The following is a 113,308-nucleotide window of genomic DNA, read 5'->3' on the forward strand; positions in this document are numbered from 1 at the left end:
CCCGTTGCGCTGAGAGGCGCACGGCGGGTTCGGAGAGCGGTCCGGGGAAACGGACCGGGAGCAATCCCGGCACCGCGCCCCGGGCCGACTCACCAAGCGGATCGCCCGCAGGCGGGAGCGGCGAAGGAGCGCGTTGAATTGGCGTGTGAGGGTGGCGGGTTCGATGGGGTGGCCGTCCGGGCGGGTGAAGACGAGGCCGGTGTCCACCCACTCTGCGCCGGCTTGCTGCTTCTCGCGGGCCTGCCGGCCACGGTGCGCGCGGAGCGAGGCGACGCACGCGGCAGGGAGGGCGATGCGGCGTTCCGAGCTGATGGTCTTGGTCGGAAGGATGGTGAGGCCACCGGTGCGGGTGCGCTGGAGGGTGCGGCGGATGCTTGCGGTGCCGTTGTCGAGGTCGAGGTCTTCCCAGCGCAGGCCGAGGAGTTCGCCCTTGCGGAGCCCGGTGCGAAGGGCGAGTTCGAACAGAGTCTGGAAGCGGTGGCCGTGGGCGGCTGTGAGGAAGTGCCGGGCTTCGTCGGCGGTGAGGGGTTCGAAGCGGCGGGGGCGGGGTGTGCCGGTGCGGACGTTGCGGGCGACGTTGCGCGGGATCTCATCCTCACGGACAGCGTGCTCCAGCGCGGACTTGAGGACGGAGTGGATGTAGGCGAGCGTCAGCGGGGAGAGGTACTTGCGGCAGCACCTCCCGATGGCGCAGCAGCGCGGCCGGCGGTCGGCCTGGGCATCGGGCCTGCGCCGGGCGTCGATGCCGCGTGCGCAGCACTGGCAGACGGTCCGCAGCCCGTTCAGCCAGGCTCGCACGTCCTTTGCGGCGAGCTTGGCGAGCTTCTTTTTGCCCAAGCCCGGGATGAGGTACTGGGCGACGCAGGCGGTGTAGCGGGTGTGGGTGGTCTCCCGGAGCTGGTGGACGGCGACGGTCTCCAGCCAGTACGTCAGGTAGGGGAGAAGCTCCCCTCCACGCGTACGCTCCAGGAGCGGTACGGCATCGCCAGCTCCACCGTCCAGAACGCCCTGCGCGTACTCAAGGACGAAGGGCTCGTCTACTCAGTCCAGGGGCGCGGCAGCTATGTCCGGAGCCACGAGAAGGAGTACCGGGAGAAGGCCACCCTGGAGGAGATCCAGCAGATCGCCGACCAGGCCAAAGCGGAACGGGCGAAGGCCAAGGACAGCACGCAAGGAGCCCCCGTCGGCCCCGGGAACGCCGAGCCCCCCGTGCTCCGGGCGATCTGGGCCATCCGCGAGGCGATCCTCGAAGGGCGCCTGAAGTTCGAGGATCGGCTTCCGGAGCCCATCAAGCTCCAGCTGATGTTCGCCACTGACAGCGAAACGGTCGAGCAGGCCCTGCACCACCTGGAACACGAGCGCCTCGTCCATCGCACTCCGCGCGGCTCCCTGACTGTCGCCCTTGCTGGAGGTGGGGGCAACAGCCTGCGGCGCTCAATGCTCGCGCGAGCCCGCATCGAGTCCCTCCAGCGGGCCGCTGAACGCGAGGGAGAAACCCTTGCCGATGACTTCGCGCCCGATGAGCCCCTGGAGGAGGACTCCCGGCCGCCCTACATCCAGGTGGCCGACATCCTCCGCAGGGAGATCCTTGACGGCGAGTTGAAGCCGGGAAGTCAACTGCCGGCCGCGCGAGCGCTCCAGGAGCGTTTCGGAGTCGCCAGTTCAACCGTTCAGAACGCCCTTCGTCTTCTCAAGGGTGAGGGCCTGATCTACTCCGTCCTCGGCCGCGGCAGCTACGTCCGCAAGACACCAGCCGTCAAGGCGTCGGAGCAGGCCGCTGACGTACCGCTCGAACGTGTCAAAGAACCCCGGACAGCCGACCACGACGCTGCGGAGCTTGTCCGCCTGCGGAAGCAGGTGGCGCAGCTCCAGAAGACGCGCAAACAACTCGAAGCCGAAGTCAGCCGCCTGACCAAGGAACTTGAGAGACGCGGGTAGGGCAGAGCGAGGCCGACGGGCCGAGCTGTTCAGAGTTTCTTTACTGGATCAAGGCGGCCCGCTGTCGCGGGCCGCGCGCGCTCCGGCCCGGCGGGGCCGCCTCCCGCTCCTGTCTCCGCCCCGCTCAGCGGCACCCCCGCCCGTCCGGGCGCGCAACACCAGCGAGAGCAGCGCAGCCCGCAAGGCTCTACCTCACCCCGGGCCCTCCCTCCGAGGGACCTGGGGGCCGAGCATCGGTGCGGCACCGTCGTGGTGAATGGTCGCGGGTCGCGGGACATGCCCCTCGCCGGCCGGACCCCGTAGGCGTACCAGGAACCCCCGGGGGCCGCCAAGGCCGAGCGCAAGCGTCACGGTGTGAGCCGTGGCGGCCCCCGGAGAACCCTGGTCCGGCGAAGCTGCCCGACCGACGAGGGACCCGTCCCGCTCAGGCCCGCAGCCTGCCGGAGGCTCCGGCCCGGCCGATGGGCGATCGTGGGCGTCAGGAGGCCAGCAGTTCAGCGACCTCGGGTACGCCCCGGAAGGCCCGCAGCCGGTCCAGGACGATCCGCGTGCGCTCCGCCGTGCGCTCACTGCCGCTCTGCCCGAGCGCGAGCATGCGGCCTGCCGTCCCGGCTGCGGCCTCGGGTTCGTTCGCGTCGGAGTAGGCCACGGCCAGCCACGACAGGTACAACGCCAACTCACGTGCGTGACTGGCGTCGTAGCGACCGAGCACGTCCGTCAGCAGAGGAACGGCACGCAGAGGACGCCGGAGCTCGGTGTAGACGCGGGCCTCCATGACTTGAAGTTCCCCGGCATCCATCCAGTACAGGTACGACGGCGACTCGGTGCCGGCCGAGTCCTCGGCCAGGGCTTCGCCCGCCTCCCCGAGAGCGATCATCGCCAGGCGGTCCTGGCCGGCCCGGGTGTGTGCCCAGGCCACACGGTCCAAGTAGAGCGCGCGAGCCTTGGGCGGGGCGTCCGCACCGGCCTCCTCCACAGCGGCGTTGGCCAGATGCACCGCGTCCGCCGCACGCCCGGTGTTGCTCCACTGGTATGCCAGTGAGCCCGCCACATTTCCGGACAGCACCCCGTCTCCCGCCTCACGGGCCGCACTCATGCCGATCCGGTAGATCCGCTCAGCCTCGGCGTGCTCGCCCGCGTCGGAGGCCACCCACCCGGCGATCTGAGACAACTCGCCGATGGTCCGCAGCAGTTCGCGTCCCACCTCCTCGGTGTGGCTGCCTTCCCGGTAGAGCTTTACCGCCGCCCTCAACTCCCGCAGAGCGGGCCCGATCAGGTCCTTGCCGTACACCACATCGTCGGCCAGCCGCAGGCCGTGGACCCGGTGGACCAGGTCGGCAACCTGTCCGGCCCCGATCCGGCGACCAGTTCGCGCCGTCAGCGCGGACAGCGGGTCGGTCTCGGGCAGGAAGTCGGCCACGGTCAGCACGCGCGGCGCGGGCCCAGAGGACTGAACTGCCTTGGCCGCTTCCAGCATCTCGCGGGGAACCTCCAACACCCGTGCGAGGAAGGGCAGCCACTCGCGGGGGGATCGAGTGCCGATCTCCCAGCGGGACACGTCGTTTCGCGTCGGCGGGACGCGCCCGGGAGCAGCATCGGCCAGCGCCTCGGCGAGCCGCCGCTGACTCCAACCGCGCGCCAGGCGCAGTCGCCTGACCAGTTCCCCGACCGTCTCCCGCACCAGGCCAGCTTGGCAGACACAGAGGCAGACACGCTGGCTCCTCCGCAAGGTTCACGCCAACGGGATCCTGATCAAGAGATCCGGCCCGACGAAGGGGAGCAGCATGGCCCACGAGGCGACACAGCGGCGGGAGCGCCCCGGCCCTGCATGCACGGAGTGTGTCAGGCTCCGCAAGCGTGCGCGAGCAGCCGTGCGCAGCCGTGACCGGTCCCGGTTGACCGATGTGCGGGCGATACAGGACAGCCACCGCAAGGCCGACCACGAGCAGACGCCGACGGACCGGAACGACAGTCACGCGGAGCGCATGATCGACGGATTGCGGCTGCTTCCGTGGACCGCCATGGACGGTCGCCTCTGCTACCTGAGCACCAACGGTCAGGGCTACGTCTCGACGCTCGCCGACCGCATCGAGGAGATGCAGCTCACCATGGGCGAGGACCTGTTGGAGTACGCCCGGAGCATCCTGGCCCCGGGCGAGCGGCTGCCGTCGAGCGTCGAGTACCGGTGGCTGGTCTGCCGGCTGACCGAGGCCCTGTCGGACGCGCTCAGGGTCGCGGACTCACGCGGGCAGCGCATCCCGGTGCCGCAGGAAGAGGACGGGGAAAGCTGATGGGCAAGACCACCCGCTACCGCTTCCGCGAGTACCAGGTGACCACCGTGACCGACCCCATGGCGCTGCCGACCTTCGAAGCCGTGTGCGTCACCGGAGAAGAACAGAACTGTGCCGCCGCGTCCGGCGAACTGCACACCCCCGAGGAGCTGACGCGCTGGATCGCCAGCCACTGTGCGCAGACCGGTCACCAGTCGTACGAGCAGACCACGCGCACCGTCGTCCGCGCCGAGCCCGGAGCGTGGCAGTAGGATCACGCGCGCAGCCGACGACAGCACGACTGGTCTACACCTCTGACGGCAGTAGCGACGGCAACAACCACGGACTTCAGCGCACATCCACGAACACCGACGGACCGTCAAGCCACCGCTGACCTGCGAAAAAGCAGGTAGAGAGGGGTCGCGTAGCACACGTACTATGTGCTCGCGGGGGCCACTCCGGTCCTGGTGCACAACTGCTCCACTGCGGATGAACGGGCGCATGCCAGAGCATCGGAGAATGCTGCATATTCCAGCAGGCCGGACGTTGCTACCGGCGGGTACCTCTGGGTTCAGGGGCACGGAGAGTTTGACCTGGCTTCCGATCGGCTCCATCCGTTGATCAGAGCCAACATGGGCGAGATTCCTGCTGCGGCGAGCCCTGGCGGCGGTAAGTTCTTTGGATCGCATGTCGAGGTTCAGGCGGCCACTATCATGAGGATTCTGGCCAAACAGTCGGGATCCGGGGGTTTGACTGGCCGACTGATGGTTTCAAAGCCTGGCGGGCCATGCGGTTTCTGCGCGCCAAACGTGGCAGGAATGTTGCCGGGGAGCTCATCGCTAGCGGTCCGATCTCAGCGCGGGCAAGTTTTCGGTGAGGTACCCTTCTGATGCATTCGCCAAGGCGCGGCCCAGTTGCCGCGCCTTGGCTGCTTTCCTACAGGCCACTATGCTGGCCTTATGGACATGAACGGCGATAAGTTGAATCCATGCGCGATCATCGATCTCACCGACTGGGCTGAGCTGGAGAATGCCGACGGGTCGGCCTTCCCGGTTACTCCGACTAAGCTGCACGACTTGACGTCGGGTGACTTTTCCAAAGTAACGAGTTCACTCAACCACCTGTATGACGCTCTCCTTAACGACGGAGTCGTCTACTCTGCGACCGCGCCGGCTTTCAGGTATGTCGCCGCACTTTTGGGCGACCGCGAAAGTCAAGCCGCACTCACTCCTTCATGGGATGGGGAAAAATTCCCACTCCGAGGCAAGCTCCTTTCATGGCTGGCCGATGTGGCCTTCGATGTCAGCATTGAGCAGGAGCAGCGCATTCGAGAGTGGGGGGAATATTCGCCGACCGAGCCATTTCCCGATTTCTTGAACATCAGGAGTATCTACCCGGAAGCTTTTCCGGGCGTCGCCTCATACTTTGATGACTCTGATCCGAGAGTGGTTGAGGCGGCTCTTGTCGCGGCCGTTCGATTTCTGGAGTCCCCGGCATTGGCGATGCACCGCAGGAGGTTGACTTCTTTGCTGGAGAACGTTCTAGCGCAAAGCTCCAGCGAACGGCATAGAAGTTTGGCCTCCGAGGCGTTGGCGTCTTGGGAGCAAGGGCGCATGTTGATGGAACCCCTTACCGATCCACTCCCCTCCGACGGGCGCGGGAAGGATCATCACAATTCGCACGGCAAACGGGGATCAGTTGACGAGCCGCCGTTTTAGTGGGCGTGCCCGGACTCGGCCGGCTCAGCCCACGAAGTCCCGTACCCCTTGGGACACCGCGTCGTCGCCGAGGAAGTCCTTGTGTTCCAGACACCCTGCCAGGACGTTCGTCGCGCCCGCGAGCGGGACGCTGTCGTCCGGGTTGGTGATCTCTTCGCAGTTGGACCAGAACGTCGCGTAGGAGGCCGCGCCCGGGGTCTCGTCGCCCTCGGCCAGGCCGTCCTGGACGTAGAAACCGGGGGTCATGTCGCGGCAGCCATGGTCCCACAGTGCGCAGGCCCAGGCCGTCGGCAAGGTCGTCGCGACCGACGAGCAGACGGGCGAGACCCAGGTCGGGACGGTCATGGCCGAGATCAAGGGCGAGGGCCTTAAGCACCTGGTCAAGCTCACGGCCGACACGGACGGACCTGCGGGCTCGGCCAAATCCGAGATCACGGCCACGGAAGGCCACCCCTTCTGGGTTCCGTTCATTCGCAAGTGGGGTTGGAAGACGGCTATGCGAAGATTCCGATCTTCATCATCAAGAACACGCAGATCGAATAGATGATTTGAGCATCTGGGCTGTCGAAGTTACTCGACCGGCCTGCAGGCGCTTCAGTTCGGCCGGCCGGGGTTAACTCCGGCCGGCTGCTGGATTATTTTGATGAATATTTTGGCGAGGTGCGGCTCTCTGGGGTGCACACCTTCTTATGCAATGGGGAGTCGGGATGTCTGGTTGGCGACAGGTTGGGATCTCCCTTTGGGAGATAGCGGTGGGTAGTAGGGCGGCGGTTGCCATGTTTGCGAAGACTGTGGATCAGGAGCCGTTTAGTGATCTCTCCTTTGAATATCCCGAAGATGAGGATGGGCTTGGGTTTGCGATAGTGGAGCTCTCCTCGGGAGCGCTTGTCGCCGTGATTGATGATCCGGGAAATCTGATTAAGGGTGCGGTTTTGTATCGCGTTGGGGATGTTGATGATCAAATTGTTCTCCAAGATTTCATGAATGATTTCGAGATTAGTATTTCGGATGTCAAATGGGTGTCGGGCGGTCGATGATGTGAGGCGGATGGGTGAATATGCGGTCGAGGTGCAATTCAAGTCGGTCGATGATGAGCTGGGCCCGCGTAGCTATGAAAGCAAGGGCTGCGTCACCTTCTGCGTTGTCGTTTGTGGGTAGGCGGGAAGTCCTGCTTGCTGGTATGGGATCAAGCTGCAAAATTTGGCCGGGTGTTTTTGGGTAGGGCGAGAATTCATGCTGGGTGGGGAAGGGTGCTGTAACGTCGTGCTGGCTGGAATTATGGTGAGCCGAAGGATCGCTGCGGTTGCCGATTGGTGATCTCATTTCCGTCGCCGCCTAGCTGGACATGGCCGCCACCCAAGGCCGTTGGTCCGGTTGCGAGCTGGACGACCTCATCAGGTGCGATGAGAGGCCGATCGGTTGGAAGAGGTCGTTGGGTTGCCTGGCAGGTGCTGGAGGCCGTACCTGGCAAGGGGGGTGGAATTCTGGGCTCCAGAAGCTCAGGGCCGTGCTGGATGTCGAGGTGGAGGGCGTCGCGGACTTCGCTCGTCGGCGGGGTGTCGCGGTGGAGCTCCACCGGGTCGGCGATCCTCAGACGCCGGTCTACGGCGGTTCGCTTTGAGCTGTGCGGGTTCCGTCCGGCACCGTCGTGTCGCGCTGGGTGATCGTGGTGTCACGCGGGTAGGACTGTGGCTGTCCTGACCGGGCGTTGCCGAGACATCGCAGGAGCCGCGAGTGGCCGCTTACCACGACAGTGACGGAGCCGAGCAGGTGCCGGCGCAGGACGCTCCGCCGCCGCCCGCCGAACTGGTGGCGCTGGCGCAGGCGTACGGGGTGGACACCCGGTATCCGGGGGCCGGCGGGCAGACGGTGGGGGCGCGGACGCTGGTCGCGGTGCTGGGGGCGATGGGGGTGGTGGCCGCGACGCCGCAGGAGGCGCGGGAGGCGCTGGAGCGTCACTGGGCGGAGCAGCGCGCCCGGTTGCTGCCGCCGTGCGTGGTGGTGCGGCAGGGGAGGCGGGCGGCGCTGGACGTGCCGGCGGACGCCCTGCTGCGGGTGGAGCTGGAGGACGGGGGCAGCTGGGAGCTGCCGCGGGGGCACTCGCACTGGGTGCCGGGGGACCTGCCGCCGGGGCGTCATGTGCTCACGGCGCGGAGCGGCGAACGGACGGCGCGGGCCGCGCTGATCGTCGTCCCCGAGCGGCTGCCGCAGCTGCCCGGCCGCAGCTGGGGGTTCCTCGCCCAGCTGTACTCGGTGCTGTCCGAGCGCTCCTGGGGCATGGGCGACCTCGGCGACCTGGTCGAGCTGGCCCGGTGGGCGGGGGCCGGGCTGGGCGCGGGCTTCGTGCAGATCAATCCGCTGCACCAGGCGCTGCCCGGCGCCCCCTCCGACCCGTCCCCGTACCGCCCGTCCTCGCGCCGCTTCGCGGACCCGGTGCACCTGCGGGTCGAGGAGGTCCCCGAGTACGCGTACCTGGGCGGCGGGCAGCGTGACCAGGCCGAGGAGCTGGCCCGGCGCGCCGCCCGGCTGCGCGAGGAGGTCCTCGGCCACGACGCGCTGATCGACCGGGACGCCGTCTGGCAGCTCAAGCGCGAGGCCCTGGAGCTGCTGCACGAGGTGCCGCGCGGCCCCGGCCGCCAGGCCGAGTACGAGGCGTACCTGCGCCGTGAGGGCGAGTGGCTGCGCCGGCACGCCCTGTGGAACGCCCTCGCCGAGGAGCACGGCCCGGACCGGCAGCACTGGCCGAAGGGCCTGCGTCACCCGGACGGCGCACAGGTCGAGCAGGCGGAGAAGGAGCTCACGGAGCGGGTCGAGTTCCACCGCTGGCTCGCCTGGCAGGTCGACCAGCAGCTCGCCCACGCCCAGCGGGCGGCCCGTGAGGCCGGCATGCCGGTCGGTCTGATCCACGACCTGGCCGTGGGCGTCCATCCGGACGGCGCGGACGCCTGGGCGCTGCAGGACGTGCTGGCCGACGGCATCTCGGTCGGTGCCCCGCCGGACGCCTTCAACGCCCACGGCCAGGACTGGGGCCTGCCGCCCTGGCGCCCGGACGCGCTCGCCGAGGCCGGCTACGCCCCGTTCGCGGAGCTGCTGCGGGCCACCGCCCGGCACGCCGGCGCGCTGCGGATCGACCATGTCATGGGCCTGTTCCGGCTCTGGTGGGTGCCGAAGGGCCATCCGCCGACCGAGGGCGCGTACGTGCGCTACGACGCGGAGGCGATGCTCGGGGTGCTGGCGCTGGAGGCGCACCGGGCCGGTACGGCGGTGATCGGCGAGGACCTCGGCACGGTGGAGCCGGGCGTGCGGGAGGAGCTGGCGGAGCGCGGGGTGCTGGGCACGTCCGTCCTCTGGTTCGAGCGGGACTGGCAGGCCGGCGGGGCGATCCTCGGCCCGGACCGCTGGCGGCCGGGCTGCCTGGCCACCCTCACCACCCACGACCTGCCCAGCACCGCGGCCCGGCTCTCCGGCGAGCACGTCGAGCTGCGGCGCCGGCTGGGCCTGCTGGCCCGGCCGCTGGGGGAGGAGCAGGAGCAGGCGGCGGCGGAGCTGGCGGACTGGCGGGCCGAGCTGGCCGGGCTGGGGCTGCTCGGCCCGGACGAGCCGCTGACGATGCCCGTGCTGTACCGCTTCCTGCGGGCCACCCCGGCGGAGCTGGTCGGGGTCTGGCTGCCGGACCTGGTCGGCGACCCGCGCCCGCAGAACCTGCCCGGCACCTGGGACCAGTATCCGAACTGGCGCCTGCCGGTCGCCGACGGCTCCGGCGGGCCGGTCACCCTGGAACGCCTCGCCACCGCCCCCGCCGCCGGGCTGCTGGCCCAGCTCCTCGCCCTGCCCGACTTCCCGCCCGACTCCGTCAGGCGGACCCCGGCGCGCGCCGTCCCGTAAGCGGCGGGTAAGTTGGAAACGTGGACAAGAGGAACGCTTTGCGAGCCGGCGCGGTCTGCGCAACGGTCACGCTGATGATGCTGCTGTCGTCGCCCGCCATGGCCTTCACCAGGGACGACGGTGACGACCCGGGTTCCGGCCTGAGTGTCGGTGAGACCATCGGCCTGTACGTGGTGGTCCCGCTCGTCTCCTTCGTGATCATCGCCGCTCTGGCCGCTCTGCCGTACGGCAGCAAGGCCAAGAAGAACTAACTCCTCGTAGAGGCGACCGCCGCGTCCTCCAGGACGGGCACGACGTCCACCAGGACCCGCACGACCCCGAAGGGGCGCCGGACGATCCCGTCCGGCGCCCCTTCGGGCTTATCCGCGCACCGTCAGCGGGCCCCCGCCGCACGGTCGGCGTCCTGGGCCTTGAGGGCGCGCTCGACGCCCGCCCGCGCCTCGACGACCTGGCGCCGCAGCGCCGGCGCCGGCTCGGCCGAGGCCAGCCACGCGTCCGTGGCCTCCAGGGTCGCGGCCGTCACCTGCAGGGCCGGGTACAGCCCGACGATGATCTGCTGCGAGATCTCGTGGCTGCGGCTCTCCCAGACGCCCTTGACCGCCGCGAAGTACTTCGCCGCGTACGGTGCGAGCAGCTCGCGCTGGTCGGACTGCTGGAAGCCGGCGATGACGGCCTCCTGCACATAGTTCGTCAGCTTGTCGGACTCCACCACCGACGCCCAGGCCTGCGCCTTGGCCTCGGCGGTCGGCCGGGCGGCGCGGCAGGTGGCCGCGTGCTCCTGGCCGGCCGCGGTGTTGTCCCGCTCCAGCTCGGCGGCGATGGCGGCCTCGTCGGCCCGCCCGGTGGCGGCGAGGCGCACCAGCAGGGTCCAGCGCAGCTCGGTGTCGACCGCGAGGCCCTTGATCTCGACCGAGCCGTCCAGCAGCCCGGCGAGCAGGCCCAGCTGACCGTCCGTACGGGCGACCGAGGCGAGGGCGCGGGCCCAGGCCAGCTGGTGGTCGCTGCCGGGCTCGGCGGCGCGCAGGTGCTCCTCCGCGGCGGCGGCCCAGCGGTCGAGGCCCTGCTCGCGCCACCGCGGGTCGGTGTAGGCGTCGAGGGCGAGCTTGACCTGGCGGTGCACGGACTGCACCACACCGATGTCGCTCTCGCGCCCGATGCCGGACAGCGCCAGCGCCAGGTAGTCGCGGGCGGCCAGCTCGCCGTCGCGGGTCATGTCCCAGGCGGAGGCCCAGCACAGCGCGCGCGGCAGCGAGTCGGCGAAGCCGCCGAGGTGCTCGGTGACGACGGCCAGCGAGTCCTCGTCGAGCCGGATCTTGGCGTACGAGAGGTCGTCGTCGTTCAGCAGCACGACGGCCGGGCGGTGGCGGCCGACCAGCTCCGGCACCTCGGTGCGCGGGCCGTCGACGTCCAGCTCGATCCGGTCGGTGCGCACCAGCGCGTCGCCGTTCAGCTCGTACAGGCCGATCGCGATGCGGTGCGGCCGCAGCACGGCCTCGCCCTTGGCGCCGGCGGGCAGCGCGGGGGCCTCCTGGAGCACCGCGAAGGACTCGATGTCGCCGTCGGTGTTCACCGTGATCGAGGGCCGCAGCACGTTGATGCCGGCGGTCTCCAGCCAGGCCTTGGACCAGGCCTTGAGGTCGCGGCCGCTGGCCTCCTCCAGGGCGCCGAGCAGGTCGCTGAGCCGGGTGTTGCCCCAGGCGTGGCGCTTGAAGTACGCCCGCACGCCCTGGAAGAAGGCGTCCTGGCCGACGTACGCCACCAGCTGCTTGAGCACCGAGGCGCCCTTGGCGTAGGTGATGCCGTCGAAGTTGACCTGGACGTCCTCCAGGTCGTTGATCTCCGCCATGATCGGGTGGGTGGACGGCAGCTGGTCCTGCCGGTACGCCCAGGTCTTCATCTGGTTGGCGAAGGTGGTCCAGGAGTGCGGCCACTTGGAGCCGGGGGCCTCGGCCTGGCAGACCGCCTCGGCGTAGGTCGCGAAGGACTCGTTCAGCCAGAGGTCGTTCCACCACTCCATGGTGACGAGGTCGCCGAACCACATGTGGGCGAGCTCGTGCAGGATCGTCGCGGCGCGGGCCTCGTAGGCGGCGTCGGTGACCTTGGAGCGGAACACGTACTGGTCGCGCAGGGTGACGGCACCCGCGTTCTCCATCGCGCCGGCGTTGAACTCCGGGACGAAGAGCTGGTCGTACTTGGCGAACGGGTACGGGAAGTCGAACTTCTCCTGGAAGAAGTCGAAGCCCTGCTTGGTGACCTCGAAGACGGCCTCCGGGTCCAGGAACTCGCGCAGCGAGGGCCGGCAGTAGACGCCCAGCGGCACCTTCTGCTCGCCGTTCTCGTAGGTGTCGAAGACCCCGACGTACGGGCCGGCGACGAGCGCGGTGATGTAGCTGGAGATCCGGCCGGTGGGCTCGAAGGTCCAGACCCGGGTGTCGCCCTCGCCGACCGGCTCCGGGGTCGGCGAGTTGGAGACCACGACCCAGCCGTTCGGCGCGGTCACGGTGAACGCGAACGCGGCCTTCAGGTCGGGCTGCTCGAAGTTGGCGAAGACCCGGCGGGCGTCCGGTACCTCGAACTGGGTGTACAGGTAGGTCTCGCCGTCGACCGGGTCGACGAACCGGTGCAGGCCCTCACCGGTGTTGGTGTACTCGCAGGTCGCGACGACCCGCAGCTCGTTCTCGGCCGCCAGGCCCGGCAGCGGGATGCGGCTGTCGGCGAAGCTCGCCGGGTCGAGCCGCACGCCGTTGAGGACGACCTCCTCGACGCTCGGGGCGACGAGGTCGATGAAGGTCTCCGCGCCGGGGGTGGTGGCGGTGAACCGGACCACGGTGGTGGACCGGAAGGTACCGCCTTCACGGGCCGAACCGAGGTCGAGCTCGATGTCGTACGCGTCCACGTGGAGGAGGTCGGCCCGGGTGCGGGCCTCCTCACGGGTCAGGTTTGTGCCGGGCACTCGCTGCACTCCTTTGTCAGACTGATGCTCCGAATCCTCGCACGTCCAACGGACGGGGCGGCCGAAAAATCGCGGGCGGGGCGGGCCCGGGCGATCAGCCCGTTCCCGCCCCGCCCGCGTGGCCCGCGACGAGGGGTCATGCCCCGGTCGTCACCCGGTCGTCACCCCGGTCCACCCGGTCCACCCGGTCCACCCGGGTCGTCGGCCGGTCGCCGGTCGGTCGTCGGCCCGGCGTCACTTCTTCCACTTGGTCAGCGGACCGTCGCTGGCGCTGAAGCGGCGGAACGCGTAGACCGCGGCGCCGTCGTCCGAGATCAGGTACTCGGAGCTGCTGCTGCCGATGCCCATGCTGCTCGGCATGGTCATGGTGCCGAGGTCGGACAGCGAGCCGTCGGTCGGCGAGAGCGTCACCAGCCGGGCCGGCTTGTTGTAGCCCTGGTCGACGACCGCGCGGACCTTGCCGTCCTTGTCGGTCCCGGCCACCAGGCGCATGTCGTTGCTCGTCGAGCCGGAGGTGGCCGCCCACAGCCGCTTGCCGGTGGTCAGGTCGTAGGCGTTGATGCCCGGCTTGCCGCCGCTGACCTGGACGTACAGCGTGGTGCCGCTGACCACGTTGCGGGTGAGGGCCTCGTCCTGGCCGGAGAGGCGCAGGCTGTCCGAACCGGGCTCCTTGACGGACATCTGGTTGCCCGGCTTGTTGTCCTTGTCGAACGGCAGGATGTAGTCGCCCTGCGGGCCGCTGGACATCAGCAGCACCAGCGGCTTGTCCTGGACGACCGAGTCGACCTGCTCGATGCTGCCGGTGAGGGTGATCGGGGCGCTGGTCGGCTTGCCCGTCTCGGCGTTGACGACGACCAGCTGCGACTTCGGGCCGGTGGTGCCGTAGCAGCGGTCGCTGACCGCGATCTGGACGCCGGCCGCCTTGCCGCGCACCGAGCAGTCCTTGTCGCGCGGCTGGAACTGCCAGGCCGGCTGGCCGTTGGCGATGTTCAGGGCGCCGACCATGTTGCCGCCGACGGCGACCACGTTCTCGGTGACGCTGAGGGTCGGCGAGGACATCCGGTCGGCCGAGACCTTGACGCTCCAGAGCAGCTTGCCCTGGGTCAGGTCGACGGCGCCGACGGTGGAGCAGTCGCTGTCACCGGTGTTGAAGGAGACGGCGGCGACGCCCTTGGAGTTGGCGCCGTAGGAGGCGGTGCACATCTCCTTGCTGCCGGCCGGGACGGGGATGGTCCAGGCCTCCTTGCCGTCGGTCAGGTTGTAGGCCTTGATGCCGGAACCGTCGACGCGCACGGCGAGCTTGTCGGTGCCCCAGACACCGAGCAGCTGGCTCGAGGTGTCCGCGCCGGCCGGCTTGGGGACGCTCCAGGCGACGTTGAAGCTGCCGCCCTTGGGCCCGGGGCCGGGGGTCGGGCCGTTGCTGGTCCCGCCGTTGTCGGTGGTGCCGCCGTTGTCGGCGGCGACCGGGCCCGGGGCCGGATCGGGCTCGGGCTTGGGGTCCTTGAGCAGGACGACCAGGGCGACCACGATCGAGATCGCCAGCACACCGCCGATGATCCCGCCCCACAGCATCACGGGGTTGCGCTGCTTGGGAGGGACGGGCGCGACGGGGTAGCTGTACCCGGGCTGCTGCTGCGGGTAGTTGTAGCCGCCGGTGTTGTAGGCCTGCCCGGCGTCCGGGGCGCCGTACGGGGAACCGGGGACCGGGTCGTACGGGCCGAGCGGGGCGGCGCCGGGCGGCGGCGGGGCCTGGCTGGGGAACCCGGTCGCGGTCGGCGCGTACGCCGCGTACTCCGGGTTGCCGGCGGGCGGCTGCGCGGGCGGTGCCGGCGGTTGGGCGGGCGGCGGGCCCGCGGGCGCGACCGGGCCCGGGACGGCCGCGCCGTCGAGCTGCGTCATCTGGTCCGCGACGGCGGCCGGATCCACACCGCCGCCCGGCGGGCGCCCGAACGAGACGCCCCGGTTGTCCTGCGGACCGTTGCCGGGCGTTTCGCCTGCCCCCGGCGTAGGGTGATCCCCTGCCATCTGATTCCCCGTCATGTCTGGAAGCGTCCCCTTGCCGGTGCCGTCCACGGCTCCGGTGGGACGGGTGAGAATTGGGCACCATGCTAGTGGTGTGTCGTTTTCGGCCGCCGCCAGGACGGCCGATCCCCGTCTCCGCAGGTCCAGGCCTCGCAACACCTTCACCCCCCGATCACCGCGCCCCCACGCCCGCGCCCCGGCGCTCCGGTCCGCGCCGGTCGGCCGCCGTCCGCGCCCGGGGCCCCGTCCGCCCCGGCCGGGACCACCGGCCGGGACCCCTGCCCGGGCCCCGGGCCGTACCCTTCAGGAGTTGAAGGGGACGCCCGGCGGAGGGGTCCCCGCCCTGGGAGGGTGGATCATGTCGACGGACACACCGGGCTCGCAGTCGTCGCTGCACCGGGCGAACCTGGAACGGGTGCTCCGCGCGGTGCGGATGGCCGGCTCGCTGACCCAGGCCGAGATCGCCCGCGGCACCGGACTGTCCGCGGCCACCGTGTCCAACATCGTGCGGGAGTTGAAGGAGAGCGGCACCGTCGTGGTCGCCGACACCTCCTCCGGCGGCCGCCGCGCGCGCAGCGTCTCGCTCAGCGGGGACGCCGGCATCGTGGTCGGCATCGACTTCGGCCACACCCACCTGCGCGTCGCGGTCGGCAACCTGGCCCACCGGGTGCTGGCCGAGGAGAGCGCCCCGATCGACGTCGACGTCTCCGCCCAGCAGGGCTTCGACCGCGCCGAGGCGATGGTCGAGCGACTGCTGGCGCAGGCCGGGTTCCGCCCCGACAAGGTGATCGGCGTCGGCCTCGGCGTGCCCGGCCCCATCGACGTGGAGACCGGCGCGCTCGGCTCCACCGCGATCCTGCCCGGCTGGACGGGCATCGCCCCGGGCCGGGAGCTGACCGAGCGGCTCGGCATGCCGGTGCACGTGGACAACGACGCCAACCTGGGCGCGCTCGGCGAGCTGGTCTGGGGCGCCGGCCGCGGGCTGAGCGACCTCGCCTACATCAAGGTCGCCAGCGGCGTCGGCGCCGGGCTGGTGGTGAACGGGCAGATCTACCGCGGGCCGGGCGGCACCGCGGGTGAGATCGGGCACATCACCCTGGACGAGGCCGGGCCGGTCTGCCGCTGCGGCAACCGCGGCTGCCTGGAGACCTTCGTCGGTTCCCGCTACCTGCTCTCGCTGCTCGTCCCCACCCTCGGCCCGGACCTCAGCCTGCCCCGGGTGGTCGAGCTGGCCCAGCAGGGCGACCTCGGCTGCCGCCGGGTGATCGCCGACGCGGGCCGGCAGATCGGCACCGGCGTCGCCACCCTGTGCAACCTGCTCAACCCGCGCCGGGTGATCCTCGGCGGGGACCTCGCCGAGGCCGGCGAGCTGGTGCTCGCCCCGATCCGCGACTCGGTGGCCCGCTACGCGATCCCGAGCGCCGCCCGGCAGCTCTCGGTCGTCCCCGGCACGCTCGGCGGCCGGGCCGAGGTGCTCGGGGCGCTGGCCCTGGTGATGAGCGAGATGGGGGAGTCCGGCGCGCTCGGCCGCGCCTGACGCCGCCGGTCGGCGCACCGCGGCCGGCGCACCGCGGCCGGCGCACCGCAGACGGGGGCGTCCTGAACGTCCCGTCCCGAACGTCCCGTCCCGGACGGTCGACTCCGCCCGGATAAGCATGGTCGAACGCCAGTGCGTCAATCCGGCATGACCCGCCTCCCCCGCCCGACCTCCCGGAATGGCGGTAACGAGCGGTGGCACCGGGCGCGCCGCTCGGCGTCCGGGAGGCGGACATTAGACTCGACCGGTCGGCCCCGGCCGGGACCGCCGGCGTGGCACCGGACCGGGCAGCGACGCCCGTCGGACTTTCCGTGGTCCGCGAACACTGAACGAGGAGGAACGGGTGGCCCTGCTGACCCGCATTCGGGGACCGCGCGATCTCGACCGGCTCACGCCCGGACAGCTGGCCGCACTGGCCCAGGAGATCCGGACCTTCCTGGTGACCGAGGTCTCCAAGACGGGTGGCCACCTCGGGCCCAACCTCGGCGTGGTGGAGCTGACCATCGCGCTGCACCGGGTCTTCGACTCGCCGCGCGACCGCATCCTCTTCGACACCGGCCACCAGAGCTACGTCCACAAGCTGCTCACCGGCCGCCAGGACTTCTCCCGGCTGCGGATGAAGGGCGGCCTGTCCGGCTACCCGTCCCGCACCGAGTCCGAGCACGACGTGATCGAGAACTCGCACGCCTCCACCGTCCTCTCCTACGCCGACGGCCTGGCCAAGGCCAACCAGATCCTGGGCAAGAACGACCCGGTCGTCGCCGTCATCGGTGACGGCGCGCTCACCGGCGGCATGGCCTGGGAGGCGCTGAACAACATCGCCGACGCCGAGGACCGCCCGCTCGTCATCGTCGTCAACGACAACGAGCGCTCGTACTCGCCGACCATCGGCGGCCTGGCCAACCACCTCGCCACCCTGCGCACCACCCAGGGCTACGAGCGGTTCCTGTCCTGGGGCAAGGACGCGCTCCAGCGCACCCCGGTGGTCGGCCAGCAGCTGTTCGAGACGCTGCACGGCGCCAAGAAGGGCCTCAAGGACTTCATCGCCCCGCAGGGCATGTTCGAGGACCTCGGCCTCAAGTACATCGGCCCGATCGACGGCCACGACATGACCGCCCTGGAGTCCGCGCTGACCAAGGCGCGCGGCTTCGGCGGCCCGGTGATCGTGCACTGCCTCACCGAGAAGGGCCGCGGCTACCACGCCGCCGAGAACAACGACGAGGACCGCTTCCACGCGGTCGGCAAGATCCACCCGGAGACCGGCCTGCCGATCCAGAGCGGCGGCGGGCGGAGCTGGACCTCGGTCTTCGCCGAGGAGATGGTCGCGCTCGGCCACGAGCGCGAGGACATCGTCGGCATCACCGCCGCCATGCTCCACCCGGTGGGCCTGGCCCTGTTCGCCGAGGCCTTCCCGGACCGCATCTTCGACGTCGGCATCGCCGAGCAGCACGCCGTCACCAGCGCGGCCGGCCTGGCCACCAACGGCCTGCACCCGGTGTTCGCGGTCTACGCGACCTTCCTCAACCGGGCCTTCGACCAGGTGCTGATGGACGTCGCCCTGCACAGGCTGGGCGTCACCTTCGTCCTGGACCGGGCCGGCGTCACCGGTGACGACGGGGCCTCGCACAACGGCATGTGGGACATGTCGATGCTGCAGCTCATCCCGTCCCTGCGGCTGGCCGCCCCGCGCGACGCCGAGCAGGTCCGCGCCCAGCTGCGCGAGGCCGTCGAGGTCAAGGACGCCCCGACCGTGGTCCGCTACTCCAAGGGCACGGTCGGCCCGGCCGTCCCCGCGGTCGGCCGGATCGGCGGCATGGACGTGCTGCGCGCCGCCGAGGAGCCCTCCGGCGCCCACCGCGCCGACGTGCTGATCGTCTCGGTCGGTGCGATGGCCCCCACCAGCCTGGAGGTCGCCGACCTGCTGGCCGCCCGGGGCATCACCGCCACCGTGGTGGACCCGCGCTGGGTCAAGCCGGTGGACCGGGCCCTGCCGGGCCTGGCGGCCGAGCACCGGGTGGTCGTCACCATCGAGGACAACGGCCGGGTGGGCGGCGTCGGCGCGGCCGTGGCGCAGGCGCTGCGGGACGCGGACGTGGACCTGCCGGTGCGCGACTTCGGCATCCCGCAGGAGTTCCTGGACCACGCCAGCCGGGCCGAGATCCTGGCCGAGATCGGCCTGAACGCCCCGGACATCGCCCGAAAGGTGACGGCGCTGGTCGCCAAGCTGGACGCGGCGCCGGTCGAGGCCTGACCGGAGGCCGTCCGGGCGGAGCGGCCCCCGTTCCGTTGACGACCATTTGTCGTAACTCCGTAACAGTTCGTCACGGAACAAGCTGACAATCGCACTGAAAGGCGGGACCGGCGCCATCGGCGCCGATCCCGCCCGGTAGGTTGTCATCCGTGCCGACCCCCACCCGCCTCCGCCTCACCGGACTGGCCGAGCGCCTGCCCGAGCGCGTCCGTACCCGTCTGCTGACCGGGTACTGGACCAGGCTGGTGCCGGTGCTCGCGCTGGTCGCGCTGCTCACCCACATCCCCTCCTTCGCCCGGCCCGTCTGGAGCCCGGACGAGGGCTTCCTGGCGACCCAGGCCCGGATGCTGGCGGACGGCGGCGTGCTGTACGACACCGTGGTGGACCGCAAGCCCCCGCTGCTGCCCTGGCTCTACCAGGCCTGCTTCGCGGTCTTCGGCTCCGCCTCGCTCTGGCCGCTGCGCACCCTGGCGGTGGTGGCCCACCTGGTCACGGCGATCCTGCTGGCCTCGATCGCCCGCGGCCGCTGGGGCAACCGGGCCGGGGCCGGGGCCGGACTGCTCTACCTGCTGGTCTCCATCGGGCTCTCCCCGGAGGACACCCAGGCGGCGACCTTCGAGGTCTTCATGCTGCCCGCCATGGTGGCCGCCTTCCGGTACGCCGAACGGCGCCGCTGGCTGGCCGCGGGCATCGCGGTCGCCCTGTGCTCACTGACCAAGCAGACCGGCGGCGCGGTGCTGCTGCCGGTGCTCTGGATGCTCTTCCAGGACACCCGCCGGCGCGGGGTGCGCTGGCCGCCCGCGCTGTTCAAGATCGGGTTCGGCTTCACCCTGCCGATAGCGCTGGTCGCGGTGATCCTCACCAAGCCCAAGGGCTTCCTCTTCTGGGTGGTCACCGGCAGCGGCGACTACGCCTCCTTCGGCGGCGCCTGGCTCCAGATGCTCGGCCGGGCCCTCGGCAACTCGGCCATCCTGGTCGGGGCCGGCCTGGGCTTCCTGCTCCCGGTCGGGCGCAGGCTCTGGCTCAAGTACCGCCACCGCCCGCTGCCGGTGGCCGGCGAGGAGCACGGCTCGACCACCGACCTGTGGGTCTGGCTGCTCTCCTCGGTGGTCGCGGTCAGCGTGGGCTTCCACTTCTTCGGCCACTACTACCTCCAGCTGATGCCGCCGCTGGTGCTGCTGGGCACCGGGGCGATCGCCACCTCCGCGATCCGCTGGAAGCCCGTCCTGGCGTACACCACAGTCGCCGCCACGGTGTTCTGGAGCCTGGCGCTGGCCTGGCCGGGGGAGGGCCTCAACCGCACCACCGAGGTCGCCACCGCCGTCGCCGCCCAGACCACCCCGAAGGACACCGTGCTGGTCTGGGGCATGCACCCCGAGCTGTACTGGCTGGCCGACCGCAAGCCCGCCACCCGCTACCTGACCGCGGGCTTCCTCACCAACTACAGCGGCGGCAAGGACGGCAACCAGAACGTCGGCGAGCAGTTCAGCGTCGCCAACGCCTGGCAGACCTTCGACAAGGACCTCGCCAACGGCCTGCCCGAGGTCGTGGTCGACGACTCCGGCATCGCCCCGTACCAGCCGGTCATGATCCCCCGGATGGAGAACCTGCTGGACACCCACTACGAGATGGTCGGCGTCTTCGCCGACACCGTGGTCTACCGCCTCAAGCACTGAGACGCCCGCGTCCGGGCCGGCGGGCGGCAGCGCCGTCCACACCCGTTCCGCGCGGCAACGCCGTAAACACACTTCCGCGCGGCAACGCCGTACACACCCCTTCCGACGGCGGCGCCGTGCACAGCCCACGTTCCGGCGGCGACCCCGTACACAGCCCGTGCTCGGGCGGCAACCCCGTACACACCGAGGAGCCCCGGTGACCACTGGTCACCGGGGCTCCTCCGTGTTCCGGGTACGGGCCGTGCCTAGGCGGGCACCGAGGCCACGCCGGGGGCGAGGAAGGTCTTGCCGTTCACCCGCTCCGAGACGCCCTCACGGTCCAGGTACGGGGTGATCCCGCCCAGGTGGAAGGGCCAGCCGGCACCGGTGATCATGCAGAGGTCGATGTCCTGCGCCTCGGCGACGACACCCTCCTCCAGCATCAGACCGATCTCCTGCGCCACGGCCTCCAGGGCGCGGGCGCGGACCTGCTCCTCGGTGAGCACCGAGTCGCCGAAGGACAGCAGCTCCAGCACCTCGGGGTCGAGGACCTGCTGCCCGTCCGTCCAGGTGTAGAAGCCGCGCTTGCCGGCCTTGACCACCTTGGCGAGGTTCTCGGAGACGGTGAACCGCTCCGGGAAGGCGCCGTGCAGGGTCTCCGAGACGTGCAGGGCGATGGCCGGGCCGACCAGCTCCAGCAGCACGATCGGGGACATCGGCAGGCCGAGCGGCTCGACGGCCTTCTCGACGTCGGCGATCGGGGTGCCCTCGTCGATGATGCCCTGGATCTCGCCCATGAAGCGGGTCAGGATCCGGTTCACCACGAACGCCGGGGCGTCCTTGCAGAGCACCGAGGTCTTCTTCAGCTTCTTCGACACGGCGAAGGCGGTGGCCAGCGCGGCGTCGTCGGTCCTGTCGCCGCGGACGATCTCCAGCAGCGGCAGGATCGCGACCGGGTTGAAGAAGTGGAAGCCAACGACCCGCTCGGGGTGCTTCAGCTTCGAGGCCATCTCGGTGACCGACAGCGAGGAGGTGTTGGTCGCCAGCACGCAGGTCGGCGAGACCACGTTCTCCAGGTCCGCGAAGACGGCCTGCTTGACGCCCATCTCCTCGAACACGGCCTCGATGACGAAGTCCGCGTCGCCGAAGGCGGCGGCCTTGTCCAGCGAGCCGGAGACCAGGCCCTTGAGGCGGTTGGCCTTGTCCTGGCTGATCCGGCCCTTGCCGAGCAGCTTGTCGATCTCGGCGTGGACGTAGCCGACGCCCTTGTCGACGCGCGCCTGGTCGATGTCGGTGAGGACCACCGGCACCTCCAGACGGCGGGCGAACAGCAGCGCCAGCTGCGAGGCCATCAGACCGGCGCCGACGACGCCGACCTTGGTGACCGGGCGGGCCAGCGACCTGTCCGGCGCGCCGACCGGGCGCTTGGCCCGGCGCTGCACCAGGTTGAAGGCGTAGATGCCGCTGCGCAGCTCGCCGCTCATGATGAGGTCGGCCAGGGCCGTGTCCTCGGCGTCGAAGCCGGCCTGCAGGCTCGCCTTGTCGGCGAGGTCGAAGTCCTTGGCGGCGGCGATGATGTCCAGCGCCCGGTACGCGGCCGGAGCGGCGCCGTGCACCTTGCCGTCGGCGACCATGCGGCCCCAGAGGACGGCGTCGTCCCAGGCCTTGCCGCGGTCGATCGCCTCGCGCTCGACGACGACGTCGCCCTTGAGGACCTTGGCGGCCCAGAGCAGCGACTGCTCCAGGAAGTCGGCCGGCTCGAAGATCGCGTCGGCGATCCCCAGCTCGAACACGTCCTTGCCCTTGAGCTGCTTGTTCTGGTTCATCGAGTTCTCGATGACGACCTTGACGGCCTTACCGGCACCCACCAGGTTCGGCAGGATGGTGCAGCCGCCCCAGCCGGGGACGAGGCCGAGGAAGACCTCGGGCAGCGAGAAGGCCGGGACGCCCGCCGACACCGTGCGGTAGTCGCAGTGCAGGCCGACCTCGACGCCGCCGCCCATCGCCGCGCCGTTGTAGAAGGCGAAGGTGGGGACGGGCAGCGAGGCGATCCGCTTGAAGACGTCGTGGCCGCCCTTGCCGATGGCCAGCGCGTCCGCGTGCTCCGTGAGCAGCTCGACGCCCTTGAGGTCGGCGCCGACCGCGAAGATGAACGGCTTGCCGGTGATCGCGGCACCGACGATCGTGCCCTCGGCGGCCTCGGCCTCGACCTGGTCCAGCGCCTCGTTCAGCTTGAGCAGCGAGCCCGGGCCGAAGGTGGTCGGCTTGGTGTGGTCGAAGCCGTTGTCCAGGGTGATCAGGGCCAGCCGGCCGGCCTGCAGCGGCAGGTCGAGGTGGCGGACGTGCGCGGTCGTGACGACCTCGCCCGGGAAGAGCTCGGCGCCGCGGGTCAGCAGCTCAGTGGTGTTGGCCATGGTCACTTACCACCCTCGACCTGAGACGACGTTTCCGCTCCGCTCCAATGCGGGTTCTCCCAGATGATCGTGCCGCCCATGCCGAAGCCGATGCACATCGTGGTGAGGCCGTAGCGGACCTCCGGGCGCTGCTCGAAGCGGCGGGCCAGCTGGTTCATCAGGCGCACGCCGGAGGAGGCCAGCGGGTGGCCGAAGGCGATCGCGCCGCCGTACGGGTTGACCCGCTCGTCGTCGTCCGCGATGCCGAAGTGGTCCAGGAAGGCCAGGACCTGGACGGCGAAGGCCTCGTTGACCTCGAAGGCCTGGATGTCGTCGATGGTCAGACCGGCCTTGGCCAGCGCCTTCTCGGTGGCCGGCACCGGGCCGACACCCATGACCTCGGGCTCGACGCCCGCGAAGGCGAACGAGACCAGGCGCATCTTCACCGGGAGGCCGAGCTCCTCGGCGACGTCCTCGGCGGCCAGCAGCGAGGCGGTGGCGCCGTCGTTCAGACCGGCCGAGTTGCCCGCGGTGATGTTGCCGTGCGGGCGGAACGGGGTCTTGAGGCCCGCCAGGTTCTCCATCGTGGTGCCCGGGCGCATCGGCTCGTCCACGGTGGCCAGGCCCCAGCCGGTCTCGCCGACCTCGGGCTTGGTGTTGCGGATCGTGATCGGCACCAGGTCGGGCTGGATGTCGCCGTTGGCGTACGCCTTGGCGGCCTTCTCCTGCGAGCGCACGGCGTAGGCGTCGCAGCGCTCCTTGGTCAGGTGCGGGAACCGGTCGTGCAGGTTCTCCGCGGTCATGCCCATGAACAGGGCGGACTCGTCGACCAGCTTCTCGGAGACGAAGCGCGGGTTCGGGTCGACGCCCTCGCCCATGGGGTGGCGGCCCATGTGCTCGACGCCGCCGGCCACGACCACGTCGTACGCGCCGAAGGCGATGCCGCCCGCGGTGGCGGTCACGGCGGTCAGCGCGCCGGCGCACATGCGGTCGATCGAGTAGCCGGGCACGGACTTCGGCAGGCCGGACAGCAGGGCGGCGGTGCGCCCGATGGTCAGACCCTGGTCGCCGATCTGCGTGGTGGCCGCGACGGCGACCTCGTCGATGCGCTCGACGGGCAGGTTCGGGTTACGGCGCACGAGCTCCCGGATGCACTTGACGACCAGGTCGTCGGCGCGCGTCTCGTGGTAGATGCCCTTCGGGCCGGCCTTGCCGAACGGGGTGCGGACGCCATCGACGAAGACGACGTCCCTCGCGGTACGAGGCACGGGGGCTCTCCTCCCAGGGACCAACATTTAGGTGGGCGGGCTGCCGCCGTCGAAGACCCGAGCGGCGCCGCATCACGGCCATGCTACCCGCCGGTAACCAACCTGCCCAGGCCCCTCGGAGGGATCTGACCATGTGTCTCCCGACACGTTCCCCGGCCGTCCGACCAGGAGCGCCGGTTCCCGGGGACGACGAAGGGGATGTCGCCCGTACGGACGACATCCCCTTCCCGTGTTGCCGGATCGGCCCGGACCGCGACCGGCCCCGCGCGGCCGTCGGCCGTCGGCCCCGGGCCCCGACCGGCTCCGCGCCGTGATCAGTCCTGGGCGACGACCGCCGCGGCGAAGGCGGCGGCCACCGCCGGCGCCACCAGGTCCACCTGCCACTGCCGGGCGCCGAGCCCGCGCAGTGCGGCGGCCACGCCCTCCGGGCCCGGGTCGGCCGGCGGCTGCCAGGAGACCCGCCGGACCAGGTCCGGGGTGATCAGGTTCTCGGCCGGCAGGTGGTGGCGCTCGGCCAGCTCGCTGATCGCGCTGCGCGCGCCGGAGAGCCGGGCGGCGGCCACCGGGTCCTTCTCGGCCCAGGCCCGCGGCGGCGGCGGTCCCTCGTGCGGCGCGGTGGCCGGCGGCAGCAGGTTCTCCGGGATCTCCCGGCCGCGCTGCACGGCCGCCAGCCACTGCTCCAGCTGGCGCCGGTGCACCCGGGGGCCGAAGCCCTGGACGGCCTGCAGGGAGGCGATGTTCAGCGGCATGGCCAGTGCGGCGTTGACGATCGCCGCGTCCGCGAGCACCCGGCCGGGGGAGACGTCGCGGTCCTGCGCCATCCGGTCGCGGGCGAGCCACATCTCGCGCACCACGGCCAGCTGACGGCGGCGGCGGACCTTGTGCAGCTGGGAGGTGCGGCGCCACGGGTCGGTGCGCGGGGCCGGGCGGGGCGCGGCGGCGATCGAGGCGAACTCCTCCATCGCCCAGCCGAGCTTGCCCTGGGCGTCCAGCTCCCGTTCGAGTGCGTCGCGCAGCTCGACCAGCACCTCGACGTCCAGAGCGGCGTAGCGCAGCCACGGCTCGGGCAGCGGGCGGGTGGACCAGTCGACCGCGGAGTGCTCCTTGGCGAGGCTCAGCCCGAGCACGTTCTCGGTCATCGGCCCGAGGCCGACCCGGGCGAAGCCGGCGATCCGCCCGGCCAGCTCGGTGTCGAAGAGGCGCCGGGGTCTCATGCCGACCTCGGCGAGGCAGGGCAGGTCCTGGCTGGCCGCGTGGACCACCCATTCGGCGTCCTCGACGGCCCGGCCGAGCGCACTGAGGTCCGGGCAGGCGATCGGGTCGATCAGGGCGGAGCCGGAACCCTCGCGGCGCAGCTGGATGAGGTAGGCGCGCTGCCCGTAGCGGTAGCCGGAGGCCCGTTCGGCATCGACGGCCACCGGTCCGGTGCCCCCGGCGAAGGCGGCGACGACGGCGGCCAGCGCCCGGTCGTCCGCCACCACGGGTGGGATCCCGTCCTTCGGTTCGAGGAGCGGGACCGGGGCTGCTTCTTCTGGGATGGCTGCTACGGCGTCGGTCACCCCCCAAGGGTACGACGGTCCTCACGGCCGGGAGTGTTGTCGGACTGGTCAGACTGTTGATCGCCGAGGGATCGCGGGGCGGGCGGCACAGGACCGCGCGGGGGCCGTACGGGGCTTCGCGGGGGCGCCGTGGGGGTGACACGGGGGGACGGTGCGAAGGCCCGGCCGCCCGCCCGTCCCCGGGCGGGCGGCGCGCGCCGGGAGGCCGGGGGCCGCACGGCGGCGGCCGAGGAGGAACGTTCCTCCTCGGCCGCCGCAGCGGTCCGGAGCGCCCGGCTCAGTGGATGATGCCGGTGCGCAGCGCGACCGCGACCATTCCGGCGCGGTCGCCGGTGCCCAGCTTGCGGGCGATCCGGGCGAGGTGGCTCTTGACGGTGAGCGCCGACAGGCCCATCGCCACGCCGATCGCCTTGTTGGACTGTCCCTCGGCGACCAGTCGCAGCACCTCGACCTCGCGGCCGGAGAGCTCGCGGTAGGCGGCCTGCTGCGCGCCCGGCGCGCCCGGCGCACCGGGCGCTCCGGGGGCGCCCGGAGCACCGGCCGCGCCCGGCATGCCAGGCATCCCGGGGCGGCGCATCCGGCCGGCCAGCCCGGCGGCGCCAAGCGGCATCCCGGGGCGGCCCGGCATCGCGACGTTCGTCCGGGTACCGGTCACCACGTATCCCTTGACACCGCCGGCCAGCGCGCTGCGGACCGCGCCGATGTCGTCGGCGGCGGACAGTGCCAGGCCGTTGGGCCAGCCCGCGGCGCGGGTCTCGGCGAGGATGGTCAGCCCGGAGCCGTCCGGGAGGTGCACGTCGGCGACGCAGATGTCGCGGGGTGTGGAGACCCGGGGGCGGGCCTCGGCGATGGAGGACACCTCGATCACGTCGCGGACGCCGAGTGCCCACAGATGGCGGGTGACGGTGTTTCGGACACGGGGATCGGCGATGACCACCATGGCGGTGGGCTTGGTCGGCCGGTAGGCGACCACGTTTGCGGGGTGCTCAAGAAGGACCGACACCAGGCCTCCTGCGGGGAGTGGCGGACGGAACCCCGATGGGGGCGGTCGGAGTGTTCCGCGTTCGGAAAGGGTCACAGTCTGCTTCGGCAGCAACCGTGCCCGGCTTTAGCGAAAGATCACGATCTAGTGAGTAACAATACGGACAAATCGCGCAAATGATTGATGCGACATGCCCGGTATTCGCACAAAATCGATCAGATTCGGTGTCGATCGGTCGGTGTCGACCGGTGAATTGACGAAGAGCGGGTCCGAAGTCACACTCCGTCAGCCCTGGGGGTGGCGTCCGGCCCCCGGGCGCCGTCGGGCCCGCACACCACCCGTCAGTGCGACCGGGGGCGTCGCCGGGCCGGCATCGGGACCACTCCACCGAGTGAAGGAACCTCGGCGGGCCCCTGCGGGGCCGGGGCGGTCGGCGGCAGGCCGGCGCTGACGCACAGCAGGTCCGCCCAGGCCGCCAGGTGCCGCTCGAAGCGGCCGTCGGCAGGGGTCCAGGAGGCCCGGATCTCGATCTCGGTCGAGGACGGGCGGTCCGCCAGGCCGCCGAAGTACTGGGAGGAGGCCAGGCTCACCGTGCCGGACGGCTCCGCGTACCCGGCGCCGTTCGCCTGCAGGGTGTCCAGCAGCCAGGACCAGCCGACCTCGGAGACCATCGGGTCGCCCGCCATCTCCGGCTCCAGCTCGGCCCGGGTCATCGTGACCACCCGGAACTCGCCGTTCCAGGCCTCCTGCCCGGCCGGGTCGTACAGCAGCACCAGCCGGCCGTCCGCCAGCTCCTCGCCGTCGATCTCGACCGAGGCGGTCACCGCGAACGAGTACGGGGCGAGCCGGCGCGGCGCCGGCGCGGGGGAGAGCTGCACCTCGGGCCGCAGCCGGGCCCCGTCCAGGGCCGCCACGGCCGCCCGGAACTCGCTCGGCACCCCCTCGTGCCCCGCTCCGCCACCTGCTCCGCCACCCTGTGCGGGGTGCCCTCCGACCGCTGCCATGCCCCGAAGACTAGGTCGAAGAACGGGGTTATCGCCGCAACTTCTCTCCCAGCGGCGTGCCGGAACGGCAAACCCGGACAGATCTTGGAGGAACCGACGAGACCGGCCGGGAAACCGGGCCCGGCACGCGTGCGAAGATTTGACGCGTGAGCGAGACAACGGCAGACACCACGGCGCCCACCCACGGCGGCCAGACCACCCCCCGGCGTCGCGGCGCCGCGCACGACTCCGCGTTCCTGCGCGCCTGCCGGCACGAGCCCGTGCCGCACACGCCGGTGTGGTTCATGCGCCAGGCCGGCCGCTCGCTGCCCGAGTACCTGAAGGTCCGCGAGGGCATCCCCATGCTGGAGTCCTGCATGCGGCCCGAGCTGGTCAAGGAGATCACCCTCCAGCCGGTGCGCCGGCACAAGGTGGACGCGGCGATCTTCTTCAGCGACATCGTGGTGCCGCTCAAGGCCGTCGGCATCGACGTCGACATCAAGCCCGGCATCGGCCCCGTCATCGCCGACCCGATCCGCACCGTCGAGGACCTGAAGCGGCTGCGCCCGCTGGAGCCGGACGACGTCCCCTACATCACCGAGGCCGTCGGCCTGCTGGTGGACGAGCTCGGCGAGACCCCGCTGATCGGCTTCGCCGGGGCGCCGTACACGCTGGCCAGCTACCTGATCGAGGGCGGGCCGTCCAAGAACCACGAGAACACCAAGGCCATGATGTACGGGCAGCCCGAGCTGTGGGCCGCCCTGGTGGACCGGCTCGCGGACATCACCTCGGCCTTCCTCAAGGTCCAGATCGAGGCCGGCGCCTCGGCCGTCCAGCTGTTCGACTCCTGGGTCGGCGCGCTCGCGCCGGACGACTACCGCCGCTCGGTGATGCCGTCCAGCACCAAGGTCTTCGACGCCGTCGCCGAGTACGGCGTGCCGCGGATCCACTTCGGTGTCGGCACCGGCGAACTGCTCGGCCTGATGGGCCAGGCCGGCGCGGACATCGTCGGCGTCGACTGGCGGGTGCCGCTGAACGTCGCCGCCGAGCGGGTCGGCCCGGGCAAGGGCCTGCAGGGCAACCTCGACCCGGCGGTGCTGTACGCGCCCACCGCGGTGGTGGAGACCAAGGCCGCCGAGGTGCTGCGGGCCGCCGAGGCGCTCGGCACCAGCGGCCACATCTTCAACCTCGGCCACGGCGTGCTGCCGTCCATGGACCCGGACGCGCTCAGCCGCCTCGTCGCCTTCGTCCACGAGGCCAGCGCGCGCTGACCTCCCGGTGGCGGGCCCCTGCCGCTCCGGGGCCCGCTACCCGGCCGTGACCTCGATCCCGGCCCGGCGCAGCAGCGCCGCCGTCACCCCGTCGCCGGGGCGCAGCTCCCCGGTGAACGACCCGTCGTACACCTGCCCGCAGCCGCAGGACGGGCTGCGCGCCATCAGCACCGCCCGCCGGGCCCCCGCCTCCTCGGCGGCGGCGAGCGCCGCCCGGGCGCCGGCCAGGAACTCCGCGGTGCAGTCCGCCCCGGTCGCGTCCACCACCCGGGCCCGCCCGTCCAGCACGTCCGCGCCGTCCCCGCCCACGATCTCCGCCGGCGGCCGCGGCGTCGGCAACCCGCCCGCCCCCTCCGGGCACACCACCACGGCCCGCCCCCGCTCGACCAGCCGCACGGCGTCGTCGGAGGTCTTCGCCCGCCCGTCGTACCGACAGGGGATCCCGGCCAGACACGCACTCACCATGATCGGTTCCATGCGAAGCAGCCTACGGGACATGGCATTTCCGATGATGTGACACCCATGGACGAGCTGCCGGAATGGATGAGTCCGCCGCGGGCCGAGGGCTGGTACGCCGAGGACCTCGACCACCTGCCCGACGCGCCCAAGCACATCGAGCTGATCGACGGCGCACTGGTCTTCCGGGGCCGGAGCACCGCGATCGCGGCGTCAAGTTCCGCAAGTACGCCGAGGCCGGAATCCCGCACTACTGGATCGTCGAGGAGGAGGACGACGGCCTGCCGGTCGTGCACGTCTACGAGCTGGACCAGGTGACCGCTTCGTACGCACCCGCCGGAATCCTCCGCGGCAGACTGGAACGCCCGGTGCCGTTCCCGATCGCGATCGACCTCCGGCGTGCAGGGGATTGAGGGTCCGGCGTAAAGACCTGCGAGACTGCGGGGCATGTCGGATGCACAGGTCGTCGTCGTCGGTGGTGGGATCGCGGGGCTGGCCGCGGCCGCTTTCCTGAGCGGTGCCGCCGGGGGGGCCGCGCGGGCGCGGGTCACGCTGCTGGAGGCGTCCGGGCGGATCGGCGGGAAGCTGTGGGGCGGAGAGGTCGGTGGGGTCCGGGTGGACCTCGGGGCCGAGTCGGTGCTGGCCCGGCGGCCGGAGGCGGTGGACCTGGCACGGGCGGTCGGGCTCGGCGAGGAGCTGGAGCCGCCGACCACCGCGAAGGCCGCGATCTGGACCCGCGGCGCGCTGCGGCCGCTGCCCGGCGGGCAGGTGATGGGCGTCCCCGGTGACCTGGAGGCGCTGGCCGCCTCCGGCGTGCTGACCGACGAGGGGCTGGAGCGGGCCCGGAACGAGCGGCCCGGCGAGATCGGCGAGGACGTCGCGATCGGCCGCTACGTCGCCGACCGGCTGGGCCAGGAGGTCGTGGACCGGCTGGTCGAGCCGCTGCTCGGCGGCGTCTACGCCGGCCGCGCCGAGGAGATCTCGCTGCGCGCCGCCGTCCCGCAGCTGCTGTCGATCGCGCGCGGCGGCGGCTCGCTGGTCGAGGGGGTGCACGAGCTGGCCTCCCGGCCGAAGGTGGCCGGCACCCCGGTGTTCCAGGGCCTGCGCGGCGGCCTCGGCACCCTGCCCGGCGCGGTCGCCGCGGCCTGCGTCAAGGCGGGGGTGGACCTGCGCACCGACGCCCCGGTGGACGAGCTGCGCCGCACCCCCGACGGCTGGCGGGTGGTGGCCGGCGGCGAGGTGCTGCACGCGGACGCCGTGGTGCTGGCCGTCCCGGCCCCCGTCGCGGCCCGACTGCTGCGCGAGGACGTCCCGGCGGCCGCCACCGACCTGGACGCCGTCGAGTACGCGGGCATGGCCCTGGTGACCCTGGCCTTCCGCCGCGCCGACCTGGCCGAGCCGCCCGGCGGCAGCGGCTTCCTGGTGCCGCCGGTGGACGGGCGGCGGATCAAGGCCTCGACCTTCTCCTCCAACAAGTGGGGCTGGCTGGAGCGTTCCGCGCCGGACGCGTTCCTGCTGCGCACCTCGCTGGGCCGGTACCGCGAGGAGGAGGCGCTGGGGCTGCCGGACGAGGAGCTGGTGGCGCGCTCGCTGGCGGACCTGGAGGAGGCGATCGGGCTGACCGCCCGGCCGTACGACACCTTCGTCTCCCGCTTCACGGCCGGTCTGCCGCAGTACCCGGTGGGGCACCTGGACCGGGTGGCCCGGGTGCGGGCCCAGGTGGCGCGGGTGGGCGCGCTGGCGCTGTGCGGCGCCGCGTACGACGGGGTGGGCATTCCGGCGTGCATCGGTTCGGCGGCCGCCGCGGCGGCCGCCGTCGACAGACTGTTGACCCCGGCGACCGGGGAAGGCTCCACGGAGAGGACAATGGGCGCATGACTGAGAGCGTTGAGCGGGAGCAGCAGCCCGAGAAGAAGAAGGCGCGCGACCTGAACCAGGTCATCCGCTACACGATGTGGTCGGTGTTCAAGCTCAAGGGCGCCCTGCCCGAGGACCGCACCGCGCTGGCCGCCGAGGTGGACGAGCTGTTCGCCCAGCTGGCCGCCAAGGACGTGACCGTGCGCGGCACGTACGACGTCTCCGGTCTGCGCGCGGACGCCGACATCCTGGTCTGGTGGCACGCCGCCGACTCGGACGACCTCCAGGAGGCGTACAACCGCTTCCGCCGCACCGGCCTCGGCCGGCTGCTGGAGCCGGTCTGGTCGAACATGGCGCTGCACCGCCCGGCCGAGTTCAACAAGTCGCACATCCCGGCCTTCCTGGCCGACGAGCGCCCGCGCGACTACGTCTGCGTGTACCCGTTCGTCCGCTCCTACGAGTGGTACCTGCTGCCGGACGCCGAGCGGCGCGCGATGCTCGCCGAGCACGGCCAGATGGCGCGCGGCTACCCGGACGTGCGGGCCAACACGGTGGCCTCGTTCGCGCTCGGCGACTACGAGTGGCTGCTCGCCTTCGAAGCGGACGAGCTGCACCGGATCGTCGACCTGATGCGCGATCTGCGCCCCTCCCGGGCCCGGCTGCACGTCCGCGAGGAGGTGCCGTTCTTCACCGGTCGGCGCAAGCCGGTCAGCGAGCTGCTGAACGGCCTGGTCTGACGGTTCCCGCGGTTCCTCCCGGAGGCCGGTTCCCCGACGGGGAGCCGGCCTCCGGCGTCGCTACGGGCGCGGCCCGGCGAACTCGCGCAGCACGGAGGTGTAGTGGTCGCCGAGGTCGACCCGGGTGACGTCCTCGAAACGGAACTTCGTCGGCTCCGGGTACCAGCGCGCCTCGGGGTCGACCTCGTGCAGCCGCAGCGAGGCGGGCCGCAGCGCGGTGACCGTACCGACCCAGCAGGCGCCGGGGTCGCGGCGCTCGGTGTGCAGGGCGATCAGACCGTACTCGGCGCAGGCGGCGGTGAGCAGGCCGGGCAGGTCGTCCAGCGGCAGGTCGGTGCCGGGCGGGCGGACCGGCCACAGACCGCGGCGGCGCAGCACCCGTACGGTCAGGCTCTCGGGGCCGCCCCGGTCGCGGACCTTGTGCAGGTCGGCGGTGCGGACGGCGCTCCAGCCGTCGAGGCGGTGGTCGGTGCAGGTGGCGAGCAGGGTCCAGACCGGGCCGGTGCCGAGGACGAAGCCCTCCAGCCGGTCCGCGCCCGGGATGGAGCGGCGCAGCCGGACCGGGCGGCCCTCGAAGCGGGCGCGCTCCAGCGTCGCGAGGCCCTTCCGGCCGAGGGCCGGCGAGTCCGGGGCGCGGTCGGCGGGGCCCCGCTCGGCGGGGTCGGGTGTGTCCATGGGTGGGAGTCTGCCCTGGTCGCAGCGGTCGGTGCAGCCGGTTTTCAGGTCCGGTGCGGGCGCAGGGCGGCGCGGAGCCGGGCGTCGGGCAGGACGGCCGGGCCGTTCATGGCGACGGCGGTGAGCAGTTCGCGCTCCTCGTCGTCGGCCAGGCCGCGCTGGCGGGTCGGACGGACCTCGCGCAGGACCTCCTGGCCGATCGGGGAGGCCCAGCGGGTGTACGGGTAGACGTCCACCCGGGCCATCAGCAGGGTGCCCGAGGTGAGCGCCACCGGCAGGGAGAACCAGGCGAGCGGGGCGAGGGTGTCACCCCCGGTGAAGCCGCCGAGGGCCAGCGAGGCGGCCAGCAGGACCAGCGTCAGCAGCAGCGCGTGCCGGACCTGCCGGACCACCACCACGGTGTTGCGCTGCACCAGGGCCGGGGTGGCCAGGCCCGCCAGGGTGAGCCGGGCGCCGATCTCCAGCACGGTGGGGTGCTCGGCCATCGCCCGGCGCAGCTCGTCGGTCCGGCACTGGACCTCGGGGCCGACGGTGGCGATGACCGCCCGCTCCAGGCGGCTGCGGCCCCTGGGGTCGACCACGGTGGTCCAGCCGGTGTGCGCCAGGTGCAGCCGCCCGCGGCCGGTCATCAGGACGAGGGCGAGTTCGACCACCCGGTCCGGGCCGCCGGCCAGGTAGGCGGTCTCGTACAGGCCGATGCCGACGGCTTCGGGGGGCCGCAGGCCGGCCTGGTCGGCCAGGGCGTCGGCGGTGGCGGTCATCCGGACCAGTCGGAGGCAGGACAGGACCGCCGCGACACAGGCCGGTATGAGGAACAGCAACCACATGGGCTTGTTGTATGCCTGCGTCGACGGCGGGCGGAACGTCTTCCCGGTCCGCGATACCGAACTGTGACGTCCGGCGGCGCGCCCGGAGGGTCTCAGGAGCCGCAGCCGCCGCCACAGCTCGACCCGCAGCTGGAGGAGGACGAGGATCCGCAGCTGGAGGAGGACCCGCAGCTCGACGAGGAGGAGCCGCAGCTCGACGAGGAGGAGCCGCAGCTGGACGAGCCGCAGCCGGAGCCGGAGGAACCGGAGTCGGAGGACCCGCACCAGGCCGCGGAGCCGCCGTCGGTGCCGGAGGAACCGGAGGAGCACGAGGAGGCCGACGACGAGGACGAGGACGACGAGGACGACGAGGAGGCGTTCGCGGCGACCGCCTGCCGTACGGCCTCCTCCTCGGCCGACGCGGTCAGCATCGCGGCCTCCAGCTCCGGGTTGTCCAGCCCGGCGGCGGCCAGGCCGCCGAGCGCGAGCGCGCCCAGCAGCGCGCCGCCGGCCAGCCGGGGCGGCATCCCGGCGTTGGGCTTCCACGGGGTGCCCTGCATCAGGGAGAGCTGGCGCTGCCCGGCCGGGGTGATCCGGCCCTTGACCGGCGCGGTGGCGAGCAGCGCGGTGAGGCCCCCGAACAGCAGGAGGCCCGGGACCCAGAGGTTCGGGCGGTCGTGGCCGGCGGCGCCGTCGTCGAGCAGCAGGGAGGCCACCGCGGAGGCCACCACGAGCAGCAGCGCGAGCCAGAGCAGCCGACGGGCGGTGCGGGCCCGCCGCAGCCGCTCGGGGCGGCGCAGCAGGCCGCGGTCGGCGAGCCGGTCACCGATCTCCTGGACGGCGGCGGAGCGCATCACGGTGTGGCGCAGCGAGCCGAGTTGACGGCTGCCGGTCGGACCGACCGCGTCCTGGACCGCCTGGTCGACGGCGTCGTACGGCTTGGAGCCGGTGAGCGTGACCAGACCGGAGCGGCTGATCACGACCTGCTCGCTCATGTGCATCCGGACCACGGCGGTGTCGAACACCCGCCCCGGCCCGCCGGACAGGAACGCGGTGTCGAGCAGCGGCAGACCGCGGCCGGGCAGGCCCTTGGCGTAGCGGACCCGGCCGATGTGCTGCCGGGTCCGGGCGGCGTACAGGGCGGCGGCCGCCAGCAGGACGGCCGGGACGATGAAGTAGCTGTTGTGCCACATGGGCTGTTCCCCCGAGGTGGTGACAGTGCGTCAGGATCAGGTGTCGCCGGGTTCGCCGGCGGCCCGGCCGCCGGCTAGCGGCGCGGGGCCGGGCGCAGGGCCCGGCGCAGGCGCGCGAGCGGGCCCGGTGGCCGTACGGGTGCCGGGTGGAGCCACTGCTCCAGGGCCCGGCGGTGGTCGTCGGCGAGCGGGCCGCCGTCGGTGAGCACCCACTGCGCGAAGGCCCGGGCGTCGGCCCGGTAGCCGCCGGTCTGCGGGTGGGAGCGGGCGTAGCCGAGGAAGAGCGGCCCGTACTGCGCCCCGAGCGCCCGGGGCAGGTCCGGGGCGACCTTGGCGGTGGTGTCCCGCCGCTTGGCGGCCAGGCCGGTGGACTGGGCGCGGACCTGCCGCTCGTCGAAGCCGGGCGGGACGGGCCCGCCGGCCACCAGGGCGGCCAGCAGCTCCTCCTGGCGCCGGGCCAGGCGCCGCCGGGCGGCGGCGAGGTCCTGCTCGGCGGGGCCCTGCTCGGCGAGGTCCTGCTCGGCGGGGCCCGGGCCGGCGGGGTCGTGGTCGGTGGTGAGACGCGGGTCGGTGTTCTCCCGCGCCGTTCTGGTCAGGTCGCTCATCGCCGGGTGCTCCCCTCCAGCACCCGGCGGATGGCGTCCAGTTCACCGGCCAGTTCGCTGGGCGGCGGGAAGTTGGCGTCCCGCTCCAGCAGCACCCCGGGCGGGGCGACCCGCGCGCAGAGTTCGGCCAGCACCTCCAGCACCGGTTCGGTGACGGGGTGGGCGTGGGTGTCGTGCCAGACGCCGTCGACCAGGGTGCCGCCCGCGACGTGGACGTAGGCGAGCGCCTCCAGCGGCAGGCGGTCGAGCTCGGCGGCCGGGTCGATGCCGAGGTTGACCCGGTTGGTGTGCAGGTTGGCGACGTCGATCAGGAGCCGGACGCCGGTGCGCTCGACGAGCTCGGCGAGGAACTGGCCCTCGGTGAACTCGTCGTCCGGCCAGGCGAGCTGGGCGGCGATGTTCTCCAGGGCGAGCGGCACCGGCAGGTGGTCCTGGGCGATCCGGACGTTCTCGGCGATCACCCGCAGCGAGTCCCGGGTCCGGGGGACGGGCAGCAGGTGTCCGGCCTCCAGACCACCGGCCCGGACGAACGCCAGGTGCTCGCTGACCAGCGGGGAGTCGAGTGCCAGCGCGGCCTCGGCGAGCCGGTCGAGGCGGCCGGGGTCGGGCAGGTCGGCGCCGCCGAGGCCGAGGCCGACGCCGTGCGGGACGACGGTGACGCCGCGTCCGCGCAGCACGGTCAGGGACTCGGGCAGGTGGTCGGCGCAGATGTTCTCGGCGACCACCTCGACCCAGTCCAGGCCGGTCCGGCTCTCGACCACGGTGTCGATCTCGCTGCGCCAGCCGAGGCCGACGCCCAGACGGGGCGCGGCCTCCCGGCGCGCGGTTCCCAGGGGTGCGGCTCCTCGGCTCGCGGTGGCGGAGGCAGGCAGTTCCAGGGCAGGGGAAATCATCGGTTCGCCCCCTTCGGAGGGCCGGGTGGGAGGGCCGTCGAGCGGTGCGGGCGTCGTCGCCGGAACCGCGCGGCCGTGCTGCTGAGAATGTCCCCGGGCGGGGTGGCTGCCAAGCCTCGCCCGGTCTTCTCAGAGCATTATTTGAGCATGTCGTGCCGGCCGTGAGGGACTTTGGTCCCGAGCCCGGGCCGTCCGCGCAGGTGGGGCGCCCTTCCGGCGGGAAAACCGGAGGCGCCGGACGGGCCTGCGGGCTAGCGTGGGAATCCATGACTTCCTCGAATTCCTCCTCCGTGACGATCCGTGACTTCCACCCCGAGGACGCCGTGGCCGTGGCCGCGGCCCACCGGGCCGGGCGCGAACACCTGGTGCTCTCCGCCGAGACGCTGGTCTGGTTGAACGCCCAGCCCAGCCCCGAGGAGCACTTCCGCACCTTCGTCGCCGAACTGGACGGCCGGGTGGTCGGCGCGGTGCGCTGCGGGGTGGTGCTCGGGACGACGACCACGGGTGTCGGCTACGCCAACGGCAGCGTGCTGCCGGAGTACCGGCGGCGCGGCGCGGCCACCGCCCTGCTGGCCGCGGCCGAGCGGCACCTGACCGGGCACGGCGTGACGGAGCTGCACACCTGGCTGGACGACGAGCCCGCCTCGCAGGTCTTCGCCACCGCCCGGGGCTACCGGATCGGGCGCACCATGCAGTTCGCCGGACGGGACCTCGCGCTGCCGCTGCCGCCCGCTCCCGTACGGCCGGCCGGTGTCGAGGTGCGCCCGGCCGCCGACTGGGCGGACGACCCGTACCCGGTGTTCCTGGTCGAGGCGGACGCGATCCCGGACGAGCCCGGCAGCGAGGTGCCGATGGACGCCCTCACGTACGAGGACTGGCTGCGCAACGACTGGGCCAGGCCGGACCGGGACGCGGCGCTGAGCGTCGTCGCCGTGGTGGACGGCCGGCCGGCCGCCTTCAGCATGGCGCAGACCGACGGCGTGGACCGCTACTGGTCCGCGTTCACCGCCTGCCGCCGGGAGTTCCGCGGCCGGGGGCTGAGCAAGCTGGCCAAGCTGGAGTCGCTGCGGCTCGCCGCGGCGGCCGGCTACCGGCACGCGTACACCAGCAACGACACGACCAACGGGCCGATGCTGGCGATCAACGCCTGGCTCGGCTACGAACGCTGTGCGGGGGAGCGCAAGGGGATCAAGCAGCTGGAGCGGTCGGCGGAGCAGGAGATCTGACGCTCCCCCGGACCGATCCCCGGCCCGGCCCGGACCGATCCCCGGCCCGGCCCGGACCGATCCCCGGCCCGGCCCGGACCGATCCCCGGCCCGGTACGGACCCAACCGGGGCCCGGTACGGGCCACTTCGGCCAGATGTGGTCCAGACCACGTGGGACGAATCGGGACAGCTCGGGTTTCTTCGGGCGCGAAGTGGCTTGAACTGTAATGGTTTTGCTCCACTCCTGTCACGACATGGGCATAATCGCGCACATGACGATCAGCCGTGCGAACGTGAGCGCGATTGCCGAGGACCTGTACGTGTGGCTCCCGCCGAAGCGGGGCTGGGGCCTGGCCAACTGCGGGCTGCTGGCCTCGGAGGCCACCGCGCTCTGGATCGACACGCCGTACGACCCCTCGATGGCCGGGGAGTTCCTCGCCGCGAGCCGGCGGCTGCTGCCGGACGGGGTCGGGATCGACCGAGTGGTCGTCACCCACGCCAACGGGGACCACCTGTGGGGCGCCGGGGTGCTGCCGGACGCCGAGGTGATCGCCACCCGCGAGGCGCTGGAACACATCCACTGGGAGCCCACCCCGCAGCAGCAGCACGCGCTGGTCGTCAACAGCGACCCGCAGTCGCCGCTCGGCGGCTACCTGAGGGAGCACTTCGGGCAGTTCGACTGGTCCGGCACCGCGCCGGTGCGCCCCGACACCGTCTTCACCGGCGAGCTGGAGCTGACCGTCGGCCGCTACCCGGTGCGGATCACCAGCCTGCCCGCCGCCCACACGGGTGGGGACCTCATGGTCCACCTCCCGCACCAGCGCGCGGTCTTCACCGGCGACGTGATCTTCTCCTCGACGCCCGAGCAGCCCGGCGACCACCCCTCGCACTGGGCCGGACCGCTGGAGAACGTCATCGGCGCCTGCGAGCAGGCACTCGCCACCGGCGCGGAGATCTTCGTGCCCGGCCACGGCCCGGTGCTCGACCGCGACGGCGTCCGGGAGCACATCGGCTACCTCTCCTACGTCCGCGAGCGCGCCCACGCCCTGCACGCCGCCGGCATACCCGCGCTGGACGCCGCCCGGCGGGTGATCGCCGAACAGCGCCACCCCGAACTCGGCCTGCCCGAGCGCCTGGTGCTCACCCTCGCGGCCGAGTACCGGCACCTGGACGGCTCCGCGGCCCCCGGCGCCCTGGAGGCCATGGGCCAGGTCGCCCTGGTGGCCCGGGAACTGGCCGAGGACGCCGCCCGCTCCCCGCGCCCGCACGCCGTCGGGAACTGACCCCACCCGCGCTCCCAGAACGCGCCCCTCCCGGCAGGCCCGGCCGCATCACCCGGTCCCACCCGCAAGCACCCCCCGAGGACTTCGATGACGCAGATCGCGCTGATCGTCCTGGCGCTGGTCGCCGCCGTGGCCGCGGCCGTGCTCGCCCGCGGCCGGGCCGGGGCCGTCGCCCGGGCGACGGCCGCCGAGACCGCGCTCGGCCGGAGCGAGGAGCGCACCCGGGCCGCCGAGGGCAGGCTCGCCCGCGCCGAGCAGCAGCAGCGCGAGGCGCAGGAGGCCGCCCGATGCTCCGCCGAGGAGGCCCAGCGGGCGCAGGAGCGCACCCGCGCCGCCGAGGACAGCGTCCGCGAGGCGCAGGAAGCGGCCCGGCACGCGCAGGACACCGTCCGGGACGCCCTGCAGCAGGGCGCCGCCGCGACCGACCGGGCCGAGCGGGCCGAGAGCGCGCTCGCCGCCGCCGAGGCGCGGGCGACCGCGCTGCTCGCCGAGATCGGCCACCTCGCCCAGGAGCGGATCGCCGCCACCGCCGTACGGCTCACCCACGGCAACGCCCCACTGGTCGGCCCACTGGACCCGCAGGCCGTCGGCCCCGAGGCGGTCCGGGCGCTGCAGGCCGTCCTGGACGCCGCGCACGCCGCCCTCGCCGACGAGCGCGAGCGGGTGGACGCCGCCGCCCGCGCCGCCATGCGCGGCGCCACCTCCCGGATCCAGACCCTGCTGTACCAGATCCAGAGCCTGGTCCAGCAGCTCCAGCACGAGCACGACGACCCCCGGCTGCTGGAGGTCGACTTCCGCAACGAGGTCGCGCTGCGCCGGATCCAGACCATCGCGGTGCTCTGCGAGGCCTGGCCGGGCCTGGCCCGCACCGACTCGCCGCTCGCCGAGGTGGTCGTCGGCGCGCTCTCCCGGGTGCCCGGCTACGCCCGGATCAAGGTCGCCAACCACCTGCGCGAGCAGCGCCTCGCCGTGGTCGCCCGGGCCGCCGAGCCGATCGCCGTCACCATCGCCGAGCTGCTCGCCAACGCCACCGCCTACTCCCACCCGGAGACCGACGTCCCGGTCACCGTCCAGCAGGGCGGCCGCGGCGCGCTGGTGATCATCGACGACAGCGGCATCGGCATGGACGAGGACCAGCTGCGCCGCGCCCGCCGGCTGCTGGCCGGCCCGCCCGACATGCTGCTCACCGAGCTCGGCAACCCGCCCAAGACCGGCTTCGCGGTGATCGGGAAGCTGGCCCGCCAGTACGGCTTCTCCTGTCACGTCGAGCCCTCGCCGTACGGCGGCATGCGGACCATCCTGCGCATCCCGGCCGCGCTGGTGACCGTCGTGGACGACGAGCAGCCGCTGTCGGTGCTCACCCCGCTGCCGCTGCGGGCCGGCGCCGGGCCGGCCCCGGCGCCCACCGTCGCGGCCGTCCCGCCGATGCGCGACGCGGACGAGCAGGACGGCCCGCAGCTCGCCGACCGCCACAACCAGCCGGGCCCGCACCCGGCCCCGACCATCCGGGTGGTGCCCGATCCGGTGGCGTCCGATCCGGTCGCGGACGGCCGGGCGGCCGTCCGGACGGACGGCGCGACGGCAGGGGGTGACGAGCCGGCCGGCGATATGCCGGTCGGCGTCACCCCGAAGGACGGCGCGACGGCCGGTGCGCCCGCGGCGGACGCACCCGTGGCCGACGACGGCACCGGCCTGCCCACCCGGCGGCGCCGCCGTCCGCTGGCCGCCGAGCAGCCGCCCGGCGCGAGGCCCGTCCCCGTTCGCGCCGCGGCGTCCGACCGCGCCCCGGTATCCGACCGCGCCCCGGCGTCCGACCGCACCCCCGAGCAGGCCGCCGCCCACTGGCAGGCGCTGCAGCAGGGCACCGACTCCGGCCGGGCCGCCGTGGCCCGGGCCGCCCGCGAGGAGACCGGCACCCCCGCCGCCCCCGGCGGCACCACCGTCGGCCACGACCCCGGCGACACCACCGTCGGCCACGATCCCGGTGACCAGAGCACCGGTCAGACCTTAGAAGGAGCCGAGCAGTGAGCAGCACGCCCAGCCCGACCACCACCGACGAGATCTCGTGGGTGCTGACCCCGTTGCTGGAGCTGCCGGGGGTGCTGCACGCGGTCATCGCCACCGGGGACGGCCTGGTCGAGGGCGCCTCGGGCGGCCTGGAGCGCGCCTCGGCCGAGCGGGTCGCCGCGATGACCGCCACCGTGCACGCCGCCGCCCGGGCCTTCACCGCCGCGTTCACCGACGCCGAGCGCCCCAGGCTGGCCCAGACCGTGGTGGAGTCCGACCTCGGCTACGCCATCGTGGTGCCCGCCGGGGAGAACACCTCGCTCGCCGTGTTCACCTCGCCGGACGCCCAACTCGGCAACGTGGCCTACCAGATGCAGCTGCAGGTCGCCGCCCTCGGTCGCGCGCTCGCGAGCCCGACCCGGCGGCAGGACGACGACGGCCGGTCATGACCGCCGCCCCCCGCAGGCGGATGGTGCCCGCCTACCTGGCCACCGGCGGCCGCAGCCGCCCCGGCACCAAGGGCTTCGAGCGGCTGACCGTGCTGTTCGCCGACCGCGCCGACCCGCCGGCCGCGCTCGAACCCGAACACCGCCGGCTCTGGGAACTGCTGCGCCCCGGCGCGCTGACCGTGGTGGAGGCCGCCGCGCACCTGCGCCTGCCGGTCAGTGCCACCGTCTTCCTCGCGGCCGATCTGGTCGAGTCGGGCTGCCTGCGCGCCCGCGCACCGATCCCGCGCGCCCAGCAGACCGACCGCTCCATCGTCGAGAGGCTCCTCGTTGGACTCCGTGCGCTCCGGTGACCCGGCCGCCCGGCCGGACCCGGAAGACCAGAGCCGGGTGGGCTACCTGCCCGACCGGGACCAGACGCTGATGAAGCTGGTGGTGGCCGGCCCGTTCGGGGTCGGCAAGACCACCCTCATCCGCACTCTCTCGGAGATCGCCACCCTGCACACCGAGGAGGCGATGACCGAGACCGGCCGCCCGGTGGACGACCTGGCCGGCCTGCCCGAGAAGGCCACCACCACCGTCGCCGTCGACTTCGGCCGGCTCACCCTGCCCGGCAACGTCGTGCTCTACCTGTTCGGCACCCCCGGCCAGCGCCGCTTCTTCCCGCTCTGGCAGGACATCGCCCGCGGCGCCGTGGGCGCCCTGGTGCTCGCCGACACCCGCCGGCTGGCCGACTCCTTCGAGATCATGGACATGGTCGAGGAACAGGGCCTGCCGTACGCCGTCGCCGTCAACCGCTTCCCGGACGCACCGGAGCACGCGGTCGAGGTGCTGCGCACCCACCTGGACCTGCACGCCGCGACCCCGTTGCTGCTCTGCGACGCCCGCGAGCGCGACAGCAGCCTGGACGCGCTGATCGCGCTGGCCGAGCACGTCCTGGACGCCCTGCCCGCCGCCCCCGCCACCTCGGACTCCGCCACCGCGGACCCCGCCACCCCGGAGCAGCCGTGACCGTCGAGTCCCGCCCGACCCCGATCCACGGCCCGGTCTTCGCCGCCGACCCCCAGCTGGTCTACGAGCGGCTGCGGCGGCACGGCGCGGTCGCCCCGGTCGAGGTCGCGCCCGGCGTCGAGGCCCTGCTGGTCACCGACTACCAGGCCGCACTGGACCTGCTGCGCGACACCGACACCTTCTCCAAGGACTCCCGGGCCTGGCAGCGCACCGTCCCGCCGGACTCCCCGCTGCTGCCCGTCCTCGGCTACCGCCCGACCGCGCTGTTCAGCGACGGCGAGACCCACGCGCGCTATCGGGCGGTGATCACCGACGCCCTCGCACTGTTCGAACCGCACCGGCTCCAGCGCCAGGTCGCCGAGACCGCGCACCGGCTGATCGACCGCTTCGCCGCCGTCGGGCACGCCGACCTGATCGCCGAGTACGCCCGCCGGCTGCCCGCCTTCGCGCTCACCACCTGGTTCGGCGTGCCGCCGGAGCAGCGCGAGGAGGTGGTGGACGCGATCACCGGGCTGATCGAGTCCACCGCGCGGGCGGGCGCCTCGTACGGGAAGCTCCTGGCGGTGGTCACCGCGATGGTCGCCGAGCGCCGCGCGCGGCCCCGGCACGACCTCACCTCGATGTACGTCACCCACCCGGTCGGGCTGGACGACGACGAGGTGATCCGGCAGATCACCCTGACCCTGATCGCCGGGCACGAGCCGACCACCAACCTGATCGGCAACGCCCTGCTGCGCCTGCTCACCGACGCCCGCTACGCCGGCTCGCTGTTCGGCGGGGCGATGACCGCCCACCAGGCGATCGACGAGGTGCTCTGGCACGAGCCGCCGATGGCCAACCTCTCGGCCCACTACCCGCGGTACGACATCACCTTCCACGGCCGCGAGATCAAGGCGGGCACGCTGGTCCTGGTCTCGTACGCGGCCGCCAACTCCCAGGCCGCGCCGCCCACCGACGACGGCGGGCTGCGCAGCGGCGAGAGCGCCCACCTGGCCTGGGCGGCCGGCCCGCACGCCTGCCCGGCCCGGGACCCGGCCCTGCTGATCGCGATCACCGCCATCGAGCAGCTGGGCAGCCGCCTCAGCGACCTCGAGCTCTCCACCCCCGCCGAGGACCTGCTCTGGCGCCCGGGTCCGTTCCACCGGGCGCTGATGCACCTCCCGGTCCGCTTCGCACCGGTCGAGGGGTAGGCCCGGACACGCACGCTCGGACAGCACGCGGGCCCGGGACAGCACGCACGCCCGGGCACGCAGGCCCGCACGGCAGGAGGCCCGGACACGTACGGTGTCCGGGCCTCCTGCCGTTCGTCGCTCAGCCCTGCTCGGCCGGCTTCAGCGTCAGCGAGACGCTGTTGATGCAGTACCGCTGGTCCGTCGGCGTGCCGTAGCCCTCGCCCTCGAAGACGTGCCCGAGGTGCCCGCCGCAGCGGGCGCAGCGCACCTCGACCCGGCGCATGCCGAGCGAGGTGTCCTCGATGTACTGGACCCGGTCCCCGGCCAGCGGCGCGTAGTAGGACGGCCAGCCGCAGTGGCTGTCGAACTTGGTCTCGGAGCTGAACAGTTCGGCCCCGCAGGCCCGGCAGCCGTAGACGCCGACCGTCTTGGTGTCGGTGTACTCACCGGTGAACGGGCGCTCGGTGCCCGCCTCGCGGAGCACGTGGTACTCCTCGGGGCTGAGCTCGGCGCGCCACTCGGCCTCGGTCTTCTCGATCTCGTAGCTCATCACGGCTCCCGGTCGCGGCGTACGTGCGTGCGTGTGTCAGACGTTGGAAGCAACGTTCGCGAGGTGCTGAAGGATTTCCGGGCCCAGGTTGGTGACGTCCCCGGCGCCCATGGTGAGCAGCAGGTCGCCCGGGCGGGCGAGGCCGGCCAGCACGGCGGGAGCGGCGGCGAAGGAGTGCTCGGCGGCGACCTCGGCGCCGGCCCGGCGGGCGGCGTCGACGATCAGCTCGCTGGTCACGCCGGGGATCGGGTCCTCGCGGGCCGGGTAGATGTCCAGCACCACGGAGGCGTCGGCCAGCGCCAGGGCCCGGCCCATCTCCTCGGAGAGCTGCTGGGTGCGGCTGAACAGGTGCGGCTGGAAGACCACCAGCACCCGGCCACCGCCGGTCAGGCCCTCGCGGATCGCCTCCAGGTCGGCGGCCATCTCGGTGGGGTGGTGGGCGTAGGAGTCGATCACCTGGACGCCGGCGGCCTCGCCCTTGAGCTGGAGGCGGCGGCGCACGCCGGTGTAGGCGCCGAGCGCCTTGGCCAGGTCGGCGGCCGGGACGCCCAGCGCGACGCCGGCGGCCAGCGCGGCCACCGCGTTGTGGGCGTAGTGCCGGCCGGGCACCGAGACGGTGAAGGCCAGCTCGACGCCGTCCAGCAGCACGGTCACCTCGCTGGTCATGCCGCGGGCGACCACCGACAGCACCCGCAGGTCGGCGTCCTCGGCGGAGCCGACCGTCACCACGTTCAGGCCCTCGCGTCCGGCCACCCGGGAGGTGAGCTCGCGGGCGCCGTCGTGGTCGGCCGAGACCACCAGGGTGCCGCCGGGGACGATCCGGCCGACGAAGGTCTCGAAGGACTCGTAGATCTCCTCGATCGACGCGTAGTTGGCGTGGTGGTCCAGCTCCACGTTGAGCACGATCGCCACCTCCGGCGCGTACTTGTGGAAGCTGCGGTCGCTCTCGTCCGCCTCGGCGACGAAGATCTCGCCGGTGCCGTGGTGGGCGTTGGAGCCGGGCGCGTCGAGGTCGCCGCCGATCGCGTAGGACGGGTCCAGGCCCAGCTCGCCGAGGGCGACGGCGAGCATGCTGGTGGTGGTGGTCTTGCCGTGGGTGCCGGCCACCGCCAGTGCCCGCCGGCCGCCCATCAGCGCGGCCAGCGCGTCGGAGCGGTGCACCACCGGGATGCCGCGCTCGTGGGCGACGGCCAGCTCCGGGTTGTCGGCGCGGATCGCGCTGGAGACGACCACGCTGCTGGTGCCGTCCGGCACGTGCTCGGGGGCGTGGCCGACGTGCACGGTGGCACCGAGGGCACGCAGCGCGAGGACGGTCTCGGACTCCTTGGAGTCGCTGCCGGAGACGCTGGCCCCGCGCACGGCGAGGATCTTCGCCAGGCCGGACATCCCGGCGCCGCCGATGCCGATGAAGTGCGGGGCGTGCAGGTCGTGCGCGGCGTCGTTCAAGGCGTGGCTCCGTAGGGGCGGGGGCAGACAGGGCGGGCGGACGGGACGGGAGGACGGAATCGTCCTCGCGGGCGGACCGCAAGGACGATTCTGCACCACCGCCGCGCCGGGCCAGGAGTCGCTCAGGAGTCGCTGGCGAACAGCCTGAGCACCGGGACCCCCACCTTGTGCCGGGCCTGGGAGGCCCAGTCGCGGTGGAAGAACTCCTCCACGAAGTGCGGGGAGGTGAGCACCACCACCTCGTCCGCCCGCTGCTCCTCGACGACCGCGCGCAGCCGCTCCAGGGGCCTCTCCTCGACCAGCTCGCCCACCGCCCCGGCCCCGGCCGTGCGCAGGTGGCGCAGGCTGTGCTCCAGCGACTCGGTGGCCACCGTCGGCGCGTTCCCGGACTCGTCGTGCTCGTGGACCACCTTGTCGAGGTGGCCGAGGGCGACGTCGTCGAGCGCCCGCAGCAGTTCGTCCTGCCTGCCGCGCGGCTGCATCAGGACGACGAAGGACACCTCCTCCTCGCCGTGGAGCGTGGTGACGAGTTCCACGTCCGCGTCGGAGAGAGCCTTTTCGATCATCAGTACCGTCTTGAACACGTGAGTCCCTTCCAGTGGCCGGCCCCCGGGCCCCGGCATCGCATAACGGGATCACGATCGGGGGGTCACGGGGTCATCCGAACCCAGGTGACGCAGGTAGCGAGTGAAGAGGAATCCTTTCTGCTCGATCAATGAGACCAGCTCCATCCGCTGCACGTCCGGCATTCCGGCATCGTGGAGGATGCGCGGCGCGTCGCCGCCGGTGAGCAGCGGGGCCAGCGACAGGCACAGCTCGTCCAGCAGACCGGCCGCCGCGAACTGCCCCAGCAGACGCGGGCCGCCCTCGGTCAGCAGCCGGGTCCAGCCCCGCTCGGCCAGGGCCGCCACGCCCGCCCGCAGGTCCACCGAACCCGTGCCCGCGAGCACCAGGTCGGCCACCTCGGCCACCGCCCGACGACGCTCCGCATCGGCGTCCCCGGTGGTGATCACCACCGTCCTGACCAGCGGTTCGGTGAACAGGGGCGCGGTCAGGTCCAGCCGCAGCGAGCGGCTCACCACGGCGATCACCGGGGCGGGCGCCTGGCCCGCCGCCGCCCGGGCCGCCGCGAACTCCCGGCGCGCCCGGGCCGGCCGGTAGCCCTCGGCGCGGACCGTCTCCGCGCCCACCACTACCACGTCCGACAGGGCCCGCAGCACCCCGAAGATCCGCTTGTCCGCGTCGCCGGAGAGGCCCTCCGAGAGCCCGTCCAGCCTGGCCCCGCCGTCCAGGCCGGACACCATGTTGGCGCGCAGCCAGGGGCGCCCCTGATTCACCTGTTCGGGGTACGCGTAGACGGCGGCGAGCGATTCCAGTGCGGCCGGATCCGCGGGCCGGCCGCCCAGCGGGCTGATCAACTGTTGCATGATCCCAGTCTTCCACCGCGGGCCGTGCTCCGTCCGGGGCCGCGGGTCGTTCGGACGGCGTACGGGGCAGGCGTACCCTCTACTGATGTGCCCGCAGCCTCCCACTCCGCAACCGCGAACGAGCCGATAGCCGCCGCACCCGTGTCCGGCTCCCCGATCGCGCTCACCTCCCGCCGTCCCGTCGTGCCCGCCGAGCGGCTGGTCGCCGAGATGGTCCCGCCGCCCCGGTTCGCCGACGTGAGCTTCGGGACGTACATCCCGGACCCGACCCAGCCGAGCCAGTACGAGGCCGTCCAGGTCCTGGAGCAGTTCGCGGCCACCCTCGGCGGAGGAAACGGTTCGCCGCCCAAGCGCAGCTGGTTCCGCCGCTCCGCCCCCGCGCCCACCGGCCCCGCCGGGGTCTACCTCGACGGCGGCTACGGCGTCGGCAAGACCCATCTGCTCGCCTCGCTCTGGCACGCCGCCCCCGGCCCCAAGGCCTTCGGCACCTTCGTCGAGCTGACCAACCTGGTCGGCGCGCTCGGCTTCCAGCAGGCCGTGCGGACCCTCTCCGGGCACACGCTGCTCTGCATCGACGAGTTCGAGCTGGACGACCCGGGCGACACCGTGCTGGTCTCCACCCTGCTCGGCCGGTTGGTCGAGAACGGCGTGAAGCTGTGCGCCACCTCGAACACCCTGCCGGAGAAGCTCGGCGAGGGCCGCTTCGCCGCCGCCGACTTCCTGCGCGAGATCCAGGGCCTGTCCGCGCACTTCCGCCCGATGCGGATCGACGGCCAGGACTACCGCCACCGCGGCCTGCCGGACGCCCCGCCGCCGTACTCCGACGAGGCCGTCGGAGACGTCGCGGACCGCACCCCCGGCGCCTCGCTGGACGACTTCGACGCCCTGCTCGCCCACCTCTCCGCCGTCCACCCCAGCCGCTACGGCGCGCTGCTGGACGACGTCACCGCGGTCTGCCTGCGCGGCGTCAAGCAGGTCGACGACCAGTCCACCGCGCTGCGCCTGGTCGTCCTCGCCGACCGCATGTACGACCGCGAGCTGCCGATCACCGCCTCCGGCCTGCCCTTCGACCAGGTCTTCCCGGAGGAGATGCTGCGCGGCGGCTACCGCAAGAAGTACCTGCGCGCCATCTCCCGCCTGGTCGCCCTCGCCCGGGACAGCGCCAAGGCCTGACCCGTGACTCTCCCCCTCGCCCGGCAGTTGTTCCCACTGCCGGGCGAGGGGGAGAGGCACGACCGGTGACGAGTCCCGGGCGGGCTACGGGATCGAGATCGAGCCCGAGGCGCGGGTATGGCTCCAGAACTGCCCGACCGCCGAGTACCGGGCTGCCGAACGCGCCGCCGACCGCCTCGCCGAGGACGGTGAGGCGCTGTCGTTGCCGTTGGCGAGCCACCTGGGCGGCCCGCTGCGGGAGCTGCGGATCGGGTCCATGCGCATCACACACTGGCTCGCGCCGGCGGAGCACCGGGAGAGCGAGGAGTGCCGCGCGGCCGGGCGGCGGATGGTGCTGGCCGAGGAGACCGTCGGGGGCATCGAGGAGAGCGGGGTCGATCCGGCCCTTCCGCTGACCGAGCGACTCGCCGCCGCCTTCGACTCCGTCGTGCGGATCGACCCCGCCCGGGAGCCGGCCATGAGCTTCGAGGCCCACGCGGCCTGATCGAACCGGCCTCGCTTGTCAGTGGTGGGTCGTACCGTTGAGTGGTGCGTCCCATCACGAGTATTGAGCGGTCCGTGGCGCCCTTCGAGGTCGTCAGTCCCTTCCAGCCGAACGGCGACCAGCCGGCGGCGATCGCCGAGCTGGAACGGCGGATCAGGGGAGGGGAGAAGGACGTCGTACTGCTCGGTGCCACCGGCACCGGCAAGTCGGCCACCACGGCCTGGATGATCGAGAAGCTGCAGCGGCCCACCCTGGTGATGGCGCCGAACAAGACGCTGGCCGCGCAGCTGGCCAACGAGTTCCGCGAGCTGCTGCCGAACAACGCCGTCGAGTACTTCGTCTCGTACTACGACTACTACCAGCCCGAGGCGTACGTCCCGCAGACGGACACCTACATCGAGAAGGACTCCTCGATCAACGAGGAGGTCGAGCGGCTGCGCCACTCGGCGACCAACTCGCTGCTCACCCGCCGGGACGTCATCGTGGTCGCCTCGGTCTCCTGCATCTACGGCCTCGGCACCCCGCAGGAGTACGTCGACCGGATGGTGCGGCTCAAGATCGGCCAGGAGATCGACCGGGACGACCTGCTGCGCCGCTTCGTCGACATCCAGTACGCCCGCAACGACGTGGCCTTCACCCGCGGCACCTTCCGGGTCCGCGGCGACACCATCGAGATCTTCCCGGTCTACGAGGAGCTCGCCGTCCGGATCGAGATGTTCGGCGACGAGATCGAGGCGCTGTACACCCTGCACCCGCTCACCGGCGAGATCATCAGCCAGGACGAATCCGTCCACGTCTTCCCCGCCTCGCACTACGTGGCCGGCCCCGAGCGCATGGAGCGCGCGATCACCGGCATCGAGAAGGAGCTGGAGGGGACGCTCGCCCGGCTGGAGAAGCAGGGCAAGCTGCTGGAGGCCCAGCGGCTGCGGATGCGCACCACCTACGACATCGAGATGCTGCGCCAGATCGGCACCTGCTCGGGCGTCGAGAACTACTCGATGCACTTCGACGGCCGTGAGCCCGGCTCCCCGCCGAACACCCTGCTCGACTACTTCCCGGAGGACTTCCTCCTGGTCATCGACGAGTCGCACGTCACGGTCCCGCAGATCGGCGCGATGTACGAGGGCGACGCCTCGCGCAAGCGCACCCTGGTCGAGCACGGCTTCCGGCTGCCCTCCGCGATGGACAACCGCCCGCTGAAGTGGGAGGAGTTCCTGGAGCGGATCGGCCAGACCGTCTACCTGTCGGCGACGCCCGGCCCGTACGAGCTGTCGCGCGGGGACGGCCAGGTCGAGCAGATCATCCGCCCGACCGGCCTGATCGACCCCGAGGTGATCGTCAAGCCGACCGAGGGCCAGATCGACGACCTGGTGCACGAGGTCCGTCAGCGGGTGGAGCGGGACGAGCGCGTCCTGGTCACCACGCTGACCAAGAAGATGGCCGAGGACCTCACCGACTACATGCTCGGCCTGGACATCCGGGTCCGGTACCTGCACAGCGACGTGGACACGCTGCGCCGGGTGGAGCTGCTGCGGGAGCTGCGGGCGGGCCGGTACGACGTGCTGGTCGGCATCAACCTGCTGCGCGAGGGCCTGGACCTGCCCGAGGTGTCGCTGGTGGCGATCCTGGACGCGGACAAGGAGGGCTTCCTGCGCTCCGGCACCTCGCTGATCCAGACGATCGGCCGGGCCGCCCGCAACGTCTCCGGCCAGGTCCACATGTACGCGGACAGGATCACTCCCTCGATGGAGAAGGCCATCGACGAGACCAACCGCCGCCGGGCCGTGCAGCAGGCCTACAACAAGGAGCACGGGATCGACCCGCAGCCGCTGCGCAAGAAGATCGGCGACATCCTGGACACCCTCGCCCGCGAGGACGTGGACACCGACGAGCTGCTCTCCACGGGCTACCGCAACCAGGGCAAGGGCAAGGCCCCGGTGCCGTCGCTGGGCGCGGAGCGCAAGCCGGCCAAGTCCCTGCCCGCCGCCGAACTGGCGGACCTCATCCAGGAGATGACCGATCGGATGCACACGGCCGCCGCCGACCTCCAGTTCGAGGTCGCGGCCCGGCTGCGCGACGAGGTCAAGGAGCTGAAGAAGGAACTGCGGCAGATGCGCGAGGCGGGTGTGGCGTAGGCGGCCCGCGCGAGCGCGCCCGCGTGGTGACCGGGCTTGGCCGGAATGACACCGGTCAAGCCCGCGGGTGTCTCAGGCTTGCCACAAACAGGGAAACCCGGGGGAGGGCGGGGTGCCGCAGGGCCTAGGCTGGCCTGCGGCATCGTGCCCTCGGGACGGGGTTGCGGGCCGTACGCAGAGGGGGCCTCAGCCGGGGGACGGCGACGGGGTGTTCCATCGTGGAGCCGCGCGGGTGTGACCGCGCGGCCGGCAGAGAGGACAACGTCGTGTCGGTGAACCTGGCCAAGGGGCAGCGGGTCAGCCTCCAGAAGGGGCAGGGCGCCGCCCTGACCGTGGTCCGGATGGGCCTCGGCTGGCGGGCCGCCCCCAAGCGCGGGCTGTTCGGCAGCCGCACCCGGAAGATCGATCTGGACGCCTCGGCGCTGCTGTACGCCGAGCGGACCCCGTCCGACGTGGTGTTCTTCTCGCACCTGGAGAGCAACGACGGCTCCGTGCGGCACACCGGGGACAACCTGGAGGGCGGCTCCGGGGCCGAGGACGACGAGGCGATCCTGGTCGACCTGGCGCACGTGCCCGTGAACATCACCCAGGTGGTGTTCACGGTCAGCTCGTACACCGGGCAGACCTTCGCCGAGGTGCAGCGGGCGCACTGCCGGCTGGTGGACGAGACCACCGGGCTGGAGCTGGCCCGCTACGAGCTGGCGGGCGGCGGGCCGCACACCGGGCAGATCATGGCCAAGGTGGTCCGGGACGGCGACGGCGGCTGGGAGATGCAGGCGATCGGCGCGCCGGCCAAGGGGCGCACCTTCCAGGACCTGCTGCCGGCGATCGAGCCGTACCTGTAGCCCGGGCGGCTCCCGCCACTTCCCGCAGGACCCGCCACTCCCCGCAGGACCCGCCACTCCCCGCTCCCGCGGCACCCGCGGCACCGGCTCCCAGGGCTCCCCGGGTCCGGTGGCCCGCCTGACGGTCTTTACCTTCTTTACCTTTCCTTGGAGCAGCTGTTACTCTCGTTGGTAGCGGAGGGGAGTATTCCTCGACAGCCGACCCCGTCATCACGGATGCCCGTCGCGGCACCCCGGGGCGCTGGCCCGATGGGCGGAAGAGACCTCCGGCAGTGACGATGACTGTCTCGCCTACCTGCCGGAGGAGCAGTAGTGGACGTTTCCATAACCATGTGGGTCTCCACGATCCTGGTGCTGATCGCACTGATCGTGGCGGACTTCTTCATCGGAGGGCGCAAGCCGCACGAGGTCTCGATCAAGGAGGCCGGGATCTGGACGGCCGTCTGGGTCGTTCTGGCGGTCCTCTTCGGTGGCTTCCTCTGGTGGCACTCCGGTGCGCAGCCGGCGGGTGAGTTCTTCGCCGGCTACATCACCGAGAAGTCGCTGAGTGTCGACAATCTCTTCGTGTTCATCCTGATCATGGGCAAGTTCGCGGTGCCCAGGATCTACCAGCAGCGCGTGCTGATGTTCGGTGTGATCATCGCGCTGGTGCTCCGGGCGGTGTTCATCGCCGGCGGCGCCGCCCTGGTCTCCGAGTTCTCCTGGGTGTTCTTCATCTTCGGCGGCTTCCTGATCTGGACGGCCTGGAAGCTGATCAAGGAGGCCCGCGCCGAGGAGGAGGGCGAGGAGGAGTTCGAGGAGAACCGCGTCCTCAAGTCGATCACCCGCCGCTTCCCGGCCACCGAGGACTACCGCGGCACCAAGCTGTTCGTCCGGGAGAACGGCCGCCGGCTGATCACCCCGATGCTGATCGTCATGCTGGCGATCGGCACCACCGACGTGCTGTTCGCACTGGACTCGATCCCGGCCATCTTCGGCCTGACCCAGGACCCGTACGTGGTCTTCACCGCCAACGCCTTCGCCCTGATGGGTCTGCGCCAGCTGTACTTCCTGATCGGCGGCCTGCTGAAGAAGCTGGTCCACCTGTCGTACGGCCTGTCGGTGATCCTCGGCTTCATCGGTGTGAAGCTGGTGCTGCACGCCGCCCACGAGGCGGGCGCGGACTGGGCCCCGGAGATCGGCATCCCGTTCTCGCTGGGCTTCATCGTGGTGGTCCTGGCGATCACCACCTTCACCAGCCTGCGGGCCTCGAAGAAGGCCGAGCAGGCCGAGCGCGAGAAGCTCGATGCCTGACGCCTGACGGCTGACGCCAGACGCCCGAGGCCCGACGCGCCTGATGCCCGAGGCACCGGGCCGGTGCACCGCCGAGGCCCCCGCGACCGCTTCCGGTCGCGGGGGCCTCGGCCGTTCGGCGGGGGCGGGGCGGGGCGGGGCTACCAGCCGCGCTCGCGCCACTCGTCGAGGTGCGGGCGCTCGGCCCCCAGGGTGGTGTCGTCGCCGTGGCCGGGGTAGACCCAGGACTCGTCGGGGAGGACGTCGAAGATCTTCTCGGTGACGTCGCGGTAGAGCGTCCGGAAGGCCTCCGGGTCGCCCCAGGTGTTGCCCACACCGCCGGGGAAGAGGCAGTCGCCGGTGAAGACGTGCGGGTGGCCCTGGGGGTCGTCGTAGACCAGCACGATCGCGCCGGGGGTGTGGCCGACCAGGTGGCGGACGGTGAGCTCGACCTCGCCGACCCGCAGCCCGGCACCGTCCGCGAGCAGCAGCTCGGTGGGGACGTCGATGCCCTCGGCGTCGTGCTCGCCGGCGGCCGTCCGGGCGCCGGTGGTGGCGACCACCTCGGCCAGCGCGCCCCAGTGGTCGTGGTGCCGGTGGGTGGTGACCACCGTTTCGAGGTCGTCCCCGACGGTCTCCAGCAGCACCGGCGCGTCGGCGGCCGCGTCGATCAGGAGCTGTTCGTCGGTGGCCCGGCAGCGCAGCAGGTAGGCGTTGTTGTCGTACGGGCCGACGGCGACCTTGGTGATGATCAGGTGGGCCAGTTCCCGCACGTCCGGCGCTCCGCCGACCTTGACCGCTCCGTGGTACGTCATCCGTTCGCTCCCTCTCCAGTGGCTCCTGGGATCATCCTCGCGCCGTCAGCCCATCGGGGGAAGCCGGGGGAGGGCGGTGCCGGGGGCGTGGCGCAGACCGTCGCCGGTGGAGCGGCCGGAGAGCCACGCGGTCAGCGCGCGGACCGGGCCCTCGACGGTCAGGGCCGGGGTGCCGGTGCCGATCACGGCGCGGTCCTCGGTGTCGTCGGCGACCAGCTCCACGGGGGGCAGGCCGGCCTCCCCGGCCAGCCCCTCGGCGAGCCCGCGGAACCGGGTGACCGCGAACTCCTGCGGCCAGTGCGCCGGGGTGTAGCCGCCGTCCAGGTCGACGTGGTGGAACTCCAGCTCGACCACGCGCTTGCCCGGGATGTCGAAGGCCGGGAAGACGTAGCCGGAGCGGTGCCTGACCCCGACGGCCCAGGCCTCGGGGTCCATCAGCGCGGCGGCGGCGAGGAAGCGCTCGTGGGACTCCCGAAGGTCGGCGAGCTGGACCTCCAGCGGGCGCGGCGCGTCGCGCTCGATGTCCTGGTCACGGGCCTCGTTGCCGGCGTACTGGGGGATGTCGGTGCCGGTGCGGGCGCCGGTCAGCAGGTTGACCAGGGAGTCGGCGTTGCGGGCGAGGTGGGCCAGCACGTGGCCGCGGGTCCAGCCGGGCAGCGCGGAGGGCTCGGCGAGGGCCTCGGGCTTCAGCTCGGCCGCGGTGTGCAGCAGGTGCCGGGTGCTCTCCTCGACCCGGGCCAGGTGCCGGGCGGCGGACGCGGCGGCGGACTGCGGGTCGGTCGGCTGCGGGTCGGTCATCGAATCTGCCTTCTGTGACGAGAGGGTGCGTTGCCCGCGGGGGCTTCGCTCGTTGACCAGGTGACGCTACCGCCGGATCCGCGCCCTGAGCAGGGGGTTTTCGGCTATGCGCGCCGTGCGGGTACGGACGGTCCCGGGGTGGCCCTCACTCGTTCGGGTGGTCTCCGCTGGACAGAGTCGATATTCGAACGTCTGAGCTATAGGCTGGCTGCCGCATCCTGGAAGAAGTACCGATACTCACCGCAAGCCCTCTCGCCCCGGAGAAAGGCGCCAGAAGCAGTGGCCGACCGCCTCATCGTCCGCGGTGCTCGCGAGCACAACCTCAAGAACGTCTCGCTCGACCTGCCCCGCGACTCCCTCATCGTCTTCACGGGCCTCTCCGGCTCCGGCAAGTCCTCGCTCGCCTTCGACACGATCTTCGCCGAGGGCCAGCGCCGCTACGTGGAGTCGCTGTCCTCCTACGCCCGCCAGTTCCTCGGGCAGATGGACAAGCCCGACGTGGACTTCATCGAGGGCCTCTCCCCGGCCGTCTCGATCGACCAGAAGTCCACCAACCGCAACCCCCGTTCGACCGTCGGCACCATCACCGAGGTCTACGACTACCTGCGCCTGCTGTTCGCCCGGATCGGCAAGCCGCACTGTCCGCACTGCGGCCGGCCGATCGCCAAGCAGTCGCCGCAGGCGATCGTGGACAAGGTGCTGGAGCTCGCCGAGGGCACCCGCTTCCAGGTGCTGAGCCCGGTGGTGCGCGAGCGCAAGGGCGAGTTCGTCGACCTCTTCGCCGACCTCCAGTCCAAGGGCTACTCCCGCGCCCGCGTCGACGGCGGGACGATCCAGCTCGCCGAGCCGCCGAAGCTCAAGAAGCAGGAGAAGCACACCATCGAGGTGGTGATCGACCGCCTGACCGTCAAGGACAGCGCCAAGCGGCGGCTCACCGACTCGGTGGAGACGGCCCTGCGCCTGTCCGGCGGCATGGTCGTGCTCGACTTCGTCGACCTCCCCGAGGACGACCCGGAGCGCGAGCGGATGTACTCCGAGCACCTCTACTGCCCGTACGACGACGTGTCGTTCGAGGAGCTGGAGCCGCGCTCGTTCTCCTTCAACTCGCCGTTCGGCGCCTGCCCGGACTGCTCGGGCCTGGGCAACCGGATGGAGGTCGACCCGGAGCTGGTCGTGCCCGACGTCGAGCGCTCGCTGGACGAGGGCGCGATCCACCCGTGGTCGGCCGGGCACGCCAAGGAGTACTTCCAGCGCCTGATCGACGCGCTCGCCGGGGAGCTCGGCTTCCGCACCGACATCCCCTGGGCCGGGCTGCCCGCCCGGGCCAGGAAGGCGCTGCTGTACGGGCACAAGCACCAGGTCGAGGTCCGCTACCGCAACCGCTTCGGCCGGGAGCGCTCGTACAGCACCGGCTTCGAGGGCGCGATCCCGTTCATCCAGCGCCGGCACACCGAGGCGGAGAGCGACAGCAGCCGCGAGCGCTTCGAGGGCTACATGCGCGAGGTGCCCTGCCCGACCTGCCGGGGAACCCGGCTCAAGCCGGTGGTGCTCGCGGTCACCGTCGAGGGCAGGTCGATCGCCGACGTCTCCTCGATGTCGATCAGCGACTGCTCCGAGTTCCTGGGCGCGATGAAGCTGAACGCCCGGGACAAGCAGATCGCCGAGCGGGTCCTCAAGGAGGTCAACGAGCGGCTGCGCTTCCTGGTCGACGTCGGCCTGGACTACCTCTCGCTCGACCGCGCGGCCGGCACCCTGTCCGGCGGCGAGGCCCAGCGCATCCGGCTGGCCACCCAGATCGGCTCCGGCCTGGTCGGCGTGCTGTACGTGCTGGACGAGCCGTCCATCGGCCTGCACCAGCGGGACAACCACCGGCTGATCGAGACGCTGGTGCGGCTGCGCGACATCGGCAACACCCTGATCGTCGTCGAGCACGACGAGGACACCATCAAGACCGCGGACTGGGTGGTCGACATCGGCCCGGGCGCCGGCGAGCACGGCGGCAAGGTGGTGCACTCCGGCTCGCTGAAGCAGCTGCTCACCAACAAGGAGTCGCTGACCGGCCAGTACCTCTCCGGCAAGCGGTCCATCCCGATCCCGGCCTCCCGCCGCGAGCGGGACAAGAAGCGCCAGCTGACCGTCCACGGCGCCCGCGAGCACAACCTCAAGGACGTCACGGTCGGCTTCCCGCTGGGCACCTTCACCGCGATCACCGGCGTCTCCGGCTCCGGCAAGTCGACGCTGGTCAACGACATCCTGTACACCCACCTCGCGCGGGAGCTGAACGGCGCCCGCAGCGTGCCCGGCCGGCACACCCGGATCACCGGCACCGACCAGGTGGACAAGGTGGTGCACGTCGACCAGTCGCCGATCGGCCGCACCCCGCGCTCCAACCCGGCCACCTACACCGGCGTGTTCGACCACGTCCGCCGGCTCTTCGCGGAGACGCAGGAGGCGAAGGTCCGCGGCTACCTGCCCGGCCGGTTCTCCTTCAACGTCAAGGGCGGCCGCTGCGAGAACTGCTCGGGCGACGGCACCATCAAGATCGAGATGAACTTCCTGCCGGACGTCTACGTGCCGTGCGAGGTCTGCCACGGCGCCCGGTACAACCGGGAGACGCTGGAGGTCCACTACAAGGGCAGGTCCATCGCCGAGGTGCTGGACATGCCGATCGAGGAGGCCCTGGACTTCTTCGAGGCCGTCCCGGCGATCGCCCGGCACTTGCGCACGCTCAACGACGTCGGCCTCGGCTACGTCCGGCTCGGCCAGTCCGCGCCCACCCTCTCCGGCGGTGAGGCGCAGCGCGTCAAGCTCGCCTCGGAGCTCCAGAAGCGCTCCACCGGGCGGACGGTCTACGTGCTGGACGAGCCCACCACCGGCCTGCACTTCGAGGACATCAGCAAGCTGATCAAGGTGCTCAGCGGGCTGGTGGACAAGGGCAACACGGTGATCGTCATCGAGCACAACCTCGACGTGATCAAGACCGCCGACTGGGTCGTCGACATGGGCCCCGAGGGCGGCTCCGGCGGCGGCACGGTGGTCGCCGAGGGCACCCCGGAGCAGATCGCCGCCGTCCCGGAGAGCCACACCGGCAAGTTCCTGCGGGACATCCTGCCGGCCGACTTCACGGACGCCCCGGTCGCCGCCCCGGCGAAGAGGGCGCCGCGCAAGCGCGCGGCCGCCGCGAAGAAGTAGCCCCGTCCGTCCACCCCGCCGCTCCCCGCCGCCCGCACCGTCCGGGTGGCCCGGGAGCGGCGGGGTGGCGCGGCATAGAATTCCGTGGTCCCTCGCCGCAGCAGCAACCGTAGGAGCACACCGATGTCCGAGGCCCCCGAGACCAGCCCCACCGCCTCCCGCCGCACCCTGCTCTGCGGGGCCGCGGCCGTCCTGGCGGCCGGCGGCACCGTGGCGGTCACCGGGTGCAGCTCCTCCGCCTCCTCCGGCAACAGCGCCCCCAAGGGCCCGGTCGACCTCGGCCCGGCCTCGGCCGTGCCGGAGGGCGGCGGCAAGGTCTACCGCGAGCAGAAGATCGTGGTGACCCAGCCCACCGCGGGCCAGTACAAGGCGTTCAACGCCCGGTGCACCCACGCCGGCTGCCTCGTGGACCAGGTGAAGAACAACCAGATCCAGTGCCCCTGCCACGGCAGCCGCTTCGCCATCGCCGACGGCGCCGTGCAGGACGGACCGGCCCCCTCCCCGCTGCCCGCCTACACCGTCACGGTCGAGGGCGGCAACCTCAAGGTGACCCCGAGCTGACCCAGTTGACCGCCTTCCGACCGCCACGGTCCTCCCCGACGATCTCCGCCCCGCGGCCCCGGCCCCACTCGGTACGGTGGACCCATGGCTGACCCGAGCACCTACCGCCCCGCGCCCGGTGCGATCCCGACCTCCCCCGGCGTCTACCGGTTCCGCGACGCCCACGGCCGGGTCATCTACGTCGGGAAGGCCAAGAGCCTGCGGCCGCGCCTGTCGTCCTACTTCCAGGACCTGGCCGGTCTGCACCCGCGCACCGCGACGATGGTCACCACCGCCGCCTCGGTGGAGTGGACCGTGGTCGGCACCGAGGTCGAGGCGCTCCAGCTGGAGTACTCCTGGATCAAGGAGTTCGACCCGCGGTTCAACGTCAAGTACCGCGACGACAAGAGCTATCCGGAACTCGCCGTCACCCTCGACGAGGAGTACCCGCGGGTCCAGGTGATGCGCGGGGCGCACAAGAAGGGCGTGCGCTACTTCGGCCCGTACGGGCACGCCTGGGCGATCCGCGAGACGGTCGACCTGCTGCTGCGCGTCTTCCCCGTCCGCACCTGCTCCAACGGCGTCTTCAAGCGCGCCCGCCAGGTCGGCCGGCCCTGCCTGCTCGGCTACATCGGCAAGTGCGCCGCGCCCTGCGTCGGCAAGGTCTCGGCGGACGAACACCGCGCGCTGGCCGAGGACTTCTGCGACTTCATGGCCGGGCGCACCGGCAACTACCTGCGCCGGCTGGAAGAACAGATGCAGGAGGCCGCCGAGGAACTGGAGTACGAGAAGGCGGCCCGGCTGCGGGACGACATCGGCGCCCTCAAGCGCGCGATGGAGAAGAACGCCATCGTGCTCGCCGACGCCACCGACGCCGACCTGCTGGCCCTCGCCGAGGACGAGCTCGAAGCCGCCGTGCAGATCTTCCACGTCCGCGGCGGCCGGGTGCGCGGCCAGCGCGGCTGGGTCACCGACAAGGTCGAGGACGTCGACACCGCCGGCCTGGTCGAGCACGCCCTCCAGCAGCTCTACGGCGGCGGCGAGTCCGTCCCCCGCGAGGTGCTCGTCCCCGCCCTGCCCGCCCCGGCGGAGCCGGTCCGCGAGTGGCTGAGCGGCCTGCGCGGCAGCCAGGTCGACCTGCGCGTCCCCCAGCGCGGCGACAAGAAGGACCTGATGGCCACCGTGCAGCGCAACGCCCAGCAGGCGCTCGCACTGCACAAGACCAAGCGCGCCTCCGACCTCACCACCCGCAGCCGCGCCCTCCAGGAGATCGCCGACGCGCTGGAGCTGGACTCCGTCCCGCTGCGCATCGAGTGCTACGACATCTCCCACCTCCAGGGCGAGGACGTGGTCGCCTCCATGGTCGTCTTCGAGGACGGCCTGGCCCGCAAGAGCGAGTACCGCCGGTTCCAGATCAAGGGCTTCGAGGGCCAGGACGACGTCCGCTCGATGCACGAGGTGATCGGCCGGCGCTTCCGCCGCTACCTCCAGGAGCGCGAGCAGACCGGCGAGTGGGCCGTCCCGGAGGAGGACGACACCGGCACCGACCCGGGCGGCGGCACCGACCCGGACACCGGCACCGGCGGCACCCGGGACGAGGACGGCCGCCCCAAGCGCTTCGCCTACCCGCCGCAGCTGCTGGTCGTCGACGGCGGGCAGCCGCAGGTCGCCGCCGCCAAGCGCGCCCTGGACGAGCTCGGCATCGACGACGTCGCGCTGTGCGGCCTGGCCAAGCGCCTGGAGGAGGTCTGGCTGCCCGGCGAGGACGACCCGGTGGTGCTGCCCCGCTCCAGCGAGGGCCTCTACCTGCTCCAGCGGGTCCGCGACGAGGCGCACCGCTTCGCGATCAGCTATCAGCGCAACAAGCGTTCCAAGCGACTCACCGCCGGGGAACTGGACTCCGTCCCGGGCCTCGGCGAGACTCGCCGCCGGGCGCTGCTCAAGCACTTCGGCTCGCTGAAGAAGCTCCGGGCCGCCACCGTGGACGAGCTCTGCGAGGTACCCGGCATCGGACGCCGCACCGCGCAGACTGTTGCGGAGGCGTTGTCGTCCCGTACACCCGTCGCACCCGCGGTCAACACCGCGACCGGCGAGATCATCGAGGACGGGGCCGAGCAGGCCGCCGAGCCGGTGGCAGCAGCACCCCAGACCGCACCATCCCAGGAGACGCCATGACGGCCGACGCCGCCCGTCAGCCGGTGTGCCCCGGCCCCGCCCGCCTGCCCGGGCCGGGGAAGGGCGGCCGAGCCGTACGCGTTCTCCCCAGCAGAAAGACCGAGAGCGGGGAACCGAAGTGACCGTGTCAGACGTGGCCGAGAACGCGCCGGAGCTGGTGATCATCTCCGGGATGTCCGGAGCCGGCCGCTCCACCGCGGCCAAGTGCCTGGAGGACCTCGGCTGGTTCGTGGTGGACAACCTGCCGCCGGCCCTGATTCCGACCATGGTCGACCTGGGCGCGCGCTCCCAGGGCAACGTCGCCAGGATCGGCGTGGTCGTGGACGTCCGCGGCCGGCAGTTCTTCGACGACCTGCTCACCTCGCTGGACGAGCTGGAGAAGCGCGGGGTCCGGCTCCGGGTCGTCTTCCTGGACTCCTCCGACGAGGCGCTGGTGCGCCGCTTCGAGAGCGTCCGCCGCCCGCACCCGTTGCAGGCCGACGGCCGGATCGTGGACGGCATCGCCCAGGAGCGCGACCTGCTGCGCGACCTGCGCGGCGAGGCCGACCTGGTGATCGACACCTCCAACCTCAACGTGCACCAGCTGCGCGCCAAGCTGGACGCCCAGTTCGCCGACCACGACGAGCCCGAGCTGCGCGCCACCGTGATGTCCTTCGGATTCAAGTACGGCCTGCCGGTCGACGCCGACCTCGTGGTGGACTGCCGCTTCCTGCCCAACCCGCACTGGGTGCCCGAACTGCGGGCCCGCACCGGCACCGACGCGGACGTCGCCGACTACGTCTTCCAGCAGCCCGGAGCCAACGAGTTCCTGGACGGTTACGCCCAGCTCCTGCGCATCATCACCGAGGGATACCGCCGCGAGGGGAAGCGCTACATGACGCTTGCCGTAGGCTGCACCGGTGGCAAGCACCGCAGCGTCGCCATGTCCGAGCGTCTGACCAAGCGTCTCATCGCCGACGGAGTCGAGACGGTGCTCGTCCACCGTGACATGGGACGGGAGTAACCGCCGCCTCCCTGCCGGGCCCGCCGGCGGAGCGGTCGGCGGGCCGAGGAACGCGAGGTGAGTGTGGCGGGATACGTGCCCGGGCGACAGCCGCAGAGCAGGACCGGTGACCGGGCGGGCAGCCCGGCCCGGCCCACGGCGCCGGGCCGTCCGCGCAGCAGTCCCGCCCGCGCCAATCCGGCGCCCAGGATCACCGCGCTCGGCGGCGGGCAGGGTCTGTCGGCCTCGCTGTCGGCGCTGCGCCGGCTCACCAGCGACCTCACCGCCGTGGTCACCGTCGCCGACGACGGCGGCTCCAGCGGCCGGCTGCGCGAGGAGCTGGGTGTGCTGCCCCCGGGCGACCTGCGCAAGGCGCTGGCCGCGCTGTGCGGGGACGACGACTGGGGCCGCACCTGGTCCGAGGTGATCCAGCAGCGCTTCACCGGCAACGGCGAGCTCGGCGGCCACGCGGTGGGCAACCTGCTGATCGTCGCGCTCTGGGAGAAGCTGGGCGACCCGGTGGCGGCACTGGACTGGGTCGGCCGGCTGCTCAACGTGCAGGGCCGGGTGCTGCCGATGTCGGCGGTGCCGCTGGACATCGAGGCGACCGTCCGCGGCCACGACCCGCTGCGGCCCGGCGAGGTCACGGCCGTGCGCGGTCAGGCCGACGTCGCGGTGACCCCGGGCACCGTGCAGTCGATCCGGCTGCTGCCGGACGAGCCGCCCGCCGTCCCGGAGGCGGTCACCGCCGTCCGGGAGGCGGACTGGGTGGTGCTCGGCCCCGGCTCCTGGTTCACCAGCGTGCTGCCGCACCTGTTGGTGCCCGAGCTGGCCGCGGCGCTCACCGAGACCCGCGCCCGCCGCCTGCTCACCCTGAACCTGGCCCCCCAGCCGGGGGAGACCGAGGGCTTCACGCCGCAGCGTCACCTGGAGGTCATCGCCGACCACGCTCCGGACCTCGCCGTGGATGCGATCCTGGTGGACGAGCGCGCCGTCACCGGCGGGGCCTTCGGCCAGGCCGACCTGGACGGACTGGAGAAGGCCGCCGAACGGATGGGAGCGGCTCTGGTGCTCGGCTCGGTGGCCCGCGCCGACGGGACGCCGCGACACGACCCCGAGCTGTTGGCGGCAGCGTACGACCGGATTTTCCGGACACATGGAAGGATCGGGCCATGGCGATGACTCCAGCGGTGAAGGACGAGATCAGCCGGCTCCCGGTCACCCGGGCCTGCTGTCGCAAGGCGGAGGTGTCGGCGATCCTGCGGTTCGCGGGCGGGCTGCACATCGTGAGCGGCCGCATCGTGATCGAGGCGGAGCTGGACACCGGAGCGGCGGCACGGCGGCTGCGCAAGGACCTGCTGGAGATCTTCGGGCACTCCTCGGACCTGGTGGTGATGGCCCCCGGCGGACTGCGCCGGGGCAGCCGCTTCGTGGTCCGGGTGGTCAAGGACGGCGAGCTGCTGGCGCGCCAGACCGGGCTCGTGGACGGCCGCGGCCGTCCGATCCGGGGCCTGCCCCCGGCGGTCGTCTCCGGGGCCACCTGCGATGCCGAGGCGGCCTGGCGCGGCGCCTTCCTGGCGCACGGCTCGCTCACCGAGCCGGGCCGCTCCTCCTCGCTGGAGATCACCTGCCCCGGCTCGGAGGCCGCCCTCGCCCTGGTCGGTGCCGCCCGCCGGCTCGGCATCCCGGCCAAGGCCCGCGAGGTGCGCGGCGTCGACCGGGTGGTGATCCGCGACGGCGACGCGATCGGCGCCCTGCTGACCCGGCTCGGCGCGCACGAGTCGGTGCTCGCCTGGGAGGAGCGCCGGATGCGGCGCGAGGTGCGCGCCACCGCCAACCGGCTGGCCAACTTCGACGACGCCAACCTGCGCCGCTCGGCCCGCGCCGCGGTGGCGGCCGGCGCCCGGGTGGCCCGCGCGCTGGAGATCCTCGGCGACGAGGTGCCCGAGCACCTGGCCGCGGCCGGCCAGCTGCGGATGCAGCACAAGCAGGCCTCGCTGGAGGAGCTGGGCGCGCTCGCCGACCCGCCGCTGACCAAGGACGCGGTGGCCGGCCGGATCCGCCGCCTGCTGGCGATGGCCGACAAGCGGGCCTCCGAGCTCGGCCTGCCGAGCACCGAGGCCAGCCTCACCGACGAGATGGCGATGAACTGACGCCCACGCTCACGCTCCGTGATCACGACAGGCCGGTGCCCGGACTTCCGGGCGCCGGCCGCGGTCGTTTCCGGACAGCCGCGGCACTCCCGAATTGGTAGAGACCACTGACCTGGGACCAACTGCCCGGCGGGCCAGGGCCGGACGGCCTGAAATGGGGTTTGGGGCACGCCACGCCCGGTCTCACCAGGCGGCGCGATGTGCCGTCCCAGGCCCCGGAGGGGTAGGGTCATAGGCGGTCGGGGACTTCCCAAATCTCATCCCGCCGGGCCTCGCGCCCGGCGTACCTAACGAGGAGATCGGTTCGTGACGATCCGGGTAGGCATCAACGGCTTCGGCCGCATCGGCCGCAACTTCTTCCGCGCGGTCAAGGCCCAGGGCGCGGACATCGAGATCGTCGGTGTCAACGACCTCACCGACACGAAGACCCTGGCTCACCTGCTCAAGTACGACACCACCCTGGGTACCCTCCAGGCCGAGGTCTCGCACACCGAGGACAGCATCACCGTCGACGGCCACACCTTCAAGGTGACCGCCGAGCGTGACCCCGCGAACCTTCCGTGGGCCGCCCTGGGCGCCGACATCGTCGTCGAGTCCACCGGCATCTTCACCAAGGCCGAGGCCGCGAAGAAGCACCTCGCCGCCGGCGCGAAGAAGGTCATCATCTCGGCGCCCGCCACCGACGAGGACGTCACCATCGTCCTGGGTGTCAACGACGAGAAGTACGACGCCGCCAACCACCACATCATCTCCAACGCCTCCTGCACCACCAACTGTGTGGCGCCGATGGCGAAGGTGCTGAACGAGAGCTTCGGCATCGTCAAGGGTCTGATGACCACCGTCCACGCGTTCACCAACGACCAGGTGACCCTGGACTTCCCGCACAAGGACCTGCGCCGTGCTCGTGCGGCCTCGCAGAACATCATCCCGACCTCGACCGGCGCCGCCAAGGCGACCGCCCTGGTCCTGCCGGAGCTGAAGGGCAAGCTGGACGGCACCTCGCTGCGCGTCCCGGTCCCGACCGGCTCCATCACCGACCTGGTCGTCACCCTGGAGCGCGAGGTCACCAAGGACGAGGTCAACGCCGCCTTCCAGAAGGCCGCGCAGGAGGGCCCGCTCAAGGGCATCCTGGCCTACACCGAGGACCCGATCGTCTCCTCGGACATCGTGAACGACCCGGCCTCGTGCATCTTCGACAGCCAGCTCACCATGGTCCAGGGCAACCAGGTCAAGGTGCTCGGCTGGTACGACAACGAGTGGGGCTACTCGAACCGCGTCGTCGACCTGGTCGCCCTCGTCGGCGGGCAGCTCTGACGTTGCGGGAGCTGACGTGATGTAGGGGCGAGGGCCCGGACGGCGTACGGTGCCGACCGGGCCCTCGTTCCGCGCTCAAGGACTTCTCAGGCGGCCCCTGCGCCGTGCCGCCTCACTGCGCATCAACCATCTCCCCAGGAGAAACCGAATCCCCGTGAAGACCATCGAAGAGCTCATCGAAGCCGGTGTCGAAGGCAAGCGCGTCTTCGTGCGCGCCGACCTGAACGTGCCGCTGGACGGCGACACGATCACCGACGACGGCCGCATCCGCGCCGTCGCGCCGACCATCGCCAAGCTGGCCGCGGCCGGTGCGAAGGTCGTCGTCGCCTCGCACCTCGGCCGCCCCAAGGGCGAGCCGGAGTCGCGGTTCTCGCTCGCCCCGGTGGCCGAGCGCCTCGGCGAGATCCTCGGCAAGGACGTCGCCTTCGCCACCGACACCGTCGGCGACAGCGCCGAGGCCACCGCCGCCGCGCTGGCGAACGGCGAGGTCGCGCTGCTGGAGAACCTGCGCTTCAACGCGGGCGAGACCAGCAAGGACGACGCCGAGCGCAAGGCCTTCGCCGAGCAGCTGGCCGCGCTGGCCGACCTGTACGTGGGCGACGGCTTCGGCGCCGTGCACCGCAAGCACGCCTCGGTGTTCGACCTGCCGGCGCTGCTGCCGCACGCCGCCGGCGACCTGATCGCCACCGAGGTCGGCGTGCTGAAGAAGCTCACCGAGGACGTCGCCCGCCCGTACGTCGTCGTGCTCGGGGGCGCCAAGGTCTCCGACAAGCTCGGCGTGATCGACAACCTGCTGGAGAAGGCCGACCGGATCCTGATCGGCGGCGGCATGGCGTACACCTTCCTCAAGGCCAAGGGCCACGAGGTCGGCATCTCGCTGCTGCAGGCGGACCAGATCCCGGTCTGCCTGGAGTACCTGGCCCGGGCCGAGCAGCGGGGCGTCGAGTTCGTGCTGCCGACGGACGTCCTGGTCTCCGCCGAGTTCCCGGACCTCAAGACCAAGGCCCCGGCGAACCCCACGACCGTCGATGCCGACGCCATCCCGGCCGACCAGGAGGGCCTGGACATCGGCCCGAAGACCCGCGAGCTGTACGCGGCCAAGCTGGCCGACGCGGGCACGGTGTTCTGGAACGGCCCGATGGGCGTCTTCGAGCACCCGGACTACGCGAACGGCACCAAGGCCGTCGCGCAGGCCCTGCTCGACAGCGACGCGTTCACCGTGGTCGGCGGCGGCGACTCCGCCGCGGCCGTCCGCATCCTGGGCTTCGACGAGAACGCCTTTGGACACATTTCGACCGGCGGCGGCGCCAGCCTCGAGTACCTGGAGGGCAAGACCCTCCCCGGTCTCGCCGCACTGGAGGACTGACACACATGACCGACCGTCTCCCGCTGATGGCGGGCAACTGGAAGATGAACCTCAACCACCTTGAGGCCATCCAGCACACCCAGAAGCTGGCCTTCGCGCTGGCCGACAAGGACTACGAGGCCGTCGAGGTCGCCGTCCTGGTGCCGTTCACCGACCTGCGCTCGGTGCAGACCCTGGTCTTCGGCGACAAGCTGAAGATCAAGTACGGCTCGCAGGACATCTCGCAGCACGACGGCGGGGCCTACACCGGCGAGGTCTCCGGCCCGATGCTGGCCAAGCTCCAGTGCACCTACGCGGTGATCGGCCACTCCGAGCGCCGCCAGTACCACGGCGAGAACGAGGAGATCGTCAACGCCAAGGTGAAGGCCGCCTACCGGGCCGGGGTCACCCCGATCCTGTGCGTCGGCGAGCCGCTGGAGATCCGCAAGGCCGGCACCCACGTCGAGTACACCCTGGCCCAGCTGGACGGCGGCCTGGCCGACGTCCCGGCCCACCAGGCCGAGTCGATCGTGGTCGCCTACGAGCCGGTCTGGGCGATCGGCACCGGCGAGGTGGCCACCCCGGAGGACGCGCAGGAGGTCTGCGCCGCCATCCGCAAGCGGATCGCCGAGCTGTACGACGCCGAGCTGGCCGGCAAGGTCCGGGTGCTGTACGGCGGTTCGGTGAAGTCGTCGAGCGCGGCCGGTCTGATGGCCAAGCCCGACATCGACGGCGGCCTGGTCGGCGGTGCCTCGCTGGACGCCGACGAGTTCGTCAAGATCGTGCGCTACCGTGAGCAGGCAGTAGGCTAACGCCGCCGCAGCAACGTAGGCTTTGGGGCCGGACCGCCGTACGCGGCCCGGCCCCTTCGCCGAAGATACGAGAGAGTTGGTCCCGTCGTGGTTCTCGGGTTCTCGATTGCCCTGATCATCTTCAGTCTTCTGATGATCCTGCTGGTGCTGCTGCACAAGGGGAAGGGCGGCGGCCTGTCGGACATGTTCGGCGGTGGCGCGATGTCCACCGGCGGCGGTTCGGCGGTGGCCGAGCGCAACCTGGACCGCATCACCATCGTGGTCGGCGTGGGATGGTTCGCGTCCATCATCGTCCTCGGCCTGCTGATGAAGACCTCGGTCTGACGTATCCCTGACGCCCCGTCGCCCGAGCGCCTATCCTGGGACGGTCGGGTGCGGAGGCGATGGTGGCGGATGCTTAACACCTGCTTACACTAGGACGACTTTCGCCACCGACGCGCACCGCGGCGGGTCGGCGCACCAGTACGCAGGGAGTCAGACCGTGGCAAGTGGCAATGCCATCCGTGGCAGCAGGGTCGGGGCCGGCCCGATGGGCGAGGCGGAGCGCGGCGAGTCCGCCCCGCGCAACCGGATCTCCTTCTGGTGCGCGAACAAGCACGAGACCCGTCCCAGCTTCGCCGCCGAAGCGGCGATCCCGGAGACCTGGGACTGCCCGCGCTGCGGCTTCCCCGCGGGGCAGGACCAGCACAACCCGCCGGCGCCCTCGCGCAACGAGCCCTACAAGACCCACCTCGCCTACGTCCGTGAGCGGCGCACCGACGCCGACGGCGAGGCGATCCTGGCCGAGGCGCTGGCGAAGCTCCGCGGCGAGATCTGAGTCCGGCGCAACGGTCCGAACGCAACGGCAAACAGCACGAAGGGCGCCACCGTCGAGTGACGGTGGCGCCCTTCGGCGTCGCCGGGCCGGCTACGCGGAGGCCGGCGGGTAGAGCTGCGGCGGGATCCGCTCCGCGGCGGCGCGGTCCAGCAGCCACAGGGTGCGGCTGCGGCCGTACGCCCCGGAGGCGGGCGCCTGGAGCTCGCCCGGGCCGGACAGCGCCAGCGCGACCGCGCCCGCCTTGTCCTCCCCGGCGGCCAGCAGCCAGACCTCGCGGGCGGTGCGGATCGCCGGGAGGGTGAGCGAGACCCGGGTCGGCGGGGGCTTGGGGGCCCCGCGCACGCCGACCACGGTCAGCTCGGTCTCCCGCACGCCCGGGTGCTCGGGGAAGAGCGAGGCGACGTGGGTGTCCGGGCCGACGCCGAGCAGCAGCACGTCGAAGGCCGGGACGCCGAGCCGGTCGCCCGGGCCGGCCGCCTTCGCCAGCTCCTCGGCGTAGCGGGCGGCGGCGGCCTCCACGTCCGAGCCGTCCACCCCGTCCGAGGCGGGCATCTCGTGCACCCGCGCCGGGTCGAGCGGGACGGCGTCCAGCAGTTCGGCGCGGGCCTGGACGGCGTTGCGCTCCGGGTCGGCGGCGGGCAGGAAGCGCTCGTCGCCCCACCAGAGGTCCAGCCGGCCCCAGTCGACCGCGTCGCGCGCCGGGGAGGCGGCGATCGCGGCCAGCAGGGCGTTGCCGTTGCGGCCGCCGGTGAGCACCACCGAGGCGCTGCCGCGGGCGGCCTGGGCGTCCACGATCCGGGTGATCAGACGGGCCGCGGCCGCCTGGGCCATCAGCTCCTTGTCCCGGTGGACGACGAGCTGGGGGGTCGCGTTGGTCATGCGTCGTCCTTGGCGGCGCGCTTGCCGGCGGCCTTCCGGGCGGGCTTCCGGTCCGCCGTCCCGGCGGTCACCCGGTCCGGGTTGGCCACGGCGGCCTCGGCGGCCTCCTCGACGGCGTCCTCGGCGACCTCCCGGGCGACCCTCTCCGCCGCCGCGGTCTCGGCGTTGGCCGGCTCGTGCAGCTGGTCGACGGGCGTGCGCACGGCCGTCGCGTAGATGTCGTCCGGGTCCAGGCGGCGCAGCTCCTCGGCGATCAGCTCCGAGGTCTCGCGCCGCTTGAGCGCCACCTGGCGGTCCGGCGAGCCGGGCATGGAGAGCGTGCCCAGCAGGCCGTCCGGGCGGTCCAGGGTGATGTCCCCGTCCTTGGTGCGCAGGTGCACCGCGGTGATGCCGGGGCCGTTGGTGACGACCCGCTCGACCGGCACGTGCAGCCGGTTGGTCAGCCAGAGGCCGAGCAGCTCGACGCTGGGGTTGTAGGACTCGCCCTCGACCACCGCGGAGACGATCGTGGACGGCCGCTGGTCCAGCGCGGCGGCCAGCATCGAGCGCCAGCCGGTGACCCGGGTCCAGGCCAGGTCGGTGTCGCCCGGGGTGTAGCTCTGCGCGCGCTGGGCGAGCTGGCCGACCGGGGACTCGGCGGTGACGGCGTCGGTGATCCGGCGCTGGGCGATCGAGCCCAGCGGGTCCTGCGCCGGGTGCAGCGGCGCGTTGTCCGGCCACCAGACGACGGTCGGGGCGTCCGGCAGCAGCAGCGGCAGGACCACCGACTGGGCGTGCGCGGCGAGTTCGCCGTGCATCCGCAGGACGACCGTCTCGCCGGAGCCGGCGTCCGAGCCGACCAGGATCTCGGCGTCCAGCCGGGTCTCGGCGCGGGCCCGGGGCGAGCGCCCGGCGCGCTTGATCACCGCGAGGGTGCGCATCGGGTGCTCGCGGGAGGCGTCGTTGGCGGCCTTGAGGGCGTCGTAGGCGCTGCCCTCGTCGGTCACGATCACCAGGGTGAGCACCATGCCGGCGGCGCCGGAACCGCGGGCCCGGCGCGCCTCCATCAGCGCGGCGTTGATCTTGCTGGACGTCGTGTTGGTGAGGTCGATCTTCATGGCCGGCGCCAGCTCCTGCCGTCTCGTGCGAGCATCTCGTCCGCCTCGACCGGGCCCCAGGTCCCCGCCGCGTACTGGGCGGGCTTGCCGTGGGTGTCCCAGTACTTCTCGATCGGGTCGAGGATCTGCCAGGAGAGCTCGACCTCCTGGTGGCGCGGGAACAGGTTGGCGTCGCCGAGCAGCACGTCGAGGATGAGCCGCTCGTACGCCTCCGGGCTGGACTCGGTGAAGGACTCGCCGTAGGCGAAGTCCATCGTCACGTCCCGGACCTCGAAGGAGGTGCCCGGCACCTTGGAGCCGAACCGCACGGTGACGCCCTCGTCCGGCTGGACCCGGATGACCAGGGCGTTCTGCCCCAGCTCCTCGGTCGCGTAGGAGTCGAACGGCAGGTACGGGGCGCGCTGGAAGACGACCGCGATCTCGGTGACCCGGCGGCCCAGGCGCTTGCCGGTCCGCAGGTAGAACGGGACGCCCGCCCAGCGGCGGTTGTTGATCTCCAGCTTGATGGCCGCGTAGGTGTCGGTCTTGGAGTCCGGGTCGATCCCGTCCTCGTCCAGGTAGCCGACGACCTCCTCGCCGCCCTGCCAGCCGGACGCGTACTGGCCGCGCACGGTGTGCCGGCCGAGGTCGGCCGGGAGCTTGACGGCGCTGAGCACCTTGAGCTTCTCGGCCACCAGCGCCTTGGGGTGGAAGGACGCCGGCTCCTCGATGGCGGTGAGCGCCATCAGCTGGAGCAGGTGGTTCTGGATCACGTCACGGGCGGAGCCGATGCCGTCGTAGTAGCCGGCCCGGCCGCCGATGCCGATGTCCTCGGCCATGGTGATCTGCACGTGGTCGACGTACGACCGGTTCCAGATCGGCTCGAACATCTGGTTGGCGAAGCGCAGCGCCAGGATGTTCTGGACCGTCTCCTTGCCCAGGTAGTGGTCGATCCGGAAGACCTCGTCCCGGGGGAAGACCTCGTGGACGACCTTGTTGAGCTCCTGCGCGCTCTCCAGGTCGTGGCCGAAGGGCTTCTCGATGACCGCGCGGCGCCACGAGGTCCTGCCGGTCCCCTCCTGCCCGTTGGCGGGCGAGGAGGGCGGGTCGGCCAGGCCGTGCTTCTTGAGCTGCTGGACGACGGTGGGGAAGAACTTCGGCGGGACGGACAGGTAGAAGGCGAAGTTGCCGCCGGTGCCCTGGGCCTTGTCCAGCTCCTCGATGGTCTCGCGCAGCTTGTCGAAGGCGTCGTCGTCGTCGAAGGTCCCGTGGACGAAGCGCATGCCCTTGGCGAGCTGCTGCCAGACCTCCTCCCGGAACGGGGTGCGGGCGTGGTCCCGGACGGCGTCGTGGACCTCCTTGGCGAAGTCCTCGTCGTCCCACTCGCGGCGGGCGAAGCCGACGAGGGAGAAGCCCGGCGGCAGCAGACCGCGGTTGGCCAGGTCGTAGATGGCCGGCATCAGCTTCTTGCGGGACAGGTCGCCGGTGACCCCGAAGATGACCAGACCGGACGGCCCCGCGATGCGCGGGAGCCGTCGGTCGGAGGGGTCACGAAGCGGGTTGACGGGGGTGGGCGGGAGATCGTCCGCGTCCGATTCCGGTGTCAACTCGGGGAAATCAGTGCTCACTTGATGGGCTCCGCTTTCGTGCGCTGGCTGTGAGCAGGGGTCACTTCTCGTCGGCGAAGGAAGCGAGCGAGGCGGTGACGGTGTCGAGCAGCTCGTTCCAGGACTGCTCGAACTTCTCGACGCCCTCGTCCTCCAGCAGCTGGACGACGTCGTCGTAGTCCACGCCGGCCGCGGCGATCGCGTCCAGCACGGCCTTGGCGTCGGCGTAGTTGGGGGCGATGGTGTTGCCGGTGACCACGCCGTGGTCGGCGGTGGCGTCCAGGGTGGCCTCGGGCATCGTGTTGACGGTGCCGGGGGCGACCAGCTCGGTGACGTACAGGGTGTCCGGCAGGGCCGGGTCCTTGACGCCGGTCGAGGCCCACAGCGGGCGCTGCGGCTTGGCGCCGGCGGCCTCCAGGGCGCTCCAGCGGGCGCTGCCGGCGGTCTTGCCGTCGACGCTGCCGAAGACCTCCTCGTACGCCTGGTAGGCGAGGCGGGCGTTGGCCAGCGCGGCCTTGGAGCGCAGGTTCCTGGCCTCGCCGCCGATCTTGTCCAGGCGCTTGTCGATCTCGGTGTCCACGCGGGAGACGAAGAAGGAGGCGACCGACTCGATCTGGGAGAGGTCCAGGCCCTTGGCCTTGGCGGCCTCCAGGCCGGTCAGGTAGGCGTCGATGACGGCCTTGTAGCGCTCCAGCGAGAAGATCAGCGTGACGTTGACGCTGATGCCCCTGCCGATGACCTCGGCGATCGCGGGCAGGCCGGCCTTGGTGGCGGGGATCTTGATGAAGACGTTCGGGCGGTCGACCAGCCACCACAGCTGCTTGGCCTCGGCCACGGTGGTGGCGGTCTCGTGCGCCAGGCGCGGGTCGACCTCGATGGAGACCCGGCCGTCGCGGCCGTTGGAGGCGTCGTAGACCGGGCGCAGCACGTCGGCCGCGTCGCGCACGTCCGAGGTGGTGATCATGCGGATCGCCTCGTCGGTGGTGACCTTGCGGACGGCGAGGTCGCGCAGCTGGCCGTCGTAGGAGTCGTCCCCGGAGCCGGCGATGGCCTTCTGGAAGATGGTCGGGTTGGTGGTCACGCCCACCACGTGCTTGTTCTGCACCAGTTCGGCCAGGTTGCCGGAGTTCAGCCGCTTGCGGCTGAGGTCGTCCAGCCAGATCGCAACGCCTTCGTCGCTGAGGCGCTTCAGTGCGTCAGTCATGGTGCTTCAGTCCCTTTGTTCTTCTGCTTCGTGGGGTGGTCGAAGGGCCGGGGCGCCGATGTGCGGTCGGCGGCCCCGGCCGGGTGCCGCTAGCGGTTGACGGCCTCGAGGGAGCGCAGGGCGTTGTGGGCCTCGGCCACCACGCGCTCGCTGGTGATGCCGAACTCCTCGAAGAGCACCTTGTAGTCGGCGGAGGCGCCGAAGTGCTCCAGCGAGACGATCCGGCCGTGGTCGCCGACCAGCTCGCGCCAGCCCTGGGCGATGCCGGCCTCGACCGAGACGCGGGCCTTGACCGACGGCGGCAGCACGCTGTCGCGGTAGGCCTGGTCCTGCTCCTGGAACCACTCGAAGGACGGGACCGAGACCACGCGGGTGGCGATGCCCTCGGCCTCCAGCACCTCGCGGGCCCGGACGGCCAGCTGGACCTCGGAGCCGGTGCCCAGCAGGATCACCTGCGGGTCGCCGGTGGAGGCCTCGGCCAGCACGTAGGCGCCCTTGGCGGTGCCCTCGGCGGAGGCGAAGACCTCGCGGTCGAAGGTCGGGACGTTCTGGCGGGTCAGCGCGAGGCCGACCGGGCCGGGGTGGCTGGTCTGGCGCTCGATGAGGGTGCGCCAGGCGACGGCCGTCTCGTTGGCGTCGGCCGGGCGGACCATGGCCAGGCCCGGGATGGCGCGCAGCGAGGCCATGTGCTCGACCGGCTGGTGGGTCGGGCCGTCCTCGCCGAGGCCGATCGAGTCGTGCGTCCAGACGTAGGTGACCGGCAGCTTCATCAGCGCGGCCAGACGGACGGCCGGGCGCATGTAGTCGGCGAAGACCAGGAAGGTGCCGCCGTACACGCGGGTCCTGCCGTGCAGGGCGATGCCGTTCATGGTCGAGCCCATGGCGTGCTCGCGGATGCCGAAGTGGATCGTCCGGCCGTACGGGCTCGCCGACTTCAGCGGGTTGCCCTCGGGGAGGAAGGAGCTGTCCTCGTCGATGGTGGTGAGGTTGGACTCCGCGAGGTCGGCCGAGCCGCCCCACAGCTCCGGGATCACCGCGCCGAGCGCCTTGAGGGTCTCGCCGGAGGCCTTGCGGGTGGCGACGTCCTTGCCGGCCGGGAAGGAGGGGACGGCCTTCTTCCAGCCCTCGGGCAGCTCGCCGGCCTGGATGCGGTCGAACTCGGCGGCCCGGTGCGCGTCGGCGGCGCGCCAGGCGTCGAAGCCCTGCTGCCACTGGTCGCGGGCGGCCTTGCCGCGCTTGATGACCAGCCGGGCGTGCTCGATGACCTGGTCGCTGACCTCGAAGGTCTTCTCCGGGTCGAAGCCCAGGACCTTCTTGGTGGCGGCGATCTCGGCGGCGCCGAGCGCGGAGCCGTGCGCCTTGGCGGTGTTCTGGGCGTCCGGGGCCGGCCAGGCGATGATCGTGCGCATCGCGATCAGCGACGGGCGGGAGGTCTCGGCCTTGGCGGCGGCCAGCGCACCGGCGAGGGCCTCGACGTCGATGTCGCCGTTGGCCTTCGGGGTGACGCGCTGCACGTGCCAGCCGTACGCCTCGTAGCGCTTGAGGACGTCCTCGGAGAAGGCCGTCTCGGTGTCGCCCTCGATCGAGATGTGGTTGTCGTCGTACAGCGCGACCAGGTTGCCCAGCTTCTGGTGGCCGGCCAGCGAGGAGGCCTCGGCGGAGATGCCCTCCTCCAGGTCGCCGTCGGAGACGATGGCCCAGACGGTGTGGTCGAAGGGGGACTCCCCGGCCGCCGTCTCCGGGTCGAACAGGCCGCGCTCGTAGCGGGCGGCCATCGCCATGCCGACCGCGTTGGCGATGCCCTGGCCGAGCGGGCCGGTGGTGGTCTCCACGCCGGCGGTGTGGCCGTGCTCGGGGTGGCCCGGGGTGCGGCTGCCGGCCACGCGGAAGGCCTTGAGGTCGTCCAGCTCCAGGCCGTAGCCCGAGAAGTACAGCTGGGTGTAGAGCGTCAGGCTGGTGTGCCCGGGGGAGAGGACGAAGCGGTCGCGCCCGACCCAGGACGGGTCCGTCGGGTCGTGGCGCAGGAATCGCTGGAAGATCAGGTACGCGGCCGGGGCCAGCGACATGGCCGTCCCGGGATGTCCGTTGCCGACCTTCTGGACAGCGTCCATGGCCAGGACCCGCGCGGTGTCAACCGTGCGCTCGTCCAGATCGGTCCACTCGAATGCGTTCGTCGGCGCAGTGCTCACCCTGTCTCAGGGCTCCTTCCATTGTGAAGAGTGACCCCGTGAATGGGGACCGGGTCGGCCACGGCGCTGTGGTCCCGACGCTGGGTGGTGCCGGTCACGGAGGGTAGATCCCGCTTCTGCGTGCGAGCCTACCGTCCGGGTCGGGGCTCACCCTCCGTGCTGGGACAACCGGCAATTCCCCCTGCAGATTCCCACCGGGAACGCCGGGAGGGATTTGTCCCAGACTCTCCCGAATCGCGGCTCCGCGCCGCTCCGGTGGTCAGGACGGGCTAGCGGACCTCCCCGGAGGCCTCCGGGGGCGTCGCCCGGGCGGTTCACCCGGGGGTGTGCGTTCCGCCTCGCCGGGGGACCCCGGAGCCGGATGCGATATATGGAACGTCTATGGTGTCGTGGTACGCGCAGAGCGGACGATTCGGGACCCTTCGTTCCTGTGGACGCCTGCGAGGATTCATCTTCAGTTGGGGTGTTAGTGACCGCCGTCGAAACCCGTCCCGCCGGGGTCACCGGGGCGACTCCTGCGCACCGGCCGTTCGGGGCCCGTGTCGGCGCGTTCGTCGCACTGACCAAGCCGCGGATCATCGAGCTGCTGCTGATGAGCACCGTGCCGGTGATGTTCCTGGCTCAACAGGGCGTGCCGAACATGCTGCTGGTGCTGAAGGTCGTCATCGGCGGCTACCTCTCGGCCGGCGGCGCCAACGCCCTCAACATGTACATCGACCGGGACATCGACGCGATCATGTCGCGCACCGAGCGGCGGCCGATCGTCACCGGGATGGTGTCGCCGCGCGAGGCGCTGGTGTTCGGCGTCGTGCTCGCGGTCGTCTCGACCCTGCTGCTGGGCTTCGGGGTCAACTGGCTGTCGGCCGGGCTGGCGCTGGGCGCGCTGCTGTTCTACGTGTTCGTCTACACGCTGGGGCTCAAGCGGCGCACCTCGCAGAACATCGTCTGGGGCGGCATCGCCGGCTGCATGCCGGTGCTGGTCGGCTGGTCCTCGGTGACCAACTCGATGTCCTGGGCCGCGGTGGTGCTGTTCCTGGTGGTGTTCTTCTGGACGCCGCCGCACACCTGGGTGCTGTCGATGAAGGTCCGCGACGACTACGCGCGGGCCGGCGTGCCGATGCTGCCGGTGATCAAGGGCAACGTGGCGGTCGGCAAGCAGGTCGTCATCTACTCCTGGGTGATGGTGGCGGTCTCGCTGGCGCTCTGGCCGCTGGGACACATGAGCTGGCTGTACCCGGTCGCCGCGGTGCTGCTGGGCGCGGCCTGGCTGCGCGAGGCGCACGCGCTGTACGGGCGGGCCAAGGCCGGGATCGTGGGCGCGAAGCTCAAGGAGATGCGGCTGTTCCACTGGTCGATCACCTACCTGTCGCTGCTGATGGTGGTCTGCGCGATCGACCCGTTCGTCAAGTAGGGATCCGTTCGTGACGTAGGGATTCGTCGGGAGAGCCCCGGTCCGGTGGACCGGGGCTCTCCCGCGTTCCGGGAGGGTGTCAGCGTCCGGGGAGTTCGGACGGGCCGACGTGGCCGTCCAGCCAGTCCCGCAGCGGCTGGGAGGCGCGCAGGAAGCCGGTGATCCGGGTGTGGGCGGCGCGGGTCTCCAGCCACCCGGCCGGCTCCCACTCCTGCCAGGCCACCAGGCCCTTGTGGCGCAGCAGCCCGATCCTGGGGTGGTCCTTGGGGTAGCCCCGCGGGGCCGACTTGAGGGAGTCCCGGCCGACCACCCGCGGGCCCGCCCGCTCCACCGAGGCGATCACCCGTTCCAGCTCGGCGCCGCCGAGGTCCTCGGCGACGGCGGCCCGGTAGCGCTCCAGCTGGTCCGGGGCGAGCCGGTACAGGCCGTTGCCGCAGGCCAGGCCGTCGGCGGAGAGCTGGATGTAGCCGCCGCCCTCCAGATGGGCGCCGATGTGGGTCTTGTACGGGGACTTGTCGGCGCTGAACCGGATGTCGCGGTTGGGGCGGAACACCTTCCCCGGCCCGAACTCGGGCTCCAGGTCGGCGAGCAGCTGCTCCATCGGGGTCCGTACGGCGTCCTCGTACCGCGCCTTGTGGGCCTGCCAGAAGGTCTTGGAGTTGTCGGCTTCCAGGTGCTCGTAGAAGTCGAGCGCCTCGGCCGGCCAGCCGGAGAAGGTCACTCCTCCAGTATGTGGCCCGGTGCACAGGGTGCTCCCGTCGCCAGCGGCGCTACCGGTGGGTAGCATGCGGGCATGAGCAGCGTTGAGACCGCCACCGCGCCGGACGCCCGTACCGAGCGCCGTGCCAAGCGCATCGCCAAGCACCTGACCAGCTTCGCCCGGCAGCACGGGGGCAGCGCCGACGCGGTCGTCGAGTACGTCGGCTCCGTGGCCACCCGGATCGTCGTGGTGGGCGCGGACGGCGCCTGGGGCGACCAGGTGGCCCCCAGCTACGCCGTCGGCCGCCGGGCCGCGGAGCTGGCCGGGCTGACCCTGCACGAGGACTTCGAGGGCGAGCTGGGCCTCAAGGTGAAGACCGGCGCGTACGAGTGGAAGCGGATGGCCGGCATCCAGCTCGGCGGCTGAACCCGGCCCGGACACGGCGACGGCCCGGCTCCTCCGTGCGGAGGAGCCGGGCCGTCGGTGCTGCCGGGGGTCAGACCGAGGCGGTCTGCGGGGCCTGGGCGGGCAGCTGATCGGCGGTCGCCGCGTCCGCGCGGGTGCGCAGGGCGAGCGGGACGCGCAGCGCGGCGATCCAGGTGAGGGCGGCGAGCAGCATGTGCAGGCCGACCATGAGCTCGGGCGCGTCCGTGAAGTACTGGACGAAGCCGAGCACGCCCTGCAGCAGCAGGACGGCGAGCAGCTCCTTGGCCCGGGCGCGGGCGGGCTGCGGGGCCTTGACGGCGGCGAAGACGAAGATCACCGCGATGGCCAGGCCGACCGAGACGAACGCGAAGTCGGCGTGGAACTGGGCGAGGCGGTCGTAGTCGATCGGGATGCGCGGGACGATCTTGTTGTCCTTGGGCGTGCCGGGGTGGTGCCCGGCGCCGGTCACCAGGGTGCCGGCCGCGACGAGCAGGCCGATCACGGTGACCAGGACGTACGAGAGCCGGTGGATCGGCCGGGCCACCGAGAGGCGGGGCGGGCCGTCGCCCTCCTTGGACCGCTCCCACATCAGCAGCGCGACCCAGACCAGGGCCATCGCGGCGATCATGTGCAGCGCCACGGTGTACGGGTTGAGGCCGGTCAGCACGGTGATGCCGCCGAGTACGGCGTTGCTCATCACCAGCCAGAACTGCGCCCAGCCGAGCCGGGTCATGCTGTGCCGCCAGGGCCGGTGGCAGCGGGCGGCCAGGATGGCCCAGCCGACGGCGGCGCTCAGCACGTAGGTGAGCATCCGGTTGGTGAACTCGACGACGCCGTGGAAGCCCATCTCGGCGGTGGGCGTCAGGCTCTCGTCGGTGCATCGGGGCCAGGTCGTACAGCCGAGGCCGGAGGCGGTGAGCCGGACGGCGCCGCCGGTGACGACGATCACCACGCTCATCACCAGCGCGGCGAACGTGGCGCGGCGGACCATCTCGGCGGATGGCTGCCAGCGCTCGGCGAGCAGGGAGAAGGGGTTAGGCACGGGGTCAATCGTAGGCGGCCTTACAGGCGATCTTGGGGCGGGGCACGGCTGCGCGCGGCCGCGGGCGGCGGAGTCCGGGGCCGGCGACACGCCGGGAGGGGACACGCGGACAAAGGGGGTGAATCCCTCAAGATGCGCATTGGTCTTGACCAATTGTGGTTCGGGTGGAGAGAGTGCGCCTCTGGTCCATACCTTTTTTTCGGACCTCTCTCCCACCTCCTCCCGCACGTAAGCGGAGACCTGCACATGCGCATATCCACTTCCGCCGCCGCGCTCGCCGTCGGTGGCTCTCTCGCACTGGCCGGCCTGATCGCGCCGGCCGCCCAGGCCGTCGGCGCCGACCAGGAGTGCCGCGGTCTCGGGGTCGCCAACCTCTACGGCGAATTCATCGAGGGCGACGACACCCACACCCCCGACGCCGAGGGCGCGGTCGCGGTCGGCGGCAACGCCGACTTCACCGGCGGCTTCTCGGTCGGCCAGGAGCTCACCGCGGCCCAGGTCGACGCCCTGCCCGGCAAGAACGCCCTGGTCGTGGCGGGCCGGATCACCGGCCACAACACCCAGGTGATGAAGGGCAACGGCGTCTTCGGCTCCAAGGCCGACGGCGCCACCGTCCAGGCCCACCAGGGGGCCGTCGCCCAGGGCTCCTCGCCGATCGACTTCAAGGCCGAGTTCGCCAAGCTGCGCGCCGCCGCGACCTCGCTGGCCGCCGTGCCGCAGACCGCCGGCGCCACCGTCCAGGCCGAGGGCGCCAAGCTGACGTTCACCGGCGGGGACGCGAAGTACAACAGCTTCACCGTCGACGCGGCCCGGCTGCAGGGCGCCAAGGACGTCTTCCTCAAGGTGCCGGCCGGCTCGGTGACGGTGGTCAACGTGACCGGCGGCTCGTACGACATGGCGGCGGCCGGGACCACCGGCTTCCATCTGTGGGACGACGGCCGGAAGGCCTTCGTGCTGGACGACAAGCTGCAGAGTGCCGCGGGCGGGGCGATCCGCTCCAAGCTGCTCTGGAACTTCCCGACCGCCACCAAGGTGGTCAAGAACAGCCAGGCCGCCTGGGCCGGGACCGTGCTCGCGCCGAACGCCGCCTTCGACCTCGGCAGCGGCGGTCCGGTCAACGGCTCGGTGATCGCCGCCTCGCTGACCGGCAAGGGCGGTGCGGAGACGCACCACTACCCCTTCACCGGCTGCCTGCCGGGCACCGTGCCGACGCCGTCCGGCACGCCGACGGTGCCGCCGACCGTGCCGAGCGGCTCGCCGTCGGCCACGCCGAGCGCCTCGACCTCCCCGAGCGCTTCGGCGAGCCCCTCGGGCAGCCCGTCCGCCCCGGCGACCGGCACGCCCGGCGCCGGCGGTTCGCCCAGCGCGTCGGCCGGTGGCGCGACCACCGCCCCGTCGGTCTCGGGCAGCCCGTCCGCCCAGCCGGACGCGGGCGGCAACCTGGCGCACACCGGCTCCGGCCCGGTGCTGCCGATGGCGATCGGCGGTGCGGTCGTGCTCGCGGCCGGCGGTGCGATCGTGGTGGCCGCCCGGCGCAAGGCGGCCAGGAAGGCCTGAGCCGGTCGAGCCCGCCCCGGCGGCGGCCCCCGGCCGCGGAGGGGCGGAATCGACGGAAAGGCCGGAATGGCCCGCTGTTCGTCGGCTGACCGAATCGGAGCCCTCGGTGATTGAACCCGATCACCGAGGGCTCCGTTCTGTCTTGAAGGTGACGAAGTCCATTCAGGTTTGTCGAATCCGCGTTCCGCGAGGTGACGGCTGTGATGGGCTGGTCATGCACATCGGAAGACGGACGGACAGTCGATATCCGGTCGTACGGCGGGGTGTGGCGGGGTGCGGGAGTGCCGGTAGAGTCCCCCGGACAGTCGTAGCGGGCCACCGCGAACCACTCAACACGCCTGCTGCACAAGACCGTTCGGAGGGGAACAAAGTAATGGCACGACAGCAGCGGCACTTCGCGATCGGTGCGACGGCGCTTGCCGGAACGGCTGCGGCCGGTTTTCTCCTGCCCCTGGCGCTGGCCACCAATGCCTCGGCGCACGTGCCGAGTTGGACGGTGACCTGCGACAAGATCGTGATCGATCTGATCAACTACAGCGGCAACGAGACCGTGAAGAACACCGTCAGCCTCACCATCGACGGCGAGAAGGTCCTGGATGGCAAGACCTTCCCGAAGGAGTACCACGGCACCTTCCCGGTGAAGGATCACAACGCCCCGATCAAGGCGAACCTGGTGGTCACCACCACGGAGAACCCGAACGAGAAGGGCTGGAACATCAACGAGACCAAGACCATCGAGCCGTGCCACACGCCGACTCCCACCCCCACGCCCACCCCCACCAAGACGCCGACCCCGACGCCGACGCCGACCGCGACCGCGACCCCGACCCCCACGCCGTCGACCACGCCCCCGGCCACGCCGACCCCGTCGGCCACGCCCACCCCGAGCAAGACCCCGACGCCGACCCCGACGCCCACCACCAGCGCGCCGGCGCTCGCCCAGACCGGTAGCAGCGACTCGACCCCGATCATCGCGGCGGCCGGCGGCGGCGTGCTGCTGGTCGGCGGCGCGCTCGTCCTGCTCGCCCGCAAGCGCCGCGGCGGCAGCGAGAGCTGACACCCCGGCCCGATGACCACGACGCCCCCCGGCCCAAGGCGGCCGGGGGGCGTCGTGCGTCGGTACCCGCCGACCTACTCCCAGCGGAAGAAGCGGGCGGCCGCGGCCAGGCCGAGCACCGACCAGCCGGCCAGGATGCCGAGGTCGGCCCACGGCACCCCGGCACCGTTCTGGAGCACCGACCGCAGGCCGTCCGAGAGCGCCGAGATCGGCAGCAGCTCCAGCACCGACCGCACGGCCTCGGGGAACCTGGTCAGCGGCACGATCACCCCGCCGCCGAGCAGCAGCAGGACGAACACCAGGTTGGCGCCGGCCAGGGTGGCCTCGGCCTTCAGGGTGCCGGCCATCAGCAGGCCGAGCCCGGAGAACGCGGCGGTGCCGAGGACCAGCAGCGCGGCGACGGTCAACGGGTCGCCGTGCGGGGACCAGCCGAGGGCCAGCGCGATCACCGACAGCAGCGCCACCTGCAGCGCCTCCGTCACCAGGACGCAGCCGGTCTTGGCGGTCAGCAGCGCCCAGCGCGGCAGCGGGCTGGCGCCGAGCCGCTTCAGGACGCCGTAGCGGCGCTCGAACCCGGTGGCGATGGCCTGGCCGGTGAAGGCGGTGGACATCACGGCCAGCGCCAGCAGGCCGGGCGCCAGGAAGTCGACCCGCTTGCCGGGGCCCTCGACCGCGACGACGTCCACCGCGGAGAACAGCACCAGCAGCACGGTCGGGATGACCACGGTGAGCAGCAGCTGCTCGCCGTTGCGCAGCAGCATCCGGGTCTCGAACGCGGTCTGGGCGAGCAGCATCCGGCCGACGGGCGCGGGGCCCGGCGCGGGGGAGTAGTCGGTCGTGGCGGCGGTCATGGTTCCCTCACTCCGTTCGCTCACGAGCGCAGCTCCCGTCCGGTCAGGTCGAGGAAGACGTCCTCCAGGCTGCGGCGCTGGACGGACAGCCGTTCGGGCAGGACGCCGGAGGCCGCGCACCAGCCGGTGACGGTGGCCACCAGCTTCGGGTCGACGGGCGCCTCGACGCGGTAGCTGCCGGGGGCGGTCTCGGTGGCCGCGGCGCCCTCGGGCAGCTCCTTGAGCAGCGGGCCGAGGTCGAGGCCGGGCGGGCCGTCGAAGCGCAGGGAGTCCTCGGCGCCGCCGCGGCACAGCTCCTCGGTGGTGCCGTCGGCGATCACCCGGCCGCGGTCCACGACGGCGACCCGGTCGGCGAGCTGCTCGGCCTCGTCCATGTGGTGGGTGGTGACGACCACGGTGACGCCGTCCCGGCGCAGGTCGCGCACCAGCTCCCAGGTGGCCCGCCGGGCCTGCGGGTCGAGGCCCGCGGTGGGCTCGTCCAGGAAGACCAGCTCGGGGCGGCCGACCACGGCCATCGCCAGGGCGAGCCGCTGCTGCTGGCCGCCGGACAGCCGCCGGTAGGCGGTGCGGCCGCAGGAGCCGAGGCCGAGGCGCTCGACCAGGGCGTCCACGTCCAGCGGGTGGGCGTGCAGCTTGGCGGTGTGCCGCAGCATCTCGACGGCGCGCGCGCCCGCGTACACGCCGCCGGACTGCAGCATGACGCCGATCCGGGGCCGCAGCGCGGCGCTCCGGGCGACCGGGTCGAGGCCGAGGACCCGGACGGTGCCGGCGTCGGGGCGGCGGTAGCCCTCGCAGGTCTCGATGGTGGTGGTCTTGCCGGCGCCGTTGGGGCCGAGGACGGCGGTGATCGCGCCGGCCGGGATGGTGAGGTCGAGGCCGTCCACCGCGAGCTTGTCGCCGTAGCGTTTGACCAGCCCGGCGATCTGGACCGCGGGTTCGGAGTGCATACCGGCGAGTGTAAGAGGGCCTGACGCGCGGGCCGGACGGCGGCTCGATGATCGTTTTCGCAGGTCAGGTAAGGCTAACCTGCGTGACAGATGACACCGGTGAGGCCTGGATCACGGGTTGTCCCGACGGAAGGAATTACGCAACACTGGTGTTGTGAAAAACATGCGCGAGCACGCCCAGCAGCAGGAGGCCGAGACGGCCTCCTCCTGCGACGTGCCCGTGACGGCGGCCGAGGTGCTGCTGGAGGGCCACCGGGCCACCCGGGACCGGGTCGCCCGGTCGATCCTGGACCACGGCCCCTCCTCCGCCGCCGACCTGGCGAACCGGCTCGGCCTCACCGCCGCCGCCGTCCGCCGCCACCTCGACGGGCTGGTCGCCACCCGTCTGGTCGAGTCCCGCGAACAGCGGGTCTACGGAAGCCGCGGCCGGGGCCGTCCGGCCAAGGTCTTCGCCCTCACCGACGCCGGCCGGGACGCCTTCTACCAGGCGTACGACCAGCTCGCCGCCGACGCGCTGCGCTGGATCGCGGACTCGGTGGGCGGCGGCAAGGCGGGGGAGGAGGCGGTCGCCGCCTTCGCCCGCGCCCGGTTCGGCCAGCAGGCCGAGAAGTACCTGGAGGCCCTGCGCCTGGCCGCCGCCGGGGAACGCACCGAGGCGCTGGCCCAGGCGCTGAGCGCGGACGGGTACGCTGCCACGGTGCGGCGTGTCCCGTCGGCCGCGGCCAAGGCCCCGGCGGGCGCCCAGCTCTGCCAGCACCACTGCCCGGTCGCGCACATCGCCGAGCAGTTCCCGCAGCTCTGCGAGGCGGAGACCGAGGTCTTCTCCCGGCTCCTGGGCACCCATGTGCAACGGCTGGCCACGATCGCCCACGGCGACGGGGTCTGCACCACCTATGTGCCGGCACCCGGTGCCGCATCGTCGCCCGCCCAGCCCCCGGCGGGACGCGGCTCCGATGCAGTGCCGACTGCCGGTACGTCCACCGAAGATTCAGCGTCCGCGCGTTAGGAAGCTCGCATGACTGACACCGTTTCGCACCCCGAGCTCGAAGGCCTCGGCAATTACGAGTACGGCTGGGCCGACCCGGACACCGCCGGTGCCGCGGCCAAGCGCGGGCTCAGCGAGGAGGTCGTCCGCGACATCTCGGCGAAGAAGAACGAGTCCGAGTGGATGCTGAACCTGCGGCTCAAGGGCCTGAAGCTGTTCGGCAAGAAGCCCATGCCGACCTGGGGCTCCGACCTCTCCGGCATCGACTTCGACAACATCAAGTACTTCGTCCGCTCCACCGAGAAGCAGGCCGAGTCCTGGGAGGACCTGCCCGCGGACATCAAGGCCACCTACGACAAGCTCGGCATCCCGGAGGCGGAGAAGCAGCGCCTGGTCGCCGGTGTCGCCGCCCAGTACGAGTCCGAGGTCGTCTACCACCAGATCCGTGAGGACCTGGAGGAGCAGGGCGTCATCTTCCTGGACACCGACACCGCGCTGCGCGAGCACCCGGAGATCTTCAAGGAGTACTTCGGCACCGTGATCCCGGTCGGCGACAACAAGTTCGCCGCGCTGAACACGGCCGTGTGGTCCGGCGGCTCGTTCATCTACGTGCCAAAGGGCGTGCACGTGGACATCCCGCTCCAGGCCTACTTCCGGATCAACACCGAGAACATGGGCCAGTTCGAGCGGACGCTGATCATCGTCGACGAAGACGCCTACGTCCACTACGTCGAGGGCTGCACCGCCCCGATCTACTCCTCCGACTCGCTGCACTCGGCGGTCGTGGAGATCATCGTCAAGAAGGGCGGCCGCTGCCGCTACACGACCATCCAGAACTGGTCGAACAACGTCTACAACCTGGTCACCAAGCGCGCCGTGGCGTACGAGGGCGCGACCATGGAGTGGGTCGACGGCAACATCGGCTCCAAGGTCACCATGAAGTACCCGGCCGTCTACCTGATGGGCGAGCACGCCAAGGGCGAGACCCTGTCGATCGCCTTCGCGGGCGAGGGCCAGCACCAGGACGCCGGCGCCAAGATGGTGCACATGGCGCCGAACACCTCCTCCAACATCGTCTCCAAGTCGGTGGCGCGCGGCGGCGGCCGGACCTCCTACCGCGGCCTGATCGAGATCGGCGAGGGCTCCAAGGGCGCCAAGTCCAACGTGCTGTGCGACGCGCTGCTGGTGGACACCATCTCCCGCTCGGACACCTACCCGTACGTGGACGTCCGCGAGGACGACGTGTCCATGGGCCACGAGGCGACCGTCTCCAAGGTCAGCGAGGACCAGCTCTTCTACCTGATGAGCCGCGGCCTGACCGAGTTCGAGGCGATGGCGATGATCGTCCGCGGCTTCGTCGAGCCGATCGCGCGCGAGCTGCCGATGGAGTACGCGCTGGAGCTCAACAGGCTGATCGAGCTGCAGATGGAGGGCGCGGTCGGCTGACCCCAGGCCGCCGCCGCCGTCCACTCATTTCCGAGGAAGAGAGCACTACGAACAGCCATGGCTGAGCAGAACACCACCGGCTCCACCACCGCCGGGTCGATCGAGGTCGGCACCGCCGGCGCGGGCGCGCAGCTCGCCGGCCCCGGCACCGGCCGCACCGCGGTCCAGCAGCCGATCGACGCGCGCGTCGCGGTCAAGCCGTCCTTCGACGTGAACGACTTCCCGGTGCCCACCGGCCGCGAGGAGGACTGGCGGTTCACCCCGCTGCACCGCCTCGGCGGGCTGCACGACGGCACCGCCGCCTCCGCCCCGCGCGGTGAGGACAAGGTCGAGTTCACGCTGCCGGACGGCGTCACCGCCGAGACCGTCGGCCGGGACGACGCCCGCCTGGGCAAGGCCGGCAAGCCGGTCGACCGGGTCGCCGCGCAGGCGTTCAGCGCCTTCGAGCAGGCACTGGTGGTCACCGTCCCCAAGGAGTCGGTGCTGGCCGAGCCGGTCAGGATCGACGTGCGCGGCGAGGGCGGCGTCCGCTTCGCCCACGTGGTGATCGACGTCAAGCCGTTCGCCGAGGCCGTCGTGGTGCTGAACCACGAGGGCACCGGCACCCGGGCCGCCAACGTCGAGCTGCTGGTCGGCGAGGGCGCCAAGCTCACCTTCGTCTCCGTGCAGGACTGGGAGCGCGACGCCGTCCACGCCGCCCAGCACAACGCGCTGATCGGCCGGGACGCCTCCTTCAAGTCCGTGGTCGTCACCTTCGGCGGCGACCTGGTCCGCCTGCACCCGCGGGTCGCCTACGCGGGCCCCGGCGGCGAGGCCGAGCTGTTCGGCCTCTACTTCGCCGACGCCGGCCAGCACCTGGAGCACCGCCTGGTGATCGACCACGACACGCCGCACTGCCGGTCGAACGTGGCGTACAAGGGCGCGCTCCAGGGCCAGGACGCGCACGCGGTCTGGGTCGGCGACGTGCTGATCCGCGCCGCCGCGGTCGGCACCGACACCTACGAGCTCAACCGGAACCTGGTGCTCACCGACGGCGCCCGGGTCGACTCGATCCCGAACCTGGAGATCGAGACCGGCGAGATCGTCGGCGCCGGCCACGCCTCGGCGACCGGCCGCTTCGACGACGAGCAGCTGTTCTACCTGCAGGCCCGCGGCATCCCGGCCGACGAGGCACGCCGCCTGGTCGTGCGCGGCTTCTTCGCCGAGCTGCTCCAGCAGATCGGCGTGGCCGAGGTCCAGGACCAGCTCATGGAGAAGATCGACGCCGAGCTGGAATCGGCGGTCTGAACGCGATGACCTTCCTCCGTGCCTGCGCGCTGAGCGACCTCCAGGAGGACGTTCCCAAGCGCGTGGACCTCAACGGCGTGCCGGTCTCCGTCGTCCGCACCGACGAGGGGGTGTTCGCGGTCAACGACACCTGCTCGCACGCGAACGTCTCGCTCTCCGAGGGCGAGGTCGAGGACTGCATGATCGAGTGCTGGCTGCACGGCTCCAGCTTCGACCTGCGCACCGGCAAGCCGTCCGGCCTGCCCGCCACCAAGCCGGTCGCTGTCTACCCCGTAAAGATCGAAGGGGACGATGTGCTCGTCTCCGTCAACCAGGAGTCCTGAGTACACATGGCAACCCTTGAAATCCGCGACCTGCACGTCTCCGTGGACGCCGAGAACGGCCCGCGCGAGATCCTGAAGGGCGTGGACCTGACCGTGAAGCAGGGCGAGACCCACGCCATCATGGGTCCGAACGGCTCCGGCAAGTCCACCCTCGCCTACTCGCTGGCCGGCCACCCCAAGTACACCGTCACCGGCGGCTCGGTGCTGCTGGACGGCGAGGACGTCCTGGAGATGTCCGTCGACGAGCGCGCCAAGGCCGGCGTCTTCCTGGCCATGCAGTACCCGGTCGAGGTCCCCGGAGTCTCGGTCAGCAACTTCCTGCGCACCGCCGCCACCGCCGTCCGCGGCGAGGCCCCCAAGCTGCGGCTGTGGGTGAAGGAGGTCAAGGAGGCGATGGCCGCCCTCCAGATGGACCCGGCCTTCGCCGAGCGCAACGTCAACGAGGGCTTCTCCGGCGGTGAGAAGAAGCGCCACGAGATCCTCCAGCTGGAGCTGCTCAAGCCGAAGATCGCGATCCTCGACGAGACCGACTCCGGCCTGGACGTCGACGCGCTGCGGGTCGTCTCCGAGGGCATCAACCGGGTCCGCTCGACCGGTGAGGTCGGCACCCTGCTGGTGACCCACTACACCCGCATCCTGCGGTACATCAAGCCCGACCACGTCCACGTCTTCGCGGGCGGCCGCATCGTCGAGTCCGGCGGCGCCGAGCTGGCCGACAAGCTGGAGGAAGAGGGCTACGAGTCGTATGTGAAGGGGGGCGCGTCCGAGTGACCCATCCGTTTGCGGGACTGCTCGACACCGACGCGATCCGCAAGGACTTCCCGGTCCTCCAGCGGGTGCTGCACGACGACAAGCCGCTGGTCTACCTGGACAACGCGGCCACCTCGCAGAAGCCGCGTCAGGTGCTGGACGCCCTGAACGCCTACTACGAGCGGCACAACGCCAACGTCCACCGCGGCGTGCACGTGCTCGCCGAGGAGGCCACGGCGCTGTACGAGGGCGCCCGGGACAAGGTCGCGGCCTTCGTCAACGCGCCGAGCCGCAACGAGGTGATCTTCACCAAGAACGCCTCGGAGTCGCTCAACCTCGTCGCCAACATGCTGGCCTGGGCCGACGAGCCCTACCGGGTGGACGCCGACTCCGAGATCGTCATCACGGAGATGGAGCACCACTCCAACATCGTCCCGTGGCAGCTGCTGTCGCAGCGCAGCGGCGCGAAGCTCAAGTGGTTCGGGCTGACCGACGAGGGCCGGCTCGACCTGTCGAACATCGACGAGCTGATCACCGAGAAGACCAAGGTGGTCTCCTTCACCCTGGTCTCCAACCTGCTCGGCACGATCAACCCGGTCGAGACGATCGTCCGCAAGGCCCAGTCGGTCGGCGCGCTGGTCGTCATCGACGCCTCGCAGGCCGCGCCGCACATGGTGCTGGACGTGCAGGCGCTGGAGGCCGACTTCGTCGCCTTCACCGGCCACAAGATGCTGGCCCCGACCGGCATCGGCGTGCTCTGGGGCCGCCAGGAGCTGCTGGAGGACCTCCCGCCGTTCCTCGGCGGCGGCGAGATGATCGAGACCGTCACCATGGGCTCGTCCACCTACGCCCCGGCGCCCCACAAGTTCGAGGCCGGCACCCCGCCGATCGCCCAGGCGGTCGGGCTCGGCGCGGCCATCGACTACCTCCAGGGCATCGGCATGGAGAAGATCGCGGCGCACGAGCACGCGATCACCGAGTACGCCGTCGAGCGGCTGCTGGAGGTCCCGGACCTGCGGATCATCGGGCCGCGCACGGCCGTGGACCGCGGTGCCGCGATCTCCTTCACCCTCGGCGACATCCACCCGCACGACGTGGGCCAGGTGCTGGACGAGCAGGGCATCGCCGTGCGCGTCGGCCACCACTGCGCGCGGCCGGTGTGCCTGCGGTACGGAATTCCGGCGACCACGCGGGCGTCGTTCTATCTGTACTCGACGCCGGGCGAGGTCGACGCGCTGATCGACGGCCTGCACCACGTCCGGAACTTCTTCGGCTGAGGGACGGGGCAGGACGACCATGAAGCTCGACTCGATGTACCAGGACATCATCCTGGACCACTACCGCAACCCGCACGGCAAGGGGCTGCGGGACGGTGACGCCGAGGTGCACCACGTCAACCCGACGTGCGGCGACGAGATCACCCTGCGGGTGAAGCTCGACGGCGCCACCGTCACCGACGTCTCGTACGAGTCGCAGGGCTGTTCGATCAGCCAGGCGAGCGCCTCGGTGCTCAACGACCTGGTGGTCGGCAAGACCGTGGGCGAGGCGCAGGCGGTCCAGGAAGCCTTCCTGGAGCTGATGCAGAGCAAGGGTCAGGGCGAGGGCGACGAGGAGGTGCTGGAGGACGCGGTCGCGTTCGCCGGCGTCTCCAAGTACCCGGCCCGGGTCAAGTGCGCCCTGCTCAGCTGGATGGCCTGGAAGGACGCCACCGCCCAGGCGCTCGCCCACAACCCCGCCGTGAACGACTGACCCCGCAGAGGAGGACAAGACCATGAGTGACGAGAGCACCACCACCACCGGCACCGAGGCCCCCGCTGCGGAGCAGCAGACCGGCACCGTCATCGTCGGCACCACCGCCGGCACCGTCTCGGTCGAGGACCTGACCGAGGCCCTGATGGACGTCGTCGACCCCGAACTGGGCATCGACGTCGTCAACCTGGGCCTGATCTACGGCATCCACATCGACGAGTCCGACGTGGCCACCATCGACATGACGCTCACCTCGGCGGCCTGCCCGCTGACCGACGTCATCGAGGACCAGGCCAAGACGGCCACCGACGGCCTGGTGCAGGACCTGCGCATCAACTGGGTCTGGATGCCGCCGTGGGGCCCCGACAAGATCACCGACGACGGCCGCGACCAGCTCCGCGCCCTCGGCTTCAACGTCTGAGGCCCGCCGTACGGAACGCCGCTGCCCGGGACTCCGGGCGGCGGCGTTTCCGCGTCTCCGCTTCGCCCGCCGCCGGGTGAACACCCGCGCGTGATCTGCTTCGTCGAGCAGGTTCACCGCCGTTCCCCACCATCCACCCCCCACCCGCCTGCCGGCGGGTGCCCGCCCCGGGCTTGGCCGCGTGTCGTCCGGCCGGGCGGCACGCGGCGCTGATGGGGTAGGGCGACGACGTACCCGCCGGAGCCCCTGCGGATCGGTGGGACGACGTGGCTCAGGCGGCGGCGTATGCGGGACGACGACGATGGACGCGCATCGGGAGTGTCAGCTCATGTTGCCGGACCCCGGGGTGTTGGCGCGCTGCCGGGGTCACCTGTTTTCGGTTGGATTACTGAACGTACCATGACACTTGACGCTGCGTGAGTTTTTGTGGCATCCAGTGCGCTGATGCGACTACCGGGTTGCGGTTACCCGGCGGCGAGGAGGTCCCCGCGTTCGACGGCCTCGCGGAGGACCGTGGCGAACTCGCTGGGCAGGAGGTTGACCGCGTCGAGGGCCTCGCTGGTGAGAGGGATCTCCTCCAAGAGGTACTCGCCTCGGCCTTCCTGCCTGAACTCGGGCCCGGTGCGGTCCTCGAAGCTCCACTTCTCGATGGTGGCGAGGTAGAAGTCCTGGCGCTCGCCGTCGGTTTCGACGGTGTGGAGGAGACTGACGATCTCGGCCTCACCGGCGATCTCCTCGCGGACCTCGCGCAGCAGGGCGTCCTCGGGGCTGGCGTCAGTGGGCTCGATCTTGCCGCCGACGATCACCCAGTACGGGTCGGTGCCGGGTCGGATGCGCTTGATCAGCAACATGGTGTCGTTCGGGGTGAGGAGGACGGCGCGGACGCGGTGCTGCATGGTGGCCTGCTTCCTGTTCGGTGGCGTGGGGCGGTGAGCGAAGGAGCCTGCCCCACATGCAACGACTGGCCGATGGTGAAGGACGCGCTGCACAGGGTCGCGCGCCGAGTTCACCGGCGAACAGCAGACCTTCGGGGATGTTGATGGCTGTCCCTACTGCATGCACACCCCAGGTGAGTGCGTCGCTGTGGTAAGGGCGCTTGAAGCTGTGGAGCGGCGAAGGAAAGCCCAGTCGGAGCAGGCCTGCCCGACACTTGCGCCGAACTGTAGCTGTCCCTCGCGCTTTCGGTCATGACACCTGGCGGCCGAGCACAGCTGAGATCGCCCGCTCGTGGACGACACCGGTCCGGACGAGGCGGGCGGCGCAGCGCCTCGGCCACGACGCCAACCACATGTGGACGGCCTTCGGGCCCACCAACGTGGCCATCCACCGGATCTCGACCGCCATGGAGCTCGGCGACGTCCAGATCGCCCTCGACCAAGGTCCGCGCGTGGACTCCTCGACCCTGCCGCTCGAACGCCGAGTACGGCACGCACTCGAGATCGCCCGCGCCCACAGCGCGCAGAGCCGCATGGACGAGGCCCTCGCCCTCGTACTGGACGCCGAGGAGCTGGCCCCCGAGCAAGTCCGCTACCACTTCATCCCCCGACACCTGGTGACCAGCTGGGTCCGCCAACAGCGCGGCAAACCCGGCTACTTGCTGGCAGGCGTCGGGCAGCGGCTCCAGATCGTCGCGTGACGCGGCTGGGCGGTTACAGTCGTCGCCATGAGCGACTCCCAGTCCCACGAGGTCGTGGCCCAGCCCCGCACCGCCGCCGGCGTGCTCTTCTTCGACGAGGACGACGGTGTCCTCCTCGTGAAGCCGACCTACAAGCCCGGCTGGGAGATCCCCGGCGGCTACCTGCATGCCGGCGAGGCCCCGAGCGAGGGCGCCGCCCGTGAGGTCAAGGAGGAGCTCGGCATCACCCCGCCGATCGGCCGCCTGCTCGTCGCCGACTGGGCACCCCACCCAGCCGAGGGCGACAAGCTCCTCTTCGTCTTCGACGGCGGCGTCCTCCCCGCCGACGAACTCGACGACATCACCGTCGACCAGGTCGAGATCGGCGAGTACGCCTTCCACGCCACCGACCAGCTCGACGCACTCCTCATCCCGCGCCTCGCCCGCCGCGTCCACGCCGCCTGCGTCGCCAGGACGCAGTCCGCGACCGTCTACCTGGAGCACGGAGCGACTCGCCCGTAGGGGGACGTGTCGGCGATCTCGTGTCAGCGCCGTGGTTGGCGTCGCGCGCCTTCGGGTGGATCTGCTCCTGGACGACCGCGTCGGTGACCTTGCTGATCAGGTCCGGACTGACCTCGGCCCCGTAGATCTGGGCCAGGTGCGAGCGGATGTCCCGAACCGACATGCCGCGCGTGTACAGCGACAGGACGCGGTCGTTGAAGCCTGCCAGCCGCCGGGCGTTCTTCGGCACCACCTACGGTTCGAAGTCGCCGTCGCGGTCTCTGGGCACCGCGACCGTGACCGCCCCGGCATCGGTGAGCACGGTCTTGGGCGATTCGCCGTTGCGGGAGTTGTCTGACCCGCGTCCTGCGGATGGTGCATCTCATGGCCGAGGTGCTGAGTCATCTCGGCTTCCGGGGCCCGTTCCAGCACGGCCCTGGTGATTTCCGTCAGCAGCCCGCCTTCGCCCAGCAGGGCCGCCCCCGAGGCGTCGGCGCGGTCCATCAGCCGCTCGACGACCTCGTCGACCAACACATCCTCGGCCGCCGAGGCGACCGGTTCTCTGTCCGCCATGACGTGTCCGTCCCGCCTGGCCAGAGGACCCGAGGCCGAGCCTTCGGCCAGACTGTCCCATCACGGACTTACGCGATCTTGCAGACACGATCGCCGCGCGCCGCCCGGCTGGGCTGCGCGCGGCGAGGGCGGGGGCGGGCACCCGCCGGGAGGCGGGTGGGGGTGGATGGTGGGGAACGGTGGTAGACCTGCTCGACGCAGCGGATGGCGCGCGGGTGTTCACCCGGCGGTGGGCGAAGCGGAACGCCGCTGCCCGGGACTACCGAAGCAGTCCCGGGCAGCGGCGATCGTCGTGCGGGGGAGGGGTCAGGCCGTGGGCCTGGGTTTGCGGGCGACGGCCATCGCGAGCGCGGTGCAGGCGAGGGCGGCGAGGGCGGCGAAGCCGCTGACGGAGGGGAGGAGGCCGTAGGTCTGGACGAGGGCGCCGAGGGCGATGATGGGGGCGGAACTGCCGAGGTAGACGATGACCCAGAGGGTGCTCAGCTCGGAGCCGCGGCGTTCCGGGTTCATCGCCCCGACGGCGGCGGTGAACAGGGAGCGGAAGGCCACGCCCTGGGAGATTCCGCCGAGGACGCTGCCGATGAAGAGCAGCGCCGGGGTGCCGGTGTACTGGGCGGCGACGACCAGGCCGAGGCCGGCGGCCAGGCCGGCCATGCCGAGGGCGGTCACCACGCGGTCCGAGGTCGGCGGGACGAGCAGCTGGGTGGCGGCCGAGGACCCGAGCAGGAGGGCCGCCACGATCGCGCCGACCAGCTTGGAGTCGGTGTGCAGCAGCTGGGCGGCGAAGGCCGGGGCCAGGCTGAGGTAGACGCCGAACACCGCGTAGGAGATGAAGCCGGCCGTGGCGGCGAGCAGGAACTCGCGGCGCCCGGTGCGGGGCAGCCGCAGGCGCTGCGGGCGCAGGTGGGCCGGGGTGGTGATGCGGGGCGGGGAGGCCGGTGGGCGGCTGCGGCCGGGCATCCGGGGGTGGAGGAGGGCCAGCGGTACGCAGAGCGCCAGCAGGGCGACGGCGTGCAGCAGGAACGGGGTGAGCAGCGGGTCGGAGCCGCCGGCCAGCAGGGCGCCGACCACCGGGCCGAGCGCGACGCCGCCCGCCGAGCAGGCCAGGGTGATCTTGGCGGCCAGGGTCGGCTTGTCGGGCAGCAGGTCGCCGAGGGCGGCCCCGGCGGCGCCGGTGGACAGGCCGACGGCGATGCCCTGGACGGCTCGGCCGGCGGCGAGCTGCCAGAAGCTGCCGGAGGTGGCGAACACGACGTCGCCGACGGCGGCCAGCGCGACGGCGGGCAGGATCAGGGCGCGTCGGCCGAGGTGGTCGGACCAGTGGCCGACCACGGCCAGCACCGGGACCAGCGCCAGTACGTAGATCGCGAACAGGACGGTGGTGTCGAGCGCGGTGAGGTGCAGCCGCTGCTGGAGGAGCGAGTAGATCGGCGTCGCGAGGTTGGCGCCGATCAGCATCAGCAGCAGGGCGGCGGCCACCAGGCCGACGCGGACGCCGCGCAGCGCGTTCCAGCGGCTGATCGCGGCGAGCTGGAGCTGGGCGCGCGGCGCGAGCTCCAGGGGAAGCAGGGCCTCCGACAGTCGGCGTCCGTCGAGCTGCGCGGTGCGCAGGCCGGAGCCGGCGGGGGAGAGGTCCGCCATGGCAGGGGTCTCCTGTGGCCGGGCACCACCGGGGTCGGCGGGGTTGTGCCGGCGCGCCCGTCCGGAGGCGCTGTGGTGGTGGCCGCGGGTACGGGCTCCCTGGTGGGGCGAGGTGAGCTGAAGAGGGCCCCTCCGGCCCGGGGTCGGGCGGAGGGCGGTTGGGCTTCGTTGCCCCGGTGGCAGGCGCGGGGTGTGCGCGCTACCAGACCGAAGGATAAGGGGTGGGCGCACGTCCGTGGCGCGCGCCCCTGGGTGCGCCCCGTACGGCCGGGCATCGGGGGTGCCCGGCCTATACGCTGAGGTGATGGATCGGTACGCGGCGCTGTTGGGCTGACCGCTGGCTGAGGGAGAGCGCACAACGATGGCCGGACGACGTCGCAAGAACACCGGGGCTTCGGCGGGGGAGGGCGCGGCAGAGGCGGTGCTGCCCGCGGACCTGGAGCTCCAGGACCTCTACGGGGCGTTCGCCGCGCACGGGCTGGACGACGAGGACCTGGACGACGCGGCCGTCCTGGTCCCGCCGGTGAAGCTGCCCGCCGAGCGGGAGCTGGCCGAGCAGGCGAAGGCCGTACCGATGTTCGGGTACGCGCTGGCGCTGGCCCGCTGGGCCGCCCCGCACCGGGAAGTGGACGAGTTCGGCGACCTGGTCGAGGCGGACCGGGCACCCGCGGCCCGGCTGCTGGGCCTGGCCCCGGCCGAGGGCGAGGTGCCCGAGGAGGCCGAGGTCGAGGCACTGCGGGCCTGGTCGCTGGCCTGCGACCTGGACCTGGTGGAGCTCGGCACGACCGCGGACGGCGAGCACGTCGCCGTCCCGGGCCCGGACCTGGAACCCGCCGAGCAGGGCGACCCGGAGACCGTCCTGGAGCTGTGGCTGACCGCCGCCGGGATCGTCCGGGAGCTGGCCGTCGAGGCGGACTCCGTCCCGGAGGGGGCCGAGGGATCGGCGGAACCGGCCGGGGACGGCGCGGACGAGGAGGAGGACGAGGACGGGCTCTCCGAGGTCGAGGAGGCCCGCGACGAGGCCGCCGAGCTGCTGGACGAGGCCCTGCAGGTGCTCTACGAGACCACCGCCTTCGCCGAGCCGGGCAACGAGACCGTGCCGCTGGGCGTGCTGGCCGCGCTGCTGGTCGTCCCGGAGGGCGAGGAGCCCAGCGAGGAGCTGCTCGGCGACATCACGGACGTGATGGTCGCGCTGGACCCGATGCTGGGCGACCTCGCCGAGCTCGGCCTGCTGGACTACCGCCCGATCGACCCCGAGCTGTTCGACGAGGAGGACGGCGAGGAGTCCGCCGCGGTCGGCGAGGAGCCGCTGGACGAGGAGGAGTCGGCCCGCTTCGGGCTGGTCCGGCTCACCCCGCTCGGCCAGTACGGCATCCGCCAGTGGCTGCTGGAGGACGGCTACGACGCCCCGCTGGTCGGCGACCTGGCCCGGGGGAACGCGGCCGAGCTGCTGCGCGGGGTGTGCGAGTCCGCCAACGTGCTGCCGGAGGAGGAGCTGCGGGTGTGGACCGCCGACCGGGAGCCGGTGGCGGCGGCGCGCGAGCTGCTCGCGGCGGCGCGCGGCACCGACGGCTACGGCCCGCTGCGCCGGATGCTCTGCGTCTCGGCGCTCAACCTGCTCGGGCCGGACGCGGAGCCGGCCGTCCGGGAGGCCATGGACGACCCGGAGCTGGGTGGCGCGGCGCGGGCCTGGCTGGCCGCGCAGGGCGCGACGGACGTGCCGGTGCCGGACCGGGCGATGGCGCTGTGGACGGTGGTCGACACCTTCGCCGCCCAGCTGCTGGACAACGGCGGGGACGCCGAACTGCTCCGCGAACTGATCACCGACCTGCCGGTGAACGGCGATCCGGCCGGGTGGTTCGGCGAGCTGTGGCGGGTCGACCACCCGTACACGGCGGACGTCCTGGAGGCGATCGGGGAGCTGCACCCGGACCGGGCGGTGGCCAAGGAGGCGCGCAAGGCCGCCTTCAAGGCGCGCTCCAGGAGCTGAGCCTCCCGGCCTTCACGGAGTGCGCCGAACCGGGCCCGGGTCACGGAAGGTCCAGCGAGCCGTCCTCGGTGAAGGGGAAGAACGGGTTGTGGGCCAGCTCCCAGAGGTGGCCGTCCGGGTCCTCGAAGTAGCCGGAGTAGCCGCCCCAGTCGGTCGGGACCGGCGGCTTGACCACCACGGCGCCGGCCTCCACCGCCGTCCGCAGCGCGGTGTCCACCAGGGCGGGGGACTCCAGGTTCACCGCGAGGGTGACGCCGCGGAAGGAGGGCTCGCCGGCGGCGGGCACGCCCGCGTCGGCGGCCAGCTCCTCGGTGGGGAAGAGCCCGAGCGCCGAGTCGGCGGTGCGGAACCAGACGATCTCCGGGCTGGAGGCGGCGGAGCGCTTCCAGCCGAGCGACTCGTAGAAGCGGGCGCTGCGGTCGAGGTCGGTCACCCCGAGGGTGACGATGCTGATCCGGGCGGGGAAGGCGCCCTGCCGGGTCCGGTCCTGGGCGGCGCCGTCGTGCGCCGCCCCGTTCTGTGCTGCCTCGTTCTGTGCTGTCATGCCGCCAGGTTAGGGAGGGCCGCTGACAACCGGGCGTCCTGACACGGCCACCACCCCCGTCCGGAGGCGGAGCTGATGACCCGGCAGCTGCGGGCACGTAAGGTGGCGTCAGTGGTGCGGGTGCGAGGAATCGGGGGTGCGGCACAGGATGATGCGGGAGAACGGCGGCAGGCACCAGAAGCGGAACACCGGGCCCTCGGGGTCCGTCCCGGCTCCGGACCGGCCGGTCCGGGAGGACCGTTTCGCCGGTCGGCCCGCGGAGCGCGGCGCGGACCGGACCGCGGAGCAGCCCGCCGACCGGCCGTCGGGCCGGGCGGCCGAACCGCCCGTGGACCGGACCGCCGGCCGGCCCGTCGACCCGTTCGCCGATCAGGAGGCTTTCTCCCGCCGGACCCTGGCGGCGGCCGACTTCCCGGTGTACGGCGTGGTCGCCGGTCGAACGATGGCCGGAGACGTGCGGACCGGTGAACCGGCGGCCGGTGACGTGCGGACCGGTGACGCGGCGGCCGATGACGCGGTGGACGGTGAGGCGCTGGCCGCCTTCGAGACCTCCGGCGGCGAGCTGCGCTGGGTCGAGGTCCAGTGCGGTGACTGGCGCTCGGCGGCCGGCCCGTACGTCACCGTGCGCACCTACCGGCCGGGCGCCGACCGGGGCGAGCGGCTGCCCGAGCTGGAGGACCTGGTCGAGGACGAACGGGACCGCGTCTACGAGCAGTTGGGCATCGACGAGGGCGACGGGCCGGGCCGGGTACGGGCGTTGCGCGCGTGGATCACGGTCGACGGCGAGCCCTGCGCGGTGGAGGTGCACGAGGACCGGCCGGTGCCGGAGCCCGGCGCCCCGGCGGCGCCCGGGCCGGAGGCGGTGTGGGCCGGGCGACTGCGGGTCGGCGGGCTGACCGTGACGGTCTGCGGGCGCGGGGTGGCCCCCGGCGCGGTGGAGCTCGGCTCGATCGGCGACTTCGAGCGCTGCCTGCGCGGACGCACCGGACTGCTGCGCGACCTGGCCGCCCGGCGGGCCCGCCACGTGCCGGTCGAGGAACGCGAACTGCCGCCCGCCGTCGGGATGGAGGCGCACCGGGCGCTGATCGCGCAGACCGTCGCCGAGTCCGCCGCGATCGAGGCGCAGGTGCGGGTCGGGCGCACGCCGCGGCTGCCGCGCGGGCTGCGCGGGGACGTCGGCGCGGTGCGCTGGGAGACGGCGGTGCGCCAGCAGATGCGGCTGGCCACCGAGACCCGGGAGGAGGCCGCGGCGGCGGTGACCTCGATGGTGAACCACCTCAACCGGCTGTCCCAGCAGACGCACTGGCTGGTCGGTACGGCGGAGGGCGAGGCGGCCGTCGAGGAGGTGGTCCGGTACACGGTGTTCGCGAGCGAGGTGGCGAGCCTGCCGGCGCAGCGGGCCTGGGCGCAGCTGTGGCGGGAGCGGCCGGGCGGCGGCGGGGCGGGCGTGTGGGAGGAGCAGCGGCTGTCCGAGCAGCTGTGGCTGGCGGCCTGGGAGCAGTGGCGGGCGGCGCGGCACTGACGGGCTGTCGGCCCGAGCGGCGTCCGATGGAGCGCCCCTCCGACGGGGACCGGCGTAAAGCCGAGGTCATGTGAAGGTCATCGGTCGGCAAATGGCCGCCTGGGCGTGAGGTGGACGTCATGCCGGGTTCACCCGTCCGGCGGAGCCTGCTGGGCGTCGGCATCCCGCACCGACGCCCCCGCTCATCCTCAGGAGTTGCTGCCATGTCGCTGTCCCGCCGGGACTTCGTCAACCGTTCCACCCTCGTCGGGGCCGGCGTGCTGATCGCCGGCAGCGCCGAGGCGCTGGCCAGCGCCCCGGGCGCGATCGCCGCCCCGGTCGGCGGCGAGGCCCCGGTCGCCGCGGCCGCCGGGACCAACTCGGCCGCCGGCACCGCCGTCGGCTACGGCCCGCTGGTCCAGGACCCGGGCGGCCTGCTGTCCCTGCCGAAGGGCTTCTCGTACAAGGTCCTCAACCGGGCCGGCGTCACCAAGCTGCGCACCGGCGAGTTCACCCCGAGCAACCACGACGGCACCTCCGCCTTCGAGGACGAGCGCGGCGGCAACTACATGGTCGTCAACCACGAGCTGGCCGGCGCCCGCGCCAACTGGCCGCACCCGGTGCCGCTGACCGAGGGCCACGTCTACGACCCGGGCGCGGCCGGCGGCTGCACCATCGTGCACGCCAAGCGGGACGGCTCGGTCGAGCAGTGGGTCGGCATCGCGGGCACCGCCACCAACTGCGCCGGCGGCGTGACCCCGTGGGGCACCTGGCTGTCCGGCGAGGAGACCGAGGACAAGGCCGGCAAGAACGGCTTCACCAAGGACCACGGCTACATCTTCGAGGTCGACCCGTTCGACGACGACTACAACCGCGACCCGCAGCCGGTCAAGGCCTTCGGCCGCTACGCCCACGAGGCCGTCGTGGTGGACCCCAAGCGCGGCCAGGTCTACCTGACCGAGGACGCCTCGAACCCGAACGGCCTGCTGTTCCGCTGGACCCCGCCGGCCGGCTTCCAGCACGGCCGCTACAAGCTGCGCCGGCTGGCCGCCGACGCCGGCGTGCTGGAGGCCTTCAAGGTCTTCGACGCGCAGGGCAAGTTCATCGACGACCTCTCCCGCGCCACCGCGGTCGGCACCACCTACGGCGTGGACTGGGTCAAGGTCGCGGACCGCGACGCCAGGACCGTCTCGGTGCGCAAGCAGTTCAAGGACGGCGAGGTCACCCGCGCCCGGAAGCTGGAGGGCATGTGGTGGGGTGACGGCGGCTTCTACTTCGTCTCCAGCTTCGCCCGCTCGGAGAGCCCGCTCCAGCACGACGGCCAGGTCTGGTTCTACAACCCGGCCCGCCGCACCATCACCCTGAAGGTCCTGCTGGGCGTCAACACCGACGTCTGGGGCGACCACGACAACTTCGACGGCCCGGACAACATCACCGTGTCGCCGTACGGCGGCATCGTGATCTGCGAGGACGGCGAGGGCGTCTCGCACCTGTTCGGCGCCACCGAGGAGGGCCTGGTCTTCCCGATCGCCCGCAACGAGCTGAACATCGGCACCGCCGAGAAGCCCGAGTTCAGCGAGTTCACCGGGGTGACCTTCTCGGACGACGGCAAGACCCTCTTCGCCAACATCCAGACCCCGGGCATCCAGCTGGCCATCAGCGGCCCGTGGCGCCGGCTGAACGAGCACAAGCGCGGCCAGGGCTACGGCGAGTGACCCTCCGAGTGTGAAGGGCTGCCCGCGGACCACTCGTCCGCGGGCAGTCGCAGTTGCAGCATGGCCAGCAGGCGCTGCTGCGGCTGGGCGAGGTCGATGCCGGTCAGCTGCTCGGCCCGGCGGACCCGGTAGCGCAGGGTGTTGGGGTGGATGTGCAGGGCGTCCGCGGCCACCCGGACCTCGCCGAGCGCGTCCAGCCAGGCCAGCACCGACTCGGCGAGCCGGGTGCCGTGCCGGCGGTCGTACGCGGTGAGCGCGGTCAGCCGCGGGTCGCGCAGGCCGGAGCGTTCCTGGAGCAGCGCCAGCATCTCGCTGACCAGCACCTCCGCCTGGACGTCGATCAGCGCCGCGACGTCGAGGTCCACCCCGCCGCGGCCCATCGCGTCCAGGATCCGGTCCGCCTGCGCGCGGGAGTCGGGCACCTGGGCCAGGCCGTCGACGGTCGAGCCGATCGCGGCGCGCAGCGGGACGCCCAGGTGCTCGCGGGCGGCCGTCACCACCTCGGAGGCCCAGTCGCGCACGGTGGTCATCGGCAGGCCGGGCGGCAGCTCGGGCAGCAGCACGTACACCCGGGACTCGATCGGGGCGAGCAGCGCGGTGCGGTGCCGGGCCGCGGTGTGCACCGAGATCAGGCCGGTGACGTCGGAACGGTGCAGCGCGTCCGTGGTGCGCGCGCTGTAGGCCAGCACGGTGGCCGGGCGGCGCAGGTCCAGGCCGAGGTGGGTGGCGAGCGACTGGGGGCCGGTGGAGCCCTCCAGCAGGCCGGTGAGCAGGGTCTGGGTGAGCCGGACGTCGGCGGACAGCTCCCGGCGGCGGCGCACCAGCTGGGCGGCCGCGACCCGGGCGGCGCCGACCAGGGACTGCTCGGCCAGCGGGGCCAGCGGCTGGGCGCCCTCCTGCACCCAGATGGTGCCGAGCGGCTGCGCCCCGGCCCGGATGCCGACCGCCAGGCGGCGGCGCAGGCCCAGCTCGGGGTGCGGCTCGACCGCGATCGGGGCGTCCGAGCTGCGCAGGTGCTGGAAGATCCCCCACTCGCGGAGCTTGGAGAGGTACGGCTCCGGGCCCTGCCAGCCGAGGATGGACAGCCGGCGCAGGTCGTCGACCTCGTCGGAGTCGGAGGACCGGGAGTAGGCCAGCACCCGGCTGGAGGTGTCCTCGATCGAGACGATGCCGTTGGTGAGCACGGCGACGGTCTGGGCGAGGGAGAAGAGGTCGCCGGCGTTGGGTTCGGGGGAGCCGGGGGTGTCCGGGGCGTCCGGGCCGGCGATGATCGCCCGGGCGAGCGAGTCGAGGTGCTCCCAGCGGGTCTCGCGGCGCACCGAGAGCAGGGCGACGCCCGCGTCGGTGGCGGCCTCGCGCAGCGCGTCGGCCTGGCCGGGGCCGTCCAGCTTGACCGCGACGGCGGCGGCCCCGGCCCGGCCGGCCGCGCGCAGGGCGGGCAGGGCGGCGCGGCCGCGGGCGCCGATCGCGAGGACGAGTTCGCCGGGGGCGGCGGTCGGCGGGTCCTCCGGGTCGAGGATGGCGACGTCGCGCACCGCGACGTCCAGGCCCTGCGGGGCGGCCTGCAGTTCGACCAGCGGTTCGCCGAGGGACATCAGGAGTTGACGGAGCGGCAGGCCGGAGGTGGTCACGCCGGTCCTCCTTCATCCGCCCGGACAACGTTTCGCGGTCGATTTTAGCCGGGCGGACAGAGTTCGGGGCTGTCGTCGGGCGGAAGGCCGTCCGTGACCCCGCCGGCGCACCGGGTGCGCCGTCCGCGCACCGTTCGGCGGCCGAGCGCCGGAGTGCGAGCCGGTGGCCGGGGCCAGGAGCGTGAGCCGGTGGTGCACGGAGGTGTGAACCATGGGGTGGGAGGGGACGATTCGTGACCGCGGCGTGACCAGGTTCGTCGGGCCGGACAACGCCGTACGGGGGAATTTAGCCGCGCGGCCAATCAAGTGGCCCGGTGGCCAGGAATAGCGTTCGTGCTGTGGTCGGCGTGCAACCCGCGCCGGCAGTCCCCCCGCACTGAACGAAGGAGAGCGTGCGCTCTATGGACGCTGTGACCCAGGTCCCCGCGCCGGTGAACGAGCCGGTCCACAGCTACGCCCCCGGGAGCCCGGAACGGGCTCGCCTGGAGGCCAAGCTGAAGGAGCTGGGCGGCCAGGAGCCGGTCCAGCTGACCATGACGATCAACGGTGAGCGCCGGATGGGCGGCGGCACCGAGATCCACGTCGTCCAGCCGCACAACCACGCGGCTCGGCTCGGCACCCTGCGCAACGCCACCCAGGCCGACGCGCAGGACGCCATCGACACTGCCCTGGCCGCTGCCCCGGCCTGGCAGGCGCTCTCCTTCGACTCGCGCGCCGCGATCTTCCTCAGGGCCGCCGACCTGCTGGCCGGCCCCTGGCGCGAGACCCTGGCCGCCGCCACCATGCTCGGCCAGTCCAAGACCGCCCAGCAGGCCGAGATCGACACCCCCTGCGAGCTGGTCGACTTCCTGCGCTTCAACGTGCACTTCGCCCGCCAGATCCTGGCCGAGCAGCCGATCTCCTCGGAAGGCGTGTGGAACCGCAGCGACCACCGCCCGCTGGAGGGCTTCGTCTACGCGATCACCCCGTTCAACTTCACCGCGATCGCCGGCAACCTGCCGACCGCGCCCGCGCTGATGGGCAACGTGGTGCTGTGGAAGCCCTCCCCGACCCAGCAGTTCTCCGCGCACCTGCTGATGCAGCTGCTGGAGGAGGCCGGCCTGCCCAAGGGCGTCATCAACATGGTCACCGGCGACGGCCTGGCCGTCTCCGAGGTCGCGCTCAAGCACCCGGCGCTGGCCGGCATCCACTTCACCGGCTCCACCGCCACCTTCCAGCACCTGTGGCGCGAGGTCGGCAACAACATCGCCGGCTACCGCACCTACCCGCGGATCGTCGGCGAGACCGGCGGCAAGGACTTCCTGGTCGCCCACCCGTCCGCCGACCCGAAGGTCCTGAAGACCGCGATGACCCGCGGCGCCTTCGAGTTCCAGGGCCAGAAGTGCTCGGCGCTGTCGCGGGCCTACGTCCCGGCGTCGATCTGGGCCGGCCTCAAGGACGAGTTCGCCGCCGAGGTCGAGGGCCTCACCATGGGCGACGTCAGCGACCTGAGCAACTTCATGTCGGCCGTCATCGACGACCGCTCCTTCGCCAAGAACAAGGCAGCCATCGACCGCGCCCAGGCCGACCCGCAGGTCGAGGTCCTCGCCGGCGGCACCTACGACGACTCGGTGGGCTACTTCGTGCGCCCGACCGTCCTGGTCTGCCAGGACCCGGCGAGCGAGTACTTCAAGGACGAGTACTTCGGCCCGATCCTGGCCGTGCACGTCTACGAGGACGAGAAGTACGAGGAGATGCTGGCCCAGATGGAGTCGGTGTCCCCCTACGGCCTGACCGGCTCGATCATCTCCCAGGACCGCGCCGCGGCCCAGGACGCGATGCACAAGCTGCGCTTCGCGGCCGGCAACTTCTACATCAACGACAAGCCGACCGGCGCCGTCGTCGGCCAGCAGCCCTTCGGTGGCGGCCGGGCCTCGGGCACCAACGACAAGGCGGGCGCCAAGCAGAACCTGGCGCGCTGGACCTCCACCCGCTCGGTCAAGGAGACCTTCGTCCCGCCGACGGACTACCGCTACCCGCACATGGGCTGACCAGCCCCGTGCCGCTGATCGTACGGCTCGTCCAGTAGCCACCGGTCACCCGCGACGCCCGGTCCCGCAGCCGGGCGCCGCCCGCCGGGGCGGCGGGGCCCACCCCCGTACCGCCGCCCCGGCCCTTCTGCCACCCTTGGAAACACCAGCTCCAGGAGTCACGATGCTCCGTTCCGCCCTTCTCGCGGCCTCCCGGTCCCCGCAGGTCCGCACCGTGGTCGAGAAGTTCCCGCCGACCCACGCGATAGTCGAGCGCTTCGTCGCCGGCGACGTCCTCGACGACGCCGTCACCGCCACGGACGACCTGATCGCCACCGGCCGCAAGGTCACCCTGGACCACCTCGGCGAGGACACCCAGGACGCCGCCCAGGCCGCCGGCACCGCCGAGGCCTACGAGCACCTGCTCAAGGCCCTCAAGGACACCGGCCTCGCGGCCGGCGCCGAGGTGTCGGTCAAGCTGTCGGCCGTCGGCCAGTTCCTCCCGGTGGACGGCGAGAAGATCGCGCTGGAGAACGCCCGCCGCATCTGCGAGGCCGCCGCCGACGCCGGCACCACGGTGACCCTCGACATGGAGGACCACACCACCACCGACTCCACCCTCGCCATCGCGCGCGAGCTGCGGGCGGACTTCCCCTGGCTGGGCGTCGTGCTCCAGGCCTACCTGCGCCGCACCGAGGCCGACTGCCGCGACTTCTCGGGTGAGGGCTCCCGCGTGCGCCTGTGCAAGGGCGCCTACAAGGAGCCCGAGTCGGTCGCCTTCCAGGGCAAGCACGAGGTCGACCTCGCGTACGTCCGCGCCCTGAAGGTCCTGATGGCGGGCGAGGGCTACCCGATGATCGCCTCGCACGACCCCAACATGATCAAGATCGCCGGCCAGCTGGCCCAGTGGAACGGCCGCAAGCGGGACTCCTTCGAGTACCAGATGCTGTTCGGCATCCGCCCCGAGGAGCAGCTGCGCCTCGCCGGCGAGGGCAACACGATGCGCGTGTACCTCCCGTACGGCCAGGAGTGGTACGGGTACTTCATGCGCCGCCTCGCGGAGCGCCCGGCCAACCTGACCTTCTTCCTGCGCGCCATGGCCACCCGCGGCTGACCCGGCACCCCAGGCCACGGCCCGCACCCCTGACGGGGGGTGCGGGCCGTCCGCGTTCCCGGCGTCAGAGGAGGTCCTTGGTGTCCAACTCGAAGTCGAACGGGGCTGGGACCATGAGCGGTTCACCAAATGTGGCGAGATGTACCTCGGTGTACTCCTCGCGGTGGGGCTTGCCGAAAAGGCTCACTTGCGACTTCTCGCGGTCGACCAGCAGGTAGAGCGGGATGCCGGCCCTGGCGTAACAGTGCCGCTTGGTGATGCGGTCGAGGTCGGGCTTGCTCGATGTGACCTCGGCGACCATGGCGACGCCGTCGGGCTCCATCCAGGGCGGGGCACCGCGGAAGAGGCGAAGTTCCCGCGGCGCGAACGTCGCATCAGGGATGACGTGGTTCTTCGGACAGAGACCACCGCTGACAAGCCGGAGACCTTTGCCACCGGACACCTGCATGTGGACCTTGGACTTGGCCTTCACCTGGTCGATGAGAAGGTCGATGCAGTCCTCGTGATCGCCGTCCGGCGGTGGTGCCACGATGATCTCTCCCTCGATGAGCTCGGCTCGGAAGCCTTCGGGGGAGTGCAGGCTCAGGAAGCTCTCCAGCAGGATGTCGGCCTGCGTCGGGGAGCCCGTGATCGGTTGCTCATGCGCCACAGCACTCATGATGCCCCTCCTTCAGAGGGCCGTCACACTATTCGCTGCTCGGCGGGGCTGTGCCGTTGACGGCGGAGTTTCACTCGATGGTGTGAGTTTGAAGCCTGGCATAGGATCCGTGCTGGTGAACTGGGCTGTCGGTGAGAGGAGTTGGCGATGCTGAAGGCTTTCGCGGAGCTGTCCACGCCGTTGGTGGCGGACGCCTGTGTGCGGCTCGGGGTGGAGCCGCGGGTGGCGCCGGTGGGAGTGGGGGCGGTGCTGGCCGGGGCCCGGGTGGCGGGGCGGGTGCTGCCGGTGCGGCACTACGGGAGCGTGGACGTGTTCCTGGAGGCGTACGGCGCGGCCCGGGACGGGGACGTGCTGGTGGTCGACAACGGCGGGCGGACCGACGAGGCCTGCATCGGGGACCTCGCGGTGCTGGAGGCGCGGGCCGCCGGGGTGGCCGGGATCGTGGTGTGGGGGCTGCACCGGGACACGCCCGAGCTGCTGGAGATCGGGCTGCCGGTCTTCAGTTACGGGGCACTGCCGCTCGGCCCGGTGCGGCTGGACGGCCGGGAGCCGGAGGCGCTGCTGACGGCGAAGTTCGGCCCGCACCCGGTGAGCGCCGAGGACGTGGTGTTCGCCGACGCGGACGGGGTGCTGTTCGTGCCCGCCGACCGGGTCGCCGAGGTGCTGGGGACGGCCGGCGCGATCGCCCGGACCGAGCGCGCGCAGGCCGGGCGGATCGCGGCCGGGGACACGCTGCGGCGGCAGACCGCCTTCGACGAGTACCTGCGGCGCCGCGCCGCGGACCCGGCGTACAGCTTCCGGCAGCACCTGCGGCGGGTCGGCGGGGCGATCGAGGAGTAGGACGGTTACAGCGGCCGGTGCATGACGTGCAGGCCGACGTAGCCGTCCACCGGGTGGAGGAAGGCCTCGGGGACGGTGCCGACGATCTCGAAGCCGAGCGATTGGTAGAGCTTCACGGCGTGGTGGTTGCTGGCGACCACCGCGTTGTACTGCATGGCGCGGAAGCCGGCCCGGCGGGCCCAGTCGAGGGTGTACTCGACCAGGGCCCGACCGATCCCCTCGCCGTGGTGGGCCGGGTCGACCATGTAGCTGGCGCTGGCCACGTGCGAGCCGTTGCCGGGGCGGTTGCGGTTCATGGTGGCGGTGCCGAGGACCCGTCCGTCCTCGTCCACCGCGACCACCGTGCGGTTCGGGGCGGCGAGCATCCACCACTCCCGGCCCAGCTCGGAGGACATGTCCAGGGGGTAGGGGAAGGTCTCGCCGGCGGCGACGACGGCGTGGAAGAACGGCCAGATGGCGGGCCAGTCCTCGGGGGTGGCCTCGCGGATGTCGATGGGCATCGGACCAGGATGATCCCCGACGGGCGGGCGGGCCACCGGTTTTCGGTGGTCCCGCCCGTCGGGCCGGTCGTCGGGGGCCGCGTCGCGGGACGGGTCAGCCGGCGAGGAGGGCGTCCTCGACCAGGGCGGCGGTGTGGGCCTGGCCGAGGGCGTTGGGATGCACCACGGCGTATTCGAGGGGGATGACGCTGGTCAGCACGCCGTCCAGCCAGTGGTCGGCGTCGCAGACGCTGTGGCCGGCGCTGGCGGGGTAGAGGTTCACGAAGGTGTCGCCGCGGGCGGCGGTGTCCTGGGCGATGAGCGTGTTGAGCGGCTCCAGGAGCGCGGTGCGGGCCCAGGCGAGGTCGCCGGTGGTGAAGGTGCCGAACTGCAGGGGGTTGCCGTACTGGCAGAGGGCGGCGTCCTCGGGGACGAGGTGCGGGTAGCCGACGGTGAGGACCCTGGCGGACGGGGCCTTGGCGTGCAGCGCGGTCAGCATCCGGGCGTAGTCGCCGCGCAGCCGGTTCAGGCGGTCGGGCAGGCTCGCGTCGAACTTGTTCTTGCAGGGCGTGCCCCGGCCGAGCTGGACGGCGCCGAGTTCGATGCAGCTCTTGAGGATCTCGGCGAAGCCGAGGTCGTTGCCGCCGATCCCGACGGTGACCAGGTCGGTGGCCGGGTCGACGGCGTCGATCTGCGGCGGGACGGACGGGTAGGGGCCGTTGGGGTCGGTGCCGAGCGGCGGGAGCGGCCGGCCGAGCGGGGACTGCGCGCCGGTGTCGACGCTGCCGGTGGTGGCGCCGCTGCAGCTGACGTTGCGCAGGGCGACCAGGGAGCCGAGGTCGCGGCGGAGGATCTCGGGATAGGAGTCGACGGTGCGGGCGCAGCCGTCGCGCGGTTCGGTCTCGTCGCCGGTGGCCACGATGACCCCGGCGGTGTAGGAGTCGCCGAGGGCCGTCCACCGCAGTGCGGCGGCGCGGTCGCCGGGCCGGGCGGCGGCCTGGGCGGTGGTCGGGGTGATCAGTCCGGCGGCGAGCACGGTGGCGGTGCCGGCGACGGCGAGGCGGGACAGGAAGTGTGGCACGGCTCTCCTCCTCGGGGTGCGGGGGAGAGAGCGGATTCACCCCCCTGAGAGTCAATCGAGTCGCCGTGGTGGCGACTTGATGCCTCAAGGGGGTGAATTCGCGGGCGCGGACGTGACGTCGTGACGTCGTGAGGTCGTCGCGTGGTGTCGTGGCCTCGCCGGACCGGCGGCGGTGTGCGGCTACAGCACCGCGGCGGCGGGCTCGATCATCGCCCGCGCGGTCTTGCCGTCGACGTATTCGCCGAGGGCCGTCATCTCCCACTCGCCGCCCGGACGGCGGACCAGCTTGCACATCATCACACCGGTGTGGGGCTCGGAGTTGGTGAGGTCGAAGCGGACCAGCTCCTCCTCCGTCCGGGCGTCCAGCAGACGGCAGTAGGCGTCGCGCACGTCGGAGAACTTCTGGCCGGAGAAGGAGTTCACGACGAAGACCAGCCCGTGGACCTCCGCCGGCAGGCCCTCCAGGTGGACGGTGATCGCCTCGTCGTCGCCGCCCTCGCCGCCGACCAGGTTGTCGCCGGAGTGGGAGATCGCGCCGTTGAAGATGCTCAGCTTCATGAACCAGGCCGTCTCCAGCCGCTTGTGCCGGGCGTCGAAGGCGAGGCAGGAGGCGTCCAGGTCGATGTCACGGCCACGGGCGGCGGACTTCCAGCCGAGGGCCATCCGGACGGAGGAGAGGAACGGGCGGCCGTTCTTGACCAGGGAGACCGAGCTGCCCTTGACCAGGTTGACCCGGCCCTTGTCCAGGGTGATCTTGGCGGCGGCGGCCGGGGCCGCGGGCGCGGCGGGGGCCGGGGGAGCCGCGGGCGGGGCCGGGACGGCGGTCTGGCCGGTGGCGAGGGCGATCCGCGGGTCGACCGGGGTGCCGGCCGGGGTGGCGGTCGGGGGCCCGGCCGGTGCGGCCGGTGCGGGCGGCACGGGCGGGGCGGCCGGCGGAGTCGGGAGCTGGACGGTGCGGTCCACCGGAGCCGGCGGCGCGACCGGCGCGACCGGCGCGGCGGGGGCCTGGGCGGCCGGGGCCGGGACCGGGGCCGAGGAGGCGGGGGCCGGGGAGTCCTCGACGGAGACGCCGAAGTCGGTGGCGATGCCCGCGAGGCCGTCGGCGTAGCCCTGGCCGACGGCGCGCACCTTCCAGGCACCGCCCCGCAGATAGACCTCGACCACGATGAGCGCGGTCTCCAGGCCCAGTCGGGGCGGGGTGAAGGTGACCAGCACCTCGCCGGTGTCGGCGTCGCGGACGGTGGCGGTGGGCTCCATCCCGGCGAAGGTGGAGACCTGGTCGGCGGGGCTCGCGGTGACCACGATCTTGGTGATGCCGGCCGGGACGGCCCGGGTGTCGACGGTGATCGCGTCGGGGGTGCCGGCGGTGGCCGGGCGGTGGCTGACGCCGGGGCCGTTCGGGGCGTTGAAGAAGACGAAGTCGTCGTCCGAGCGGACCTTTCCGGCATCGGTCAGCAGCAGGCCGGAGACGTCCAGCGCCTTGGGCGCGGTGACCTCGACGCTCACTCGCGCGGCGGTCAGCGGTGCGTTGCCGCCTTGGGTCAGGACGGTGGACACGGACTCCTCCTCGGGTGCGGAACGGCGGCCCGGCCGGGGCCGTCGGGGCGCCGGGCCGGGGTGCTGCCCACAGTAACGAACGAGGTTCGGGGATGTGCCCGTCCGGAACGGCCGACCGTGGATCGTCGAACGACCGTTACACCCGGCCGTCGGCAGGTCAGCGCGCCGCGGTGGCCGGGTCGGTGGCCGGGTCGGTGGCCGGGGAGAGGGCCGGTGCGGGGGTCGTTGCAAGGGCCGGGCCGTCGGCCGGTTCGGGGAGCGGCGAGGCGGCCCGGGCGCGGGGCGCGCACGGATCGACGGGCAGCGGCTGCGCCGGGCCGAAGCCCCCGAGCGCGGCGACCGCGCGGGGGTGGTCGAGGGCGAAGGCGGAGACGCTCCAGCTCTCCGCCGGGGCCGCCTTGCGCGCCGCGGCGGACGGCTCCGCGGCCGGACGGGCGCCGCGGACGCCGAAGGTGTAGTGGCCGGGCCGGACGTCGGTGCCGGGCGGGGTGGTGAAGCGGTAGACGAGGGTGCCGCGCTCCTGCTGGGCGGTGACCACGGCGCCCGGCAGGTCGGTCCAGGCGGCGCCGGCGCCGGGTGCCGACTCGCCCGGGGCGAGCCGGAACTCGGCCTGGAACGCGGTGACCGGCTCGGCCACCGCGAGGGTGAGCCGGTGGCGCAGGCCGTCCCGGCCGAGCGGGGAGAGCAGGGCGGCGCCGGACAGCGCGTGGTCGGTCTCCGGGGCGCTCCCGGGGTCGGCCGGGCCGGCGCCCTCGACGGGGGCGACGGGGTCGACGGGGGCGGTGGGCCCGGTGGGCGCGGTGGGCGCGTCCTTCCCCGGGGCGCCCGCGGCGCCGACGTCCGGGAGGGACGCGGCGGGCGGCGGCGCCGGGCGGCCGGGCACGGTCGGTCGCAGCCCGGGGATGTTCGGTCCCTGGCCGGGGGCGGAGGGGTCGTAGCCGGGCTGCTGGGCGTTCCAGGGCGGGGCCGGGACGGAAGGGGAGGGCGAGGGGCCGGCCGGAGCGTCGGCCCCGGTGCCGGCGAGCTGGGTGCCGTGGGCCGGCGCGTCCTGCCCGGCCGAGGCCTGGCCGCCGGTCTGGGGCGTGCCCGGGTCCGCCGTGCGGGACGCGGGCGGGGTGGCGGCGACCGGCGCGGGTCCCGACGGGCGTGCCGGGAGGTGCGAGGAGGGGGCCGTCGAGGGGTGGCCCGCGGCGGGGGCGGACGACAGGCCGTCGGTCGGGGTCTGCTCCGAGGCCGCCTCGGCCTGGTCGGTGGCGCCCGGCGTGGGCGGCGGGGTGGAGCCGACCCGGGCGACGCCGGCCCGGCGGCCGATCCCCTGCTGTTCGTTGAGCAGCAGGGTGGTGGCGATGCTGATGCCGACCACGGTGGACATCGCCATCGCGGCACCGGACAGGCGCAGGGTGGGCAGCCGGAACAGGCCGCCGAACGGGCGCGGCCGCCCGTGCCGACCCTGCCGTGCGGGCTCGTGGTGCACGTCCCGCGCGGTGTCCTCGCGCACAGCCACCGGACCCCTCCCTCCCCGAAGCCGCCGTCGCGTCGCCGTATTCTCCCACGCGTCGCCGCCGGGTCCGGCTCCGGCCGTCGCGGGCCGGTTCCGCGCGGGCCCGCCCGGGGAGAGGGCAGAGCGTACCAGTGGGTGATCACCTCCCGGTCGGCCCCCGTCCATTTCGTGGACGCCCTTTCGACACACGGAAGTTGACGGTCCGTCTGACAAGGGCGGGTAAGGAGCGGCCGCCCCGGACGGGGGTTATTGCAACCCCCTTGCAACCCTTGCCCGGTGCGCCGGGCGTGACGCAGGCTGAGGTCATCCCACGCCGTCCCGGAGAGACCGTCATGCCGCCCGACCCGCTGTCCGCAGCCTCAAGTGCACCCCTCGCCGCCACCCCCACGGGCGGCGATGGGGACGGCTCCACCGCCGCTCCGGCGGCGGTGGAGGAGGTGCTGATCCTGCGGATCTCGCTGGGCGAGGAGGTGGTCGGCGAGGTGCGCACCCGGTTCCGGTTCGTCGCCGCGCGCCCGTACGAGGTCCTGCTGACCTTCCACCTGGGGCGGCCCGACGAGGCCGACTGGGTGTTCTCACGCGAACTGCTGCGCGACGGGCTGCGCGCGCTGAGCGGCCAGGGCGACGTCAAACTGTGGCCGGCGTACTGCCCGTGCCACGGCGCGACGCTGCACCTGGCGCTCGAATCCCCGCACGGCAGCGCACTGCTGGAGGCGTCCAAGCCCCGGGTGCAGGCCTGGCTGGACCGCACCTACGCGCTGGTCTCCGAGCACCAGGAGCGCCGCTGCGGTCCCACCGACGCCGAGCTGGCCGCGCTGCTCGCGAACGGCTGACGACGGGGCGCCGGATCCGCTCCGCCCGGCCGGGGGCCGAGCGTCAGCGACGCTCCGTCGGGGCGGCGACGCGCGGCGGCGGCAGGGGCGGCGCACCGGGCAGCCGGGCCGTCCCCGCGGCCAGCGCGGCCCGCAGCCGCCGCACGGCCGGGGCCGAGGAGGAGGGCAGCAGGTCGTACGGGTCGTCCGGCCCGTCCACGGTGACCAGCACCGACTCGGCGATCCGGTACGGCCGGTGGGCCAGCAGCCCGCCCAGGTAGCGGCGCAGCCGGGAGAGCTCCGCGCGCACCGTCACCGTCCGGCCCGGGTCACCGAACAGCGCGTCGGCGAGCTGGGCGGCCGTGCTGCCCTCGCGTCCGGTGGCGAGCAGGAGCAGCAGTTCGGCGTGGCGCGGGCTGAGCGGGTGCGACCAGCTGTCGGCCGCGCCCCGGACGGACAGCCCGGGGCGGTCCGGGCGGCGCAGGTCCAGCCGGAGGTGGGCGCCCTCGGCCTGCTCGGCGGTCACCGTGCCCGAGCCGTTCTCCCCGGGCGGCCGGACCGGGCGCACCAGCCAGCCGTCGGCGAGCGGCTCCAGCGCGCACTCGCCGAGGCCCGGCACCCAGTGCACGGCGGCCGGGGTCCAGCCCTCGCTGGGCACCCGCAGCCGGCTGGGCGGCGGCAGCCCGGCCGCGGCGGCGGTCCACCCGGCCGCGTCCACCACCAGCGCCGGGCCGCCGACCCGGGCGAGCAGCGGGGCGGCCAGGGTGCGCAGCTGGTGCAGCGCCTCCAGCCGGTGGGCGCGCAGCTCGGTCTCGGCCAGCCGGGCGGCGGTCGCGGTGAGCTGGAGCAGGTACGGGCGGATGCTGTGCGCCGGGCCGCTCAGGTTGATGGCGCCGACCAACTGCCCGGTGCCGGGGTCGCGCACCGGTGCGGCCACGCAGGTCCAGGAGTGGTGGCTGCGCAGGTAGTGCTCGGCGGAGTGGACGTGCATCGGGCGCCGGGCGCGCAGCGCGACCGCGATGCCGTTGGTGCCGACGCTCTCCTCGATCCAGCGGGCGCCGGTGATGAAGCCGATCCGGTCGGCGCTGCGGCGCAGGCCGCGTTCGCCCTCCTGCCAGAGCACGTGGCCCTCGGCGTCGGCGACGGCCAGCAGCAGCGGGGCCGTGCCGCCCGTCTCCACCAGGGTCTCGCGGAGCACCGGCAGGACGGTGTCGAGCCCGCTGGTGCGGCGTCGCTGTTCGATTTCGCCGGGGCCCAGCAGGACGGCGGCGGCGCCGGTGTCGGGGTCGAGGCCGAGGCGGCGCAGCCGGGCCCAGGAGTCGCCGATCTCGGGCCGGGGTTCGAGCAGGCCGGGGCCGCCGGTCTCCTCGGTGCGGGCGGGGGTGGACAGTTCCCGGGCGGCGGCGTCGGCGAGGGTGCGGTCGTGGACCTTGGCCAGCTCCGTCGCGGACGGCGGGGTGCGGCGCTCTGGTCGTCGGGACTGCCGTCCGGTCTGCCGCACTCGCTTCGCTCCTCGCCGCCGTTCGAGGACGCGTCGGGGCCGACGCGCTGACGAAAGCGTACGGGTGCGGTGGGCCGCTGGGGACGGGGTCGGGCAAGTCGGCATACCGGACGGTACGGAACGCGGGTCCGGCCCCGGGCCCGGCCGTGCCCGCCGGGGTGCGGGGCCCGACCCCCGGCCGGCCCCGGCCGGTGGTCAGCGCTGGGCGCCGGAGCCCTGCTGGGCCGCCTCCACGGTGTGGTGCAGGTCGGCGGTGGCCTCCAGGGCGGCGCCGGTGCTCAGCGCCAGGCAGGCGGCCAGGGCCACGGCGGCGGCCCGCAGCCAGGTGCCCGGGGCGGGGGCCGGGCGGGGCCGGAGCAGTGCGGCGACCCGGCGCGGGACCGGGCCGGAGTGGGCGGTGGCGACCGTCCGGGGGCGGGCCGGCCAGGAGGAACGGCTCGCGGCCAGGGCCGCCCGGCCGACCGCGCGGGCGGTCACGGCGCGGTCGCCGACCCGGGCCGCCGCGACCTCGTCGGCCCAGCGCTCCAGGTGGTACCCGAGGGGTGCGCGCAGCGGGCGCAGTGCCGGATGGACGTCGGCGGCGTGCTCGGCGAGGGCGAGGAAGAGGTGGTGGCGGGCGGTCAGGTGGGCCCGTTCGTGGGCGAGCAGGGCGGAGCGCTCGGGGCCGTCGAGGGCGCGCAGCATGCCGGAGGTGACCACGATCCGGCCGGGCTCGCCCGGTCGGCCGGGGCGGCCCAGGCGGCCGGGCAGGGCGAAGGCGTCGGCGCAGTCGTCGTCCAGCACGGTGAGCGGGTGGTCGGCGGGCCGGAACAGCGCGGCGGGCCGCAGGAG

General features: G+C 72.5%; 96 protein-coding genes and 4 pseudogenes (1 of these 100 cut by a window edge). 58 read left to right on the plus strand and 42 right to left on the minus strand.

Features of this window, described 5'->3' with window-relative positions; translation table 11 throughout:
* Positions 1-96: 96 nt before the first annotated feature.
* A pseudogene (locus ACZ6EM_RS15610) lies at positions 97-951 on the minus strand (site-specific integrase); the annotation flags it as partial.
* Between ACZ6EM_RS15610 and ACZ6EM_RS15615 the strand changes: the two are divergent.
* A complete protein-coding gene (locus ACZ6EM_RS15615; protein WP_465772543.1) occupies positions 901-1,938 on the plus strand; it encodes a GntR family transcriptional regulator in 1,038 nt (345 codons plus the stop codon). The pseudogene ACZ6EM_RS15610 and the gene ACZ6EM_RS15615 overlap by 51 nt on opposite strands.
* Before the next feature lie 478 nt (positions 1,939-2,416).
* On the opposite strand, the gene ACZ6EM_RS15620 is transcribed toward ACZ6EM_RS15615, so the two are convergent.
* The gene (locus ACZ6EM_RS15620) at positions 2,417-3,619 is read right to left on the minus strand and encodes a helix-turn-helix transcriptional regulator (RefSeq protein WP_465772544.1); all 1,203 of its coding nucleotides are present in this window, start codon (positions 3,617-3,619) and stop codon (positions 2,417-2,419) included.
* A 304-nt stretch (positions 3,620-3,923) separates the two neighbouring features.
* On the opposite strand from ACZ6EM_RS15620, the gene ACZ6EM_RS15625 reads away from it, so the two are divergent.
* The 3 genes from ACZ6EM_RS15625 to ACZ6EM_RS15635 all read left to right on the plus strand — a co-directional run bounded on the left by ACZ6EM_RS15625 (position 3,924) and on the right by ACZ6EM_RS15635 (position 5,926).
* Positions 3,924-4,229, plus strand: a complete 306-nt coding sequence (locus ACZ6EM_RS15625; RefSeq protein ID WP_465772545.1) for a hypothetical protein — start codon at positions 3,924-3,926, stop codon at positions 4,227-4,229.
* Positions 4,229-4,480: a DUF7848 domain-containing protein gene (locus tag ACZ6EM_RS15630; protein ID WP_465772546.1), complete on the plus strand. Its 252-nt coding sequence runs from the start codon at positions 4,229-4,231 to the stop codon at positions 4,478-4,480. Before ACZ6EM_RS15625 ends, ACZ6EM_RS15630 begins: the two co-directional genes overlap by 1 nt.
* A gap of 687 nt (positions 4,481-5,167) precedes the next feature.
* Positions 5,168-5,926, plus strand: a complete 759-nt coding sequence (locus ACZ6EM_RS15635; protein ID WP_452179786.1) for a hypothetical protein — start codon at positions 5,168-5,170, stop codon at positions 5,924-5,926.
* A gap of 24 nt (positions 5,927-5,950) precedes the next feature.
* Here ACZ6EM_RS15635 and ACZ6EM_RS15640 read toward each other — a convergent pair whose 3' ends face one another.
* Positions 5,951-6,271, minus strand: a complete 321-nt coding sequence (locus ACZ6EM_RS15640) for a hypothetical protein (protein WP_452179787.1) — start codon at positions 6,269-6,271, stop codon at positions 5,951-5,953.
* Positions 6,272-6,633: 362 nt separating this feature from the next.
* Here ACZ6EM_RS15640 and ACZ6EM_RS15645 point away from each other — a divergent pair, with 362 nt between their 5' ends.
* From ACZ6EM_RS15645 to ACZ6EM_RS15655, 3 genes are all read left to right on the plus strand, one after another.
* Positions 6,634-6,963: a hypothetical protein gene (locus ACZ6EM_RS15645; protein ID WP_452179788.1), complete on the plus strand. Its 330-nt coding sequence runs from the start codon at positions 6,634-6,636 to the stop codon at positions 6,961-6,963.
* A gap of 697 nt (positions 6,964-7,660) precedes the next feature.
* A complete protein-coding gene (gene malQ, locus ACZ6EM_RS15650) occupies positions 7,661-9,811 on the plus strand; it encodes a 4-alpha-glucanotransferase (protein ID WP_465772547.1) in 2,151 nt (716 codons plus the stop codon).
* A 20-nt stretch (positions 9,812-9,831) separates the two neighbouring features.
* On the plus strand, positions 9,832-10,062 hold the full coding sequence (locus tag ACZ6EM_RS15655) for a hypothetical protein (protein ID WP_465772548.1): 231 nt from the start codon (positions 9,832-9,834) through the stop codon (positions 10,060-10,062).
* A gap of 122 nt (positions 10,063-10,184) precedes the next feature.
* Here the strand turns inward: ACZ6EM_RS15655 and pepN are convergent, their stop codons facing one another.
* Together pepN and ACZ6EM_RS15665 are read right to left on the minus strand one after the other, a co-directional pair.
* Positions 10,185-12,764 carry an aminopeptidase N gene (gene pepN, locus ACZ6EM_RS15660; protein WP_465772549.1) on the minus strand — a complete coding sequence of 860 codons (2,580 nt, stop codon included), beginning with the start codon at positions 12,762-12,764 and terminating at the stop codon, positions 10,185-10,187.
* A gap of 234 nt (positions 12,765-12,998) precedes the next feature.
* Complete coding sequence (locus ACZ6EM_RS15665; RefSeq protein ID WP_465772550.1) at positions 12,999-14,663, minus strand: outer membrane protein assembly factor BamB family protein; 1,665 nt, start codon at positions 14,661-14,663, stop codon at positions 12,999-13,001.
* A gap of 481 nt (positions 14,664-15,144) precedes the next feature.
* Here ACZ6EM_RS15665 and ACZ6EM_RS15670 point away from each other — a divergent pair, with 481 nt between their 5' ends.
* The 3 genes from ACZ6EM_RS15670 to ACZ6EM_RS15680 all read left to right on the plus strand — a co-directional run bounded on the left by ACZ6EM_RS15670 (position 15,145) and on the right by ACZ6EM_RS15680 (position 20,250).
* A complete protein-coding gene (locus tag ACZ6EM_RS15670) occupies positions 15,145-16,323 on the plus strand; it encodes an ROK family transcriptional regulator (RefSeq protein WP_359910917.1) in 1,179 nt (392 codons plus the stop codon).
* Positions 16,324-16,666: 343 nt separating this feature from the next.
* Positions 16,667-18,574: a 1-deoxy-D-xylulose-5-phosphate synthase gene (dxs, locus tag ACZ6EM_RS15675; RefSeq protein ID WP_465772551.1), complete on the plus strand. Its 1,908-nt coding sequence runs from the start codon at positions 16,667-16,669 to the stop codon at positions 18,572-18,574.
* Between the two features lie 149 nt (positions 18,575-18,723).
* The gene (locus ACZ6EM_RS15680) at positions 18,724-20,250 is read left to right on the plus strand and encodes an ArnT family glycosyltransferase (protein ID WP_401051071.1); all 1,527 of its coding nucleotides are present in this window, start codon (positions 18,724-18,726) and stop codon (positions 20,248-20,250) included.
* Between the two features lie 245 nt (positions 20,251-20,495).
* Here the strand turns inward: ACZ6EM_RS15680 and ACZ6EM_RS15685 are convergent, their stop codons facing one another.
* The 5 genes from ACZ6EM_RS15685 to ACZ6EM_RS15705 all read right to left on the minus strand — a co-directional run bounded on the left by ACZ6EM_RS15685 (position 20,496) and on the right by ACZ6EM_RS15705 (position 27,435).
* Positions 20,496-22,643 (minus strand): 3-hydroxyacyl-CoA dehydrogenase NAD-binding domain-containing protein, encoded by a 2,148-nt coding sequence (locus ACZ6EM_RS15685; protein ID WP_401053072.1) that lies wholly within the window; start codon positions 22,641-22,643, stop codon positions 20,496-20,498.
* A gap of 2 nt (positions 22,644-22,645) precedes the next feature.
* The gene (locus tag ACZ6EM_RS15690) at positions 22,646-23,890 is read right to left on the minus strand and encodes a thiolase family protein (RefSeq protein WP_465772552.1); all 1,245 of its coding nucleotides are present in this window, start codon (positions 23,888-23,890) and stop codon (positions 22,646-22,648) included.
* Positions 23,891-24,204: 314 nt separating this feature from the next.
* Positions 24,205-25,449: an HRDC domain-containing protein gene (locus ACZ6EM_RS15695; RefSeq protein WP_380551151.1), complete on the minus strand. Its 1,245-nt coding sequence runs from the start codon at positions 25,447-25,449 to the stop codon at positions 24,205-24,207.
* A gap of 277 nt (positions 25,450-25,726) precedes the next feature.
* Positions 25,727-26,452 (minus strand): LuxR C-terminal-related transcriptional regulator, encoded by a 726-nt coding sequence (locus ACZ6EM_RS15700; protein ID WP_465772553.1) that lies wholly within the window; start codon positions 26,450-26,452, stop codon positions 25,727-25,729.
* Positions 26,453-26,772: 320 nt separating this feature from the next.
* On the minus strand, positions 26,773-27,435 hold the full coding sequence (locus ACZ6EM_RS15705) for a DUF3000 domain-containing protein (protein ID WP_452178291.1): 663 nt from the start codon (positions 27,433-27,435) through the stop codon (positions 26,773-26,775).
* Between the two features lie 236 nt (positions 27,436-27,671).
* Between ACZ6EM_RS15705 and hemE the strand changes: the two genes are divergently transcribed.
* Complete coding sequence (gene hemE / locus ACZ6EM_RS15710) at positions 27,672-28,685, plus strand: uroporphyrinogen decarboxylase (RefSeq protein ID WP_359914397.1); 1,014 nt, start codon at positions 27,672-27,674, stop codon at positions 28,683-28,685.
* A 36-nt stretch (positions 28,686-28,721) separates the two neighbouring features.
* Here hemE and ACZ6EM_RS15715 read toward each other — a convergent pair whose 3' ends face one another.
* Positions 28,722-29,162: a 2-thiouracil desulfurase family protein gene (locus ACZ6EM_RS15715; protein ID WP_359914356.1), complete on the minus strand. Its 441-nt coding sequence runs from the start codon at positions 29,160-29,162 to the stop codon at positions 28,722-28,724.
* A gap of 45 nt (positions 29,163-29,207) precedes the next feature.
* Here ACZ6EM_RS15715 and ACZ6EM_RS15720 point away from each other — a divergent pair.
* The 3 genes and pseudogenes from ACZ6EM_RS15720 to hemQ all read left to right on the plus strand — a co-directional run bounded on the left by ACZ6EM_RS15720 (position 29,208) and on the right by hemQ (position 31,735).
* Positions 29,208-29,554 (plus strand): annotated as a pseudogene (locus tag ACZ6EM_RS15720) (hypothetical protein).
* Between the two features lie 34 nt (positions 29,555-29,588).
* A complete protein-coding gene (gene hemG, locus ACZ6EM_RS15725) occupies positions 29,589-31,019 on the plus strand; it encodes a protoporphyrinogen oxidase (protein WP_465772554.1) in 1,431 nt (476 codons plus the stop codon).
* Positions 31,016-31,735, plus strand: a complete 720-nt coding sequence (gene hemQ, locus ACZ6EM_RS15730) for a hydrogen peroxide-dependent heme synthase (RefSeq protein WP_359914362.1) — start codon at positions 31,016-31,018, stop codon at positions 31,733-31,735. Before hemG ends, hemQ begins: the two co-directional genes overlap by 4 nt.
* A 60-nt stretch (positions 31,736-31,795) precedes the next feature.
* Here hemQ and ACZ6EM_RS15735 read toward each other — a convergent pair whose 3' ends face one another.
* The 4 genes and pseudogenes from ACZ6EM_RS15735 to ACZ6EM_RS15750 all read right to left on the minus strand — a co-directional run bounded on the left by ACZ6EM_RS15735 (position 31,796) and on the right by ACZ6EM_RS15750 (position 35,847).
* Complete coding sequence (locus ACZ6EM_RS15735; protein WP_465772555.1) at positions 31,796-32,410, minus strand: hypothetical protein; 615 nt, start codon at positions 32,408-32,410, stop codon at positions 31,796-31,798.
* A 44-nt stretch (positions 32,411-32,454) separates the two neighbouring features.
* Positions 32,455-33,237, minus strand: coding sequence for a TIGR04222 domain-containing membrane protein (locus tag ACZ6EM_RS15740; RefSeq protein ID WP_401043444.1), 783 nt, complete (start codon positions 33,235-33,237; stop codon positions 32,455-32,457).
* A 92-nt stretch (positions 33,238-33,329) separates the two neighbouring features.
* Positions 33,330-34,409, minus strand: coding sequence for a TIGR04222 domain-containing membrane protein (locus ACZ6EM_RS15745; RefSeq protein ID WP_465772556.1), 1,080 nt, complete (start codon positions 34,407-34,409; stop codon positions 33,330-33,332).
* A gap of 74 nt (positions 34,410-34,483) precedes the next feature.
* A pseudogene (locus tag ACZ6EM_RS15750) lies at positions 34,484-35,847 on the minus strand (MbnB/TglH/ChrH family RiPP precursor modification enzyme).
* A 326-nt stretch (positions 35,848-36,173) separates the two neighbouring features.
* On the opposite strand from ACZ6EM_RS15750, the gene ACZ6EM_RS15755 reads away from it, so the two are divergent.
* The 7 genes from ACZ6EM_RS15755 to ACZ6EM_RS15785 all read left to right on the plus strand — a co-directional run bounded on the left by ACZ6EM_RS15755 (position 36,174) and on the right by ACZ6EM_RS15785 (position 43,050).
* Positions 36,174-37,133 carry a GNAT family N-acetyltransferase gene (locus ACZ6EM_RS15755; RefSeq protein WP_452178285.1) on the plus strand — a complete coding sequence of 320 codons (960 nt, stop codon included), beginning with the start codon at positions 36,174-36,176 and terminating at the stop codon, positions 37,131-37,133.
* Positions 37,134-37,385: 252 nt separating this feature from the next.
* The gene (locus tag ACZ6EM_RS15760) at positions 37,386-38,396 is read left to right on the plus strand and encodes an MBL fold metallo-hydrolase (protein ID WP_401043437.1); all 1,011 of its coding nucleotides are present in this window, start codon (positions 37,386-37,388) and stop codon (positions 38,394-38,396) included.
* Positions 38,397-38,483: 87 nt separating this feature from the next.
* Entirely contained in the window at positions 38,484-40,424 is a 1,941-nt protein-coding gene (locus tag ACZ6EM_RS15765) for an ATP-binding protein (RefSeq protein WP_465772557.1), read from the plus strand.
* Complete coding sequence (locus ACZ6EM_RS15770) at positions 40,421-40,852, plus strand: roadblock/LC7 domain-containing protein (RefSeq protein ID WP_387685596.1); 432 nt, start codon at positions 40,421-40,423, stop codon at positions 40,850-40,852. Before ACZ6EM_RS15765 ends, ACZ6EM_RS15770 begins: the two co-directional genes overlap by 4 nt.
* Entirely contained in the window at positions 40,849-41,202 is a 354-nt protein-coding gene (locus tag ACZ6EM_RS15775; RefSeq protein ID WP_401043431.1) for a DUF742 domain-containing protein, read from the plus strand. The genes ACZ6EM_RS15770 and ACZ6EM_RS15775 overlap by 4 nt, the downstream gene beginning before the upstream one ends.
* 70 nt (positions 41,203-41,272) lie before the next feature.
* A complete protein-coding gene (locus ACZ6EM_RS15780) occupies positions 41,273-41,860 on the plus strand; it encodes a GTP-binding protein (protein ID WP_401043455.1) in 588 nt (195 codons plus the stop codon).
* Complete coding sequence (locus tag ACZ6EM_RS15785; protein WP_401043428.1) at positions 41,857-43,050, plus strand: cytochrome P450; 1,194 nt, start codon at positions 41,857-41,859, stop codon at positions 43,048-43,050. Before ACZ6EM_RS15780 ends, ACZ6EM_RS15785 begins: the two co-directional genes overlap by 4 nt.
* Before the next feature lie 121 nt (positions 43,051-43,171).
* Here ACZ6EM_RS15785 and msrB read toward each other — a convergent pair whose 3' ends face one another.
* The 4 genes from msrB to ACZ6EM_RS15805 all read right to left on the minus strand — a co-directional run bounded on the left by msrB (position 43,172) and on the right by ACZ6EM_RS15805 (position 46,455).
* Positions 43,172-43,582 (minus strand): peptide-methionine (R)-S-oxide reductase MsrB, encoded by a 411-nt coding sequence (msrB, locus tag ACZ6EM_RS15790; protein WP_401043425.1) that lies wholly within the window; start codon positions 43,580-43,582, stop codon positions 43,172-43,174.
* A gap of 36 nt (positions 43,583-43,618) precedes the next feature.
* The gene (gene murC, locus ACZ6EM_RS15795) at positions 43,619-45,028 is read right to left on the minus strand and encodes a UDP-N-acetylmuramate--L-alanine ligase (RefSeq protein WP_465772558.1); all 1,410 of its coding nucleotides are present in this window, start codon (positions 45,026-45,028) and stop codon (positions 43,619-43,621) included.
* A gap of 122 nt (positions 45,029-45,150) precedes the next feature.
* Positions 45,151-45,612: an indole-3-glycerol phosphate synthase gene (locus tag ACZ6EM_RS15800; protein ID WP_359915318.1), complete on the minus strand. Its 462-nt coding sequence runs from the start codon at positions 45,610-45,612 to the stop codon at positions 45,151-45,153.
* A 51-nt stretch (positions 45,613-45,663) separates the two neighbouring features.
* Positions 45,664-46,455, minus strand: coding sequence for a pyrimidine reductase family protein (locus ACZ6EM_RS15805; protein ID WP_401043422.1), 792 nt, complete (start codon positions 46,453-46,455; stop codon positions 45,664-45,666).
* Positions 46,456-46,581: 126 nt separating this feature from the next.
* Between ACZ6EM_RS15805 and zapE the strand changes: the two genes are divergently transcribed.
* The 5 genes from zapE (at position 46,582) to ACZ6EM_RS15830 (ending at position 52,385) form a co-directional block, all read left to right on the plus strand.
* Positions 46,582-47,628, plus strand: coding sequence for a cell division protein ZapE (gene zapE, locus ACZ6EM_RS15810; RefSeq protein WP_401043453.1), 1,047 nt, complete (start codon positions 46,582-46,584; stop codon positions 47,626-47,628).
* Positions 47,629-47,884: 256 nt separating this feature from the next.
* Entirely contained in the window at positions 47,885-48,112 is a 228-nt protein-coding gene (locus ACZ6EM_RS15815; RefSeq protein ID WP_465772559.1) for a hypothetical protein, read from the plus strand.
* Between the two features lie 44 nt (positions 48,113-48,156).
* A complete protein-coding gene (gene uvrB, locus ACZ6EM_RS15820; RefSeq protein ID WP_401043417.1) occupies positions 48,157-50,247 on the plus strand; it encodes an excinuclease ABC subunit UvrB in 2,091 nt (696 codons plus the stop codon).
* Positions 50,248-50,513: 266 nt separating this feature from the next.
* A complete protein-coding gene (locus ACZ6EM_RS15825; protein ID WP_452178281.1) occupies positions 50,514-51,092 on the plus strand; it encodes a TerD family protein in 579 nt (192 codons plus the stop codon).
* Positions 51,093-51,404: 312 nt separating this feature from the next.
* The gene (locus tag ACZ6EM_RS15830) at positions 51,405-52,385 is read left to right on the plus strand and encodes a TerC family protein (RefSeq protein ID WP_359915326.1); all 981 of its coding nucleotides are present in this window, start codon (positions 51,405-51,407) and stop codon (positions 52,383-52,385) included.
* 140 nt (positions 52,386-52,525) lie between these two features.
* On the opposite strand, the gene ACZ6EM_RS15835 is transcribed toward ACZ6EM_RS15830, so the two are convergent.
* Entirely contained in the window at positions 52,526-53,179 is a 654-nt protein-coding gene (locus ACZ6EM_RS15835; RefSeq protein WP_452178280.1) for an MBL fold metallo-hydrolase, read from the minus strand.
* A 45-nt stretch (positions 53,180-53,224) separates the two neighbouring features.
* Positions 53,225-53,977, minus strand: a complete 753-nt coding sequence (locus ACZ6EM_RS15840; protein WP_465772560.1) for a maleylpyruvate isomerase family mycothiol-dependent enzyme — start codon at positions 53,975-53,977, stop codon at positions 53,225-53,227.
* A 279-nt stretch (positions 53,978-54,256) separates the two neighbouring features.
* Here ACZ6EM_RS15840 and uvrA point away from each other — a divergent pair, with 279 nt between their 5' ends.
* The 11 genes from uvrA (at position 54,257) to ACZ6EM_RS15895 (ending at position 67,307) form a co-directional block, all read left to right on the plus strand.
* On the plus strand, positions 54,257-57,169 hold the full coding sequence (uvrA, locus tag ACZ6EM_RS15845) for an excinuclease ABC subunit UvrA (RefSeq protein WP_401047236.1): 2,913 nt from the start codon (positions 54,257-54,259) through the stop codon (positions 57,167-57,169).
* 123 nt (positions 57,170-57,292) lie between these two features.
* On the plus strand, positions 57,293-57,730 hold the full coding sequence (locus tag ACZ6EM_RS15850; RefSeq protein WP_380548964.1) for a Rieske (2Fe-2S) protein: 438 nt from the start codon (positions 57,293-57,295) through the stop codon (positions 57,728-57,730).
* Between the two features lie 84 nt (positions 57,731-57,814).
* Positions 57,815-59,884 (plus strand): excinuclease ABC subunit UvrC, encoded by a 2,070-nt coding sequence (gene uvrC / locus ACZ6EM_RS15855; RefSeq protein ID WP_401047232.1) that lies wholly within the window; start codon positions 57,815-57,817, stop codon positions 59,882-59,884.
* Between the two features lie 118 nt (positions 59,885-60,002).
* Entirely contained in the window at positions 60,003-60,887 is an 885-nt protein-coding gene (gene rapZ, locus ACZ6EM_RS15860; protein WP_359912919.1) for an RNase adapter RapZ, read from the plus strand.
* 63 nt (positions 60,888-60,950) lie between these two features.
* Positions 60,951-62,048, plus strand: a complete 1,098-nt coding sequence (locus ACZ6EM_RS15865; protein WP_380548970.1) for a gluconeogenesis factor YvcK family protein — start codon at positions 60,951-60,953, stop codon at positions 62,046-62,048.
* Complete coding sequence (gene whiA / locus ACZ6EM_RS15870; RefSeq protein WP_049649611.1) at positions 62,039-63,019, plus strand: DNA-binding protein WhiA; 981 nt, start codon at positions 62,039-62,041, stop codon at positions 63,017-63,019. Before ACZ6EM_RS15865 ends, whiA begins: the two co-directional genes overlap by 10 nt.
* Before the next feature lie 306 nt (positions 63,020-63,325).
* A complete protein-coding gene (gene gap, locus ACZ6EM_RS15875) occupies positions 63,326-64,333 on the plus strand; it encodes a type I glyceraldehyde-3-phosphate dehydrogenase (RefSeq protein ID WP_359912922.1) in 1,008 nt (335 codons plus the stop codon).
* 154 nt (positions 64,334-64,487) lie between these two features.
* Positions 64,488-65,699 carry a phosphoglycerate kinase gene (locus tag ACZ6EM_RS15880; protein WP_401051099.1) on the plus strand — a complete coding sequence of 404 codons (1,212 nt, stop codon included), beginning with the start codon at positions 64,488-64,490 and terminating at the stop codon, positions 65,697-65,699.
* A 5-nt stretch (positions 65,700-65,704) separates the two neighbouring features.
* Positions 65,705-66,490 carry a triose-phosphate isomerase gene (gene tpiA, locus ACZ6EM_RS15885; RefSeq protein ID WP_359912928.1) on the plus strand — a complete coding sequence of 262 codons (786 nt, stop codon included), beginning with the start codon at positions 65,705-65,707 and terminating at the stop codon, positions 66,488-66,490.
* Positions 66,491-66,577: 87 nt separating this feature from the next.
* Positions 66,578-66,814, plus strand: coding sequence for a preprotein translocase subunit SecG (gene secG / locus ACZ6EM_RS15890; protein ID WP_359817184.1), 237 nt, complete (start codon positions 66,578-66,580; stop codon positions 66,812-66,814).
* 205 nt (positions 66,815-67,019) lie between these two features.
* The gene (locus tag ACZ6EM_RS15895) at positions 67,020-67,307 is read left to right on the plus strand and encodes an RNA polymerase-binding protein RbpA (RefSeq protein ID WP_223245297.1); all 288 of its coding nucleotides are present in this window, start codon (positions 67,020-67,022) and stop codon (positions 67,305-67,307) included.
* A 90-nt stretch (positions 67,308-67,397) separates the two neighbouring features.
* Here the strand turns inward: ACZ6EM_RS15895 and pgl are convergent, their stop codons facing one another.
* The 5 genes from pgl to tkt all read right to left on the minus strand — a co-directional run bounded on the left by pgl (position 67,398) and on the right by tkt (position 74,262).
* Positions 67,398-68,186 carry a 6-phosphogluconolactonase gene (gene pgl, locus ACZ6EM_RS15900; RefSeq protein ID WP_049649616.1) on the minus strand — a complete coding sequence of 263 codons (789 nt, stop codon included), beginning with the start codon at positions 68,184-68,186 and terminating at the stop codon, positions 67,398-67,400.
* Positions 68,183-69,283: a glucose-6-phosphate dehydrogenase assembly protein OpcA gene (gene opcA / locus ACZ6EM_RS15905; RefSeq protein WP_380548955.1), complete on the minus strand. Its 1,101-nt coding sequence runs from the start codon at positions 69,281-69,283 to the stop codon at positions 68,183-68,185. Before opcA ends, pgl begins: the two co-directional genes overlap by 4 nt.
* Positions 69,280-70,869, minus strand: coding sequence for a glucose-6-phosphate dehydrogenase (gene zwf / locus ACZ6EM_RS15910; protein WP_359912954.1), 1,590 nt, complete (start codon positions 70,867-70,869; stop codon positions 69,280-69,282). The genes opcA and zwf overlap by 4 nt, the downstream gene beginning before the upstream one ends.
* A 61-nt stretch (positions 70,870-70,930) precedes the next feature.
* On the minus strand, positions 70,931-72,073 hold the full coding sequence (gene tal, locus ACZ6EM_RS15915) for a transaldolase (protein ID WP_380548953.1): 1,143 nt from the start codon (positions 72,071-72,073) through the stop codon (positions 70,931-70,933).
* A gap of 89 nt (positions 72,074-72,162) precedes the next feature.
* Positions 72,163-74,262 (minus strand): transketolase, encoded by a 2,100-nt coding sequence (gene tkt / locus ACZ6EM_RS15920; RefSeq protein WP_452178277.1) that lies wholly within the window; start codon positions 74,260-74,262, stop codon positions 72,163-72,165.
* 463 nt (positions 74,263-74,725) lie between these two features.
* On the opposite strand from tkt, the gene ACZ6EM_RS15925 reads away from it, so the two are divergent.
* Positions 74,726-75,673 (plus strand): heme o synthase, encoded by a 948-nt coding sequence (locus tag ACZ6EM_RS15925; RefSeq protein ID WP_380548947.1) that lies wholly within the window; start codon positions 74,726-74,728, stop codon positions 75,671-75,673.
* 79 nt (positions 75,674-75,752) lie between these two features.
* On the opposite strand, the gene ACZ6EM_RS15930 is transcribed toward ACZ6EM_RS15925, so the two are convergent.
* On the minus strand, positions 75,753-76,394 hold the full coding sequence (locus tag ACZ6EM_RS15930) for a DUF2461 domain-containing protein (RefSeq protein ID WP_452178276.1): 642 nt from the start codon (positions 76,392-76,394) through the stop codon (positions 75,753-75,755).
* Positions 76,395-76,466: 72 nt separating this feature from the next.
* On the opposite strand from ACZ6EM_RS15930, the gene ACZ6EM_RS15935 reads away from it, so the two are divergent.
* Complete coding sequence (locus ACZ6EM_RS15935) at positions 76,467-76,799, plus strand: hypothetical protein (protein WP_359912949.1); 333 nt, start codon at positions 76,467-76,469, stop codon at positions 76,797-76,799.
* Positions 76,800-76,869: 70 nt separating this feature from the next.
* On the opposite strand, the gene ACZ6EM_RS15940 is transcribed toward ACZ6EM_RS15935, so the two are convergent.
* Positions 76,870-77,841: a COX15/CtaA family protein gene (locus ACZ6EM_RS15940; protein WP_465772561.1), complete on the minus strand. Its 972-nt coding sequence runs from the start codon at positions 77,839-77,841 to the stop codon at positions 76,870-76,872.
* A gap of 246 nt (positions 77,842-78,087) precedes the next feature.
* Between ACZ6EM_RS15940 and ACZ6EM_RS15945 the strand changes: the two genes are divergently transcribed.
* Both ACZ6EM_RS15945 and ACZ6EM_RS15950 read left to right on the plus strand, forming a co-directional pair.
* Positions 78,088-79,398: a choice-of-anchor A family protein gene (locus tag ACZ6EM_RS15945; RefSeq protein ID WP_465772562.1), complete on the plus strand. Its 1,311-nt coding sequence runs from the start codon at positions 78,088-78,090 to the stop codon at positions 79,396-79,398.
* A 373-nt stretch (positions 79,399-79,771) separates the two neighbouring features.
* Positions 79,772-80,455, plus strand: coding sequence for an LAETG motif-containing sortase-dependent surface protein (locus ACZ6EM_RS15950; RefSeq protein WP_465772563.1), 684 nt, complete (start codon positions 79,772-79,774; stop codon positions 80,453-80,455).
* A gap of 74 nt (positions 80,456-80,529) precedes the next feature.
* Here the strand turns inward: ACZ6EM_RS15950 and ACZ6EM_RS15955 are convergent, their stop codons facing one another.
* On the minus strand, positions 80,530-81,306 hold the full coding sequence (locus tag ACZ6EM_RS15955) for an ABC transporter permease (protein WP_380353698.1): 777 nt from the start codon (positions 81,304-81,306) through the stop codon (positions 80,530-80,532).
* Between the two features lie 20 nt (positions 81,307-81,326).
* Positions 81,327-82,253: an ABC transporter ATP-binding protein gene (locus ACZ6EM_RS15960; protein ID WP_401046422.1), complete on the minus strand. Its 927-nt coding sequence runs from the start codon at positions 82,251-82,253 to the stop codon at positions 81,327-81,329.
* A 163-nt stretch (positions 82,254-82,416) separates the two neighbouring features.
* On the opposite strand from ACZ6EM_RS15960, the gene ACZ6EM_RS15965 reads away from it, so the two are divergent.
* The 8 genes from ACZ6EM_RS15965 to ACZ6EM_RS16000 are packed head-to-tail and all read left to right on the plus strand — an operon-like array spanning position 82,417 to position 89,214.
* Positions 82,417-83,259: a helix-turn-helix transcriptional regulator gene (locus tag ACZ6EM_RS15965; RefSeq protein WP_401046430.1), complete on the plus strand. Its 843-nt coding sequence runs from the start codon at positions 82,417-82,419 to the stop codon at positions 83,257-83,259.
* Between the two features lie 9 nt (positions 83,260-83,268).
* A complete protein-coding gene (gene sufB / locus ACZ6EM_RS15970) occupies positions 83,269-84,684 on the plus strand; it encodes a Fe-S cluster assembly protein SufB (protein ID WP_359905296.1) in 1,416 nt (471 codons plus the stop codon).
* Between the two features lie 57 nt (positions 84,685-84,741).
* The gene (gene sufD, locus ACZ6EM_RS15975) at positions 84,742-85,971 is read left to right on the plus strand and encodes a Fe-S cluster assembly protein SufD (RefSeq protein WP_380548927.1); all 1,230 of its coding nucleotides are present in this window, start codon (positions 84,742-84,744) and stop codon (positions 85,969-85,971) included.
* Between the two features lie 5 nt (positions 85,972-85,976).
* Positions 85,977-86,294 carry a bifunctional 3-phenylpropionate/cinnamic acid dioxygenase ferredoxin subunit gene (locus ACZ6EM_RS15980; protein ID WP_359905302.1) on the plus strand — a complete coding sequence of 106 codons (318 nt, stop codon included), beginning with the start codon at positions 85,977-85,979 and terminating at the stop codon, positions 86,292-86,294.
* Positions 86,295-86,300: 6 nt separating this feature from the next.
* Entirely contained in the window at positions 86,301-87,065 is a 765-nt protein-coding gene (gene sufC / locus ACZ6EM_RS15985) for a Fe-S cluster assembly ATPase SufC (protein ID WP_359905304.1), read from the plus strand.
* On the plus strand, positions 87,062-88,321 hold the full coding sequence (locus ACZ6EM_RS15990; protein ID WP_359905307.1) for a cysteine desulfurase: 1,260 nt from the start codon (positions 87,062-87,064) through the stop codon (positions 88,319-88,321). Before sufC ends, ACZ6EM_RS15990 begins: the two co-directional genes overlap by 4 nt.
* Before the next feature lie 19 nt (positions 88,322-88,340).
* Complete coding sequence (gene sufU, locus ACZ6EM_RS15995; RefSeq protein ID WP_359905310.1) at positions 88,341-88,793, plus strand: Fe-S cluster assembly sulfur transfer protein SufU; 453 nt, start codon at positions 88,341-88,343, stop codon at positions 88,791-88,793.
* Between the two features lie 22 nt (positions 88,794-88,815).
* Complete coding sequence (locus ACZ6EM_RS16000) at positions 88,816-89,214, plus strand: metal-sulfur cluster assembly factor (RefSeq protein ID WP_452178273.1); 399 nt, start codon at positions 88,816-88,818, stop codon at positions 89,212-89,214.
* Between the two features lie 464 nt (positions 89,215-89,678).
* On the opposite strand, the gene ACZ6EM_RS16005 is transcribed toward ACZ6EM_RS16000, so the two are convergent.
* The gene (locus tag ACZ6EM_RS16005) at positions 89,679-90,110 is read right to left on the minus strand and encodes an NUDIX hydrolase (RefSeq protein ID WP_465772564.1); all 432 of its coding nucleotides are present in this window, start codon (positions 90,108-90,110) and stop codon (positions 89,679-89,681) included.
* Between the two features lie 392 nt (positions 90,111-90,502).
* Between ACZ6EM_RS16005 and ACZ6EM_RS16010 the strand changes: the two genes are divergently transcribed.
* Both ACZ6EM_RS16010 and ACZ6EM_RS16015 read left to right on the plus strand, forming a co-directional pair.
* A complete protein-coding gene (locus ACZ6EM_RS16010) occupies positions 90,503-90,850 on the plus strand; it encodes a hypothetical protein (RefSeq protein ID WP_465772565.1) in 348 nt (115 codons plus the stop codon).
* A 27-nt stretch (positions 90,851-90,877) separates the two neighbouring features.
* Complete coding sequence (locus ACZ6EM_RS16015; protein ID WP_465772566.1) at positions 90,878-91,351, plus strand: NUDIX domain-containing protein; 474 nt, start codon at positions 90,878-90,880, stop codon at positions 91,349-91,351.
* Between the two features lie 58 nt (positions 91,352-91,409).
* Here ACZ6EM_RS16015 and ACZ6EM_RS16020 read toward each other — a convergent pair.
* Together ACZ6EM_RS16020 and ACZ6EM_RS16025 are read right to left on the minus strand one after the other, a co-directional pair.
* Positions 91,410-91,903: pseudogene (locus ACZ6EM_RS16020) on the minus strand (transposase); the annotation flags it as partial.
* A gap of 306 nt (positions 91,904-92,209) precedes the next feature.
* Positions 92,210-93,544 (minus strand): MFS transporter, encoded by a 1,335-nt coding sequence (locus tag ACZ6EM_RS16025; RefSeq protein WP_465772567.1) that lies wholly within the window; start codon positions 93,542-93,544, stop codon positions 92,210-92,212.
* A gap of 361 nt (positions 93,545-93,905) precedes the next feature.
* Here ACZ6EM_RS16025 and ACZ6EM_RS16030 point away from each other — a divergent pair, with 361 nt between their 5' ends.
* Positions 93,906-95,534, plus strand: coding sequence for a hypothetical protein (locus tag ACZ6EM_RS16030; RefSeq protein WP_401048262.1), 1,629 nt, complete (start codon positions 93,906-93,908; stop codon positions 95,532-95,534).
* Positions 95,535-95,574: 40 nt separating this feature from the next.
* Here the strand turns inward: ACZ6EM_RS16030 and ACZ6EM_RS16035 are convergent, their stop codons facing one another.
* On the minus strand, positions 95,575-96,078 hold the full coding sequence (locus ACZ6EM_RS16035; RefSeq protein WP_401048259.1) for a VOC family protein: 504 nt from the start codon (positions 96,076-96,078) through the stop codon (positions 95,575-95,577).
* Positions 96,079-96,214: 136 nt separating this feature from the next.
* On the opposite strand from ACZ6EM_RS16035, the gene ACZ6EM_RS16040 reads away from it, so the two are divergent.
* The gene (locus ACZ6EM_RS16040) at positions 96,215-97,600 is read left to right on the plus strand and encodes a regulatory protein RecX (RefSeq protein WP_401048257.1); all 1,386 of its coding nucleotides are present in this window, start codon (positions 96,215-96,217) and stop codon (positions 97,598-97,600) included.
* Between the two features lie 203 nt (positions 97,601-97,803).
* Positions 97,804-99,294, plus strand: coding sequence for an alkaline phosphatase PhoX (locus ACZ6EM_RS16045; RefSeq protein ID WP_401048254.1), 1,491 nt, complete (start codon positions 97,804-97,806; stop codon positions 99,292-99,294).
* Here the strand turns inward: ACZ6EM_RS16045 and ACZ6EM_RS16050 are convergent.
* Complete coding sequence (locus ACZ6EM_RS16050) at positions 99,282-100,925, minus strand: PucR family transcriptional regulator (RefSeq protein WP_401048252.1); 1,644 nt, start codon at positions 100,923-100,925, stop codon at positions 99,282-99,284. The genes ACZ6EM_RS16045 and ACZ6EM_RS16050 overlap by 13 nt on opposite strands.
* Positions 100,926-101,326: 401 nt before the next feature.
* On the opposite strand from ACZ6EM_RS16050, the gene pruA reads away from it, so the two are divergent.
* Together pruA and ACZ6EM_RS16060 are read left to right on the plus strand one after the other, a co-directional pair.
* Positions 101,327-102,955: an L-glutamate gamma-semialdehyde dehydrogenase gene (gene pruA / locus ACZ6EM_RS16055; RefSeq protein WP_401048251.1), complete on the plus strand. Its 1,629-nt coding sequence runs from the start codon at positions 101,327-101,329 to the stop codon at positions 102,953-102,955.
* A 163-nt stretch (positions 102,956-103,118) separates the two neighbouring features.
* Entirely contained in the window at positions 103,119-104,048 is a 930-nt protein-coding gene (locus ACZ6EM_RS16060) for a proline dehydrogenase family protein (RefSeq protein WP_359905370.1), read from the plus strand.
* Positions 104,049-104,112: 64 nt separating this feature from the next.
* On the opposite strand, the gene ACZ6EM_RS16065 is transcribed toward ACZ6EM_RS16060, so the two are convergent.
* The gene (locus ACZ6EM_RS16065) at positions 104,113-104,706 is read right to left on the minus strand and encodes a Uma2 family endonuclease (RefSeq protein ID WP_452179364.1); all 594 of its coding nucleotides are present in this window, start codon (positions 104,704-104,706) and stop codon (positions 104,113-104,115) included.
* Between the two features lie 147 nt (positions 104,707-104,853).
* On the opposite strand from ACZ6EM_RS16065, the gene ACZ6EM_RS16070 reads away from it, so the two are divergent.
* A complete protein-coding gene (locus tag ACZ6EM_RS16070; protein ID WP_465772568.1) occupies positions 104,854-105,546 on the plus strand; it encodes an RraA family protein in 693 nt (230 codons plus the stop codon).
* Positions 105,547-105,551: 5 nt separating this feature from the next.
* On the opposite strand, the gene ACZ6EM_RS16075 is transcribed toward ACZ6EM_RS16070, so the two are convergent.
* The 4 genes from ACZ6EM_RS16075 to ACZ6EM_RS16090 all read right to left on the minus strand — a co-directional run bounded on the left by ACZ6EM_RS16075 (position 105,552) and on the right by ACZ6EM_RS16090 (position 110,167).
* Complete coding sequence (locus tag ACZ6EM_RS16075) at positions 105,552-106,040, minus strand: GNAT family N-acetyltransferase (protein ID WP_401054768.1); 489 nt, start codon at positions 106,038-106,040, stop codon at positions 105,552-105,554.
* 100 nt (positions 106,041-106,140) lie between these two features.
* Positions 106,141-107,106, minus strand: a complete 966-nt coding sequence (locus ACZ6EM_RS16080; protein ID WP_401054766.1) for an SGNH/GDSL hydrolase family protein — start codon at positions 107,104-107,106, stop codon at positions 106,141-106,143.
* 180 nt (positions 107,107-107,286) lie between these two features.
* A complete protein-coding gene (locus tag ACZ6EM_RS16085; RefSeq protein WP_465772617.1) occupies positions 107,287-108,651 on the minus strand; it encodes a TerD family protein in 1,365 nt (454 codons plus the stop codon).
* Positions 108,652-108,820: 169 nt separating this feature from the next.
* On the minus strand, positions 108,821-110,167 hold the full coding sequence (locus ACZ6EM_RS16090; RefSeq protein ID WP_465772569.1) for a hypothetical protein: 1,347 nt from the start codon (positions 110,165-110,167) through the stop codon (positions 108,821-108,823).
* A gap of 329 nt (positions 110,168-110,496) precedes the next feature.
* Between ACZ6EM_RS16090 and ACZ6EM_RS16095 the strand changes: the two genes are divergently transcribed.
* The gene (locus ACZ6EM_RS16095) at positions 110,497-110,997 is read left to right on the plus strand and encodes an SsgA family sporulation/cell division regulator (protein ID WP_359905384.1); all 501 of its coding nucleotides are present in this window, start codon (positions 110,497-110,499) and stop codon (positions 110,995-110,997) included.
* 43 nt (positions 110,998-111,040) lie between these two features.
* On the opposite strand, the gene ACZ6EM_RS16100 is transcribed toward ACZ6EM_RS16095, so the two are convergent.
* Together ACZ6EM_RS16100 and ACZ6EM_RS16105 are read right to left on the minus strand one after the other, a co-directional pair.
* A complete protein-coding gene (locus tag ACZ6EM_RS16100) occupies positions 111,041-112,477 on the minus strand; it encodes a GAF domain-containing protein (protein ID WP_401055000.1) in 1,437 nt (478 codons plus the stop codon).
* Positions 112,478-112,672: 195 nt separating this feature from the next.
* Positions 112,673-113,308, minus strand: the 3' portion of a protein-coding gene (locus ACZ6EM_RS16105; RefSeq protein WP_465772570.1) for a M48 family metalloprotease. Its footprint extends 630 nt past the window's final position; the window shows 636 of its 1,266 coding nt (coding positions 631-1,266); its start codon lies beyond the right edge, outside the window — the gene reads right to left on this strand; it ends in the stop codon at positions 112,673-112,675.

The sequence above is a fragment of the Kitasatospora sp. NPDC041917 genome (assembly GCF_055589745.1).

Bases quoted from the DNA above. Each gene is read 5' to 3' on its own strand.
- ACZ6EM_RS15840 (WP_465772560.1), bottom strand. From the start codon at position 53,977: ATGACCGACCCGCAGCCGACCGACCCGCAGTCCGCCGCCGCGTCCGCC.
- msrB (WP_401043425.1), bottom strand. From the start codon at position 43,582: ATGAGCTACGAGATCGAGAAGACCGAGGCCGAGTGGCGCGCCGAGCTC.
- ACZ6EM_RS15745 (WP_465772556.1), bottom strand. From the start codon at position 34,409: ATGTGGCACAACAGCTACTTCATCGTCCCGGCCGTCCTGCTGGCGGCC.
- ACZ6EM_RS16015 (WP_465772566.1), top strand. From the start codon at position 90,878: ATGAGCGACTCCCAGTCCCACGAGGTCGTGGCCCAGCCCCGCACCGCC.
- ACZ6EM_RS15760 (WP_401043437.1), top strand. From the start codon at position 37,386: ATGACGATCAGCCGTGCGAACGTGAGCGCGATTGCCGAGGACCTGTAC.
- sufB (WP_359905296.1), top strand. From the start codon at position 83,269: ATGACTGACACCGTTTCGCACCCCGAGCTCGAAGGCCTCGGCAATTAC.
- ACZ6EM_RS15645 (WP_452179788.1), top strand. From the start codon at position 6,634: ATGTCTGGTTGGCGACAGGTTGGGATCTCCCTTTGGGAGATAGCGGTG.
- opcA (WP_380548955.1), bottom strand. From the start codon at position 69,283: ATGAAGATCGACCTCACCAACACGACGTCCAGCAAGATCAACGCCGCG.
- ACZ6EM_RS15775 (WP_401043431.1), top strand. From the start codon at position 40,849: ATGACCGCCGCCCCCCGCAGGCGGATGGTGCCCGCCTACCTGGCCACC.
- ACZ6EM_RS15805 (WP_401043422.1), bottom strand. From the start codon at position 46,455: ATGCAACAGTTGATCAGCCCGCTGGGCGGCCGGCCCGCGGATCCGGCC.
- ACZ6EM_RS15935 (WP_359912949.1), top strand. From the start codon at position 76,467: ATGAGCAGCGTTGAGACCGCCACCGCGCCGGACGCCCGTACCGAGCGC.
- ACZ6EM_RS15665 (WP_465772550.1), bottom strand. From the start codon at position 14,663: ATGACGCAGCTCGACGGCGCGGCCGTCCCGGGCCCGGTCGCGCCCGCG.
- ACZ6EM_RS15755 (WP_452178285.1), top strand. From the start codon at position 36,174: ATGACTTCCTCGAATTCCTCCTCCGTGACGATCCGTGACTTCCACCCC.
- ACZ6EM_RS15735 (WP_465772555.1), bottom strand. From the start codon at position 32,410: ATGGACACACCCGACCCCGCCGAGCGGGGCCCCGCCGACCGCGCCCCG.
- ACZ6EM_RS15895 (WP_223245297.1), top strand. From the start codon at position 67,020: ATGGGCGAGGCGGAGCGCGGCGAGTCCGCCCCGCGCAACCGGATCTCC.
- pruA (WP_401048251.1), top strand. From the start codon at position 101,327: ATGGACGCTGTGACCCAGGTCCCCGCGCCGGTGAACGAGCCGGTCCAC.
- ACZ6EM_RS15960 (WP_401046422.1), bottom strand. From the start codon at position 82,253: ATGCACTCCGAACCCGCGGTCCAGATCGCCGGGCTGGTCAAACGCTAC.
- ACZ6EM_RS15965 (WP_401046430.1), top strand. From the start codon at position 82,417: ATGCGCGAGCACGCCCAGCAGCAGGAGGCCGAGACGGCCTCCTCCTGC.
- whiA (WP_049649611.1), top strand. From the start codon at position 62,039: ATGGCGATGACTCCAGCGGTGAAGGACGAGATCAGCCGGCTCCCGGTC.
- sufU (WP_359905310.1), top strand. From the start codon at position 88,341: ATGAAGCTCGACTCGATGTACCAGGACATCATCCTGGACCACTACCGC.
- ACZ6EM_RS16035 (WP_401048259.1), bottom strand. From the start codon at position 96,078: ATGACAGCACAGAACGAGGCAGCACAGAACGGGGCGGCGCACGACGGC.
- ACZ6EM_RS15950 (WP_465772563.1), top strand. From the start codon at position 79,772: ATGGCACGACAGCAGCGGCACTTCGCGATCGGTGCGACGGCGCTTGCC.
- hemQ (WP_359914362.1), top strand. From the start codon at position 31,016: ATGACTGAGAGCGTTGAGCGGGAGCAGCAGCCCGAGAAGAAGAAGGCG.
- ACZ6EM_RS16030 (WP_401048262.1), top strand. From the start codon at position 93,906: ATGGCCGGACGACGTCGCAAGAACACCGGGGCTTCGGCGGGGGAGGGC.
- ACZ6EM_RS16060 (WP_359905370.1), top strand. From the start codon at position 103,119: ATGCTCCGTTCCGCCCTTCTCGCGGCCTCCCGGTCCCCGCAGGTCCGC.
- ACZ6EM_RS15635 (WP_452179786.1), top strand. From the start codon at position 5,168: ATGGACATGAACGGCGATAAGTTGAATCCATGCGCGATCATCGATCTC.
- ACZ6EM_RS15630 (WP_465772546.1), top strand. From the start codon at position 4,229: ATGGGCAAGACCACCCGCTACCGCTTCCGCGAGTACCAGGTGACCACC.
- pgl (WP_049649616.1), bottom strand. From the start codon at position 68,186: ATGACCAACGCGACCCCCCAGCTCGTCGTCCACCGGGACAAGGAGCTG.
- sufC (WP_359905304.1), top strand. From the start codon at position 86,301: ATGGCAACCCTTGAAATCCGCGACCTGCACGTCTCCGTGGACGCCGAG.
- hemG (WP_465772554.1), top strand. From the start codon at position 29,589: ATGTCGGATGCACAGGTCGTCGTCGTCGGTGGTGGGATCGCGGGGCTG.
- tpiA (WP_359912928.1), top strand. From the start codon at position 65,705: ATGACCGACCGTCTCCCGCTGATGGCGGGCAACTGGAAGATGAACCTC.
- ACZ6EM_RS15715 (WP_359914356.1), bottom strand. From the start codon at position 29,162: ATGGAACCGATCATGGTGAGTGCGTGTCTGGCCGGGATCCCCTGTCGG.
- ACZ6EM_RS15740 (WP_401043444.1), bottom strand. From the start codon at position 33,237: ATGTGGTTGCTGTTCCTCATACCGGCCTGTGTCGCGGCGGTCCTGTCC.
- ACZ6EM_RS16000 (WP_452178273.1), top strand. From the start codon at position 88,816: ATGAGTGACGAGAGCACCACCACCACCGGCACCGAGGCCCCCGCTGCG.
- ACZ6EM_RS16025 (WP_465772567.1), bottom strand. From the start codon at position 93,544: ATGGCGGACCTCTCCCCCGCCGGCTCCGGCCTGCGCACCGCGCAGCTC.
- ACZ6EM_RS15945 (WP_465772562.1), top strand. From the start codon at position 78,088: ATGCGCATATCCACTTCCGCCGCCGCGCTCGCCGTCGGTGGCTCTCTC.
- ACZ6EM_RS15835 (WP_452178280.1), bottom strand. From the start codon at position 53,179: ATGACGTACCACGGAGCGGTCAAGGTCGGCGGAGCGCCGGACGTGCGG.
- ACZ6EM_RS15780 (WP_401043455.1), top strand. From the start codon at position 41,273: ATGAAGCTGGTGGTGGCCGGCCCGTTCGGGGTCGGCAAGACCACCCTC.
- ACZ6EM_RS15955 (WP_380353698.1), bottom strand. From the start codon at position 81,306: ATGACCGCCGCCACGACCGACTACTCCCCCGCGCCGGGCCCCGCGCCC.
- sufD (WP_380548927.1), top strand. From the start codon at position 84,742: ATGGCTGAGCAGAACACCACCGGCTCCACCACCGCCGGGTCGATCGAG.
- ACZ6EM_RS16010 (WP_465772565.1), top strand. From the start codon at position 90,503: ATGTGGACGGCCTTCGGGCCCACCAACGTGGCCATCCACCGGATCTCG.
- ACZ6EM_RS16070 (WP_465772568.1), top strand. From the start codon at position 104,854: ATGCTGAAGGCTTTCGCGGAGCTGTCCACGCCGTTGGTGGCGGACGCC.
- ACZ6EM_RS15815 (WP_465772559.1), top strand. From the start codon at position 47,885: ATGCGCATCACACACTGGCTCGCGCCGGCGGAGCACCGGGAGAGCGAG.
- ACZ6EM_RS15625 (WP_465772545.1), top strand. From the start codon at position 3,924: ATGATCGACGGATTGCGGCTGCTTCCGTGGACCGCCATGGACGGTCGC.
- ACZ6EM_RS16095 (WP_359905384.1), top strand. From the start codon at position 110,497: ATGCCGCCCGACCCGCTGTCCGCAGCCTCAAGTGCACCCCTCGCCGCC.
- ACZ6EM_RS16065 (WP_452179364.1), bottom strand. From the start codon at position 104,706: ATGAGTGCTGTGGCGCATGAGCAACCGATCACGGGCTCCCCGACGCAG.
- ACZ6EM_RS15640 (WP_452179787.1), bottom strand. From the start codon at position 6,271: ATGACCGTCCCGACCTGGGTCTCGCCCGTCTGCTCGTCGGTCGCGACG.
- ACZ6EM_RS15765 (WP_465772557.1), top strand. From the start codon at position 38,484: ATGACGCAGATCGCGCTGATCGTCCTGGCGCTGGTCGCCGCCGTGGCC.
- ACZ6EM_RS15850 (WP_380548964.1), top strand. From the start codon at position 57,293: ATGTCCGAGGCCCCCGAGACCAGCCCCACCGCCTCCCGCCGCACCCTG.
- ACZ6EM_RS15670 (WP_359910917.1), top strand. From the start codon at position 15,145: ATGTCGACGGACACACCGGGCTCGCAGTCGTCGCTGCACCGGGCGAAC.
- ACZ6EM_RS15980 (WP_359905302.1), top strand. From the start codon at position 85,977: ATGACCTTCCTCCGTGCCTGCGCGCTGAGCGACCTCCAGGAGGACGTT.
- uvrC (WP_401047232.1), top strand. From the start codon at position 57,815: ATGGCTGACCCGAGCACCTACCGCCCCGCGCCCGGTGCGATCCCGACC.
- ACZ6EM_RS16005 (WP_465772564.1), bottom strand. From the start codon at position 90,110: ATGCAGCACCGCGTCCGCGCCGTCCTCCTCACCCCGAACGACACCATG.
- ACZ6EM_RS15685 (WP_401053072.1), bottom strand. From the start codon at position 22,643: ATGGCCAACACCACTGAGCTGCTGACCCGCGGCGCCGAGCTCTTCCCG.
- ACZ6EM_RS15705 (WP_452178291.1), bottom strand. From the start codon at position 27,435: ATGGCAGCGGTCGGAGGGCACCCCGCACAGGGTGGCGGAGCAGGTGGC.
- ACZ6EM_RS16045 (WP_401048254.1), top strand. From the start codon at position 97,804: ATGTCGCTGTCCCGCCGGGACTTCGTCAACCGTTCCACCCTCGTCGGG.
- tal (WP_380548953.1), bottom strand. From the start codon at position 72,073: ATGACTGACGCACTGAAGCGCCTCAGCGACGAAGGCGTTGCGATCTGG.